Below are 113,257 nucleotides of genomic sequence, written 5' to 3'. Positions count from 1 at the left end.
GCGTCTGAGCCACCGACTCACTGATTCACCGGCCTGTTTGATCTCGGAATCCTATGGCATCAGCCGGACCATGGAACGGATCATGAAGACCGCGGGCCAAGACGTCCCCGGCAGCAAGCCGATCCTGGAGATCAATCCGCACCACGGCCTGATCGCACGCCTGAAGACGGAAACCGAGGATGCCCGATTCCAGGACCTGGCTTCCGTCCTGTTCGACCAGGCCGTGCTGGCCGAGGGCGGCCAGCTCGATAACCCTGCGGCATTCGTGCACAAGCTGAACGGTTTGCTGCAGAGCCTGCTCTGAAGCCTCCCAGGCCCTTCGGCGAGCGCCGCGGGGCCTTTCCTCACCGTTGGGCGATGGGGACGTAGGGACGCAGCCTTTCCCCCATGTAAATCTGGCGCGGGCGGGCGATCCGCATGCCCGGATCTTCCAGCATTTCCTTCCAGTGCGCGATCCAACCCGGCAGCCGGCCGAGCGCGAACATCACCGTGAACATGTTGGTGGGAATCTTCAGCGCCCGGTAGATGATCCCGGAATAGAAGTCGACGTTGGGATAGAGCTTGCGCTCGATGAAATAAGGATCGGTCAGAGCGACCTCTTCCAGCCCCTTGGCGATCTGGAGGATCGGATCGTCGATGCCGAGGTAATTGACCACCTCATCGCAGTACCTTTTCAGAATCTGGGCGCGCGGGTCGTAGCTCTTGTAAACCCGGTGGCCGAAGCCCATGAGCCGGTACGGGTCATTCTTGTCCTTGGCCCGTTCGATGAATTTCTTGTAGCAGCCGCCGGCCCGGTGAATCTCCTCCAGCATCTCGATGACGGCCTGGTTGGCGCCGCCGTGCAGCGGTCCCCACAGGGCGCAGATGCCGGCCGAAATCGCCGCGAACAGGTTCGCCTTGGACGAACCCACCATGCGGACGGTCGAGGTGGAGCAGTTCTGCTCGTGGTCGGCGTGGACGATGAACAGCACGTCCAGCACCTTGCGGATCAGCTCGTCCGGCACATAGCCGCGCATCGGCCGGGTGAACATCATGTGCAGGAAGTTGGAGATGTAGTCCAGCTCCGGCCGGGTATAGACGAAGGCCTCGCCCACCGAACGCTTGTAGGCGAAAGCGGCCAGCACCCGCACCTTGGACAGCAGCCTGGAAATGGTTTCGTCGCGCTCCTCGATGGTCTGGTCCGGCTTCAGCAGTTCGGGGTGATAGACCGAGAGCGAGCAGACCATGGAGGAGAGGATCGCCATCGGATGGGCATGGCCGGGATACGAGGTGAAAAAGCTCTTCATGTCCTCGTGGATGAGCGAGTGGTGGTGAATCTTCTCCTTGAATCTCGCGTACTGCTCCACCGTCGGCAGGTGGCCGTAGATCAGCAGATAACTCACTTCGACGAAGGTCGATTTCTCGCAAAGTTCGGCGATGTCGATCCCACGATAGCGCAGAATGCCCCGTTCGCCGTCGATGTACGTGATGGCAGAGAGGCAGGAGCCGGTATTGCCGTAGCCGGGATCGAGCGTGATGTAGCCGGTTTGGGCGCGCAGCTTGGTGATATCGATTGCTTTTTCGCCCTCGGTGCCTTCGATGACCGGGACTTCCACGGTGCCTTCGTTCAATTCAAGTTTGGCAAAATTCGACATAAGAAATCCATTTTTCGGATAGCAATTTCAGAATCGGTTGTCGGCGCCCGGCCTCGAAAATCGCTCGGCGTATCGCCCGCCATGCGATGACTGCATCTCGTCCGGGAACCGGACACACTTGGCGTGATCTTAACATTCCTTTTGCGCACACTGGACTTCATCGGTTAGGGTTACAGACTGCCGCGCCCATTCGAACGCTTACGGATGTCGTCCGGCGACGGACGCCGCGGCCTGTCTTGACCAGCGGAACGAGATACCAGGAGGAAAAGGGTGGAAAGCTTCCGGACCGACCTTTTGTTGATTGCACTCATCGCGATGCTCGCGCCCATGCTGGCGGAGTTGCCCAAGAACTTTCGGATGCCCATCGTCGTAGCGGAGATACTTCTGGGCATCATCGCTGGACCCCAGGTGCTGCACCTGGCGGAACCGTCCCTGGTAGTCGACGCCCTGGCCCATCTGGGCTTGACCTTTCTGATCTTCCAGGTCGGCATGGAGATCGATCTCGGGAAAATCGGAAAACGGCCACTGGCGATGGGGGCGCTCGGCTGGGCGCTGTCCTTCGGGGTTGCGATTCTCTGCGTGCTCCTGTTCCAGGCGATGGGGCTGATCCGCCTGCCACTGCTGCTGGCTGCCGCGGCATTGACCACCACTGCGCTGGGCATACTCGTGCCCATCCTGCGCGACTGTGGAGACATCGATACCGAATTCGGCAAGTACGTGGTGGCTTCGGGCGCGATCGGCGAGCTCGGTCCGATGTTTCTGCTGTCCTTCCTGGCGATTCCGAACGACAGCAATGTCCTCCACACCCTGTTCGTGCTTTCCTTCGTGGCGATCACCCTCGCCGCAGCCTACCTTGCCATCCGGGTCCGATCCTCGAAGGTGGTCGACCGCCTCGCCCGCTCCATGCAGCGCAGCGGCCAATTTCCCGTACGCATCTGCATTGCCCTGCAAGCGCTGCTGATCCTGCTCGCCGGCAAATTCGGGCTGGACATCGTCATGGGCGCGCTGGCCTCGGGCATGGTCGTGGGCCTCGCCAGCAAAGGACCCGGCGGCGAGGCGCTGCGATCCAAGCTCGACGCCATCGGATACGGCTTTCTCGTTCCCATCTTCTTCGTCACGGCCGGCATACGGTTCGATCTCGGCGCGCTCTGGGCAAGCCCCCTCGTGCCGGTCCAGATCATCATCCTGCTGGCATTGCTGATCCTGGTCCGGAGCGTTTCCTTGTTCGTCTATCGCCGCAGCCTGTCGCCCGCGGATGCCATCCCCTTCATCCTCTATTCCGCGACGGGATTGCCCCTGATCGTCGTGATCACCGAAATTGCCTTGTCAGCGGGCCTCATGTCCCCCGAACGTGCGGCCGTCCTGGTCAGTGCAGGCATGATCTCGGTACTGGCCTTCCCCATCCTGGCCAACAAGCTACGTACAAAACTCGGCTTGCCGGCATGACGATCCGGCGCCGTATGCCATGAGGAGCCAGCTTTTATGAAAACCAGCGCCCATCTTCCCTACCTCGTTGTTGCGGTCCTGTTCCTGCAGCCGGCCTCTCCCAGCCTTGGCGCTGACAACTCCGGCGAGCCCCCGTCGATCGAACGCATCGGACGCGAAATGAAGGAGACCGCCCAGTCCATCGGCGACTATTCCTCCCGGAAGGGGAGCGAAGCCGCCGATTCGATGAAATCAGGATTCAACGAGCTGAAATCCCGAACCAGCGAACAATGGGCGCAGGTCGACCGGGCCGCGCGGGACACATCGAAGGAAGCGCTGGATCAGGCATCCACCCAGGCGGACCGCCTCAAGAACGGCTCGAAGGACGCTTGGGGCCACATCAGGCAAGGCTTTTCCGACGCGTTTTCCTCATTCCGCCAAGCCTGGGACACGGACGGAGCACGGAAATGAACGCGTGCATGGCCGGCCGTCTTGTGTTCCCATAGGACCCTTGGTCAGAAGCCTCTCGCCGCATGCTTTCGATGCCCGCCCCCTCCGACACGGACCCCAAGCGAACCGCCGATGAACATGCACGCCCTCAGTCAGCTCGTCTGCGACTGGAGCTATCAGGACACCTGGGTCCAGGCAATGCGCGACCTGCTCGCCCGGGGGGTTTCCGGAAAACTGGCGCCGTTTTCCTTGCTGTCGTTCCCGGAGATGAGCGCCGGGGAGCAGCGGCAATGTTCCGAACTTTGGCTGCGGGACCGGATTGCCGCCAGCGAAGAGCAGCGGCAGGCCAGAAACTTCGAATTTACGCCTTCCGGCCGGATGAAGCTTCGCATCGGTTATCTCTCCTCGGACTTCCATGAACACGCGACCGCCTTCCTGCTGGTCGAAATGCTGGAGCTGCACGACCGGGCGCGGTTCGAAATCTTCGCCTACTCCTATGGACCCGACGACGGCAAGGGGATGCGGCAACGGCTGGAGCGCACCTTCGACCGCTTCACCGACATCGAGGCCTTGACGAACGAAGACGCGGCGAGTCTCATTCACCGCGACGGCATCGATATCCTGGTTGACCTGAAAGGTTACACCCGTGCCAGCCGCACCATGATCCTGACCTTCCGTCCCGCACCGATTCAGGTCAACTATCTCGGCTATCCCGGCACACTCGGCGGCGATTTCGCCGATTACATCGTGACCGACCCGGTGCTGACGCCACAGGAAAGCGCGGAGCACTACAGCGAAGCCTTCGCCTACCTGCCGGACAGCTACCAACCCCACGGCTGCCGGGGCGCGGTCGGCGAAAAACCCAGCCGCAAGGACGCCGGACTGCCGGAACGAGGTTTCGTGTTCTGCTGCTTCAACCAGGCCTACAAGATCACCCCCGTGGTTTTCGACATCTGGTGCCGGCTGCTGGCGGCCGTCCCCGGCAGCGTGCTGTGGCTGTTGAAAAATCCGTCGGCGGAAGCCAACCTCGAACGCGAGGCGCTGCGGCGCGGCATCGCTCCGGCACGCCTGGTGTTTGCCGACGAAAAGCCGCAGATCGAGCACCTGGGCCGATTGCAACTGGCCGATCTGATGGTCGACACCTGGCCCTACAACGCCCACACCTCGGCCAGCGACGCCTTGTGGGCCGGCGTCCCGATCGTCACCTGCATGGGCGAGACCTTTCCCTCGCGGGTTGCGGGCAGCCTGCTCTCCGCCATCGGCCTGCCCGAATTGATCACCACGGAGCTCGGGGACTACCATGACCTGGCCCTGGAACTGGCAACCCAGCCGGAGCGCCTGGCCCGCGTGAACGCCAGGCTGATGGCGAACCGGCTCACCACGCCGCTATTCGACACCCCTCGCTATACGCGCAACCTGGAAGCGCTTTACCAGGCGATGTGGCAGCGGTATGCCGATGGCCTAGCGCCGGGCATCATTCGCCTGGATTGACCCGCCGCCCTGCCGTTCACCCGGCGATGGCCGGCATGCTACAGCGATGGCGCGACATGCAGTACCATCATCGGCAAGCAAGACGCCGCGACGCATCGCCTGAGGCGGGAGACTTCCATGCGCACTACCTGCTCACCCCCCATCGCCCCTTCCGAAATCACCCCGCGGGACAGGTATTACGACCGCCGCCGGTTCATGCAGACGGCAGCCGGCGCGGCGACGGCCGCCCTCCTGCCCCGCTGGGTCGGCGCGGGCGAGAAACTGCCAGGGGTCCGAAAAAGCGGTTATGTCCTGCCGGATGCGCTGACCTCTCTCGAAGACGTCACCCATTACAACAACTTCTACGAGTTCGGCACCGACAAGGAATCGCCTTCCAGGACCGCGGGCAGCCTCAAGACCCGGCCCTGGACCGTCGCGGTGGAAGGCGACGTGCAAAAACCCAAGGTGTTCGACATCGACGAATTGCTCAAAGTCGCCCCGCTCGAGGAGCGCATCTACCGCCTGCGCTGCGTCGAAGGCTGGTCCATGGTGGTGCCCTGGGTGGGGTTTCCGCTGGCGGAACTCATCAAGCGCGTGGAGCCCACCGGGAACGCCAAGTTCGTCGAGTTCATCACCTTGCACGACCCGATCCAGATGCCCGGCCAGAGGTCATCGGTGCTGGACTGGCCCTACCGGGAGGCATTGCGCCTGGACGAGGCCATGCATCCGCTCACGCTCCTGGTCTTCGGGCTTTACGGCGAAGTGCTGCCGAATCAGAACGGCGCCCCGGTTCGGGTGGTCGTGCCCTGGAAATACGGCTTCAAGAGCGCCAAGTCCATCGTCCGCATCCGCTTCGTCGAGCAGCAGCCGGTTTCGACCTGGACCCAAGCCGTGCCCAGCGAATACGGCTTCTATGCCAACGTCAATCCGGAGGTGGACCATCCGCGCTGGAGCCAGGCGAAAGAGCGCCGGCTCGGCGAGTTCTTCAAGCGGCCCACGCTGATGTTCAACGGTTACGCCGAACAGGTCGCCCATCTCTATGCCGGCATGGACCTCAAGACGTTCTTCTAGCGGAACGAAACGCCCGCGGCCCGGAGCGAACGCGCTGAGGGCCGCGAAGGCCGCCGTGTTTCTCGCGGCCCTGATTCCTTTGGCCAAGCTGTCCACCGGCGCCGTGCTCGGCACGCTGGGAGCAAATCCCATCGAAAAGATCATCCGGACGACGGGCTACTGGACCTTGAGCTTTTTGCTCATCACCCTCGCTGTCACGCCGTTGCGCATCCTCCTGCGGCAGCCTTGGCTGGTACGTCTGCGGAGGATGCTGGGCCTGTTCGCGTTCTTCTACGGCACGCTGCATTTCACCGGCTACCTGGTGCTGGACCAGTTCTTCGACTGGCCGGCGATACTGAAGGACATCGCGAAACGGCCGTTCATCACCGTCGGATTTCCGTCCTTCGTACTGCTGATTCCGCTGGCGGTCACGTCGACCGATGCGATGATGCGCCGGCTCGGCGGCAAGCGCTGGCAGCGCCTGCACCGGCTGGTCTACGTCTCGGCCGCCGGCGGGGTGATCCACTACCTGTGGCTGGTGAAGAAGGACATCTCCGACCCCCTGAGGTTCGCAACCTTGCTCACCGTGCTGCTCGGATTCAGAGCGATCGTTCTGCTGCGCCGTCGCGTCCGCGCGGTCTCGGCGGCTTGAGCTTGTCCCTCAACGCACCAGGGCCCAGGGAAAAACCACCGTATAGGTCACGCCATACACCGCCCCATGGACCGTCAGCCGGCAAACGCGGCCGATCGCCGGTGCACATAAGCCGCGCGCTGCACGATGCGCACCGGGGCCAGCGGAACCTCGTAGCCGGCGACCGCCTCCGCCGCCTCGTCCGCCAGCGAGCCGCGCGACGGAATCGAGTTCAGCACCACCGCGCGGGCGTCCCGGCCAGCCGGGCGAGGTCGATCGTGGTGCCGATCGCATGCAGATCGAGCACCGCGGGCCGGCAGGGAATGAGGATCAGATCGGCGAAGCGCGCCGCGGCCAGCGCTGCGGTCTCCGAATGCGGCGCCGTGTCGATCACCGTGAACCCCCCGCCGTCGGCACGGGCTCGGTCCAGGCATTGCTGCAGGCGGTTCGCCTGGGCGGCCTCGACCCGCGGCATGGAAGACTCCCGGTTGTCGCCCCAGACGCTGGCGCTGGCCTGGGGGTCCAGATCGACCAGCGTGACGCCGCCGCTTCCCGCCAGCGCCGCCGCAACGGCCAGGTTGATGGCCAGCGTGGTCTTGCCGGCTCCGCCTTTCTGCGAAATCACTGCGATGATTTTCATGGCCCCAAGCTACTGGACAAGACCTGTCCGGGTCAACCCGCGCCACCCTGTCAGGCGGATGCAAAGCCGGCTAAACTCAGGACTGTCGGCAAACCGGCCCGGTTTCCAGCCACCACCAGCAACCTTGGAACGCCCCGATGCTCCGACTGACCCGCAAAGTCTTCGTCGACCTGTCGATCTGGATGATCGGCTTCGGCCTGTTGATCGGGCTGATTTTTCCGTTCTTCGCACTGAGTCTGGGGATTCCTTCCCCCTTCGTCCTGACGCCCTGGTTCTTCGCCGCCTGCATTGCCGCCGGATTCGCCGTGGGCGCGATGAACATCGCGCTGGCGCGTTCGGTCGTCGGCGAACGGCTGCGTCTGCTGGCGGAACGGATGAGTTTCGTCACAAGCCGGCTGAAAGGCATGGCGCACGGCGAGTCCGCCGAAAAATGCACCCCGGACCATTGTGCCATCCAGGTCGATTCCGACGACGAAATCGGCGACAGCACCCGGGCATTCAACCAGTTGATCGAGGCGCTGGCGCTTTCGATCGAAACCGAAACGGCCGTGCGTACCTTTACAGAGATGCTGGTCAGCGAGCTCGACGTGCATCAGCTGACCGAGCAGGCCTTGGCGCTCTTGCTGCAGCACACCGGCGCGGACGGCGGGGCGATCCTGATCGAGGCGGATGGCGAAATCCGGGTTGCCGCATCCCAGGGCATCGGCAGCGCTCACCTGCTGGCGAACAACGACCGCGTCCGCAGCGCCCTGCGCACTGAGCGCCGCCACATGGTGAAGCTGCCCGAGGACCTGGTGGTGGACGGGATGCTGGCGCAGTTCCGGCCGAGGGAAGTCGTCATCGACCCCGTGCTGCACAAGGAGGTCGTCCTCGGGGCGGTGGTGCTGGCCAGCGGCCAAGGCTTCAGTGCCGAAGACCGCAATCGCCTGGACGTCTTCGAGAGAGGTCTCGCGCTGGCATTGCACAATGCGCTCTTGTACCACCGATTGCAGACGCTGGCGGCGCTCGATCCCCTCACCGGTGCGTACAACCGGCGGTTCGGGATGGCCCGGCTGCGCGAGGAGTTCCAGCGGGCGGTTCGGCTGAACCTCCCGCTCGGCATCCTGATGTTCGACATCGACTATTTCAAACGGATCAACGACACCTACGGCCATCTGGCCGGCGACCGGGTCCTCGCCCGCGTCGCCAAGACCGCGCGCTCCGTGCTGCGGGAGGGCGACGTCCTGATCCGCTACGGCGGCGAGGAATTCATCGCAGTCCTGCCCGCCGCGTCACTGCACGACCTCGAATATGTCAGCGAGCGGTTGCGCCACATGGTGGAGGATCTGGTACTGATGGATGGCGACCAGGCGATACGCGCGACCGTCAGCATCGGAGCGACGGCGTATCCGGACACCGACGTGGAAGACGACACCGCCTTGGTCGACCGTGCCGACAAGGCGCTTTACACCGCGAAATCGGGCGGGCGCAACCGCGTGGTCGTCACCTGACAGCGCCCCGCCCTCCCAACAGGAAGGACACGACATGAACCTCTACGACTTCGAAGTCGACACCATAGACGGCGAAACCATTCGCTTGGACAGCTACCGGGGAAAAGTTCTGCTGATCGTCAACGTCGCCAGCCGCTGCGGCTTCACGCCGCAGTACGACGGCCTGGAAGCGCTGTACCGGCGCCACCGTGACGCCGGGCTGGTGATCCTCGGCTTTCCCTGCAACCAGTTCGGCGGCCAGGAGCCGGGCAGCGAAGCGGAGATCAGGCAGTTCTGCGCCAGCCGCTACGAGGTGAGCTTTCCGCTGTTCGCAAAGATCGAGGTGAACGGCGACCATGCGCACCCCCTCTACGCCTATCTCAAGTCCATGCAAAAGGGCCTGCTCGGCAGCGAAGCCATCAAATGGAACTTCACCAAGTTCCTGGTCGACCGCAACGGCGAAGTCGTCAGGCGCTACGCCCCGACGGCTTCGCCGGAGAGCATCGAACCCGACCTCTTGCCGCTGCTGGCCGCCGGGAAAGGCGGCTAAGGCCGGTAATGGTGGGCATCCAGAATGCGGCCGTAGGTGCCGTCGTTCTTCATCGCCTTGAGAGTCCGATTGAAATCGTCGACGATCCGGGCGTGATGGGGATTGGCCTTGCTGACGGCGATGTGGAGCTGCTCCAGCCCGACCGGCCGCGGCAGGAATTCGAGGCGGTTCTCGCTTTCGGGCAGGTACTTCTTCGCCGTGTACTCCAGCACGTACTTATCGTCGATCACCAGGTCGCACTGGCCCTCCACCAGTTCGGTCAGCGCCTCGACCAGGGTGTCGTTGGCGATCTTCAGCAAGCCGCCGGCACGGAGAAATCCGGAAGGATAGCCGTAGTTCTTCACCATGCCGATCCGCAGACCCCGGATGTCGCCGTAATCCTCGAACTCGATGTCGGTCCCTTTGCGCTTGACGAAGCGGACATCGTTGACCAGGTAAGGATCGCTGTAATCGAGATACTGGGCGCGTTCGTCGGTGTACCAGATGTTCGCGACCACGTCGTAGACGCCGATGCTGGCCCCCTCGAGGTCGCGCGACCAGTCGTCCACCGTGAGTTGCGTGGTGTAGCCGGCGCGCGAAAACACGGCGGACACCAGATCGATGGCCAGGCCGCCGCCCGCGGCGCTCGGGTCGACATACGGTGGCCACTCGTCCGCCACCACGCGCAATTGCTCGGCCCTGGCGGCCAAGGCAAAGAACAACAGCATGGCGGCCAGGCTCAGCTTCGGCAGTTTGGACATCTTGAGACCCCGTTCCTTGATGAAATGCGTCGATGGCAGCACGGTTGAAGGACATGCGCAACGGCTGCAGTGGGAGAAACATGGCACTCGCGCGGCCCAGCGCGCTCGGTTCGGAAGTGTAGAGGGAGTCGGCGACGAAATCGAGACGCAGGCCATTTCGAACACTTCCGGCGACGAGCTTTGCGCACGGAATGGCTATACTTAGGGCCAATGGATGCCGGCAGGCGATGCGCCGCATCCGGCGGAACCCGAAAAGATGGCTTCCCCTACCCGCCGATCGGCCATAGGATCATCGGCGCGCCGGGGCGGCGAATCCGCTCCGGAGCCCTTGATGATCAATCGAATTTCAGCGCCAGAACGGAGACGTCGTCTTCGAATTCCGCGCTGTTCTGAATGTCGCGCATCGCCGCCAATATCTCCATCGGACCGCCGCCGGACGAAGCGACCGACGCCAGTTGGTCCATGAACTCGCCGAACGTAAACTCCTCGCCGCCGGGACGCGTGACCTCGTAAATCCCATCGCTGAACAGATAAACCGTGGCAGCCGGCGGCAAGCGGAATGCCGCGGCCGGGAACGAAGCGTCGCCCATGACGCCTATGGGCATGGCCTGCTGCCGCAGCTCGACGGGCGCGCCGCCTGCCGGGATGACGACCGCCGGCGGATGGCCGGCGCTGGCATAGCGCACGGTACGGGTGGCCCGGTCGAACACCCCGTACCAGATGGTGAAATACAGCAGATTATGCTTTTCCATGGCGAAGGCTTCGTTGAGCGCGCCAAGCACCGATGCCGGATCCAGCAAATCGACCTCCGGCAGGGTACGCTGGCTGATCGCCGCCATGGCCGATACCGAAAGCAGGGCGGGCCCCACGCCGTGGCCGCAGACGTCCAGGAGGAAAAATGCGAAATGGCCGGGATCGACGTCGAAATAGCCGAAGGAATCCCCTCCCAGCGTGGTGGAAGGCACGAACTCCCAAGCGCTGCGGATGGGCCCCGCAAGTATCGGCGCCGGCAGTTGCGAGCGCACGTAGCTCGCCGCCTCGTGCAGTTCCGCCGCCAGCGCGCCGTAGGCCTCGTCGCGCTGCAACTGGGCGATGTAGGCATTGGAATGGTAGCGCAGGCGCGCGATCAACTCGATGCGGTCGGGCAGCTTGACCAGGTAGTCGTTCGCCCCCCGTGCGAAGGCTTCCGCCTTCACCGTCGGCTCCTCCTTGCTCGACAGCACGATCAGCGGGATGTCGCGGGAGGCCGGGTGCTCCCGGAACCGCACCACCAGATCGAGCCCGTCCACCTCCGGCATCACCAGGTCCTGGAGAATGATGGTGGGCCTGACGCGCTCGGCCTCGGCCAGCGCCTGGGTCGGATCACTCAGGAAATGGAACTCGATGTCGGTCTCGTCCTTCAGCAGCCGGCGGACGGCTTCGCCGATGATCTTCTGGTCGTCGATCAGCAGGACGACGACGGGGTGGGCGACCGCGAGCGCCGTCACCCGTCCCTTTTCTTCACTCATCAAATGCTCCCAGGGACATTCGTCCCGGTTCCGTTAACGAACGTATGTGCCGCACCACGGCGGGCGCGATCCGATCCAGAGGCAAGACGGCGGCGGCCGCCTCTTGCCTGACCGCAGCCCCCGGCATACCCCAGATGACGCTGGTGCTCTCGTCCTGGGCAATGGTCATCAGGCCCGCCCGGCGCATGGCGAGAAGCCCGGCCGCACCGTCCCTGCCCATCCCCGTCAGCAAAACCCCGCAGCCGGCCAGGCCGGGGAGCGCGGCAAGGCTTTCGAACAGCCGGTCCACCGATGGGCAGTGGTGGGCCTGGTCCCGCGCTTCGACGTAGCGGAGCCGCCTCCGTCCGTCCAGCACCATGTGCGCCTCGCGAGCCGGCAGAAAGACGGTGGCCGGCCTGATCCGCTCCGGCCGTTCCAGCAGCCTGACCTCCAGCGGCGTCTGGCGCGACAGCCCTTGCGCCAGGTTGCTGGCGAAACGCGCGTCCAAATGCTGCACCACCAGCACGGCGGCGGGAAAGTCCGCAGGAAGCCCCGACAGGACGACGCCGAGCGCCTGGGGACCTCCGGTGGAAGACCCGATCGCCACGACCGGCACCTCTCCGCCGTCCGACGGCCGCGGCTGTCGAGGCGCCCGCTTTCCCGGCGTTACCCCTTGTGCCGGTGGAGCCATCAGCGCCCCCACCGTTCCGATCTTGCGCAATAGCTCGTCTGCACCGGCGATTGCCTGACCGTCCTCCAGCCGTCGCGGCGTCTCGACCGCATCCAGCGCGCCGGCCGCGATGGCGTCGTAGACCCGGCTGAAGGAACCGGCGATCGTCGCCGTCACCACCAGGACCGGGCAGGGGGTGCTGCCCATGATGCGGCGCGTGGCCTCGACGCCGTCCATCTCCGGCAGGTGCATCGCCATGAGAATCAGGTCCGGTCTGTCGGCGGCGCAGCGGGCCACGGCTTCCTTCCCGTCGAGGGCGGTCCAGCAGACCTCCAGGCCGGTGACCGGTTCGACCACGCAACGCAAGGTTTCGATCGCCTGAAGGTCGCCGTTTACGATCGCGATTCTCAAACGGCGGCCTCGCCGATCAGCTCCCGCACCGCCTTAATCAGCGTGTCGTCGCGGAACCCGCTCTTGGCGAGGTAGTAATCCGCCCCCGCTTCCAATCCGGCCATCCGGTCTTCCTCCCTGTCCTTGTACGAAACGATCATGATGGGCAGCCGCCCGAAGCGGGCATCGGCCCGAATCCGCCGAACCAGTTCGATGCCGTTCATGCGCGGCATGTCGACATCGCTGACCACCAGGTCGTAACGGCCCAGGCCCAGCGCGTTCCAGCCCTCCATGCCGTCGACCGCAACGTCCACCTCGTAGCCGTGGTGCTCAAGCAGGCGCCGTTCGAGCTCGCGCACGGTGATGGAATCGTCCACCACCAGGATCCTGCGGACACGCTGGCGCGCCGGCACCGCCCGGTTCCGCCGCCCGACCGCCAGTCCGCCCGACAGCATCGAGGCGATAGACCGGAACAGGTCGTCCACGTCCAGAATCAGCACGGGCATGCCGTCCTCGCCGACCGAAACGGCGCTGACGTGCGGCACCTTGCCGAAACGGGCATCCAGCGGCCTGACCACCAGTTCGGACTCGCCTAGAAAGGCGTCCACCTCGATGGCATAGGATTCGCCCTGGTTCATGAGGATCACCGCGTGGATGCGATCCCCCATCGTTTCCGGGGCGCCCATTTCCAGCAGTTCACGGGCGGAGACCAGGGCGATGTTGACGCCGTCCGCCACGAAATAGGTCCGACCCTCGACGGTCCTGAGCTCGGAAGGCTCCAGCGCCGCCAGATAGCCGATGCGCGCCAGAGGAAAGGCGTAGGGCTCGCCGTCGAGACGGACCAGCAGGGCGCGGACCACCGACCGGGTGACCGGGAGCTGGAGCCGGAATACCGTCCCGCGGCCGGCCACCGACTCCACCGACACCGAGCCGCCCTCGGCATGTACCATGGATTGCACGACGTCGAGGCCCACGCCGCGGCCCGAGACCCGGCTGGTCACGTCGCAGGTCGACAGTCCCGGCAGAAACAGGAAATCGAACAGCTCGGCATCCGTCATCTGCATCGCCAGAGCCGCCGTGGTCAGGTTGCGTTCGACGATCTTGCGGCGGAGTTGCTCGCGGTCCACACCCCGGCCGTCGTCGCTCACCGAAATCAGCAGCAGACCGGCATGATGGCGCGCTTCCAGGCGGAGGCTGCCGGCAGCCGGCTTCCCCGCCGCCCGCCGCTGTTCCGGCTGCTCCAGGCCATGATCCAGAGCGTTCCGGAGCAGATGGCCGAGAGGCGCCTCCAGTTTCGCGAGGATGTCGCGGTCGACCAGGGTCGTGCCGCCGCTGAGCTCGAAATGCACCTGCTTGCCCAGCTCCCGCGCCAGATCGCGGACCTGGCGCGGAAACGAACGCGCGCCTTCCTCGAACGGGCGCATCCTGCCGGCCACCACCTCCCTGAACTGCGATTCGGCGGTCAGCGCCGCGCGGCGCGCGTGGGCCTCCAGCTCTTCCAGGGTTCGCGCCAGTCCGCTCCGTACCTCTTCCAGCAACCGCAGCGCGCCGTCGGCAACCTCTGCCGATCGAGCGCCGCCGGACTCCCCGCGCTGCAGCGCGGCCGCCAGGCGGGCCAGCCCCTGGCGGGTGATGTCCAGCCTGGCCAGCAGGTCCTCCATCCGGTGCGCCTCGACCAGCGACTCGGAGGCCAGACTGATGATGCGGTTGAGCACTTCGGCATTGATCTTGACCGAGCGGTCCGGCGCGGCAGCGGGCTCCGGCGACGTCGCAGCCGTCTCCCCCGCAGCTACGATTTCGGCGGCAGGCAGTGCGGTTCGAACGGCCGCCGCGGGCACCGGCGGGGCGGACGCGACGGCTGCCGGCTCGGCGGACCCGCCAGCCGTGCCGGATTCCACACCGGCCAGATTCCGCAACCGGCGCTCCAGAGCGTCCGCTGCGTCGGCCTGCGCCACCAGCCAGGCCGGCAGGTCCGATTCGTCCACCTGCGCCAGGGCGACGATCCAGTCGACGCCCTTGAGCAGCACATCGACCCGCGCGGGAATCAGCGCCAGCCTGCCTTCCTTGGCCGCCACCAGGCCGTCCTCCATCGCGTGGGCGATGCCGACCGCCGCGTCCAGCCCCAAGACCCGCGCCGCCCCCTTGAGCGAATGGGCCGCGCGCATGAGCGGTTCGATCTGCCCGGGTCCGGCCGGCCCGGCTTCCAGCGCGATCAGGCCGGCGGTCAAAACGCCGGCATGGACGTCGACTTCCTCCCGGAACAAATCCAGCAGGGCGAAATCGCTCATCGCAGCATCGCCTCCAGCGCCCCGAACAGGCGCTCGGCGTCCAGCACCGCCACGCTGCCCACGTGGAGCGGCACCAGCCACCGCGTATACGCATCGGTCGCCCTGCCGACCGTCGCCGGGGGCCTGCTTTCCTCGTCCAAGATCAGACGCCTCGCGCCGAGGATGGCCCCGACCGGAAACACCAGCCGGCGTCCCTCCCCGCCGCAAACCAAAACCAGTTCGCTCGCGGAATCGCCTTCGCTTTCGACGCCCAGAACGGCGGCGAGGGAAAAATACGGGATCAGATCGCCGCGCACGCTCATGATCCCCAACAAACTCTTCCCGCTGCGATGCGGGACGCGCCGCCAGGGACCCGCCGCGACACCTTCCCGAACCCGCTCCGACGGCAGGGCAAACCACTCCGACCCCAGCCGGAAGACCACCAGCGACGTCCGTTCCGCGGCGTCCTCGTCCGGCACGGCCGCCAGTTGCTCGGTCCAGCGCTCGATGGCGTCCTCGGCGGGCGGCCGGTCGAACAACGCACGGCCCGCAGCCTGATAAACACCGCAGCTGCGGCAGTGGATCACCTCGGCGAGGCGGGGGCACTCCCGGCTGCCGTAGATGCCGATCTGGTTCCAGCAGCTCCCCTCCGGGATTCCGGCTTCCTTCATTGCCCTCCCTCACCGGCGGCGGAGCGGTTGCGAAAGTGGCGGGCACGCTCTCCCTCCCCTCGCCGCTCGTGCAAGGCGGCCATGTGCAGCAGGCTTTCGCCGTGCGAGGGGGCCAGATAGAGCGCCTGCCGGAAATATTTGAGAGCTTCCTCCTCCCGGTTCGAGGCAGACATGATGATCCCAAGCAGTGCGTGGACCTCGGGATCATGAGGATGCGAAACCAGATAGTCGCGGCAAAGGCGTTCCGAGCCCGTGTAATCCCCCCGATCTGCCAGGGCACGTGCGGCACTCAGAGTCGTGCCATCGCCCAACGCGGCTACCTGCGCAGGTTCCTTTAGGGTGCCCACAGGGGCATCCGGCCTTGAGGACGTCCTACCCTCGGCTGCTCCGGTCGAGGCGCCGCATCTGGCTTGCTGGGACGGCGCCAGCCGGGAGGGTGCAGGGCGCGGCGTTTCCGCTTCGGTCGAATCCTGCCGCACCCAGGAAAACGCACCGGCCGCACCATGCCGCCGGAAACCATGATCGAGCCCCCCGATGCCGTCGGCATGCCCCAAAACCAGCAGACCGCCGGGAGTTAGCGCCTCACGGCACCGTGCAATGATGCGAGCCCTGAGATCAGCCTTGAGATAGATGAGCACGTTGCGGCAAAACACCGCGTGGTAGCGCTGGTCGCCGTCGCCCCAACCCGCTTCGCCCAGGTGGGCGACACGGAACTCGACGTCCCCGCGCAGCCCCTCCTTCACACGGTAGCGGCGATGCCCGGTCTCATCGAAGTAGCGGCTGCGCCAGAGCCCGTCCCCTGGATTCCGGAACGAGCGGCCGCCGTAGATTCCCGCACTGGCCGTATCGATGGCCCCGGCGCTGAGATCCAAGGCTTCGACCCGGAAATCCCCCCTTTTCATCCCGGCCTCCCGCAACGCGATGGCGATGGACCAAGGCTCCTCCCCCGTCGAACAGCCCAGGCTGAGCACCCGGAACGGCCCGGGCCGCCGTTCCGAGCGATGCCGGGCGGCGAACTCGGCCAGCGCCTCGAAGGCCGGCGGTTCCCGGAAAAACCAGGTTTCGGGCACCAATACCGCCTCCAGCAGACGCGCTCGCTCCTCCGCATCAGCCGCCAGCCTTGCCGGGTAGGCCGCGGCATCGTAGCCGGTAGCGTCGAGCCGCCGCTTCAAGGCGCATTCGATGGCGGCCTCCCCCAAGGCGCGAGACTCGAGCCCGGCCGCCGCCAGCCAATCCCGCACCCAGCCGCTGCCGGCGATCAAGCGCACCGCTCCACCTCGGCACATAAACGGGCCAGTTCCTCCGTCGCGAGAGGCTGCCAGCGGATGAGTTGCAGCACCACCCGGTCGAGGCCGGCCACCGCCCCCAGCCACTCGGCACCGGGAATGCTGACGCCGGTCTCGCGAAGCGCGTCCCGATCGACGGTCTCCGTGCCGGTCACCCGCTCGGCCAGCAGTCCCAGCGCGGGCACAGCCCCTTCGGCATTTCCGACCAGGAGCAGACGCGTGCTCAGCAGAGCACGGCAGGGCCGGCCGCTGATCAGCAGGCTCAGATCGACGGCGGGCAGAACGGCACCGCGATAGCGGAAAACGCCCGCCACCCAGGCCGGCGCCTGGGACAGCGGACGCAGCCGGGGAACCTGCGTTACTGTAAGGACATCGGCGGCAGGCAGTGCATAATGCTCACCGCCGATCTGGAAGGGTACGAGCAACATAGTCTGGAGATCATACCGGCCCATGCATTTTTCTGCATGCCGCGAGAGTCATGCAGGAGCGTCCCCGGTACGCCGAGCCTGCCGAACCAAAAGAATCTGCTCCCAATGAACGAAAGCCCGTTTTTCGCCCACCTGGGCCGCCTGCGCTGGATCAAGCGCTGGGGCCTCATGCGCAACGCCTACGAAGAAAACGTCATGGAGCACGGCTGGGAAGTGGCCGTCATCGCCCATGCCCTGGCGGTGATCCGCAGCGAAATCTTCCACCAGCCCATCGACGCCGACCGTGTCGCGGCCGCCGCCCTCTACCACGACGTGAGCGAGGCCATCACCGGCGACCTGCCCACCCCGATCAAATACCACTCCCCCGCCATCCGCGACGCCTACAAGGACCTGGAGCAAAAAGCCTCGCAGGAATTGCTCGCCCTGCTGCCGGAAGAACTGAAACCGGCATTCGCCCGGATGCTGCTGCCCGAAGCCATCCCCGAGGACGTCGGCGCGATCATCAAAGCCGCCGACCGCATCGCCGCCTACCTGAAATGCTGCGCCGAACGGCGGGCCGGCAATACCGAATTCGTCAACGCGGAAGAGGAAATCCGGGAAAAAATCCGGCAACTGGGGTTGCCGGAAGTCGACTATTTCATGAACGTGTTCGTGCCCGGCTATGAACTGACGCTGGACCGGCTGGTGCTCTGAGTAGTTGTCGTTACGCGCCGCAGAGATCCTTTTCCATGCCGTCGATACCGTCGCTTATGGCACTGCGCACCAGTTCCGCCACCGATGCGGCATCTTCCGGCTGCGACTCGAAATCAATCGTCCAAACCAAAACCCCTAAACCATCATAAGACCTAAATACTTCCACCGAGCCTTTGTAATAGGTGACAGGAAACGGAGACACTGGCCGGGTCCGGATCAAGGGGTCAGGTCTTTCCTTTTGCCTCGGATTGCTTTTTCAGGATGCGACTGACCCGGGAGTAGTGCAGCCCAAAATGGTCGCCGATTTCCTTCAAACGGTACCCACCGCTGGCGTAGGCGAGGAAGATTGCCACGTCGCGTTCATGGTTCTGGGCAATCCGAGCCAGTGGTTGGGGTAAGGGTCGGCGCTGGATGGCAGGGAGGTGATAGTGATTGTCCATCAAACAGTAGGCAGGCACCGCCCAGTGGAAGTTCTGCGCCACCTCGTCCAGCACGCCCAGAAACAAAGGACTGTCTTCCTCGGCCAGGAAAACCGCCTCGCGCCCGTCGCCGCGGGAGGTCACGTGGTACAGGCCACCGGCAAACTCGATTGGTGGAGGTCTGGACATGCAGCATGGCTAGCTGCAGCATGGCAAAAGGCAAGACCTGACCCGTAATTGACCCCGTAATCTTGCTGGGCAGGAATAGCTTACCCGCAGGGTTTGTTCAGAGGTTCCCTAATAGACTATTCAAATTGCAAAGTGCCTTTTTCATAGTCAATAGTGTATTTGCCTAGACGTTTTAATGCACTCTGGCCTAACAACATTGGCGCTTTTAACGAGTTGGCGATACTGCAGGGTATATTTTCAAAATGCTTATTTCCGATTGAGACTGATCTTAATCGGAAGCGAAAACTCTTTGCCTGTGAGCCATCAGCGAACTGATAAATTTTTCCTGGAAGCCAATCAGATTTTTGAATTGTCCCAGTTCTAATTAATGTAAGTGCAACATCTGGAGCAATGGATACATCTGTTGCTCCGCTATCAAGAATTACATTAATTTTCAATACATCATTGAGAGTAACAGGCACTTCATAAACTCCACCATTCTGCACAAGACTAAGCTCATTTGTCTGGTTTCTATCTTGCTCCAAATAATTAGAACTGGTTAATTCGTCTGTGTTTGAAAGTGACGGTTCCGTTGAGCGACATTCCGTCCCACCCCCTTTTTTACTTCGACAGTTTTTTCCTGCTGAACAATCTGAGTCTGTTTCGCATTCCATGCTAGCTTTATGATAGCTCGTTAAATTTTAGTTACTTGAGGACGTAGACGTATACGATGGTTTTTCGGTACTCCAACCCTTGCCCATCATACAATTTGTATAGATAGTTTTTTGTTGAATTGCGGCTCCAATAGCTGCGCCTTGGTTCCATCCCTGAGCAAAAGAATTGTTATAAGCTGGTATGATTTGGTTGTTAGCACCGAATCCAGCCTGAGCCCTGCACGAGGAATCATCCGCATAGAATTCTTGTGTAGACTTCGTTGGATGATACCAAACAGTAGTGCATGCCATTATTAAGCTCGCCATGCCCATAATTAGTGCGAATCTAAAGGATCGCATTCCGCCCTCAAAAACAATGATTGCTCCAGCTTGGAAAGTCAAACATGTTAACCCGGTCATGTAATTTCGAACGCAGGTGTTATTAATATCAATGCGTTACGTTGCTTCTGCGTACGGAAAAATATGGCCGGTTTAATAGCTTCCACGTTTTCATTTTTTCTTTGCCCAACGCCTAGCTCACCCGACTAAAACCGCATAGTGGTTTTCGGTCGAGTGAAGCGCCGTGTTATGTGTTTGACTTAAGTTCACGATACAAATTTCTCAGAAGTTGTTTTTCGTCTTCGCTCTCAGATAACGTGCCCCGCAAGGCAGTATAAGCCAATTCTTTAACAGCCAAAGTATTTTTCCCTTTTGCATCAATTATCTCTCTGAAGTCGTACCGCTGAATACCTCTTTTCTTCAATGCAAGCTGGAACGAATGGGACAATTCTTCCCCGTAAATTCGGATTTTATGGTGTTTGTAAGTGGATGAAATAAACCTTTTGCCTTTTTGTGTAATATCTCTTAACCACTCTGACGAGCGCACAAAATTACTGATGTTCTGGTACAGATGGATAACATTGCTGCTCAAGGGACGATCTTCTTTGGTCAGATGCTTGATGCAGGTACTCCCTACAACAAAATACCCCCACTTCGGATGATAAGTTAAATGAGCGTACCGTATTCCGGCGCCGCAGTTTTTCTTTCGCAAATGCCATCAAGACCGCCTAAATCATCTATCGATAATAGCGTCCAACCTCTGTCTGGCTCGATAAGACCATGCTCTTTAGCGTGACACCCTTTACATAAAGTTCGACAATCACTGAGAGCATATTCCCAAAGAGCTCTACCGGCTACGTAAATTCCATGATGAACCTGTAATGTTACTTCTCCCAGTCCTCTCCTGCATTGCAAGCACTTGTAGCCATCTCTTCGTTTGACTTTCTCCGAAAAAGCCAACCAATCCTCATTGATGTATATCGTTTTAGCTTGGCCCATTGCGATTTGAAGTGCTGTTCCGTCTTACACCTAACGCCCGGCTTCAGCAGGCCGGCGTAGCTGGCTCCGCTGCAAGCCTTTGTTAGGCAGGTGGCACACCACCAGAAAATAAATCTGTCACCTTTTCGGTCTGTCAGGCTACAAAACATATAAATTCCAGCAACCGAGTTCCATTGACCGGAATATTGATAAATACCAAACTCAAGATTGTGGAGCTAAGGGGCGCGCTTTAGCGCGTCCCGCTGGAGCGAGGGGTTAGGCAACAACTCGTTCCACTCCAGCGGCTCTAGCGTGCGATTGTCGGCGTTCCACATTCTGCCGTGGCGCGGATAGCGACCGCACGCCAGAGAACCGACCCGATGCGCCGGACGTCCCATAAGCAATCCGCGCACCTCGACCAGACGCTTGAGGTACAGCTCTTCTGGGACGGGAAGGCTGCTACCCCACGCCAGAACCAGCGTTGAGGCGCCAGCGGCGTGGAGAGCGAGAACCTCATCGTTTCTCGGACCCACAAGATCAACGTATGGAAGATGGCTGATCTCGTGAATGCTTGGGCTGCGGCGGGCGAATAAATTGAGGAACGTAACGGAGCTAAACCCGTTCTCTTCCGCCCAGTTCGATACCTTGCCCACGGTCGGATCGGAGCGTGTGCCCGATGCTCGACTCGGGTTGCACTGGACCACGACCAAGAACGCACTGCCGGCTGCATCGGTTCTCGCGCGCAGCGAGTAGCGGTAGTCCCGTTCTTCTTCGCACTCGGTTAGCGTGTAAGCCATGCTCCTTGCCTAATAACTAATTGAATGGTTTCCGTTTATCTTCCGTGAAGCTTCTACCACACCGTCTTCCGGTTGGCAACGCCTTTGATTTTGTTGGTCTATCCTTCTGTTTATCACCCCTTTTCCGAAGATAGACAGATATGGATACCACCCCATGCTGACGCTCCCCGCAGAGCTGACCCGTCGCTATGAGGCCCTGCTGGCACGATATGGCGTTCTTGTCACCGCGCTCGATCGACTGTGACGGTAAAGCCGCACTCCTGCGGTCTTCCGGGGGTTACCACCCTGCTTCCTTCTCCGAGCTGGCGGCGATCTTGGAAATAAATGGGTCGGGGGGCCGGCTAGATGGATTATCAGGTCTTTCCTTTTGCCTCGGATTGCTTTTTCAGGGTGCGAGGGAGGCAAGGATAGGGGCGTCCCGTTGCCGGAAAAGGTGGTCGAACCGCTGAGGGCACACTTGGCTCGGGTGCCTCACGCTCCACCCATCCGATTTGGCAGAAGGTTATGGCGAGGTCTATCTGCCCGGTGCCCTCACCCGGAAATTTCCCAACGCCGCGAAGGAGAAGATGTAAGGCTTTTTAACGCTAACTGTCTTAGCGACGCCTATACCTGCTCCAGCCGCTCCACCCGCTGGAATCCCCGCGGCAGCGGGTTGCCGCGCCGCCCTCTCGACCCCAGGTAATGAGCCAGGTCAGCTGGCTGCAGCGTGAGGGTACGCTTGCCGGCGGTGGCGCGCAGCGCTGCGCCTGCAGGCAGGCTGGCCACGGCGACGATGAAGTCCCGCCGCGCTTCGAGGTCGGCGGGGGCGATCTGGATCAGCTTGTTGCCCTTGCCTTTGTTGAGGCGCGGGATTTCGTCCGCCGGGTAGACCAGCAACCTCCCCTGCGCCGAAACGATGGCCAGGCGGTCGGTGTCGGGGTTTGAGACCCGCAGTGGGGGCATGACCTTGGCGTGATCGGGCACGGTCAGCAGCGTCTTGCCGGAGCGGTTTTTCGATCCCAGCTCGCCGAGCTGGACCAGGAAGCCATAGCCGCCGTCGGTGGCCAGCAAATACCAGTCCTCGTCCGATCCGGCCAGCACCGAGATGAAGGTGGCGCCGGGCGGCGGGTTGAGGCGGCCGGTCAGCGGCTCGCCCTGGCTGCGGGCCGAGGGCAGGTCGTGCACGGCCAAGCTGTAGCTGCGCCCGGTGGAGTCGAGGAAATAGGCGGGCTGGGTGGAACGGCCCAGCGCGGCGCACAGGAAGCCGTCGCCGGCCCGGTAGCTCAGGGTTGCGGAATCGACCTCGTGGCCCTTGGCCGAGCGTATCCAGCCCTTCTCCGAAAGCACGATGGTGACCGGCTCACTGGCGATCAGGGCGGTGGTGTCCAGGGCCTGGGAGGCTTGGCGGGCGACGATGGGTGAGCGGCGGGCGTCGCCGAATTGCTCCGCATCCTGCCGCAATTCCTGCTTGATCAGGGCATCGAGTTCGCTGCGCGAGCCCAAGGTTTTTTCGAGCTGGGCGCGCTCCTGTTCGAGCGCGTCCTGTTCGCCGCGAATCTTCATTTCCTCCAGCTTGGCCAAGTGGCGCAGCTTCAGTTCCAGGATCGCCTCGGCCTGCGGCTCGGTGAGGCCGAAGCGCGCCATCAGCACCGGCTTGGGCTGGTCTTCGCGGCGGATGATGGCGATGACTTCGTCGATGTTGAGGAAGGCGATCAGCAAACCTTCGAGGATGTGCAGCCGCGCCAGCACCTTGTCCAGGCGATGCTGCAAGCGTCGGCGCACGGTCTCGGTGCGGAAGCTCAGCCATTCCGTCAGGATTTCGCGCAGGTTCTTGACCTGGGGCCGGCCGTTGAGGCCGATGATGTTCATGTTGACCCGGTAGGAGCGTTCCAGGTCGGTGGTGGCGAACAGATGCGACATCAAGGGCTCGACCTCGACCCGGCGGGAGCGGGGCATGATGACCAGCCGGGTGGGGTTCTCGTGGTCGGATTCGTCGCGCAGGTCTTCCACCATCGGCAGCTTCTTGGCCTGCATCTGGGCGGCGATCTGCTCCATCAGCTTGGCGCCGGACACCTGGTAGGGCAGTGCGGTGACGACGATGTTGCCGTCCTCCAGCTCGTAGCGGGCGCGCAGGCGCACCGAGCCGTTGCCGGTCTGGTATAGCTTCAGCAGCTCCTCGCGCGGCGTGATGATCTCGGCCTCGTTAGGGAAATCGGGGCCGCGGATGCAGCCGAACAGTTCCTCGACCGCCGCCTCGGGCCGGTCGATGAGCAGGACGCAGGCCTCGACCACTTCGCGCAGATTGTGCGGCGGGATGTCGGTCGCCATGCCGACGGCGATGCCGGTGGCGCCGTTGAGCAGGAGGTTCGGCAGGCGCGCCGGCAGGAGCTGCGGCTCTTCCAGCGTGCCGTCGAAATTCGGCACCCAGTCGACGGTGCCCTGCTCCAGCTCGGACAGCAGGGACTGGGCGTAGGGCGTCAGCTTGGCTTCGGTGTAGCGCATGGCCGCGAACGACTTGGGATCGTCGGGCGAACCCCAGTTGCCCTGGCCGTCGATCAGCGGGTAGCGGTAGGAAAACGGCTGCGCCATCAGCACCATGGCCTCGTAGCAGGCCGAATCCCCGTGCGGGTGGTATTTGCCCAGCACGTCGCCCACGGTGCGGGCGGATTTCTTAGGTTTCGATTGCGCCGACAGCCCCAGTTCGGACATGGCGTAGACGATGCGCCGCTGCACCGGCTTCAGGCCGTCGGCGATGTGCGGCAGGGCGCGGTCGAGGATGACGTACATGGCGTAATCGAGGTACGCCTTCTCGGTGAAATCCCTTAAGGGTATGCGCTCGTAATTCGCAGCTTCGTTCATGGTGGATGCTTGCACGGGTCAGATGTCGGCCAGATTGCCCTTTTCTTCCAGCCAGACGCGGCGGTCCCCGGCCCGCTTCTTGGCCAGCAGCATGTCGAGGCGCTCGTCGGTCGCGGCCGGGTCGTCCAGCGACAGCTGCACCAGCCGCCGGGTGTCGGGATTCATCGTGGTTTCGCGCAGCTGCGAGGGGTTCATCTCGCCCAGGCCCTTGAAGCGCAGCACGTTGATCTTGCCCTTGATCTTTTCGGCCTCGATCCGGTCCAGCACGCCTTTCTTCTCGGCCTCGTCCAGCGCGTAGTACACCTGCTTGCCGACGTCGATGCGGTACAGCGGCGGCATGGCGATGAACACGTGGCCGGCCTCGACCAGGGCGCGGAAATGGCGCAGGAACAGGGCGCACAGCAGGGTGGCGATGTGGTTGCCGTCGGAATCGGCGTCGGCCAGCACGCAGATCTTGCCGTAGCGCAGGCCGCTCAGGTCGCTGGCGGCGGGGTCGACGCCGATGGCCAGGGCGATGTCGTGCACCTCCTGCGAGCCGAGGATGGCCCCGGACTCCACTTCCCAGGTGTTCAGAATCTTGCCGCGCAAGGGCATGATGGCCTGGAAATCCTTGTCGCGCGCCTGCTTGGCCGAACCGCCGGCGGAGTCGCCCTCGACCAGGAACAGTTCGGTGCGGTTGAAGTCCTGCGCCGCGCAATCGGCCAGCTTGCCGGGCAGCGCCGGGCCGCTGGTGACCCGCTTGCGGGTGACCTGACGGCTGGCGCGCAGCCGCTTCTGGGCGCTTTCGATCACCAGTTCGGCGATGCGCTCGCCGACCGTGGGATGCTGGTTCAGCCACAGGCTGAAGGCGTCCTTCACCACGCCGGAGACGAAGGAGGCGCATTCGCGCGAATTCAGCCGCTCCTTGGTCTGGCCGGCGAACTGCGGCTCCTGCATCTTCACCGACAGGACGTAGTTGCAGCGCTCCCAGACGTCGTCCGGCGCGATCTTGATGCCGCGCGGCAAGAGGTTGCGATACTCGCAGAATTCCCGCACCGCCTCGGTCAGGCCGGTGCGCAGGCCGTTGACGTGGGTGCCGCCCTGCACCGTCGGCACCAGGTTGACGTAGCTCTCGGTCACCGGGGCAGCGGCGTCCGGACACCACAGCAACGCCCAATCCACCGCCTCCTGTCGGCCCTCCATCGCTCCGGTGAACGGCTCGTCCGGGATGCAGGCGTTGCCCCGCAACTGGTCCAGCAGGTATTGGGGCAAGCCGTTCTGGTAACACCAGGTTTCGGTCTCGCCGCTGGCATCGTCGGACATCCGGATTTCCAGCCCCGGACACAGCACGGCTTTGGCGCGCAGCAAATGCTTGAGGCGCGACCGGGAAAACCGGACATTGTCGAAATAATGCGCTTCCGGCCAGAATCGCACCGTGGTACCGGTTTCGCGCCTGGGCGCCGTGCCGGTTTCGGCCAGTTCACTCACCTTTTCGCCCTTTTCGAAGGCGATGGCGTGGACTTTCCCGTTGCGCCGCACCTCGACCTCCAGGCGCTGCGACAAGGCATTGACCACGGACACCCCGACGCCGTGCAGGCCGCCGGAATAGCGGTAGGTCTTCTGGGAGAACTTGCCGCCGGCGTGCAGCTTGGTCAGGATCACCTCGACGCCGGAGACGCCCAGTTCCGGGTGCAGATCGACCGGCATGCCGCGGCCGTCGTCGCGCACCTCCAGCCCGCCGTCGGCCAGGAAGCGGACCTCGATTTGCCGGGCAAAACCGGCCAGCGCCTCGTCCACGGCGTTGTCGATGACCTCCTGGGCGAGATGGTCGGGCCGGCTGGTGTCGGTGTACATGCCCGGCCGGCGGCGAACCGGATCCAGTCCGCTCAGGACTTCGATGGCTGAGGCGTCGTAAACTTCGTTCATTGGGCGAGGGCAATACAGGATGGGGATGGGGACGCGGCGGCCGTCACGAACAGCGGCGCATTTTAATCAACTTGACAAGTTTGAGATAATGCCGCGTTCGGCTCCGACGCACACTCATCACCGCCGCACCTTACGACTACCGCACAGAATCCCCATGGCCCGCAAACCCCCGAGCTTTGAAGAAGCCCTAGCCGAGCTGGAGCAACTGGTGGAACGCATGGAGCAGGGCAACCTGCCCCTCGAAGAGTCCCTCAAGCTGTTCGAACGGGGAATCGAGCTCACGCGGACCTGTCAAAAGTCGCTGCAGGATGCCGAACAGAAGGTCCAGATCCTGCTAGAAGAAAACAGTTTACCCACTTTGAAGCCTTTTCGTGATGAACCCTGAACACTCTCTGCGCGATTTCATGCGGTCCTGCCAGGAGCGGGTCGAACGGGCGCTGGATGCGCGCCTGCCGGCCGCCGACCGCATGCCGGAACGGCTCCACCAGGCCATGCGCTACTCGGTGCTCGGCGGCGGCAAGCGCATGCGCCCCCTGCTCACCTATGCGACCGGCCAAGCCATCGGCGCCAACGCCGATCTGCTCGACGGTCCCGCCTGCGCGGTCGAATTCATCCACGTCTATTCGCTGATCCACGACGATCTGCCGGCAATGGACGACGACGACCTGCGCCGCGGCAAGCCGACCTGCCACAAGGCCTATGACGAGGCCACGGCGATACTTGCCGGCGACGGCCTGCAGGCCCTGGCTTTCCATGTGCTCGCCCAGGACCCCAGCATCGCCGTGCCGGCGGAAAACCGCCTCGCCATGGTCGAAACCCTGTCGCAAGCCAGCGGCCCGGCCGGCATGGTCGGCGGCCAGGCGATCGACCTGGATTCGGTGGGCAAGAAACTGGACCTTCCGGATCTGGAGAACATGCACATCCGCAAGACCGGCGCCCTGATCCGCGCCAGCGTTCGGCTGGCCTGCCTGACCCGTCCCGGCCTGCCGGCCGAGCAAGCCGGCCGCCTGGACCACTACGCCAAGTGCATCGGCCTCGCCTTCCAAATCCAGGACGACATCCTCGACGAGGAAAGCGACACCCAGACCTTGGGGAAAACCCAGGGCAAGGACCGCGGCCACAACAAGCCCAACTACCCGGCCCTGCTGGGACTCGGCGGCGCCAAGGAGAAAGCGCTGGAAATGCACGAAGCCGCACTGGAAAGCCTGGCCGGCTTCGGTCCCGAGGCCGATCTGTTGCGCGAACTTTCCCGATTCATCATCCAACGGCAGAGCTAGAGGCAAACCGTGGTTTCCTTGAAAGGCGGGGACCGCGGTTACATAATTCCCGAGTAACCTACTTTACTTATTTTCAAGTCTGGACAGCCGAAGCCTCCGCCCGGACCGAGCAACCTGGAACGCGATTACATGACCGAAACCACAAGATATGCCCTTCTCGAAGCGGCAGACAATCCCGCCGCACTGCGCAACCTGCCGGAAGACAGGCTGCCTGAGCTCGCCGAAGAACTGCGGGGCTATCTCCTGGAGAGCGTGAGCCAGTCGGGCGGCCACCTGGCCGCGGGGCTCGGGACGGTGGAATTGACCATCGCGCTGCATTACGTCTTCAACACCCCCGAAGACAAACTGGTCTGGGACGTCGGACATCAGGCCTATCCGCACAAGATATTGACCGGACGCCGCGCCCGGCTCCCGACCATCCGCAAGAAGGACGGCCTGTCGGCCTTCCCCAACCGGGCGGAGAGCCCTTACGACTGCTTCGGCGTCGGCCATTCCAGCACCTCGATCAGCGCCGCCCTCGGCATGGCCATCGCTGCCGGGCTGGACCGGCGGCCCAGCCATGCGGTGGCGATCATCGGCGATGGAGGACTCACCGGCGGCATGGCCTTCGAGGCGCTCAACCATGCCGGAACCCTGGACGCGAACCTCCTGATCATCCTCAACGACAACGAAATGTCGATCTCGCCAAACGTCGGCGCGCTCAACAACTATTTGGCGAAGATTCTGAGCGGAAAGTTCTATTCGTCGGTCCGCGAAGGCGGCAAGCACCTCCTGGGCCGCCACATGCCCGGCGTCTGGGAGCTGGCGCGCCGGGCGGAAGAACATGTCAAGGGCATGGTGGCGCCCGGTACTTTGTTCGAAGAACTGGGCTTCAATTATTTCGGGCCGATCGACGGCCATGATCTGGACACCTTGATCACCACCCTGCGCAATCTGCGCGACCAAAAAGGCCCCCGCTTCCTGCACGTCGTGACCCGCAAGGGCAAGGGCTACGCGCCGGCGGAAAAAGACCCCGTCGCCTACCACGGCGTCGGCGCGTTCGACCTGGACGCCGACGAACTGCCCAAGTCCAAACCGGGGACACCGACCTACACGGAAGTATTCGGCCAATGGCTATGCGACATGGCCGCGCGGGACAGGCGTCTGCTAGGGATCACTCCGGCGATGCGCGAGGGTTCGGGCCTGTTCGAGTTTTCCCAGCGCTTCCCGGAACGCTACTTCGACGTCGGCATCGCCGAGCAGCATGCCGTGACGCTCGCCGCGGGCCTGGCCTGCGAAGGCTACCGGCCGGTGGTGGCCATCTATTCCACCTTCCTGCAGCGCGCCTATGACCAGCTGGTGCACGACGTCGCCCTGCAGAACCTGCCTGTGTTGTTCGCGATCGACCGCGCCGGCCTGGTCGGCCCGGATGGCCCAACCCATGCCGGCAGCTTCGACCTGAGCTTCATGCGCTGCATTCCCAACATGCTGATCATGACACCGGCGGACGAAAACGAATGCCGGCAGATGCTCTATACCGGCTTCCTCCACGACGGGCCGGCGGCTGTCCGCTATCCACGAGGCAGGGGACCCGGCGTCAAGCCCGAGGAGGCCATGACCGCGATTCCCCTCGGCAAGGGCGAAGTGCGTCTCTGCGGCAAAGGCACCGCCATCCTGGCCTTCGGCGCGACCTTGGCGGCCGCGCTCGCGGTCGGCGAAAAACTCGGCGCCACCGTCGTCAACATGCGCTTCGTGAAACCGCTCGACGAGGCGCTGATCCTGGAGCTGGCCGGCACCCACGACCACATTGTCACCGTCGAGGAAAACGCCGTCGCGGGCGGCGCGGGCAGTGCGGTCAGTGAATTCCTCGCAGCCCAGCGCTGCCGGATTCCGATCTGCCAGATCGGGCTGAAGGACGAATTCCTCGACCAGGGCAGCCGGGAGGAACTCCTGGCCATCGCCGGGCTGGACCAGGCTGGCATCGCCCGATCGATCGATGCCTTCCTTCAGGCCACGGCTTCCACCGAAAAATCCCAGCGCGCCCGCCGCTCGGGCAAGAGCAAGCCCTGATGGACAAACTGCGCTCCCACATCCGCGACATCCCGGACTTCCCGAAACCAGGCATCCTGTTCCGCGATATCACGCCCCTGGTCAAAGACCCGGCGGCGATGAGATTCGCGATCCACCAGCTCATCCACCCCTTCATCGGCGATAACATCACCGCCGTGGCTGGCATGGAGGCGCGGGGCTTTATCTTCGGCGCGCTGGCGGCCTGGGAGCTGGGGGTCGGCTTCGTGCCCCTGCGCAAGCCGGGCAAACTCCCCTACAACGTCCAGGCCATCGACTATGACCTGGAGTACGGCTCGGCCCGCCTGGAGGTACACCTGGATGCGCTAGGGGTTGGCGACCGCGTGCTGATGGTCGACGATCTGCTGGCCACCGGCGGCACGGCCCGCGCCAGTTGCTCACTGGTGGAAAACCTGGGGGCCGAAGTCGCGGCCTGCGCTTTCGTGGTCGAACTCGATGCACTCGAAGGACGGCAGGCTTTGAATGGCCGCCGCGTGCATTCACTGCTGCATTACTGACGCTCTCCGTTGCCCTCGGGCGCAAAAAAGCCGGCCTCAAAGCCGGCTTTTTTGCTTGCGCCTCACCCTGGCTGGACTATTCGACTGCTTCGATGCGGGTCGCCGGACGCACCTTGACGGGAACTGAACCAGGCGCCTCGGTCTCGTATTCCGGCTTCGGCTCCGGCGCCATGTCTCCTGTCGTCTTCGGCCCGAACAGGGCGACCCAGGCCGCTTTCCAGGGACGGTGCATGGCGTCTTCCACCGCGCTGGCCTCGTAGCCGCAATGCGCCATGCAGTTGGCGCATTTCGGATTTTTCGAATTGCCGTACTTGTGCCAGGGCGTTTCGTCCATCAAGGCCCGGAAGGAAGGCGCATAGCCCTCGTCCACCAGCAGGTAGCACGGCTTCTGCCAGCCGAAGATGTTTCGGGTCGGATTACCCCAGGGCGTGCAGTTGTAACTCTGGTTGCCCGCCAGGAAATCGAGGTACAGCCCCGAATGGTTCAAACGCCAGCCGCGCCCGCGGCCCAGCTTGAATACTTTGCGGAACAGCTCCTTGCTGTCCCGCATCCGGATGAAGATGTTCTGCTGCGGCGCGTGCTCGTAGCTGAAACCCGGCGCGATGGTCACGCCTTCGACGCCCAAGCGCTTGGTATGGTCCAGGAACTCGGCCACCTCCTCCGGCGACTCGCCCTGAAACAGGGTGCAGTTGATGGTCACGCGAAAACCGCGGGCGATCGCCATCTCGACGGCTTCGACAGCCCGGTCGAACACGCCGGTCTGGCAGACCGACGCATCATGCCTGTCGCGGTTGCCGTCAAGGTGGATCGACAGCGTCAGAAACGGGGAAGGCTGGTAATCGTCGATCCGCTTCTTGAGCAGCAGCGCGTTGGTGCACAGATAAACGTATTTCTTGCGCTCGATGATGCCGCGCACGATCTCGGGCAATTCCTTGTGGAGCAGCGGCTCGCCCCCGGCGATGGACACGATGGGCGCACCGCACTCGTCCACGGCCTGGAGCGACTCTTCGACGCTCAAGCGTCGATTCAATATCTCGTCCGGATAATCGATCTTCCCGCACCCGGCGCAAGCCAGGTTGCAGCGGAACAACGGTTCGAGCATCAGCACCAGAGGATAGCGCTTGACCCCGAAAATTTTCTGTTTGAGCAGATACTTTGCGACGGTCAGTTGTTGACGCAGTGGAACGCCCATTCGTTTCTCCTCGATTCTATAGCTGGCGACGGGATGGCTTGAGACAACCGCCCCGACAGTCGGTTCATATCGGCCCAAAGGCACACCGGCCAAACCATTGCCTGATAGCCGCCCATGAGACGTTGCGGGACATTTTCCCAGTCTGGCACTAGGGATTGAGCCCGGATTGTAACAACGATCCTTATTTCTTGTTTAAAAAAAGGCTTGCGGCATTCCCTTTGAATGGGTACGCATGCTAGCATCCAGTTGCATATTACTCAACTCATCTTTGATAAAAAAACAACAGAACTTGACTCGATCGCCCGAATCAGTAGACTTTCAACCCTTTTACAAGGAGTTAGCCACGGTGGCCGACTCGAGCTCCAGCAACCGACGCCTATCCCGATGAGCGGAACATCCCCCTCGCAACCTGCGATGCACGAGAACATGTCGGACGACGAGTTCCAGGCCTATTTTCTGGACGGGGTGTCGCGCACTTTCGCCCTGACGATCCCGCGGCTGCCGGAAAATCTGGCCCGGCCGGTATCCAACGGCTACCTGTTGTGCCGGATCGTCGACACCATCGAGGACGAGGTGACACTCGGCTCGGCGCAGAAGAGACGGTATTGCGAGCGCTTCGCGCAGGTCGTTGCCGGTCATGCCCCGGCCGCACCCCTCGCCGACGAGCTTTTTCCGCTGCTCTCGGAACAGACCTTGGCCTCTGAAAGGGAACTGGTCGCCGCCATTCCGCGCGTCATCCGCATTACTCACGGCTTCGCTCCGCCCCAGCAGGAGGCATTGGCCGAGTGCGTGGCCACGATGTCGAGGGGAATGGCCGAGTTTCAGGACAAAGACCTAAGCCACGGTCTCAAAGACCTGCGGCAGATGGGTGATTATTGCTATTACGTCGCCGGCGTGGTTGGCGAAATGCTGACCCGATTGTTCTGCCATTATTCGCCGGAAATCGCCGCGCACCGGAGCCGGCTCATGGAACTCGCGGTATCGTTCGGACAGGGCCTGCAGATGACCAACATCCTCAAGGATCTGTGGGACGACCATTCGCGCGGCGTCTGCTGGCTTCCGCAGGACGTGTTTTCGGATTGCGGCTTCGCGCTGTCCGAATTGCGTCCCGGCCACAACAATCCAGATTTCGTCCGCGGCTTCGACCGGCTGATCGGGGTGGCACATGCGCATCTGCGCAACGCGCTGGATTATACGTTGCTGATCCCGAGCCATGAAACCGGCATCCGCGAATTCTGCCTGTGGGCCCTGGGCATGGCGGTGCTCACCCTGCGCAAGATCCACGGCAACCTTTATTTCAGCGACTCCAGCCAAGTCAAGATCACGCGGCGGGCGGTCAAGGCGACGATACTCGCCTCCCGCCTGACCCGCGGCAACGACACCTTGCTGAAGATGACCTTCCGGCTCGCCGGACTCGGCCTGCCCGCCGCGACTCCGGCCGCCGTACTGCAGCCCAGGCCCATTGACATCTGAAACACGCCCCGAACCTCCAGGAAACATCGCCCATGTTGAGAGAAGCGACCGTCATATCGAACCTCGAACCGCCGCTGACCGCCTCATACGTCGAGTCTCCTCTCGATGCGGCGATCCGGCGGGCCAAAGATCATTTGCTGAGCCTGCAACACCAGGAAGGCTATTGGGTATTCGAGCTGGAAGCCGACTGTACCATCCCTGCCGAATACATCCTGATGATGCACTTCATGGATGAAATCGACGAAAAGCTGCAAGCCCGAATCGCCAACTATCTGCGCGCCCACCAGAGCGCCGACGGCAGCTATCCGCTATTCCAGGGCGGCGCAGGCGACATCAGCTGCACCGTCAAGGTCTACTACGCCCTCAAGCTGGCCGGCGATCCGATCGACGCCCCCCACATGACGAAGGCTAGGGAGTGGATTCTCGCCCAGGGTGGCGCTGCGCGCTCCAATGTGTTCACGCGCATCATGCTCGCCATGTTCGAACAGATTCCCTGGCGCGGCATCCCCTTCATCCCGGTGGAAATCATGCTGCTGCCCAAATGGTTTCCGTTCCACCTGGACAAGGTGTCGTACTGGTCGCGCACGGTCATGGTGCCGCTGTTCATCCTGTGCAGCCACAAGGTGACCGCCCGCAACCCGACCAAGACCCAAATCCGCGAACTATTCACGGTAGACCCGCAACGGGAGCGCCATTATTTCGACCATGTCCGGACGCCGCTCGGCAAGGCCATCCTCGGCCTGGAACGTTTTGGCCGAATGCTTGAGCCGCTGATCCCGAGCGCCGTGCGCAAGAAGGCGACCCAGAAGGCTTTCGAGTGGTTTACGGTGCGGCTCAACGGCGTCGACGGACTGGGCGCGATTTTCCCGGCCATGGTCAACGCCTACGAGGCGCTGGATTTCCTCGGCGTGCCGCCCGACGACGAGCGCCGCCGGATCGCCCGCGAGTCCATCGAGCGGCTGCTCGTGTTCCAGGGCGAGAGCGCCTACTGCCAGCCCTGCGTCTCGCCGATCTGGGATACCGCCCTGACCGCCCTGACCTTGCAGGAAGTGGCGCGCCATACCGCCGATCTCCAGCTCGATGCGGCACTGCACAAGGGGCTGCAATGGCTGGCCTCGAAGCAGATCGACAAGGATGCGCCCGGCGACTGGCGGGTGAACCGGCCGAACCTGGAAGGCGGCGGCTGGGCATTCCAGTTCGGCAACGACTACTACCCGGACGTCGACGACAGCGCCGTCGTGGCCCATGCGCTGCAGGGTTCCGGTGATCCGCGCTTCGACGAAACCCTGCGCCTGGCGGCCAACTGGATCGCCGGCATGCAGTCCAGCAACGGCGGCTTCGGCGCCTTCGACGCCGACAACACTTACTACTATCTCAACTCCATTCCCTTCGCCGACCACGGCGCCCTGCTCGACCCGCCGACGGCCGACGTCAGCGCCCGCTGCGCCATGTTCCTCGCCAAACGGGTCGACCGGCAGCCGGAGCTGCGTCCCGCGCTGGACCGCACGATCGCCTACCTGCGCCGGGAACAGGAAGCCGACGGCTCCTGGTTCGGCCGCTGGGGCACCAACTACATCTACGGTACGTGGTCCGTGCTGTTGGCCTACGAGGCGGCCGGCATTCCGAACGACGATCCGAGCGTGCGCCGCGCGGTGGCTTGGCTCAAGAGCGTCCAGCGCGAGGATGGCGGCTGGGGCGAGGACAATTTCAGCTATCACGATACTTCGTATCGGGGGAGTTTCCACACCAGTACGGCATTCCAGACCGGCTTCGCACTGATCGCGCTGATCGCGGCGGGCGAGGCCCTATCGCCCGAAGTCCAGGCCGGCGTGGACTATCTGCTCCGGCAGCAGCGGGCCGACGGCTTCTGGAACGACGAATGCTTCACCGCACCGGGCTTCCCGCGGGTGTTCTATCTCAAATATCACGGCTACGACAAATTCTTCCCGCTGTGGGCGCTGGCTCGTTACCGTAACGAACGCTACGCCCGGGCGTGACTCGGATCGGTCTGGTCGTCGCCCTGCCGGCCGAATGTCGAACGCTGACGCGGCGCCGGCCGCGCCGCGGTGAACCGGTTGCCGTCAGTGACACCCTCCACCTCTGCCTGTCCGGCAGCGGGCCCGATAATGCGGAAAAGGCCGCGCACCGGCTGGCGGCGGAAGGCTGTAACGCCCTGATCAGCTGGGGTTGTGCCGGCGCTCTGCGGGGACATCTGGCTTCCGGCGATCTCGTCCTGCCCACCGAAATCGCGTGTGCCGACGGCACGGTGTTGCCTACGCATCCCGACTGGCACCGAGGAGCGCTGCGGTACGCGGAAACCCTCCCGTGCAAATTGTCCACCGGACGGCTGGCTGCAAGCGACGGCGTCATCCACGGCCGCGACGCCAAGCGGGCGCTGGCGGCCACCACCGGCGCCGACGCCGTCGACATGGAAAGCGGCGCCATCGCCCGCACCGCAACGGCGCTGAAGCTGCCGGTACTGGTGATCCGCGCCATCGCCGACGACGCCGCGACGGCGATTCCCCGCAGCGTGCTCGATGCGCTCGACCCGCACGGCAATACCCGGCTTCCGCGGCTCATGGCCCATCTGGCCCGGCGGCCTTCGGAAATTCCCGACTTGATTCGGCTGGCTCTGGCTTTCAGGGCGGCATCGGCAACCCTGCGCGCGATGAGGCCCCATCTGCACGCGCCCGGAAAATTCTGACTTGAGCAATGTCCAAAGGAAAACAGACCGTCACGCCGGAAGCCCGGGCAAGTTTTCTCATCCGCCTGATGCACGGCTGGGAAGCCAGGGTTCTGAGCCATCCCTGGCTGGTCGTGTTCGTCGCGCTCGCCGCCTGCGGCCTGACGCTGCAATACACGATGAAAAACCTGACCGTGAACACCAACACGGCGGACACGATCTCGACGGAACTGCCGTTCCAGAAAAACAGGATCCGGTTCGAAACCGAATTCCCCCAGGACGTCTCCACCATCGTGCTGTTGGTCGAGGGCCGGACGCCAGAACAGGCTTCCGATGCCGTCGACGCGCTGCAGCAGAAGCTGGCCGGGCAACCGGCGACGATCGAGTCGGTCTATGTGCCCGACGGCGGCGACTTCTTCGCCCGCAACGGCCTCTTGTACCTGAGCCTGGAAGACCTGGAAAAGGTCAGCCAGGATCTTTCCGCCGCCCAGCCGTTCTTCGGAAGGCTGGCCGAGGACAACAGCCTCGACGGCTTCTTCGGCATCTACGTCCAGGCGCTGGATGCCAAGGAATCGGACCTTCCCGTGGAATTGGGCGCATTCACCCGCCGTCTCAATGAAGCGTTTCAAGCCGCCGTGGACAACCGTCCCTACCGTCTGTCCTGGCAACAGCTGATCATGGGGGAGAAGGACGGTCTTGGCATCACCAAGCGTTTCATCGTCATCCGGCCGAAACTCTTCTTCGAGGAGCTGATGCCGGCGGCAAGGGCCATAGCCACCATCGACGATGCCATCAACGAGATTCGCACCGATGCGTTGTCCGATGTCCAGGTGCGGAAGACGGGCGAAGTCGTCCTGGAACACGAGGAAATGCTGACGGTACAGGAGAGCGTCACCCTCGCCGGCGAGGCATCGGCGGTGCTGGTCTGCCTCACGCTATGGCTGGCCTACCGTTCGTTCAAGCTGATGTTCGCCACTTTCCTGACGCTGGGCATGGGCCTGGTGTTTTCCATGGGTTTCGCCACCTTCGCGATCGGCCAGCTCAACCTGATCTCGATCTCCTTCACCGTGCTGTTCATCGGCATGGGGGACGCTTATTCGTCCCATTTCTGCCTGCGTTACCGGGAACTCATCCTGCGGGGCATGCCGCAACGGGCCGCCCTGCGCGAAACCTTCGCGTCGACAGGCTCGGCGCTGCTCCTGTGCACGCTGACCGCGGCCATCGGCCTCTACGCATTCATCCCGACGGCCTATTCCGGCGTTGCCGAACTGGGCATCATCGCCGGCACCAGCATGTTCATCGCCCTGGCCACTACCTTCACGGTGCTGCCGGCGATCATGAACATCCTGCCCTACCAGCCCTCCCGCCGGGCCGCCCAGCACCGACCGCGCGCCCTGACTCGGGCGCTGCTTTCCAACTGGCCGATGCGCTATGCCGGACCGATCCGGATACTGACCCTGATCCTGGGAATCGCGGCCGGCGCCCTGCTGAGCCGGATCGTCATCGATTTCAACCCGATCAACCTGCGCGACCCGACCACCGAGTCGGTCAAGACTTTCAAGTATCTGCTGAAATCCCGCGACACCTCGCCGATGACGTTGGCTTCGCTCGCGGCCAACGAGGAGGACGCGCACGACCGGATTCGTAGGTTCGAGAGGCTGGCCTCCGTCGACAGCGTGCGCAGCATCTTCGATTTCGTCCCCGACCGGCAGGAGGAAAAACTGGCCACCATCGGCGATCTGGCCCTGGTGCTCGGACCTCAGTTGCAGAATTTCCCCGCCGCCGCTGCGGCGAAGCCGACTCTGCATACGCTGGAAAAACTGCACGTCGCGCTCCGCAAGCGGCTCGAAAAAAGCCCGGATCCCGACATCGTTGAACTCGACGGCACCCTTGAAAAACTCCTCGAGGATTTGCAGGCGCTGCCCCCTGAGGCGGCCCAACCCCGCCTCGATGCGCTCGAAAAAAGCGTTCTGGGCGGCCTGAGGAAAACCATCGCCAATCTGAACACCGGTCTCGAAGCGAGACCGATCACCCTGGACTCCCTGCCGGCGGACATCCGTGAGCGCTGGATCAGCAAGAACGGGCTTTACCGGCTGCAGATATTCCCCAGAAACGACCTCAACGACCTGGACAATCTGCGGGAATTCATCCGGGAGGCGCAGACGGTGGACCCCGACGTCACCGACCTGCCGGTGACCTATCTGGAGTCGATGAACGCCGTGATCGTCGCATTCGGGCAGGCTTTCGGCACGGCGCTTGCCGCGATCACCCTATTGCTGCTCCTGGTCCTGAGAAACATCAAGGATACGCTGCTGGTCCTGCTGCCCTTGCTGCTCGCCTCGCTGTTCACCGCAGCCGCGACGGTGCTCATCCACGTGCCCTTCAATTTCGCCAACATCATCGCCCTGCCGCTCCTGTTCGGCCTCGGCGTCGACAACGGCATCCACATGGCGCACCGGCTGCATTACCTGAAGTCCCAGCATGACGCCCTGCTGGATTCCAGCGAAGCCAAAGGCGTGTTCTATGGCGCCCTGACCACCGTGTTCAGCTTCGCCAGCCTCGCCTTCACCCCGCATCCCGGCATGTCGTCCATGGGCATACTGCTGGCGATCGGCCTGATGCTGTCGCTGGTGTGCGCGCTGGTGGTACTGCCCGCTTTCGCCGCCCGCCGGGTCAAGGCCGGACGGGCTTAGTGTAGAATGCGAAATTTGACCATTTACGAAACCAGAGGTTGTTGATGTCGAGTCGTATTGCCGACCTGCTGAGGGATCGGAGAGGCGAAAATTTCGATCTGCACGAGAAACATCTCAACACCCAGATGGTCCGGGTATTGAAGACGATCGGGTACGACCGGGTGTACGTCCGGGCACAAGGCCCCTACTTGTACGATGACAAGGACCAGGCGTACCTGGACCTTCTCAGCGGCTTCGGCGTGTTCGCCCTGGGCCGCAACCATCCCAAGGTGGTCGAGGCGCTCAAGGACGTGCTGGATGCCCAGCTTCCCGATCTGGTCCAGATGGACGTATCGCTCCTGAGCGGCCTGCTGTCGGAAAAGATCCTACAGCGCTGCCCCGGCGATCTGTCGCGGATGTTCTACTGCAACTCCGGCGCCGAGGCGGTGGAAGCGGCCATCAAGTTCGCCCGCTACACCACCAAGCGGGAAAAAATCGTGTATTGCGAGCACGGCTTCCACGGCCTCACCCTCGGCGCGCTGTCGCTGAACGGCGAACAGGTGTTCCGCGACGGCTTCGGTCCATTGCTGCCGGCCTGCATCGCCGTGCCGTTCAACGACCTGGGTGCCCTCGAAGCAGCCCTGCGCCACGGCGACGTGGCCGCCTTCATCGTCGAGCCGATCCAGGGCAAGGGCGTCAACCTGCCCGACGACGACTACCTGGCCGAGGCCGCCCGCTTGTGCCGGAAGCACGGCACGCTATTCGTCGCGGACGAGATCCAGACCGGCATCGGCCGCACCGGGAAATTCTGGGCCATCGAACACTGGGGCGTCGAACCCGACATGATCCTGATGGCCAAGGCGCTCTCCGGCGGGTTCATCCCGGTCGGCGCCGTCGCCATGAAGAAGCCCATCATGGAAGCCGTGTTCAACCGGATGGATCGCGCCGTGGTGCACGGCTCCACGTTTTCCAAGAACAACATGGCGATGGCGGCCGGCATCGCCACTCTCGACGTCATCGACGAGGAAGGCCTGGTCGAAAATGCGGCGCGGATCGGCGACCGGATCACTTCCGGAATCAGGGCGATGGCCGACCGTTACGAGCTGCTGCATGCGGTGCGCGGCAAAGGCATGATGATCGCGGTCGAGTTCGGCGCCCCCCGCAGCTTTTCGCTCAAGGCCGCCTGGAGCCTGCTGGAAACCGCCAACAAGGGGCTGTTCAGCCAGATGATCACCATTCCGCTGTTCAAGACTCACCGCATTCTGAGCCAGGTGGCGGGGCATGGCATGAACGTGGTCAAGTTCCTGCCACCGCTGGTGATCGGCCAGAAGGACGCCGACTGGATACTCCAGGCCATGGATGCGGTCATCGCCGATTGCCACAAGGTCCCCGGCGCCATCTGGGACCTGGGCAAGAACCTGACCAGCCACGCCCTGAAAGCCAAGGCCGGCTGACCCTTCACCTACACACGCCAGGTAGCCATGTTCCCACGTACCATCAAACGATCCGGACGGCTCATGCCGGCGGTCGCCCTGTGCCTGCTCGCGCTCACTCCCAAGGCCTGGAGCCATGCCGTCGTCACCGAATCCTCGCTGACCAGCCACCCGGTGAAGGCCAACCATCCGACCAAGGTGGTGCTGTTTTTCAACTCCGGGGTCGAACTCGCCCTGTCGCGGGTCTTTCTGGTCAGCAAGGGCGACGTGTTCCACCCGGTCAACATCGCCAACGGCAAGAAGGCGGGCGAGATGCTGGTCGATATCCCCCCGCTGGAACCCGGCGATTATGCGCTGAAATACAAGGTGTTCGCGGCAGACGGCCACTTCACCGAAAACGTGATCCGGTTCCGCGTCGACAACCCCTAGTTCGAGGTCGTACAACACATGTTCCTACAAGGCCTGGCCAATTTCATCGATGATTTCCTCGGCGGCTTGATGCTCATCAGCTATGCGCTGATCGTCGGCAGCCTGATCTGGGCGGCCTGGATTCTGCGGATTTGGGACAGATCCTCGGCCGGCGTCAGCGCGCCGGAACCGGTGGTCGCCATCTGTGTCCGCATACTGAAAGGCGGCGCGATCACGCTGGCCGCCATGCAAGGCACCAAGCTATTGATCAAGGGCCTGCTGCTCGCCGCGACGCTCGGCGATTTCCCTCTCGGCGCCTACCTGGGCACGGTGCAGTTCATCGCCGGCCTGCTTCGCTTCGTTCTCTCGTGCGGGTTCGTCTACCTGGCGGTGCAGCTCAGCGCCGCGCCCCACAACCGCCCCGCCTGGAACACCGCGGCCGTCCTGACCGTGCCGCTGGTGATCAGCGGCGCCTGGCTGGTCCATGGCGTCGGGCGTTTCGAGCACCGCGAACAACTCATGGTCATGACGGTAATCCACCAGCTGGCCGCCGCGGTCTGGTTCGGCGGCGTCGCCCAGCTTCTGTTTCTGTGGCATACCCGGCGATCGGAGCAGGCGGCGCACCACTTCTGGCCGCTGGCGATCACGCGCTTCGGCTGGCTGGGCGCAGCCTCCGTGCTGCTGCTGCTTTCCACCGGCCTGCCTCTGGCCGTCGAATACATCGGCTCGCTGGACGGGCTGTTCGGCACCGGTTACGGCGCCCTAGTGGCGACCAAGGTTGCGCTGATGGGCGGCGCGCTCTATTTCGCCTACCGCAACCACAAGGCGGGGAAGGAATGGAAGCTGCGTGGTGCCTCGGCCGACCTGACCGGCAAAGTGCCCTATTTCATCGAGGCCGAGACCTTCGTCCTGGTGGGCGTGCTGTTCGTCGCCGCGACGCTGTCTTCCCAGCCGCCATCGGTGGACATCAAGGACACCACCGCGACCGTCTCCGAGGTGGCCTACATGTTCGCGCCGCGCCTGCCGAAAATCAGCTCACCGACGCACGAGCAGCTTCTGGCCGGGGAAGCGGGCCGAGTCGCCGTGGTGGACAAAGTCCCGTCGGTCGCCGCCACCGAGTGGTCGGACTACAACCACAACATCTCCGGCATTTTTCTCACCGGCATGTGCCTGGTGGCGATGCTGTCCTACACGGGGCGTTTCCGCTGGACACACTATTGGCCGGTGGGCTTCATCGGATTGAGCATCTTCCTGTTCTTCCGCAGCGATGCGGAAACCTGGCCGCTCGGTCCCATCGGCTTTTGGGAGAGCACTTTCGGCAACGGCGAGGTGTTCCAGCACCGCATCGCGACACTGCTGGCGTTTCTGCTCGGGGTCCTCGAACTGCGCGCCCGGACCCGGCCCGATGCGGATCGGCTACGCTACATGTTCCCGGTGCTGAGCGCGTTCGGCGGCATCCTGCTGCTGACCCACTCGCACGCGGAGTTCGAGCTCAAGAGCGAATATCTGATCCAGTCGACGCACACCGCGATGGGTTTGCTGGCGGTCGTCGTCGCCAGTGGACGCTGGCTGGAACTGAGGCTGGCAGCGGCGCCCGCGTCCTCTTCGAGGACCGCAGGCGGGTTCGACGAAGGGCACGTCGCCGGCTTCCTGTCGATCCTGGCCATGTTCATCATCGGCAACTTCCTGATGTTCTATCGGGAACCGCTGTACTGAAAGCCCGTTTCGACAGACGCAAAAAAAAAGGCATCCCGCGGGATGCCTTTTTTGTTGCCCATTTTCCGTAATGGCCTCAGCTCTTGGAGTTATTGTCGTTGTTGGCGTAGTCCGTAATTTTCTGGGTCAGCTTGGTCATCAGTACATCGAAGCCTTCACGGTCGATGACGCTGGTGTACTGGGCCTTTTTCAGCGCCAAATCGCTGATGCCATCGACGACGATGTTGATGATCTCCCACTTCCCGTCGAACTGATTGACCATGTAATCGAACTTCACGGGAGTCTCCTTGGGAATCACCATTTTGTAGCGGACGACCACACGGTCGGGTTTGACCACCTGATCCGAATCGTACTGGAACTGTTCGCCGCCATAGCTGTTGAACTGGGCGGCGTAGGTGGCGATGCTCAGTTCCGTGAGCTTTTTCACGAATTCCCGCTTCTGCTCGTCGCTCAGCGTCTTCCAGTGCGAACCCAAGGCGATCTGGGCCACGGCTTCGAACTGGAAAACCTCTCGCACCACGGGGTCAAGTTTCTTGTAACGTCCTTGATAACCCAGTTGTTTTGCATTTTTCATCACATCGATGAGCGCGCCGTTCAATTTGTCCACCACCATGCGCGCAGCTTCCGTGCCGGTGTCGGCCGTGGCGACCCTTCCCGCCGATAGCATCAAGGCCAGCGCCAGCCCGCCAAGAATTCGTAACAACATGTGATTCCTCACCATAGGCATATTTGCAACAAAATATACCATAACACCCACAGTCTCCGAATCAGTTTCGAATCCCATGACGGCGTCCGATGGCCTCCGAAGAGGCATTCCCTATTCAGAACGGCCGGAAAAAATCGGAAAGGGCTAAGGCCCAGGACGATGGGCGATCCACGGATGAATCGCGCCATGAGGACAACTGGACGCGGCTTATTGCCGCTGTAAGCGCAGGGAATTCAACACCACGGACACCGAGCTGAACGCCATGGCGCCCGCCGCGATCATCGGGCTCAACCGCCCCATGACTGCGAGCGGGATGGCGATCGTATTGTAGCCGAACGCCCAGGCAAGATTCTGATGGACGACCCGCAGTGTGAACTGGCTGAGCGCCATGCCGTCCGCGACCCGGCTGATATCGCCCTGGCTGATGATCATGTCGGCGGTCTGGATCGCCACGTCGGTGCCGCTACCTATGGCGAAACTCACGTCGGCCGCGGCCAGCGCGGGCGCATCGTTGACGCCGTCGCCGATCATGCCCACCCGTTCTCCCTGCTCCTGCAGGGCGCGAATGATCTCCAGCTTCTGCTCGGGCCGGGCACGGGCCGTCACCTCGGCAATGCCCACCTGCTGCGCGATGTGTTGCGCGGCCGCCTCCACGTCGCCGGTCACCATCAGCGTGCGGACGTTCAGGTCCTGCAGCCTTTCGATGGCAGTCCGCGCGAGTTCACGGGGGCGGTCGGCAATGCCGAAAACCGCCGCGAGCTTGCCGTCCAGCGCCATGAAAACCGGCGTCTTGCCTTGCTCGGCCAGGCTCGAAGCCGCCTGCAGGGCAGCGGCAAGGTCGATGCCGGCCTCCGCCAGCCATTCGGCATTGCCTATCAGTACCTCACGGCGATCAATCCGGGCCCGGATCCCCCGTCCCGGCACACTGTCGAATTCTTGGGAAACCAGGGAATCGGCGCCGGCCTCCTGTGCCTTGCGCACGATGGCTCGCGCCAGGAAATGTTCGGAGTCGATTTCCGCCGCCGCCGCCAGGCCGAGCAAGCGGGGTTCTCCGAGCCGCGAAAACCGGACGATGTCGGTGACTTCGGGCTTGCCCTCGGTGATGGTGCCGGTCTTGTCGAACACGACGGCGGTCAGCTTCGACGCCATCTCCAGGCTTTCGCCATTGCGGATGAAAATGCCCTTGCGGGCAGCCTGTCCCGTTCCCACCATGATGGCTGCCGGCGTCGCCAGCCCGAGCGCGCAGGGACAGGCGATCAGCAGTACCGCGATGGCGTTGGCGAATGCTCTGGCAACCGGGGCGCCAAGCCAGGTCCAGCCGATGAACGTGCCGGCCGAAATCACCAGCACCGTCGGCACGAACACCGCCGACACCCGATCCACGGTCTTCTGGATCGGAAGTTTCGACGACTGCGCCTGTCCCACCATGTGGATGATGCCGGCCAGCACCGTATCCTCCCCGACCGCCGTGACCCTCACCTGGAGCGCCCCGGTGCCATTGACGCAGCCGCCGATCACCCGGTCGCCGGGCCGCTTGATCACGGGAACGCTTTCACCGGTCACCATGGATTCGTCGACGCCGGACGTGCCGGCAAGCACTTCGCCGTCCGTCGGCAAACGGTCGCCCGGACGCACGCGCACCACCTCGCCCACCTTCAGGGATTCGACGGGCACTTCGAATTCCTCGCCGTCCCTGAGGAGGGTGGCGGTGGCGGGTTGCAGGTCGAGCAGGCGCCGGATCGCTTCATGGGCACGGCCGCGGGTGGTTTCCTCCAGATAGCGGCCGTACAGCACGAAACTCACGATGGCGGCGGCGGCCTCGAAATAAAGTTCACCGCGCCGAGTCAGCAAGGCCGCGACGCTGGAACCATAGGCGGCACCGACCCCCAATGCCACCAGCGAATCCATGTTGGCGGTCCCCTGGGCCGCCAGTCTCCATGCCTTGGAGAAAAAAGAGCGGCCGCTGCCGAGTACCACCGGCGTCGTCAGGATGGCGCTCAGCCAAGCCCAGACGCGGCCGTGCGGCATGACCATGCCGAGCACCACGACGGGGGCGCTGAGCAGCGCCGATACCAGAGCCTGGCGGCGCGCCTGCCGCAGACGCTCGGCTTCCCGTGCCACCATGAGTTTGCGCTGGACGATGCTGTCGGCCGCCTGCGCCCGATAACCGATCCGCGCGATGGCGGCCATGACGGCGTCGCGGCTGAGGACGGCCCGGACAGTGGCGGTTTCCGTGGCGAAATTGACGGAGACGTCGCGGATGCCCGGCTGCCGTTTCAACATCATCTCGATGAGCAGCGCGCAGGACACGCAGGTCATCCCTTCGATCGCGAACTGCCACTCGCGCACCGGCCCCCCCTCACTGCCGGCGCCGCCGAGCGCCTCCGGCGCCTGCTTGCGGCGCCCCAGGCTCGCGATCAGGTGATCCGCCACCTGCAGCAGGTTCGCGCGCGGCAGTTGATCCGGGTTGAAGCGGATCGCCACCGAACCGAGGTCCGCCGCGACGCGTACCGACCGCACCCCGGAGTGCTTGAGCAGCAGGATCTGCAACAGGTAGCAGCGTTCCGGATCCTTGCGCAGCGCCGGCGCCTGGATCCGGACGCGCCGCCGCAAGGCATGCACGACTTCGAGATGGGGCCAGGCATGGGCAAATGGCGCCGGCGTGGCGCGAGGGGTGGAAATCCCCGAACCCGCAACGTCAGACATTACGGGGACGCCGCGACCGGACCAGAAGGAAAATCATGTAGAACACCGCCATCCATTCATAGCGATAGCGAAGAGGCTGTCGGAGCCAGTGCTGGGTGATCAGGTGCCAATGCAGCTTGATGAGATAGAGCACCAGCACGTCGTTGAAAAATTCTATGAATCCTCTTTCCCGCGCCGGCGTCAGCAGCTTGGGCGAATTTTTCATGGTCCGCCGGGCGACGATTTTCATGGCCGCCAGGGTCTCGCCGGCCTCCTGCGCTTTTTGGCGCAGCCAACCGAGAGGCCGGCCCACCGAGACGCTCACGGCACCCTGAACCCGACCGGCCTGCCCGACGCCGGCATCGACCAGCTGGGCCAGCCGCCGCCCGATGGTCTTGAGGTCGCACACGGCGATGTCGAATCGTACCGAGAGCTTGCGGCTGCCCGGCGACAAGCTCACCCGGTAAACGCCGTCGAGTGCACGCAAAGCGGACTCGATTTGAGCGCGCGCCGAGGCCTCGCAGAGCTCCGCCGGCAGATCGAAACGCACATGGCCGGCACCGCTATAGCGCAAAATAATCTGTTTTTTCAGTGACATGGTCTCAAGACCTGACGATAGCGATCAGCCGGTACGTTTTTGCCCACCGTGTCAGGTATCACCGCGCTCGGAGCCTTCCTGGCGTTCCGCCAGCAGATCCTCGAGATTTTCCCTCTGCTGAAGGACGAAATCCTTGCCGCCCTCGGCGATGCTCATGGCCGAGCCGATGATCTCCTTGCGATATTTGTGAATGTAATAGCCTGCGGCCATGCCGAGGCCGAACAGCACCAGGGGATGGGTGAACACCCGCTTGAACAGCGAGCGGCCGGCATGCGTCCCCGCCGTCGCGGCGGCGCCTACCGCCGCCCCCTTGGCGACCGCGGCAACGTTGTGCGATGACTGGACCAGGTGGCGAGCGCCCTGCATTGCGCCGTGATTCATCATGCCCTCCATGCCGGCCATCATGGGCCCCATCCCATGCTCCATCGCCCTCGCCGCCCCCGCGCCCATTGCCGCTTCCGCCATCGTCTTCCCGCCGTGTACATGAGCCATGATCTAGTTCCTCGCTGACTGTGCCAAACATTCCGACGCCCCACCCATCGGAGCGATCGAGAGCCGACCCTGATTATCGGTCATTTGTTCGAATGAGGTAAATCCGGCCCTTCCGCGTGGCTGGCGGCAGCCTCGACGAGGATGTCGGCCTCGTGAAGCATCCTGTAAATGCCCTGGCAGCCTTCGCAGCAGAAGACCTTGAGCCCGCTGGTCGTATTCAGCGGAAAGCCCGGCGGAATCACGGGCAGACTGCACAAGTCACAAACACGCGGTTCGGTGTCCATCCATCGTCTCCTTGATGTCTCTTACGAAAAATCAATCAATCTAGGCAGATAATAAAAAGCTCCGCAGCGGTTTGCACGGCCTGCGGAGTCTACGCCGGCATGGCCGGCCGGAGGACGGAAATTCAGTGACAGCTGAAGCTGATGGTCGCAGCTTCGGCACCGTCGCCCGAGCCGCGAATGGCGCGGCTGGAAGCTTTCATGAGGGCGATTCGGAGAGCACCGGTCAGACTGGTTCCCAGGCCGACCTGAGTGGCAATCGCAGGCACCAGGATCAATGAAGCGAACGCGAGGCCGGTGCCGATCAACAGCGGTCCGATCGGCGCATCCTGCTTCCGCGCGCGGACCGTTTTCGGCTTTTCGATGGGTTTCACATGGGCTAGCTGGGAGTTTTTCATGTTCGCCTCGCTCTTGATGAGAATGAATGCTGCGACGAAACAATCTTTTTCAACATTCGTGCCCAGTGCTTAGCTGCTTGATTCACAAGCATCGGCGGTGCAGCCGCGGCGCGGGAACACGCGCAGGCATGGCGTATCACACAGGCTATCTGTGTGATATCACGCACTTTTGCGGCACGGTCCTTTCCCCCTTCTCACCAAGGCCCGAGGATCCGGCCGGATTTGACGCCGAACAAACTGGCAGAAAATCTGCACGCCTTATAATTTCCGAGGCCTCTTGGCTGTCCTCACACCTCGTCCGTACCACAACCCGATCGGAAACATGAACTCGACCAACGCAGCGAACCGACAGTCCATCGCGAGTCCTTCCGCCTGGCTCAGACGCCCGGGCGCGATTGTCCTGGGTATCTTAGGAGTCATCCTGATCCTCTTCCTGGACGAACGCATGGGCGCTCTGGCCCAGATGCCGACGCTCGGGCGCGACATGAACTACTGGCTGCTGTTTGTGACCGGTCTTCTGACCGGTTTCCATTGCGTCGGAATGTGCGGGGCGCTGGTGCTGGCCTATGCCACCCAACCCGGCAGCGGCGGCAAACCATCCCCCCTATCCCACCTGCTTTACGGCACGGGCAAGACCCTGTCCTACACGACCATCGGAGCGGTTTTCGGCCTGATCGGATCGATTTTTTCCTTTTCGCCGGTGCTTCGGGGAGCCATCGGCATCGCCGCCGGCCTGTTCCTGATCCTGTTCAGCTTGGGGATGCTGCGCTGGGTGCCGGCCTTGAGCCATTTCCAGATCAAGACCCCAGGCTTCCTGCTGCGTTTCATCGGCACACAGTCGAGGCAGTCCCACAGCCCTTTCGTCATCGGCCTGCTCAACGGCCTCATGATCATCTGCGGCCCGCTGCAAGCCATGTACATCATGGCCGCGGGCACCGGCAGCCCGGTCGAGGGCGCCCTCCTGATGTTCTTTTTCGGCCTGGGCACGCTGCCGGTGATGCTCAGCTTCGGCTGGTTCGCCGCGCTCATCTCGGCCGGCCTGAAACCCAAGCTGGTCCGGTTCTCCGGCGTCATCGTGCTGATCCTGGGGATACTGATGGTCAATCGCGGCCTCAAGGCCAGCGAAAGCGGATTCGATTTCCACTCCCTGCTGGTCGGGCTCTCCGGCTTCACCGAATCACGTTGGGGCTTCGTGCTCGCCACGCCCGACGCCCCCATGCCTCAGGACCTGTCCGGGATGCACCACAACCACTGAAGCGTCCTTCCGCAAGAGCAGGGAGTCGACCGGGCGAGAAGCAGCCTTCTCCCTGCGATTTTGAATCGGCCCGCCGGTGCCGCTAGAATCGGCAGATTCCACCTCGACTTCCTCCGGCGAACTTCCATCTTGCACGACACCGAATTCCAAACCCGCGCCGCCGAACTGATCGATGCGGGCCGCTTCATGGACAGCCGCGGCTGGGTTCCCGCCACCAGCGGCAACCTTTCCGCGCGCCTGAGCGACGGCCGAATCGCCATCACGGTTTCCGGCCGGCCTAAGGGCCGCCTGCTTCCCGAGGACATCATGCTGGTGGATGCCGAAGGCCGTTCGCTCGACGGCAGGAGGCCCTCGGCGGAGACCCTGCTGCACACCGGCATCTACCGGCGCTATCCGGATGCCGGTGCCGTGCTGCATCCGCACTCGCCGGCCGCCACCCTGCTGTCGCGGCTGGTCGCCGGTGAAGTGATCCTGGAGGACTACGAGCTGCTGAAGGCGCTGGCCGGCATCGACACTCACGAGACAAGGATCGCCGTGCCGATTTTCCCCAACGATCAGAACATCCCCCGCCTCGCCCTGAAAGTCGAGGAATACATCGAGATGCACGGCGACATCCTGGCCTACCTCATCGCCGGACACGGCTTCTACACTTGGGGAAAATCGGTCGCCGATGCGTTGCGGCATCTGGAAGCGCTGGAATTCCTCTTCGACCTGGAAACCCGCATGCACGGAGTCAACCGATGAGCCTTCTGACCATTCACCCCGAGTCCGGCACCTCCGCGCCGGAGATCATCCGCGACGGCGACACCATTGCGGAGCGGCTGGCTGAAATCGGCGTCCTGTTCGAGCGCTGGCGGGCGGGCCGGGCATTCGAACCGGATGCCGAGCAGGAAACGATCCTCGCGGCCTACGCCGATTCGGTCGAACGCTTGAAGGCGAAATACGGTTTCGAATCGGCCGACGTCATCAGCGTCGGCCCCGATCATCCGCAGAAGAAGGAATTGAGATCGCGCTTCCTGAGCGAGCACACCCACAGTGACTTCGAGGTGCGCTTCTTCGTCGAAGGCCGCGGCCTGTTCTATCTGCATCCCGGCGACCGGGTCTATGGCATCCTGTGCGAGCGGGGCGACCTGCTGAGCGTTCCGGCCAACGCCCGCCATTGGTTCGACATGGGCGCCGAACCCTGCCTGAAGTGCATCCGGCTGTTCACCACACCGGAAGGCTGGGTGGCGGATTTCACCGGCAGCGACATCGGCGAGCGGTTTCCCAAGCTCGAAGACTATCTGAAGGCTTTCGCATGATCCGGGCGATTCTCACCGACATCGAGGGCACGACCTCCTCCCTGTCCTTCGTGAAAGAAACGCTGTTTCCCTATGCCCGCGCCCGAATGGCGGATTTCGTCCGCAGCCGCGCCGGCGACGACACCGTCCGGGGCCTCCTCGCCGACGCCAGAGCGGCGGCAGGAGACGCTTCGTTGGACGATGAAGGCGTCATCGCCCAGCTCGTCCGCTGGATCGACGAAGACCGCAAGGTCACGCCGCTCAAGGCTATTCAGGGTCTGATCTGGGAGGAGGGCTACCGCAACGGCGATTTTTTCGGGCACGTGTACGAAGACGCCGTGCGACGGCTCAAAGCCTGGCATGAACAGGGCATCGGCCTGTATGTGTTCTCCTCCGGCTCGGTCCATGCCCAGCAACTGCTGTTCGGCCATACCCGCTTCGGCGATCTCAAGCCGCTGTTTTCCGGTTACTTCGACACCCGTATCGGCGCGAAGCAGGCGCCCGATGCCTACCGTGACATTGCCCGGCAAATGGGCCTGCCGCCGGAGGAAATCCTGTTCCTCTCGGATGTCGAAGGCGAGCTGAATGCCGCCAGGGAAGCGGGCTTCAAAACCTTCCTGCTGGTTCGGGAAGGCGGAGCGACGACGAGCGATCATCCCAATGGCCCGGACTTTGACGCCATCCAGCCGGAACTCTTCTAAACCTTCCGGAACCGCATGTTTTCCCCTCCGGACAGCCGGTTGAAACGGTCTCACAACATGTCAAGGGTTGATTTCGGGCATTCTTAGCGCTTACAGTTTGGCCTTTGCCCGATGTGTGTGCGGTCGATTGCGCCGGTTGGGCCACCAGGATGTCGCAAAAGCCACTGCCGACGGCTCCGCCGAAAACGAGCGGCAGCGGCTTTTTCCGCACCCTGTCATTACCGATGTTCCACTACCGATAGGGGTCATAATGGGATTCAATCCGTCCTTGCGCACGCCCATGCGCGCCTCCGAACCCAATCTCAGCCGCCGCAGTTTTCTCGCCCGGGTGGGCATCGCCGCAACCGGAGCCCTTCTCCTCCCCAGCTTCGACGCCCACGCGTACTCCCTGAGCCAAGAGCGCACTCTGTATCTCTATAACAAGCATACCGGCGAAGACATGACCCTGGTGTGCTGTCCGGAACAAAACTACGACCGCAGGACCCTGCGGCAGTTCAGCCACTTCCTCCGGGACCATCACGTCGACGAAAGCTATCCCATGGATCCGGGACTTATCGACATACTCTACGCGATCTCCGCGCTGACCCGCTCCAACGGCACCTTCGAAATCATTTCCGGCTATCGCGCCCCGGAAACCAACCGGATGCTGCGCAAGCACAGCCACGGTGTGGCGGAACACAGCCTGCACATGGAAGGTAAAGCGATCGATCTGCGGATGAGCGACGTCAGCACCCGGACGCTTCGCAAGACCGCCCTGGCGTTGCAGTATGGCGGCGTCGGCTATTACCGGCTTGCCGATTTCGTCCATCTGGACACTGGACGCATCCGCTCTTGGTAAGGTCTTCGGCTGGACAGGCCGGACTCGCTTGCGCACACTATGCGTGACCCAACGTACGGCCGCCGGCGCCCTGCTCAGCCAGCCGCGGGACGAGAGGGTTTGCTCACCTTTGGAATGGACACTCGTCAACGCATGAAAACCCTGCGCCTCCTCCTGCTGTGCCTGGCCCTCGTGACCGCCCAGAATTCCGCCGCCATGGGACCCAACACGCTGAAAGGGCCCATGAGCTTCATCGAAGTACTCAACGAAGTCCTGGTCATGCGGCCGGTCGGACTGGTGGCCACGATCGTCGGCACGGCGCTGTTCCTGGCCACCAGCCCCTTGACCGGCATTGCCTCGGCAGCCGAGCCCCACGATGCCTTCCGCAAGGCCGGTGATGCCCTGGTGGTAGGACCGGCGGCGTTTACTTTCTCCCGCCCGTTCGGCGTCTACGGCTACAACCCGAAAGGGGTCTATCCGGACCGCCGGCCGGACTGAGTGCGGAAATTCGCGGGCCATGGACCCTGACTTTTGGCACGAGCGCTGGCAGCAGAAGCAGACGGGCTTTCACCAGACACGAGTCAATCCGCTGCTCGAAACCTTCTGGCCTCGCTGCATGGGCGCGGCACGGCCGCGGGTTTTCGTTCCGCTGTGCGGAAAGTCCCTGGACATGATCTGGCTGCAAAACCTCGGACATCCGGTACTCGGGACCGAACTCAGCCCCCTTGCGGTCGACGAGTTCTTTCGGGAAAACGGCTTGTCGGCGGTCAAGACACCGCTCGGAAGCGGCTTCGTCCGTGCGGAGAGCGGCGATATAAGCTTGCTGTGCGGGAACCATTTCGACTTGACGCCGGACCTCGTCGGCAAGATCGGAGCGATCTACGACCGGGCAGCGTTGGTGGCGATGCCCCCGGAAATGCAGGGCCGTTACGCCGAGCAGGTCTTCCGGCTGCTGCCGGAAACCCCGCCCATGCTGCTCATTACGCTGGAATACGGCGCAGAGGAAATGAGCGGCCCGCCGTTCCCCGTCCCTGAGGAAACGGTGGTTCGCCTGTTCGGACAGGCCTACCGGATCGAGCTGCTGTCGGCGCGCGACGCGCTGGAAGGAAATCCGCAGCTGCGCGCCAAAGGACTGAGCCGCCTGACGGAAAAGGCCTTTTGGCTGCGGCCGAAGCTCCGGCCTGAACCCTAAACGCGGACTCAACGGCGCCCGCGGCCGCCCGAGCGAGGACCCTTGTCCAAAGCGACGTAGATCGTCTTGCCTTCGTAATCGGAACCGTCCAGCGCCTCGATGGCCTTCCGGGCCTCGTGTCCTTCCATGCTGACCGAAGCCGTACCGCGCGCCTTGCCGGTGAACAAGTCGCGGCTGAGCTGAAGCTCGAAAACCTTTCCGTAGCCGGTGAACAGTTCCTTGAGGCCCGCTTCGGTGGTTTGAGGGGGCAAATTTCTGACAAAAAGTTTCAACATGTGCTGGGCACCTTCATAAAGGGGTCGAGCGGAGCGCTGCGACAAAGCACAACGTTTCGCTGAGTGAAGAGGAAAAAACAGGCCGCTTGAAGCGGCCTGTTTTCGTCAGTAGCGGTGCGCGACGGGCTGATCGCCCGCACGCCATCCCGGCATAACGAGATGGTTGTTACAGAACCACGACGTTCTCGGCCTGCGGCCCTTTCTGTCCGGCGACCTCGGTGAAGCTCACCCGTTGGCCTTCTTTCAGGGTCTTGAAACCTTGGCCCTGGATCGAACGGAAATGAACAAAAAGATCACTGCCGTTTTCACGCTGGATGAAACCAAATCCCTTGCTTTCATTGAACCATTTAACGGTTCCCTGTTGCTGTTGTGACATATCGAATCTCTCGAAAAAATGACTGGAAACGTAAAGCGTAGTATTACGGCGAGTGGGCAGGTGGAGCGGGTATGGTTCCGGGTGGAACGAACGCTACTGAAACTTGCGTGGCACGGACCCCAATACGACGGGTCTAAGGTAAAGTAATTCGATACCGTTTTCAAGCGAAATCGGAAGACCCAACCAACTCAGTGGAACGGGTGGAACCCCGGCAGCCATCACCAGCCTCTGGTCAGATTGGCCAAGGCAAGTGGCAGACCCGCCATTCGCGTGGACGCGAGGGAGCGGGAAGCCTATAGTAAGGCCGCTCTTTCGACCAGGGTTTGAGGTCGAATGGGCGAATTCTTCAATGTGGTTCAGGAGGTCAATCATGTACGAGTCCTTGCTACGGTTTCCAACCGATCTCTTCTCGGAATTCGATCGGATGCAGCGGGAGATGGAACAAATGTTCGGTGCGTTGGGCATGCCCACCAGCATCCGGGCGGTGACGCGGGGTTTTCCCGCCGTCAATATCGGCGCTACCCCCAAGTCCGTCGAGGTCTATGCCTTTGCCCCCGGCGTCGATCCATCCAAGCTGGAAGTCAGCGTGGACCGCGGGCTCTTGACCATCGCGGGGGAACGGCCGAGCGAATTGCCCGAGGAGAATGACAAGGTCAGCGTCTACGCCGACGAGCGGTTTTCGGGCAGCTTCAAACGGGTCGTGAGCCTGCCGGAAGACGTGGACCCCTCGGGCATACAGGCCCGCTATCGGGACGGCGTGCTGCGTGTCTCGGTACCGCGCAGTGAGGCGGCGCAACCCAAACGTATCGAAGTCAGATGAGCAGCGAAAGGAGAATCATCATGAGCGACGGTAAACAAGACATCGCCAAGCGCGAAGACGTTCGACCGGCCCCGGCCCTGCTGCCCGCGGTGGATATCGTCGAGGACGAAACCGGCATCAGCCTGAGCGCCGATCTTCCGGGCGTGCCCAAAGAGAAACTGACGGTGCGCGTGGACGGCCAAAGCCTTTCGATCGAAGGCGAAATCGCCCTGGAGACGCCGGAGGGGATGGAAGCTAGTTATGTCGAAGTCCGCTCCCCTGCCTACCGCAGGAGCTTCAACCTGAGTCGGGACCTCGACCCTTCCAAGATCGACGCCCACTTCAAGGACGGGGTGTTGCGGCTGCGGATTCCCAAGGCGGAACATGCCCAGCCCCGCAAGATCACGGTCAGCGTGGACTGAGCATTTTTGAATGACCGGCGCGGCCCGAGGGGCCGCGTGCGGCCTTTTGCAACCATCGTTACGGGGAGGGATTATGAACGCATTGAACGAGCTCAAGCACGGCGTGGAAGAGGCTTGGGAGTCACTGGCGGAAGGCTGGCACCGCCTCCGCGAACGGGCGGCGGGCGCGCTGACCCGGTTCAAGCCCGGCGGGTCGGTGCCTGCCGTGCCCAAACGCCAAGAGGATTTCTACTTGGCCTCCCCCTCGTGGGCCTTGCTGGCCGGCGACGTGTACGAAGATGACCGCAAACTGGTCATCCGGCTCGAAGTGCCCGGGATGGAGAAGGAGGATTTCAACCTCGAGTTGCGCGGCGATATGCTGATCGTGCAGGGCGAAAAGCGCCTCGAGCGGGAAACCAGCGAGGGCCGCTACCGGATCTTGCAGTGCGCGTACGGACACTTCCACCGGGTCATACCGCTGCCGGCGGAGGTAGTCGCCGAGCGGGTGCAGGCCTCCTACCGTAACGGCGTGCTCAAGATCGAACTGCCCAAGGCAGCGGCCGCGCTGCCCAAGAGCGTCGACATTCCCATCCGGTGAGCCCTCGGCACCCGCTGCGTCGCCATTTCGGCGGCCCTGCTCTAAAATCGGCCAAGCATGGCGCCGGCCAGTTCAAATACCGGCGCCACACCCATCTCATCATCTCAGGGCTGTTGTCGGACGCGGCCGGCGCTCGGAAGACTGTTCGAGGTTCCCGATCGGTCACTCGGACCTCTGCTGCACGGTGCTATCCGATCCTTCCTTGACCTCCCCGTAGGCCTTGCGCAGGCGCTGCAACTCGGCGCGGTAGCGTTCGGCGTCGCCGTAATCGAAGAACCGGTTGTAGCTCTCGTGAGGCGTCGGCACGCGCCGGGCGTGCTTGATGGGACACCAGAACTGCTCGGTACGTCCGGCCACTTCCTTGGCCCAGGAAAGCAAGCCATTGCCGTATTCACAATAAAGGCAATTCAACCGTTCGATGGCGTTGAGATACGGCAGCCTGGCCCGATCGAAAACAAAATAATCCCCGCGCTTCAGCCTCGGGATGCCATACACCGGAAAGCAGATCCCTTGATAGAGGCTGACGGCGATATCCAACAGGAGCAGGGGAACGAACAGGCCGTAGATCACCGGCGCGGTCAGAATGTGACGCAGGGGCGCATCAATCAGGGTGCGCAGGCTGCTCTTGCGCAAGCGGCGCTGCAAAGCCGCCGCTTCGCGCTCGAAGTGGATCTTGTGGCCATCGATGTGATAATGGAAGCGCGCCCGCGTTTCGGCGAGGTCGGCTTCCAGTTCCCGTTCCAGTTCATGGATTCGGGCCAGTAGTTCTTCTATCTTGGGGTTCATGGGCGTTTCCCGGTAAGCGGGTCTTGGTGGGCTGGCCATCGCCGGCGCGTCCAGCATGCGGCAGGCCGAGAGGTCGGTGGAGGGACGCGTTTCGTCTTCTGATCATAGCATTACCGAGCGCGACTCAAGGCAGCCCAACGCCGGCAGAGGGTGATATCCCGGCAGCTTACGGCAGCTTACGGCAGGCACTGCTTCCCATGTTCAGTGTCCAACCGGCGCTATAAGCCCACGCATTAAACAGGAGGGCGGCCTCCTGCCAAACGGACGTACCGGCGCGTGTGTGAAGTGCGCGGCCCCTGCTGAGTGAGCGGACGGCGTGGAAAGACACGCGAATCCACCCTAACCCTCGGCAGCTCCTTTCATCGCTAGGTGCTGCCGAGGGTCTTCAAGCCTGGTGCGCATACGCCAGTCGTCGGACTCGAACGAGTTGCCCGAGACGCGCTCAGCTAGACCAAAGCCCCATCGCCAGTGGACATTCATCCGAACGCCTGACAGACCCGATATAAACTGTCTCTTTGAACCTGCGTGGTGGTCCATAATGGTTGCACTTATTGCAACCTTTGAGGTGACCCTATGACCACGACCATGGGCATCAAGCTTGACGAAGAGACCCGTGCCCGCCTGAGGGCTCTCGGCGCCGCCCGGCAGCGCTCCGCCCATTGGCTGATGCGTGAAGCGATCCGCGAATATCTGGACAGGGAAGAAGCGATTGAAAGGCGCAATGCCGAAGCGGATGGAGCATGGGACGAATACAAGCGCACCGGCCAGTTTGTCAGCGACGAGGCCATGACGGCATGGCTGGATACGTGGGGAACGGACAAGGAAGGCCCATGCCCAGACCTCGAACCCCGGCGCTGAAATGGTCCCCCGCCGCGCAACGGGATGTCGTCCGGCTGCGGGAATTCATCGAATCCCATAATCCCGACGCGGCCAGACGCGCCGCTGGAGGATAGATGATGGAAAAACGGGCCAGCTGCAGCAGGCAATGCAGCTTACCGGCAATTCGGCGTACTGGCGGCGGAACTCGGGATCGAGAAGAGGGAGCTTTTAGAGGCGCTCAATGATCTGTTCGTGAAGCATGGCAAGCCACCGATTGCTTGATTGCTTTGCAGGAGCAGCGGAGAAAGTTGCTGGCGGATATTGGATTGGTAGCCTATGATTACATTTGAATCACTGAGAACCACCCACAGGCCAAGCCCATGACGACCGAAGCCTTTACCGTGCGCACAGACAGCGAAACCGCCCACCGCTTAGACGCTCTGGCGTCGCGCCTGGACCGGTCACGCAATTACCTCGTCAACCAGGCCATCAAGGAATACCTCGATCTCCACGCCTGGCAGATCGAGAAAATCCAGGAAGGCATCGAGGCGGCCGATCGAGGCCAATTGTTCCCGCATGAAGACGTGATGGCGGAAATGGACGCCCTGATTCAAGAACACATCGATCGGCATGAAGGCAGGCAGTGAGAATCGAGTGGACCGAACCCGCCCGCCGGGATTTGCGGGAAATCTACCTGTACATTGCCCAAGATAACCCTTACGCCGCCCGCAATCTTCAGGCCGAAATCCGCGAGCGCGTCACCCTCCTGCAAGACAACCCACACCTAGGCCGGCTTGGTCGAATCGACGGCACGCGCGAGCTGGTGATGGGAGATAACCCCTACATCCTGCCGTACCGCTTGCGCCAGGATCGCATCGAGATTCTGGCCGTGTATCACGGGGCGAGGAAGTGGCCGGAGCGTTTCTGACTTTTCCCGAAGTACGGCAAGCCGCTGATAGCAGAAAATTCACATGACAACCATCCACGACATTCTGAGCCCGAAGTGGATCAGCCCATGAACTACGTCAAATCCAAACAACGCGTCGCCGACCACGGGGAGGTCTTTACCCCGCCGTGGCTGGTCGAGGCGATGCTCGACTTGGTGAAGGACGAGACGGAGCGGATCGACTCCCGTTTCCTGGAGCCTGCCTGCGGCAGCGGGAACTTCCTCGTGCGCATCCTGAGCCGCAAGCTCGCCGCCGTCGAATGCAAGTATGGCAAGTCCGACTTTGAAAAGCGGCACTACGCCCTCCTCGCGCTGATGTGCACCTACGGGATCGAACTATTGGAGGACAACATCGCCGAGTGCCGAGCGAACCTGCTGGGGATTCTCGCCAACTACCTGAAGCTCGAGGAATCGGACGATCTCTATCGGGCTGCTTCCTACGTACTGTCGCAGAACCTCATCCACGGCGACGCGCTGAAGATGCGCACCAGTGATGATCAGCCCATCACCTTTGCTGAATGGGGCTATCTCGGCAAGGGCAAATTCCAGCGGCGCGACTTCCGCCTCCACGATCTTGCCATGTCGTCAACGTTCAGCGCGAAGGATCCCATCTTCTCCCAACGCGGCAAGCACGAAATCTTCACGCCGACCCGGACCTACCCGCCGATGACGGTGCGCGAGCTGGCCGCTGCGGATAGCGGGGCTGTAGCAGTGGAGGAGCAATGACCACCGTGGCCGCGTCCGTGCCCGTGCTGCGCTGGGCGGCGCGGCGCGCGCGGCTGAATGACGATGCGCTGGCCGCACGATTTCGCAAGTGGCCTTTGTGGCTGACCGGCGATTCCCAGCCTACGCTCAAGCAGCTGGAAGACTTCGCGCGCCTCACGCACACGGCCTTTGGCTACTTTTTTCTGCCGGAACCGCCCGTGCTGGCATTGCCGGTGCCGGATTTCCGCACCCTACGCGACGAGACGCCCGCCGAACCGAGCAGCGACCTGCTGGACACCCTATACCTCTGCCAGCAGCGGCAGGACTGGTACCGCGAGCATGCCCGCATGCACGGCTTGCCCCCTTTGACCTTCGTGGGTAGCGCCCATTGTCGAAGAGGCGCCAGAAACCGTCGCTGCCCGAATACGAGAGACCCTGGGCCTCTCCGCCGAATCGCGCCGCCGCTCGCCCACCTGGACCGATGCGCTGCGCGATTTGATCGCCAAGGCTGAAGATGCCGGCGTGATGGTGATGGCGAGCTCCATCGTGGGCGGCAACAGCCACCGCAAGCTGGACGTGGGTGAGTTTCGCGGCTTCGCGCTGGCGGATGATGTGGCGCCGCTGATTTTTTTGAACGGTGCCGACAGCAAGGCCGCACAGATGTTCACGCTGGCGCACGAGCTGGCCCACATCTGGCTGGGCGCAAGCGGCGTTTCGGACACGCAGGCGGGCGAAGTGCCCGGGCAGCAAACCGAACGCTGGTGCAACCAGGTGGCGGCGGAATTGCTGGTACCCATGGAGGAACTGCGCGCAGCCCACCAGCGCAATACGCCGATCCAGGACGAAATTCAGCGGCTGGCGCGCGAGTTCAAGGTCAGCACCCTGGTCGCCTTGCGCCGCCTGTTCGACGCGGGCTTCATCACGCAGACTGCGCTGTGGCAGCACTACCGGGCGGAACTGGAGCGCCTGCGCACCTTGAAGGACCGCGGCAGCACCGGTGGCGACTTCTACCGCACCTTGGGCGCGCGCACCAGCAAACGCTTTGCCCGCGCCCTCATTGCCAGCACCCTGGAAGGACTGACCGCGTTTCCGGACGCCTTCCGCATGCTGGGCGTGCGCAAGACGGCCACCTTCTACGAGGTAGCGCGTGAGCTGGGATATTTTGGAGCGCACCCATGACCACCCAAGCCCCCTTCACTTTACAAGGGAGGAAAATAACATGATCTTCGATTCAAAGCGCGCGCTGGAACTGCTCCGGATTGGCTCCGGACGCGCAAATGCCACTTTCCGCGACGGCCAAGAAGATGCCATTCGTCACATCGTCGAAGGCAAAGGCCGCTTGCTGGTCGTGCAGAAGACCGGGTGGGGTAAGAGCTTTGTCTACTTCATTGCGACCAAGTTGCTAAGGGAATCTGGATCAGGCCCTGCCTTGCTGATCTCGCCACTGTTGGCACTGATGCGAAACCAGATCGCTGCGGCGGAGCGCATGGGCGTTCGCGCCGCCACGATCAACTCCGACAACGTCGACGACTGGACCCAAGTCGAGGGCAAGCTGGCCAAAGGGGAGATCGACATTCTCTTGATCTCGCCGGAGCGCCTGGCGAACGAGCGCTTCCGGACGCAGGTTCTGGCCGGCATCGCTGCACAGATTTCGATGCTGGTCATCGACGAGGCACATTGCATTTCCGACTGGGGCCACGACTTTCGCCCTCACTATCGCCTGTTGGAGCGGATCGTCAAAACGCTGCCGCCAAACCTGCGCTTGCTCGCCACCACGGCAACAGCGAACAACCGCGTGATGGAGGACCTTGCCGCTGTGCTCGGCCCGAAGCTTGAAGTCTCGCGCGGCGATTTGAATCGGACCTCGCTAACCCTGCAAACGATTCGCTTGCCCAGCCAGGCCGAACGTCTGGCCTGGTTGGCGCAGCAGTTGTCCACCCTGCAGGGCCACGGCATCATCTACACGCTCACCGTGCGCGACGCCAATCAGGTCGCCGACTGGCTCAAGACCAGGGGCTTCAACGTCGAGGCCTACACAGGTGAAACGGGCGACCGTCGGGAGGCGCTGGAGCAGGCGCTGCTCAACAACCAAGTCAAAGCGTTGGTTGCTACAACAGCTCTAGGCATGGGCTACGACAAGCCGGATCTGGCGTTTGTCATCCACTACCAAATGCCGGGATCGGTCGTCGCCTATTACCAGCAAGTAGGGCGCGCAGGAAGATCGCTGGAATCTGCATATGGGGTGCTCCTCAGCGGTCAGGAAGAGTCTGACATCAACGATTGGTTTATCCGAAGTGCTTTTCCGACCCGACAAGAAGTTGCCGATGTCTTGAGAGCGCTTGAAGAGGAGCCCAACGGGCTGTCTGTCCCCGAGCTGCTGAGCCGAGTCAATCTGAGCAAAGGACGTATCGAAAAGACGATTGCACTGCTTGCCCTCGAAGCGCCGGCACCTATCGCCAAGCAAGGCAGCAAGTGGCAGCTCACGGCGGCAACGCTGAGTGAAGCGTTCTGGGATCGAGCGGAACGTCTCACCGCGCTGCGGCGAGACGAGCACCGGCAGATGCAGGACTACGTCAGACTGCCGTTTGGTAAGCACATGGGCTTTTTGATTGGTGCGCTCGACGGCGATCCAAGTGTTGTCACAGAACCTGCATTACCGCCATTGCCAGCAACCGTAGATACCGAGCTGGTCAAAGCCGCCGTCGAATTTCTTCGTCGAACCAGCTTGCCCATCGAGCCCCGCAAAAAATGGCCCGTTGGTGGGATGCCCCGGTACGGCGTTAAGGGATTCATCGCCCCCGCCCACCAGGCCGAATCCGGCAAGGCGCTATGCGTCTGGGGTGATGCCGGATGGGGTGGCTTGGTTCAACAGGGCAAATACCACGACGGTCACTTTGCCGATGACCTCGTTGCTGCGTGTGTGAAGATGATTCAAGAGTGGAATCCGCAGCCGAGCCCGACCTGGGTGACTTGCGTTCCCTCGCTTCGGCATCCCGAACTGGTACCGAATTTTGCACAACGCTTGGCTGCGGCGCTGGGTCTGCCTTTTCATATGGTCATCGCAAAAACAGACGCAAGGCCCGAACAGAAGACGATGGCAAACAGCACACAGCAGGCGCGCAACATTGATGGTTCGCTCGCACTCAACGGCCAGCCCATCCCTCCCGGACCAGTCCTCTTGGTGGATGACATGGTCGACTCGCGCTGGACGCTGACGGTGTCTGCATGGCTGCTGCGCAAAAGCGGTAGTGGCGCGGTTTGGCCTATGGCTCTTTCACAGACGGGGCACGACGAATGACACCAGTCCTTTCACCCAACACCCAGGCGATCCTGCTGCTGACGGCGCCGCTCATTGCCGGACGAGGCACTGCGTCATCGGATCTGCTCTCGCCAGGTGAATACAAACGTCTCGCGCGTCATTTGCGCGAGATTCAGCGTCAGCCTGCGGATCTGCTCTCGCCGGACGCCGCTGAGATCCTGCGTGCGTGCCAACCAGTGATTGACGAGGGCCGCCTGCAGAAATTGCTGGGGCGCGGATTCTTGCTGAGCCAAGCGATCGAGCGCTGGCAAGCACGCGCCATTTGGGTCGTCAGCCGCGCCGATGCGGAGTACCCCCGCCGTTTGAAGGCCCGCCTGCGCGAAGACGCGCCGGCGGTGCTCTACGGCTGTGGCGACATGGCTTTGCTCGAAACCGGCGGGCTTGCCGTCGTTGGATCGCGCCATGTGGACGATGCCCTCATTGACTACACCATGGCAGTTGGCCGGCTCGCTGCTCGCGCAGGGAGAACGCTTGTCTCCGGTGGCGCCAAGGGCATCGACCAGGCCGCCATGCGTGGCGCACTTGAGGGGGGTGGAAAAGTTTGTGGCGTGCTGGCGGACAGTCTGGAAAAGACCACCATGAACCGCGAGCACCGCAACCTGCTGCTCGATGGGCAGCTGGTCCTGATTTCGCCCTACGACCCGAGTGCCAGCTTCAATGTGGGCAACGCCATGCAGCGCAACAAGCTAATTTATGCATTGGCGGACATCTCGCTTGTGGTCAGCTCCGACTTCAACAAAGGCGGCACTTGGGCGGGCGCTGTCGAGCAGCTCGACAAACTCAAGTTCGTCCCCGTCTTCATTCGATCGACGGGCGAGTTTTCGGCCGGCTTGGATGGATTGCGAAAAAAGGGTGCACGTCCTTGGCCGAACCCACAAGACGTGGATTCGTTTGAGGATGTGTTTAGCGTGGTAATGCCGATGTCAACGACCTCCACGCAGCTTGGTTTCGCACATTTTTCGAACGAAGAGCCAACGTCGGCTGATGCCAAGCCAACGGCACCCGTATCACCCGACACTGTTCCGGGGCGCCAGACCCATAACGAGCCATCTGCACCACTTGACATTCTTTCCGATGCGCCGCCACCGGCGGCGGAAGAACTGCCGCCAGTTGCGCCAGAGATCGCAGCTCCCATAGCGGAGGTCGCAGAAATTCCACAGCCGAAATCGCCCCCAGCCGAAGTACTTTTTTCAACTGTTCGCGCTGAGATTCAGCAACTCTTGAGTGTGCCGATGAAAGACATTGAAGTGGCTGCCGCGCTGGACGTATCAAACGCGCAGGCTAGGGCATGGTTACAGCGCCTGATTGATGAAGGCATATTGGAAAAACAGAAGAAGCCTGCGGCTTACATCGTCAAGCAAAAAAGGCTGTTCGAGTAGGATAATCAAGAACCCCAACGGCGATGATCCGAACGAGGAGGACATTCTCAAACCTGTGTGCTTCGTGTTCGACTTTGCCCCCACGTGGGCGTTACGGCAGCTCTCCGAATACGCCATTGGTCTTGCGCCCCACGAGACCAACCCGGAAAAGGCCGTCGCCGACCTCGTATCCTTCCTGCCGGTGCTGGCCTACGATGGCGCCAACATGACGCAGATCGACGCGGGCGGCATTCTCGACATCGCCATGGCGGGTACTTCGGCCACACTCTTGGCGCGCAAGTGGGAAAGTGCCTTGCTGGTGAACGTGGACAACGACACCCTGCGGCGGGTGTTGGACAACCCCGAGGCCATGGCGGCTGTCGAGCGCATCGAGGGGTGGCGAAGTCTGGGCGACAACGTCATCGAGGCGATCATCAACCAGAGCGAGAAAATCAAGTCGCTCAAGAAAAAGGCCAAGGAAGAAGGACTGACGCCTGCGGAAAAGCGCGAACTCAGCGCCGAGGAAAAGGAGTTCAAATCCAAACGCAAGCTGGTGCAGGAAAAGCTCATCAAGTTCGCCACCCGCATTCCGGCCTTCATGTACCTCACCGACTTCCGCGAGAACACCTTGCAGGATGTCATCACCCGGCTGGAGCCGGATTTGTTCCTGGCGGTCACCGGCCTGACGGTGCAGGACTTTCACCTCCTGGTGCGGCTCAAGGTGTTCAACACCGAACAGATGAACGCGGCGGTGTTCGCCTTCCGCCGCTATGAGGATGCGTCGCTTCATTACACCGGAATAGAGAGCCACCCGGGGCTGACGCACTACGGGCTGTACGACACCGTGGTCGCCAGGGAGGAATCGCCGCCGCACGAACCTGCGGGCTAATCGGGTAAGGACGGGTGTTTAGCCCGCCCTCCCCACACCACCTGGCATGCGGATCCGCTACGCCGACATGGATGATGTTTGGAGAAAACATCGTCCTAGAATGAAGCCATAGCTTCACGTTGGCGCACTCTCACGGTTGCCGCCAGAGCACCGGATGGTAAGGTTATCCAGACCCATGATGTCATGACAACACGTGATTATGATCTTATGTCTTAAGGGCGGCAGCCGACCCGCTCCCACCGGTCTTTAAGCCTTGGCCTTACCGGAAAAGCTCCTGTCGCTCAACTGCCGGCCTGCAATTGCACGGCCACCTCCAGCTCCTTTTCGCCGCGTCGCACCGACAGGCGCACCGTCTGGCCGATGCGATAGTCGTCCAGCAGGGCCAGAAGCTTGCCCACACTATCCACCGGCCTGCCCTCCACGGCGGTGATGATGTCGCCCGGAATCAGACGCCCGTCGGGCAGGAGGCTAGAACCCTTGAGTCCGGCCGCCTCGGCGGCGGACCCTGGATTGACCTTCAACACCACCACCCCCGTGACGCCCAGCCGCTGAACGGCCATCTGGTTGATTCCTTCGTCCACGGCGATGCCCAGCGCCGGCCGCGTATACTGGCCGCGGGCGATCAGTTGCGGCACCACGCGGTTGACGGTGTCCACCGGCACCGCAAAGCCCACGCCGGAAGATGCACCCGAAGGGCTGTAGATGGCGGTGTTGATGCCGATCAGCCGGCCGGCCGAATCCAGCAGTGGACCGCCGGAATTGCCGGGATTGATGGCGGCGTCGGTCTGGATCAGATGTTCGATGGTGACTCCGGTTTCCTCGGTGAGGGAGCGATCCAGCGCCGAGACGATGCCGATGGTGAGCGACCAGTCCAGACCGAACGGGTTGCCTATGGCGTACACCTTCTGCCCCACCTTGAGATCGTGGCTGACGCCGATGGGCACCGGCGATGGCGCATTGGGACCGACGTCGATTTTCAGCACGGCCAGATCATGGGCTTTGCTCACCCCGATCAGGGCCGCCTTGTAGTCGCGCCCGTCGGCGAGCTTGACGGTGGCTCCGCTGGCCCCTTCCACCACGTGAAAATTGGTCACCACATGGCCGGCTTCGTCCCAGATGAAGCCGGAACCGGTGCCGCGGGGAATGCTGAACATGTTGCGCGTCCAGGGGTCCACCACCCGTTGCAGGGTGGAGATGTACACCACCGAGTTTTTGGTGCGCTCGAACAGCTCGATGTTAGCCTTTTCTTCCAGCGAAAGCTCGCCCCGTGGGGTGACCGGTCTGGCACTTCCCTTGCCGGACGAGACCGGCCATTCCGCGTGTGCCGGGATCGACAGCAACAGGAAAGCCAGTAAACCGATGCCCGCGATCGAAGTCCGGTGGCGGGCGCAGTGGTGGGTATGACTCATGAGCGTTACTCCTGAAAACGAAGTCTGTGGGTTGTGTGGGCGCCCTCTGCTCAGGACTGCAAGTCCTGCGTCAGTTCGCGAATGGCGGTTTCGTCGAGCGTCTCGCGGGTCAGGAGGGTTTGGGCGCAGCGTTCCAATACGGCTCGATTGCGCTGAAGCAATCCATAGGCGCGCTCGAACGACCGGGAGATGGTGGCGCGAATGGCTTCGTCGATCTGCTGGGCCGTGGATTCGCTGATCCGGAAACCGCCTTGTTGCGCCAGACCCGGCACGTCGAGGAAGCGCTGCTGCTGCGGCTCATAGGCCACATAGCCCAGATTTTCGTCCATGCCATAGCGGGTGATCATGTCGCGGGCGATGTCGGTCGCCTTGGCCAGATCGTCCGCCGCACCGGTGGAAAGCCTTTGAAACACCAGCTTCTCCGCAGCACGCCCGCCCAGGAGCACGGCGATCTTGTTTTCCAGTTCCTCACGCGTCATCAGGTAGCGGTCTTCGGTGGGACGCTGGATGGTATAACCCAAGGCGCCGATGCCACGGGGGATGATGGATACCTTGTGGACCGGGTCGGTGCCCGGCAGGGACAGCGCGACGAGGGCGTGGCCCATTTCGTGATAGGCCACCACCTTGCGTTCCTCTTGATTGAGGATGCGATTTTTCTTTTCCAGGCCCGCGACGATGCGTTCGATGGCACGGGTGAAGTCATCCAGGTTGATGGCTGCAGCCTTGCGCCGGGTGGCCAGGACGGCAGCCTCGTTGACCAGGTTGGCCAGATCGGCGCCGGAAAAACCGGTGGTGAGTGAGGCGATCTGTTCCAGATCGGCGTCCTGAGCCAGCTTCACCTTCTTCACGTGCACCTTGAGGATGGCCAGCCGTCCGGTCTTGTCGGGACGATCCACCAGCACCTGCCGGTCGAACCGCCCGGCCCTCAGGAGTGCCGGGTCGAGGATTTCCGGCCGGTTGGTGGCTGCCAGCAACACCAGGCCGGTGGAGGGATCGAAGCCGTCCAGTTCCGCCAAAAGCTGGTTGAGCGTTTGTTCCCGCTCGTCATGCCCGCCCACGCCCGGAAAAGCGCCGCGCGCGCGGCCCAGGGCGTCGATTTCGTCGATGAAGATGATGGCGGGCGCTTTTGCGCGCGCCTGCTCGAACAGGTCGCGCACCCGCGCCGCGCCCACGCCCACGAACATTTCCACGAATTCGGCGCCGGAAATCGAGAAGAAGGGCACCCCGGCCTGACCCGCGAGCGCCTTGGCCAGGAGCGTCTTGCCGGTACCCGGCGGACCCACCAGCAGGATGCCTCTCGGCACGCGCGCGCCCAGTCGTCCGTACTCCTTGGGGTTTTTCAGGAAATCGACGATTTCCTTCAGCTCTTCCTTGGCCTCGTCCACGCCCGCCACATCATCGAAGGTGACGCCGGTTTCGGCTTCGACATAGACCCGGGCGCGGCTCTTGCCGATGGTCATGAAACCGCCCATCCCCTGTTTTTCCGCGAACTTGCGGAACAGGAAGAACCAGACGCCGAAGAAGATCACCGTGGGCAAGACCCAGGACAGCAGGTCTCGCAGCCAAGTGCTCTCGACCACCCGGGCGTACGGTACATTGAAGCGCGACAGACGCTCGGCCAGATCCGGCTCGACCCGGGCAGCGGCGATGGTACTCTTGCCGCTGGCGTCTTTCTGCTTCAGCCTGCCGGTGATGACCTTGTCACCGATCAGCACGTCCGCGATGCGCCCCTGTTCCAAGGCCTGCTCGAACTCGCTGTAAGGCACCACCTCCACCTGCGTCGCGGCCCACCAGTCTTGAATCATCAACAAAAGAATGAAGGCGACGATCCAGTAGCCGATATTCAAGTCTCTCTTGCTCCAATCGTATTTTTTCCATTTTTCCTTCCAGTTTTCCGGATCGATCTTCTTGTTCATGCGATGTCCTCCGATGGTGTGAGTTCAGGTCGTTCAGGTGAAGAAACGCTTGATGCCGGCCATGGTCATGTCCACCGCCACCAGGTTGAGCATCAGCCCCATGAGCCGTTCCAGGGCGATCAAGCCGCGCGGTCCGAGCCATTGCCCGAGGAACCGACCGAGCAGAAAGATGCTCAGGCTTGCCAGGAAAACCAGTGCCAACGCGCCGAGCAGCGTCGGGAGCGGGATTCCATGCTGTTTGCTCAGCAGCATCATGGTGGTCAAGGCGGCAGGCCCGGCGATGGCGGGTATGGCGATGGGCACGAGGAGCGGATCGTCCGCATAGCGGTCCTCGAAGACCTCCTGAGTCTGGCCGAAGATCATCTTCAGGGAAATGATGCCCAGGATCACCCCGCCCGCGATGCTCAAAGACGGCTCGGTCACGTTGAGGTAGTCGAGCAAACGATCGCCCTTCCAGGCGAACACCGCCAGCACTCCGAAGGCCATCGCCGTTTCGCGCAGTACCGCCCGGCGAAAAGCCACCGCATCCAGCCGTCGCAGCACGGTCAACAGTAAAGGCAGATTGCCGAAAGGGTCGGTGACCAGAAACAGCAATACGGCGACCTGGGCCAGCGTCATGGCGCTAGTCCGCGATTGTGCAGGCCGCAGCGGGCGGCGATTCCGCCCGGCGGACGACCGATGCAGCGCTTATCGAGGATTTTCATGGAAACTCTTTGTCGTCATGGCGGCGCTAGGGTTCCCGTTTTTCGCAGGCAGTGAGCACCCAATACACCGCCCCCAGGGCCAGTAATGCGGCCGACAAGGCACCGATGGTTCCCGCGTCGGCATTCGGATCGAGGATGACGAACTTGCGCGCCAGCGCGATCAAGGCGATCAATACGACGGTCTTGACCTGAATGATGCTGCCGCGGCGCAAGGCCACCCGCAGGATGGAATGCTTGAATTCCATCGCGATCAGCAAGGTCATGATCATACCGAACAGTTCCTGGAACACCCCATGAGCGAGCGAATCGAGGACCCGACTGCTGATCAGCACGACGACGGTGCGAATGAGCTGGTAGAGCGAGATGACGATGACCACCGCGATCACGTTCGCCAGGATGATCGCGACCACCTGCTCGAAACGTTCATAGAAGGTCATCAGGCGCCATTCTTCGGCAAAGCTCGGACGTCTTCCCTTTTGGGAGATTTCTGAGTCATCCACGATCGGCTCCTCCCCTGCTTCAAAAAGACTCACTGCGGCTTCGCTAGATGAACCTCGCTACCAGAACCGCCCCCAGATTCAGACACGGGCGCACCCAAGCGATGATGTTTCGAGTAGCCATTGCCCCGGCCTGTCGGACCCCTTCCCGACCCCATTCAATACCAAAGCCCGCTCCAGTGGTAGCGGGGCCGGCGAGTGACCTGTCGCATCCATGCCGGTCGACCCGGCTCCCGGAGCGGGTCCCAGACGGGCCGGGCCGGGTGCTGCCTGAGTTCCATCAGGCGGCGGATGCGCTCTTCGGTGGGCGGATGGGTGCGCAGCCACGAGGGCTCGGGCAGATTCACGCCGGGAAACAGGATAGCCATCAACCGTCGCGACCCGTATTCGATCTTCGCCAAGGCGCTGGCCAGCCCCTCCGGATCGCCGGTGAGCCAGGCCGCATTGAGGTCGGCGTGAAACTCGCGGGTGCGCGACAAACCCAGCTGCGCCAACAGGATGATGTGCGGGGCGAAGATCAGCAGCGCCAGCGCCCACCAGTTCACCTGAACCTGCTCGGCCCACAGCAGCGGCAGGTTGAACAGCAACAGCAGTTGGCCGAACAGCGACAGGAAACGCGCCAGCCGGCTCATCAGGTCGGCCAGTCCCATGACCCGAAGATCGCCGCTCCTGATATGGCTGATTTCGTGGGCCAGAACGCCGGCGATTTCCCGCCATTGCAGGTTGCGCAACAGACCGTCGGTCACACCGATGACGGCGTCCCTCGCGCCGCCCACGGTGAAGGCATTCACCAGGTCGCTTTGGACATGGCAGAGGGTGGGGACGGCCGGCAGTTCGGCGCGGCGCGCGAGTTCGGCCAGCATGTCGTAAAGCGCCGGGACCTCCGCCGGATGCAGCGGCCTGGCCCGATACAGGCGCAGCACCAGCCAGGGCGAAACGATCGGATGGAGTAAGCTCAGCGCGAGCGCCAACATCAGCAGCGTGAGCAGCCCTTCCTCGCCCCAGACCATGTGTCCGAGCAGGGCCAGGAGGGCCATCATGAACGCCATCAACAGCGCCGATTGCAGGCGATTGAGCCAGGCATGGCGATGCCACTGCGCCAGATTCAACCCGTCGCCTCCTCAATCCGCCGCCAGCCCGGCCCGCCGCAGGCATGCGCGCAGCCTCTCGGCTTCTTCCAGCAGGTCCAGGATGACCGCCGCCACCTCCAGACTGGTTTCGAAATCGCGCATCAGGCGCAGCAGCCGGCGGGCGCGCTGGATGTCGGCGGCGGCGAAACGCCAGGCGGCCGTTTCGGCGCCCTTGGGCGTCAACACCCCCAGGCCCACCAGCTCGATGATGCAATCGATCTCCGCTCCGCAAGCCAAGGCCAGTTCTTCCAGAGACAATATCCCCTCGTCTCCGATCCAGACACCGAGGCTCGACGTGATGATGCTTTTGCTCATGGCTTAAACCCCTAAGGCACGGCGCGGGTCGAAGGCCATCTGCCGAGCCATGTTCCGATAGAACTCCTTCGCCTGTTCGGTGTCCGCCGGAGGCAGCACGACGTCCAGCACGAGATAAAGGTCTCCGGGCGGATCACCGGGAATGCCTTGCCCCTTGAGGCGCAGCTTGCGTCCGTTCTGCGACTGGGCGGGAATGCGCACTTCCACGGTACCGGTCGGCGCCGGTGCCTCCACGGTCGCCCCCAGGGCCGCTTCCCACGGGGCCACCGGCAAGGTGAGATAGAGATCGCGGCCATCGACCCGGTAGAGCCGATGCGGCTTGAAATGCACCTCCAGGTAAAGATCGCCCGATGGACCACCCCCCAAGCCGGGGGCGCCCTGGCCGACCAGACGGATGAGTTGACCCTCGCGGATACCCTTGGGGATCTGCACCTGCAGCGTGCGTTCGCGCATCACCAGACGGCCCTGCTCGTCGAGCTGCGGCACGCGCAGGTTGAGGGTACGGCTGGCGCCGCGAAAGCTGTCGTCGAGATCGACGACAATCTTGGCATGATGATCCTCGCCGCGCGCGCGGAAGCCCCGGGTGCGCCGGCCGAAACCGCCGAAAAGGCTGTTGAAAAAGTCACTGAAGTCCGTTTCGCGAGCAAAACCTCCGTGGGTGAATTCGAAGCCGGCATCCCAATCCGGCGGCGGCCGGAATTCCTGACCGCCGCGATAACTGGCCCCCAGTCGATCGTAAGCCGCCCGCTTTTCCGGATCGCGCAACACCTCGTAGGCTTCGTTGATCTCCTTCATCTTGGCTTCCGAGTCCTTCTCCTTGCTGACATCGGGATGGTATTTGCGGGCCAGCTTGCGGTAAGCCTTCTTGATCTCGTCCTCGGTGGCCGAGCGCTCGACCCCGAGTATCTTGTAGTAATCCTTGAATTCCACGGTGTCAGCCGTCCTGATGATCGAATCGGAGTAAGCGGTGGCGGTTCATCCGAGGCTCACGCTCAGCGCCATCATCAGCGTGAAGCCCAGCATGATGCCCATGGTGGCGGCGACAGGATGGCCGCTGCCCTGGGTTTCCGGGATCACTTCCCGCACCACGACATACAGCATGGCGCTGGCAGCAAATCCCATGGCATAGGGTAACACGGCCTTGGCCATCAGGGCTGCGGCGGCGCCGACGACGGCCGCCAGGGGCTCCACCGCGGCGGAAAGCTGCGCATAGAGAAAACTGCGCAAAGGCGATAAGCCCTCGCGCCGCAGCGGCAGGGCCACCGCCATGCCCTCCGGCAGATTGTGGAAGGCGATGCCCGCCATCAGGCCGACCGCGGCGACCAGGCCAACCGGGCTGGCGCCGTCACCGATGGCGCCGAACACCACGCCCAGGGCGAGCCCTTCCGGGATGTTGTGGAGGGTGATGGCCAGAATCAGCAGCGTGGTCCGCCGCCAGTGGCTGGGCAGCCCCTTGGCGTCCTTGGCCGGCGCGGCAAGCTGCAGTCTCGGCAACAGCTGGTCGGTAATGTGGAGAAAGACGATGCCCACCAGGATGCCCACGCTGGCGGGCAGCCAGCGCCATGGGCCGTAGTCGGCCGACAGCTCGATGGCCGGATGCAAGAGCGACCAGAAGCTGGCCGCCAGCATGACACCGCCTGCGAAACCCAGCACCACATCCAAAAATCCTTGATGGACCCGGGCGGTGAAGAAGACCAAGGAAGCGCCCAGCGCCGTGCCGCTCCAGGACACCAGACCGGCGCCGAAGGATTGCCCGATCGGGCCCCAGTCGGCGAACGGCGGAAAACCGGCAATCCCGCCCGACGTCATGCGCCTTGACCCCGCCAAGCCTTGTATCTTTCCACATGCTCGCGGGTCAGGCGCAGCACGAGAAGAAGCAGGACGATATCGTCCAGGTAGCCGATCACGGGGACGAATTCGGGAATCAGTTCGACGGGATTGATGAAATAAAGCAGTGCGAAGCTCAAAGCGCCGATCACCCAGCGGGGAATGTCCCGATAACGACCCGACCAATAATCCCGCACCAGGTCCATGAGCAGCTCGACCTGCTCCCAAATGCCCTGCAACGACGGGATGCCGGCGATTTTCTCCCTGATCGCCGAACGCTGCGCCTCCACGCGCTCGAAGTTCGCGTCGGTCATCCGGTCTTGGGCATTCCGTAAAGCGATCTCTTCTTTCATCGAATCATCTGGCGCATCAACAAAAAAAAAACACTGGCTCGTCCGACGAATTTCTGGTGAAAAAGGTGGCGAGGGAGCGGAGTTTCAAGGGACATCCCGCCTAAGTCTAGTCCGATGGACGTACGAACTCATCATCGGGCGAGACCGGGAGGGCGGGATGCGGCTCAAGACTATCATCAATCGGGTACAGCGGTTCAAGTCGTCTGTTTATGGGGCGGAGCGGGTTATGACCGGCTGCCGGCGCCTCGTTTCGAGTTAGCGCCGCCGTGGGCATGAAGGTGTTCTTGGGCATTGGTGCATATATCGGCTGAACATGGCGTTCTATGCGGCCCATCCAGCCTGAAGAGAGTCCAGCGCGTGTCGAAGCCAGGATTGCCGGAGCGCGGCGCGCCGACCCATGAATTCGAAGTGCTGGGAAGCGATGGCAAATCCCTGGGAGTTGGAATGAGACGCCAAGACCGGGTGGCCGCCCGGACGCTCGCGCCATGGCCATTGCCGAGAGCGACCCCGACACATGGATGCTTCGGGGGTGGGGAGGGCCGTCCAGATGCCAACCCATCCCTCAGTTATCGAGCCTCTCGCCCCGCTCTCTCGTCTTGACTCAACCCGCAAGCGCTGGCCAGCGCTTGCCCGGGGCTGGTGAAATATCCGGGCTAGCGATAAAGGTATCCGCAAGAAGCGGGCATGGACCGCCCGCCTCGACGTAAAAACTTATCCCCCGCTCTCGAGGCTTTTCTTGAGATTGTCCAGTCCGCGCCGGAAAAACGTCTGCATCGCCGCCACGGCGGCTTCGTCGTTGAGTTCATCGGGGGGGAAGTTGCCGGTGTCACCGCGGTAGAGCCGGCTCTTCCACTCGACCTGGCTTCCCTTCTCGGTGGCCGTGACCTTCAGCACGGCAGAATAGGAGCTGGCCGGCAGCGCCTTGACGTTGTCCTTGCCCAGCCGGTAGGTGTATTCGTGGGCGGCCGGATCATAGGCATCGAGTTCCTCGGTAAGCTGCTCGCCGGTGGGGAAATAGAGGGTGCGCTTCTCGCCGGTGGTGTTGCCGCCGGTGCTTTCGCTCTTGGTCAAGGCGGGATTCCACTGCGCGATCGCTCCGAAGTCCTTCAAGGCATTCCAGACCTTGTCGACGGGAGCCGCGATCTCCACGGTCTCGACGACCTTCTGCGGGGTGGGGCCATGCGCCACCGTTGCGGTGGTGAACAGCAGCGCGGCCAGGGCCAGTATCGGTTTCATGAGGTTTCTCCTTGTTCTTTAGTTTGCGGTTGGAAATCGAAGCCGTAGGAGCAGGGTCCGCAGATACACCCCGGCCAGCATGGCGAGTGCCAGGGCGGCGGGAATCCAGCGAACGTCGGCGGCGACCCGCTGACGACGGGCCCATGCCGGTGCCGTGAGGGCGCGGGCCAGCCCTTCCGGCGACTCCAGGCGGTGGTAGCCCAGGCCGGCGGCTTCGGCGAGCTGGCGCAAATACGCCTCCTCGAGCTGGGACAGGTGTTCGCTCCCGCCGGCCTTTTCGCTGCCGAAGGGGGCGTTGCGGGCGTGGTAGCCCTCGATCTGCTCGGGCGGCAGTTCCGACAGGCCGAAGCTGGAGCGCTGGGGAACTTCGTCCTCGGCATAAATCCCTATGCGCCGGCCCGACTCGTCGTACTTGGGGATGGGCGAGAGTCCCGAGCCCCCGACCCCCACGATCAGCCCCCGGACCTTGCCTCTTAACTCGGCGAAATCGGGCCGGTAGCGTGGATTGAGCGGCGGCGCCTCGTGGCCGTCGGTGACGAAGACCACGTCCGCATCGCCGCGCCCCAGCAAATCCAGGGTGTTGTGCAGACCCGCGGCGATCAGGCTGTCGGCGGCCCAGGCCATGCGCCAGTCGAGCTGTTCGATGGCCGCGCTGATGGCGGAAAAGCCGGTACAAGTCTCGATCGGCTCGAACAGCAGCGCCGGCTCGCGTTCGGTGAAGACACCCAGCCCCAGGGTGGACCCGCAGGGCAGGTCCGCCGCGGCGCGGATCAGGCTTTGGCGGACGAATGCCAGCCGCGACACGGCGCGCCCGCCCTGCCGGTAGTCCTCGACGTTCATGCTGCGGGTGATGTCGACGACGACGATGTGGCTGAACACCGGCCGCTCCAGCGTCAGCCGGAGCGGGAAACAGGCGGCCACGGCCAGGACGAGGGCCGCGATCAGGCCGGCGAAAACCGGATCGGCAACTCGCTGCCGCCAGATGCTCATGGCAAGCCTCGCGGGAATCCGGGCAGGCCGGTCCACAGCCGCTTGGATTCGGCCCTGGGCGGCTCGTCATCGGCCTGGCTGACCCGGTCCATTTCGGGCATGAGGCGCATGGCCACTTCCAGGTTGTATTTGGCGTCCCAGTGGCCGGGCGCCAGCAGCAGGGCCCGCCGGTAGGCTTCCTTGCCCAGTTCGGCGAAGACCCGGGCCTGGTCGATTTCCGATCTTTCGAGGCGGTCCAGGGCCTGGGTGAGCTGCAGATTGCCCTGGTTGTAATACACGTCGGCGCGGAAGGCCGCATCGCCCTGGGATTCCAGCAGGTTCAGCAGCTCCAGCGCATCGCCGTAACGCTCGTGCCGCACGAAATACACGGCGCGCGCCAACAAGACCGAAGAAGAGGCCGTCGCCAACCGTTCCGGGGCGATGTCGTGCCCGGCCAGCAGCGCCGCGATATCGGCATTGGCCGCCTCGGCCTTGCGCCATTGCCTGAGCTCCAGCAGCGCCGACAAGGCCAGCATCAGGCTCAGCCCGGCCGCGATCCGAACGCGCCAATCCCCCCTCACCGCGCCACCTCCATGCCCTTCGCCGCCACCAGCCAGGCCAGCGCCAGCGCCGCCGCGAGGTAACAATAGGCTTGCAGGTCCCGCCGCGGCACCCGCTCGGCATAGCGCAAGGGACGCTGCTCCTCGCGGTCGATGTCGGCGATGGCGCGCTTCAGCGCGTCGGCGTCTTCCGCCTCATAGGCGCGGTAGGGGATGCCCAGACTAGTGAAGAAAAGATGCAGATAGCGCTCCGGCCGCGCCTGGGCATTGTCGTCCTCCGGGTTGTCCGGCGCTTCGAAGATCCCGTGGCTGCCGGCGGTGCGCAGGAAGATCCAGTACAGCCGCACGCCCTTCTCCTTGAACCAGCGGCGCAGCTTCAGCTCGCTGTCCGGGTCCACCTCGGCGGCGCCGTCGGACACCAGCAGGATGATGCGCGAGCCCGCGGGGGGTTCATCGCCGAAATACGAAAGCGCCATCGCCAGCCCCTTGCTCACATGCGTCTGCGCCAGACCCGGCAGCTTCATGGCGTGGACCGCCGCCAGCACCGCTTGCCGGTTGTCGGTCAGCGGCAGCACGAACAGCGGCGAGGTGCTGAAGGCGGCGACGCCGACCCGATCGTTGCGCCCGCCGGAGACGAAACCGCTCAGGAGGCGCTCGGCCGCGGCGGACTTGGATTCCTCGCCCCCTCCGGAGGTCCGCCCGGCGAAGCTGTCGTCCATGCTGCGGCTGCGGTCCAGCAACAGCACCATGTGGGCGCCGTAGCCGGTGCGTTCGACCGTGTACTCGCGCCGATGCAGGCCGGCGCTACCCAGCAGCAGCGCGAGGATGGCTCCGGCCCCGGCCAGGCGCAGGCTCAGGTCGACGGCGCGCGATGCGGCATCGACGGGCAGCAGCGCCAGCCAGGGCCAGGGCTCGGGCCGCAACGGCAACCGCCAGAGCGGCAGCAGCGTCAGCGGCAGGCCCCACAACCATTGCGGCGCGTCCAGCGCCCAATCGGTCATGGCCGCCTCCTTTCGGCAAGCTGGCAGGAACGAGCCAACGCCTCCACGCGCATCAGACCGAACCGAGGCACCGGTGCGCCTTCCCCGAAAAAGACTTCGTACGAGGTCTGGAAGAAATCCCGGATTTCGTTGCGCAAGGGATCGTAGGCCGGATGGGCACGGAAAAACTCGTCCAGCCCTTCGATGAACAGCGGCTCGCCCAAGGTCCGGTTGAATGCTTGGTGCAGACAGGAAAATCCTATCCGCAAGGCTTCCTGGCCGTCTCCCTGTCCGCGCAGACCCCGCAGTTCCCGGCAGGCCTCGGCGAAATAGCGGCCGCGCATGCCGAACGGCAGCCAGGCGCTCAGATAGGCCCACCAGACCAGCGCGCCCAGAGCCGCGAGCCCGAAGCCGGCGCTTGCGGCGGCAGGACCTGAAACCGGCAACGGCGCCGGCACGGCATCCGGCCGCACCGGCGGCAGGCCCTCGGCGCGCAGCACCGACGGCTCCCGGATCGGCGCGGTGGTGAAAGTCCAGTCGGGGACCGCCAGCCGTTGACCCGAGCCGGCCAATCGCAGCTCGAAGCCGGGAATCGTGAGGTTCTTCACTTCCAGCGGCGCATAGAAGGTCTGGTATTCCAGGGTCAGAATCCGGCGCTTGCCCTCGCCGCGGACCTCGACCCGCCGCAGCATCAGCCAGCGGTTGATCCAGCCTTCCTTGGGCAGGGACGCAGCCTCTATCCCCTGGCCCGCATCGGTTTCGACCCGCACTTCGTGGCGGATGAGATCGCCGATGACATAGCCGAAGGCGCGGGGCGTGTCGAACGAGAATGCCTTCACACCGGCCGGCAACTCGGCCGCGGCCGCCAGGCAACACCCCAGCCCCAGGAGGAGAGATATCGAATGACGGAATACCGACAACATCAGCCTGCATGGAAATGGCGGGTGACCGCGTCGGGATCGAAGCCGCCGGACAGAAACAGCGGTTCCCTGCCGAAGCCTCTCAGCATCGCCACCAGGCGATCGCGGCGTTCCTGGAAGGTCTGCGACAAACGGGCGCGCAAGGCCGGGCGCAGCCACATCAGCCGCTCCATGCCGTTCTCCATGTCCTGCAGCCGGGCCAGGCCGGACGCTTCCGGCGCGAACTCCTCCGGGTCCCAAAGCACCACCGGCACGACGTCGTGATGCGCCAGCGACGCCATGAGCTGCTTGAGGAAGCCCAAGGGGAAGTGGAAGTCCGACAGCAGGAACACCAATCCGCGCCGCGACGGCAGATAGCGGACCGCGTGCACCATTCCGCGCGCGCTGCCCCCCCTGGGCCTGAAACCGCGCAGACGCTCGGCCAGCTTCAACGCAGCCCCCACTTGCCGTGTCGGCGGCAGCAGGAAATCCGGAGCACTGCGGTCGGACAGTCCGACGAAACCCATGACATCCCCCGTCCGGTTCGACGACAGCGCCAGCCCCTCGGTGAAATCCGCCAGCACGGCCGTTTTCGATACGCGCCCCCGGTAGCCCATGGAGGCGGACAGGTCCGCCAAGGCGTAAACCGCGATGCGCCCGCGCTGCTCGTGCAGGCGTACCCAGAAATGACCGGCGGGGTCGCCGAGGCTGGCCCGCAGATGCAGCCGGCGGGGATCGGGATGGGCCTGAAACGGCACCAGCCGCTGAAAGGCATGCACGCCGCCGCCTTGCCGGCTGGGATGGGCCCCCGGCTGGACGCTGTCGGTGCGCCAGGCCAGCCGGTAATGGAATTCCTTGCGCTTCATGGCGCCGCGATCTGCCGGATCAGCTTGCCGACCAGCTCCGGAATCAGCTCGGCGCGGCGGTATTCGTAGACCGGCCTGAGGAAGATGCGGTGGCCGACCGCCGGGGCGAACACGTATTGCACGTCCTCCGGCTCGACCCGGTCCCGGCCGCTGAGCCAGGCCTGCACCCGCGCCAGGCGGACCAGATAGCTCATGCCGCGGGGGCTGGCCCCGGCCTCGATCATGTCGCCGGAATCCGCCTCGTGCAGAGCGATACCGAAGTCCTCCGGCCGCCAGGTCGCGCGCCACAGATCCTGCACGTAGCCCCTGAGACGGGCGCTGACGTGGATGCCGCCTTGCAGGGCTTCGGCGATGCCGTTGAGTTCGCGGAACGAGAGCGTCTCCGCGGGCGCGGACTCGACCAGCCGGTCGGGATCGTAGAAGCGCGGGTCGAACAGGATTGGGTCCATATGCGCCGCATCGGTCGGCGGCTCGATGGCGATTTCGAGCATGAAGCGGTCGCGCGCGGCCGCAGGCAGCTCGAAGGTCTCCTCCTTTTCCACCCGGTTGCGGTCGGCGAATACCTGCAGGTACGGAAACCGGAACTCGCGGTTGAACGCCGAGACGCTGCGCTCGGCCATCACTCGCAGCAACAGGGAATGCACCTGGGGCCGGGCGCGGTTGATCTCATTGAAGAAAAAGATGGAGAGCTGCTCGCCGTGCTTGAGCAAAGGCCCCGGCGCGACGCCCGGCCGGCCGTGCTCGTCCAGATAGGTGTAATAAACCAGATCGTTCGGCATCAGATCGATCGTGCCTTCGATCCGTTCGACATCGCCGCCGATACCGCGCGCCACCGCGCGGAGCAGGGTCGTCTTGCCGACGCCGACGCCGCCTTCGAGCAGCGCATGGCCACGGGCGAACACCGCCAGGGTCAGCAGCCGGATCGGGCGCTCCTGCCCGAGCACGACTTGCCCCAGGCCTGCTTCGAAGCGTTTGGCGCGTTCCAGGCTGTCGGCAAGTGGGTTGTCTTGATTCATGGGAGATGGCGAGTGGCGGACTTCAAGCTTGAGACGGGGTTGGACAATCCGCCGCCAAGCTCAGGAAATCGTCATACCGGCAGGGGATGCCGGGCAGAACAGCCCGGCATTGGCCCAGGTCACGGGGAAGTACGGGTTCGTCCTCCATGGCCTCTGGGTTCCGGCGGTCCCTGCCGGAACGACGCGCGTTTCTTGACGACGGTGTCGAGCATTCAGCGGCGACGCATACCGCTAGCGTCACTTGATGTCCTCGACCTTGTAGACGAACTTGCCGGTCTTGGCGTAGTTCTCCACGCGCTTCCGGTTGCGCGCCTCCATCGCCTTGATCGACTCCGACTGCTTGTTGAGCTCGTTCGGATCGTGCTTGGGATCGTACTTGCTGCCGGCGACCTTGTCCGGATAACCGGGCTTGGGTTCCCAGCACACGCCGGGCGCCTTGCAATTCGTGCCGTCGTAGGCTTGGGCGCCCATGGCGAACAGGGCCGCTGCAGCAGCCACCGCGAGACTCGTTTTCTGCATCATGAGGAATTCCTCCTGTTGGGGGGTTGAGATGACCGGGAACATCATTTCAGCCATTCGGCCTTGGCCGGGTCGCCTTTGTAGATACTACGGGTCCAGGCCATGATCTTGAGCATGTCGTCGTTGTTCAGATTGACGTACTGCGGCCCCATCATGCCCTGGGCGCCGCCGAACAGGATTTCGAACAAACCCGCATCGGTGGCCGCACGGGGATAGGTCCAATAGTCGTCCGCGAGACCCGGCCCGAGCTTGCCTTCGGCCTCGTGGCCGTGGCAGCCGGAGCAAGCCGAGAGGTAGAGGCTATGGCCCTGCTCGACCGCATCCTTGTTGCCGTTGTAAGGGTTCTTGCCGGTCTGCAGGAACTGCTTGACGGCCTCGGTATCGCCGCCCGCCTTGGCATAGGACAGATCCAGCGTCTCACCGGTGATGGCGTGGCGCAGGGTGATGTCCGCCTGCGCGGGCAGTGCCAGCAAGCCGGCGGCGCACAGACCGGCCGTGCCGAGTTTCACTCTTCTAAGATTCATTTCTTCAACCTTTCCTTTGATCGTTGGAAGCCGTCTTGGCCGGCTTTTCATCCAGGGGCAGCAGCGGAATGCCTTCCGCCTCGAGCACCGCGTTCACTTCCTTGCCGTGTTTGGCCAGGATCTGGTCGATCTGCTTGAGCAGAGCCTCCTCGCCCTTGCGCACGCCGATCGAGGTCGAGTAGTGATGCGGTACTTTTTCGCCGTCGGAACGCAGGTTGTCGTCGGGGATGACCGTCATGGCCAGACCCGCCTCCCTGACATAGCGGGCCGCCGCCGGCCCCCACAGCACCGCGACCTCGGCGTTGCCGTTGGCGACTTCCGTCACCAGCTTGGCCGGGTCGTAACGGACGTACTGATTGCGCCGCGACTTGAAGCCAACCAGGGAGTGCATGTAGTTGAACATGTCGTTGTAGCGCCCGATCTTGCGGATCATCGTTTCCGCCGGGGTGTCCGGCATGAACGCGATCTGCTTCACGGTCTTCAGCGCCTCGCTGTTCCAGTCCTGGATGTTCAGGCCCTTGTCCTTGCGGTAGACGAAGACATAGCCCGAACGGTAGTAAGGCGCGCTGGTCAGCATCCGCGGATCGCCGGCATCGACGCCGATGACCATGTCGCACAGCCCCTTGTCCAGAAAATCCCGGACGAAATAGCGGGCGTCCGTCCACCACACGTTCTCGACCCGACGCCCCAGTTCCTTCCCGATGAGGTCGGCCAGCTTGTTCTCGAAGCCCTGGCCGGCCTTGTCCGAATACGGCATCTCGTTTTCCGCGGAGCAGACCTTGAGCGGTTCCGCATACTTCGCTGCCTGCACGCCGCCCGAAACCGCGAGGGAAGCGATCAAGCCAGCGGCGGCAATACGGTTCATTCGCATGACTTATCCTTTATCTATGTATGGCCAAGGGTGGAAATGCCCGCGGAGCCATGGCGTCCGGCCGATCCGTCATGCCGGCAGGGAAGTCGGCATCCAGGACACAAGGATGTGATCCCGGTCGACGCCATCCTTGGCTTCCGGACTCATGCCAGAATGAGCTTCCGAGAGACGCCCCACCCGTTCGGCTCAGAGCGAGAACACGAACACCGAGCCGCCCATCTGGGTGTAATGCGCCAGTTCCTTGAACGCGCCCACCGCCCCCAGGCCCGCGGTCGGATCCTTCAGGTCGAACACCAGGCCCACGCCCGGCCAGCCGCCGACGCCGGAGTAGATGGCGACGTACTGCTTGCCGTTGTGCTGGTAAGTGATGGGATGGCCGATCACGCCGGACGGCAACTGGAACTGCCACTTCAGCTCGCCGGTGCGGGTGTCGCGGGCCTTGATGAAGCCGTCCAGGGTGCCGTAGAACACCAGGTCCCCGGCGGTCGCCAGGGTGCCGCCCCAGACCGCGAACTTCTCGGGCACTTCCCATTCGATCTTGCCGGTGACCGAGTTCATGGCCTTGACCTGGCCCAGCATGCCCTTGGGTCCCGGGTACATGTTCAAGGTCGCGCCCACGAAGAACTGGCCGGCGCGGTAAGGCAGCATGAACGGTTCCCAGTCCATGCAGATGTGGTTCACGCCCATGAAGAACAGCTTCTTGTCCGGGTCGTAGGACTCGATGCCCTGGTTGTGATAGCCCATGGCCGAAGGACAGATGCCCTTGGCATTGTGGTCCATGCGGGTGCTGTATTCCGGATCGCGGATCGGCAGGCCCGTCTTCAGGTCGACCTTCTTCACCCAGTTGACGGTGTCGTCGATCTTGAAGGCGTTGACCAACGCGCCGGTTTCCCGGTTCAGGGTGTAGACCAAGCCGTTGCGGTCCGGATGGGTCAGCAACGGCGTCATCTTGCCGTCCACTTCCTGTTCGGACAGCCCCATGTAGTTCACGCCCGCATAGTCCCATTCGTCATGCGGCGTCTTCTGGTAACCGAACTTGGCGCGGCCGGTGTCGACGTCGCGGCCCCAGATGGTCATGGTCCATTTGTTGTCGCCGGGACGCATGGTCTCGTTCCAGGGCGCCGGATTGCCGGAGCCGTAATAGATCATGTCCAGCTTGGGATCGTAGGCGTACCAGCCCCAATTGGTGCCGCCGCCGATCTTCCAGGCGTCGCCCTCCCAGGTCTGCAGACCTAGACCGAACTGGCCGTAATGGGGGTTGTGCTCGTTGAATTTGGGGTCGAGCAGCAGGTCTTCGTCGGGACCGGTGGCGTAGGCCCGCCATTCCTGCTTGCCATCCTTGATGTTGTAGGCCGTGACATAGCCGCGCACGCCCAGCTCGGCGCCGGCGGAGCCGATCAGCACCTTGTCCTTCACCACGAAGGGCGCGCCGGTCAGCGTCGAGCCCATGGCGATGTCGGAGTTTTCCATCTTCCAGATTTCTTCGCCGGTCTTGGCGTTGAGCGCGACGACGTTGCCGTCCAGCTGAGCCAGGAAGATTTTCGCCGGGCCGTGATCGCCGGCCGGCGCGTAGGCCAGACCCCGGTTGACCACATCGCAGCAGGCCACGGCGCGGGCCGCCGGATTCTGCTTGGGCTTGTACTGCCACAGGATCTTGCGGGTGTCGTTCAGATCGACCGCGTAGACGTTGTTCGGGAACGGGGTATGGATATACATGATGCCGTCCACCACCAGCGGCGCGCCTTCGTGGCCGTGCAGAGTGCCGGTGGACATCGTCCAGGCCACTTTCAGATTCTTGACGTTGTGGCTGTTGATTTCCGTCAGCCGGCTGAAATGGGTGGCGCTGTAGTCCTTGGTCTGCATGACCCAGTTCCGGTCATCCTTGGACAACCGGTCCAGCTCCGGGTTAGCGTGCGAAGATTGCGCGGCCAGCATGGCGCCCATCGCCAGCACCGACCCGCCGAAGCCGCTTGCCAGTTTGCGAATTTGCATGTGTCTCCTCCGAAAATGATTGACGCCGACCCTGCATCGGCGTTCTACGAACAGCGGCGGAGATTCTGGGACAGATCATGTCAGCGGCGTTACGGAATTACCCCTCGAAGCAGCCTTGAAAAACTCTCGAATGGCGGGTGGAAAAACTCCCGCTCCGGGAGAGCCCGCTGGAATGACGTAAAACGGGACGGATGCTTCAGGGCCGGTTCAGGTTTCCCGTCTGTCCTCCGGCGAGGCCGGTTTGCATACGTCGGTCGAGCACGCCATTGGAGGAATGAAGACCTTTCACTGCTTGATGCATCGCATGAGAAACCGACTCAGTTTATTCCTCCCGGCACGCCCCTCCGACAATCAGGAACATCTCCCTGTCAAAACAACCGCCAGTCGAGGCAAACTAAGCCGATTTTTCCCGGAGTCATCGCCTTTGAGCCTGCGGTTTCGCCTGAATCTCATGATCGGCCTGGTCATGCTGGCCATCATCGGCATGGGCACCTTATTCGTGGTCCACAATGCACGCCGTTCGGTGGCGGAGGAAGTCCGCTCCTCGGTCAACCTGGCTTTGCAGCTGATCGACGCCGGCCTGGAGCAGGCGGTCGCGGCCGGCCGATCGCCGGTGGATTGGATCGCCCAGCTCGCCCGGCTCGACCGGACCCGCCATTTGAGCCTCAGCATCCATCAAGGCGAGAGAACCATCATCGACCTCCCTTCCTCGGCGGCACCGGCGGCGGGTGAGGAAGCGCCCGGCTGGTTCGCCTGGGCGGTGGCGCCGGAACCCCTGGTGGCGGAAAAGCATTTGCACCAGATCGGCAATCCGATGATCCAGATCATCATCGACGCCAACCCGGCCGACGAGATCGCCGAAGCCTGGACCGAGGCGCGGGGATTTCTGCTGTTGATGCTGGCGCTCGCCGTGACGGTGTATGTGGTCGTCCACACCACCCTGGGACGGGCGTTCAACTCGGTGGGCGTGATCCTCGAAGGGCTGGAGAATCTGGAAAACGGCGATTACAGCCGGCGTCTGCCGGAGTTCTACCTGCCCGAGTTCGCCCGCATCTCGCGCGCCTTCAACCATACCGTCTGCGCGCTGGAAAAAACCCGCGAGGAAAACCGCGCGTTGACCCAGCGCTCCCTGGCGATCCAGGAAGAGGAGCGGCGCTACCTCGCGCAGGAGTTGCACGACGAGCTCGGCCAGTCGCTGAGCGCGATCAAGGCGATCGCCGCATCACTGCGCAAGCCGGAGCGGGACGACAAATCGACCGCCGATGCCGTCGGCACCATCCAATCGATCTGCGACCATCTGTTCGCCGTGCTGCGCACCCTGATGCAGCGGCTGCGCCCCTTGATGCTGGACGAGCTGGGACTGAAAGCCTCGCTCGAAGACATGATCGAGAACTGGCGTAGCCGCTATTCGGACATCGCCCTGGATTTCCGCTGCGACGACGGCATCGACGAGTGCGTCGGCGACTCCCGGATACATATCTTCCGGATCGTACAGGAAAGCCTGACCAACGTGGTGAGGCATTCCGGCGCGCGCCACCTGAAGATTCATTTGAGCCTGATCGAAACCGCCGACGACCGCCCCGAAGCCCTCCTGCTCAAGGTCAGCGACGACGGCGCCGGCTTCGATCCTTCTCGAGCCCCGGCCGGCTTGGGTCTACTCGGCATCCGCGAACGGGTGGAGAGCCTGGGAGGACGGTTCGGTCTGAATACCCGCCCCGGCGCAGGCGTGACCCTGCGCATCAACATTCCCTGCGGAGATAAGCTTCCATGAAATCCAAGATTACCGTGATGCTGGTGGATGACCACGCGGTGGTCCGCGCCGGCTACCGCCTGCTGCTCTCCGGCACCCAGAACATCGAGGTCGTCGGCGAGGCCGAGCGGGGCGAGGAGGCCTGCCAGCTCTATGCCGACGCCCGCCCGGACGTGATCGTCATGGACCTTTCGCTGCCCGGCATCGGCGGGCTGGCCTCGATCCGCCGTATCCGCAGCCGCGACGCCTCCGCCCGGATACTGGTGTTCAGCATCCACGACGAGCTGATTTACGTGGTGCGCGCGCTGGAAGCCGGCGCCAGGGGTTACATCACCAAGAGCTGCGCGCCGGAAATCCTGGTCGAGGCCGTGGCCCGGATCGCCTCCGGCGAATCGTTCCTGGAACCGGAGATCGCCCAGCGCCTGGCCATGCAGACCCTGGGAGGCGCCGAAGCGGCTACCGCTTTGAATACGCTGTCGGCCCGCGAGTTCGACGTCTTCCTGCTGCTGGCCAAGGGCCACACCACCCGCGAGGTCGCGGAAGAACTGCGGCTCGGCTATAAAACCGTCGCCAATTACAGTACCCTCATCAAGAGCAAGCTGGGCGTGAACACCACCGCCGAAATGGCGCGCCTCGCCTACCAGAACGGGATATTCAAGACCTGAAAGCCGAGTCCCTCGATGAGCGCAAATCTTTACGACACCGACCACGTCGCCTGGCTGCATCAGCAGGCCGAGTTGCTGAAATCAGGGCGTTTGACCGCAGTGGACACCGCACACCTGATCGAGGAATTGGAGGCGGAAGTGGGACATGATGAGAGAGAGCTGAACAAACGCCTGCTCGTCCTCTTGATACACCTGCTGAAATTGAGACTCCGGCAATGAAGAGCTGACGGCCATGCCCCAAACAACTCACTATTCAAAACCCTTCGCCGAACTCCTTGCCAACGAGCGGCTGAACAGCCTGGTACCGGGCGTCCCCAACCTCGGCATGCGACCGCGGCTGGAGGCGTTGCGGATCGAAACGGCTTTCGGGCCCGAGACGGTCCGCGACCATGACATGGCGCAGTGCTGCCTGGCGGCCATCTGGCTGTATCACGACTTTTTCGACGAAAGCCACCGCATCAGCCAGGGCATCGCCACGGCCAGCGGCAGCTACTGGCATGGCATCCTCCACCGCCGCGAGCCGGACGCCTGGAACAGCAAATATTGGTTCAAGCGGGTCGGCAGCCACCCGGTCTTTCCCGAAGTGGCCGCCGCCGCGCGGGAGCTGGCCCAGGCCGAACCGCCCTCGCGCGAGACCGAATTCCTGCTTCGGCAGAGCCGCTGGGACCCGTTCGCCTTCATCGACCTGTGTGAAACCGCCCGCCTCGGCCATACGCCCGCAGAGCCCTTGTGCCGGCGCATCCAGCTCGCGGAATGGCGAATACTGTTCGATCATTGCTACAGACAGGCCGTGAGGGCCTGAAAACGCCGGCTCAAGCCAACCGCAAAACCTTCGCCCCGCGAATCCGGCGCTGCTTGAGGTCGAGCAATGCGCGATTGGCATCCTCGAACGCGTATTCCTCCGTCTCGGGACGGATGCCCATTTCCGCCGCCAGCGCCAGAAAGCCGGCCACGTCGCTGCGCGCCACGTTGGCGACCGACTTGATTTCCCGCTCCATCCACAAATGCCGGGCATAGTCGAGACCGGCCAGGCAGTCACGGTCTCCGGGCTCCTTGCGGATCGCGTTGATGACCAGCCGGCCGCCGGGAGCGAGGTTGGCGAGCGCCGCGACCACCGGCTTCCAGACCGGCGTAGTGTCGATGATGGCCGCCAGCGGTGCGGGACAAATATCCGCAGTATCGCCGGCCCAGACCGCGCCCAGTTGCAGCGCGAAGGCACGCTCCTCGGGATGGCGGGCGAAGACGTAGACTTCCGAGTCGGGGAACCGGTGCCGCGCCATCATCAGCACCAGATGGGCGGACGCCCCGAACCCGGTCAGCCCCAGCCGCTGGCCGTTTCCGACCCCGCTGAGATTGAGCGAACGGTAGCCGATGGCGCCGGCGCACAGGAGCGGCGCGGCTTCGGCATCGGTGAATACCTCTGGAATGCGGAAGCCAAAGGCCGCGGGGACGGTCATGTACTCGGCATAGCCGCCGTCGACATCACGGCCGGTGGCGCGGAATCCGGCACAGAGGTTCTCCCGTCCCGACCGGCAGTAGTCGCATTCTCCGCAGGCGGAATAGATCCAGGCCGCGCCGACGCGGTCGCCCACGGCGAATCCGGTCACACCCGCCCCGAGAGCCGCGATACGGCCGACGGCCTGATGCCCAGGCACGACCGGCAGGCGCGGCGGCGCGGTGCGGCCTTCGATCTCGTCGATTTCGGTGTGGCACACGCCACAAACCGCCACCCGCAGCAGGATGTCGCCCGGGCCGGGCGCCGGCTCGGCAAGGTCGGCGAGCCGCAGCGGGGTTCGCGACGGAACCAGCGGCCCCGTTTGGTCGATCAACCAGGCTTTCATGACAGTCCCCTATGTTGCCAAGCCGTACGGCAGCCTTGACGGCAACAATCATCGTAACCACGATAATTCGCCATGTCGATCGAGTTCGATCCCGAAATTCGCAGATGCCGCTGAAATATCTGCCGGACGACGCGCCGGAACTGACGGACGAGTTGTTCGAACGAACCGACGCATTTGTCGGCGGAAAACCGCCTACGCCAGACTCTTCACCGCCACCTCGTACACATCCTTCGACACGCCTTCCAAACCGGCGATGCGCTGCAACTGCCGGCACATGGCATCCTGCCGCCCCTTGTCGTAGCGGCGCCACTGGGTCAGCGAGCCGAGCATGCGGGCGGCGACCTGGGGATTGATGGCGTTGAGGGCGACGATCTGGTTCCCCAAGAATTCGTAGCCGCTGCCGTCGGCCGCATGGAAATTGACCGGGTTGGCCTGCGAAAACGCGCCGATCAGCGAACGCACGCGGTTGGGGGTGCGCAGGTCGAAATCGGGATGCGCCGTCAGGGCCTTGACGCTCTCCAGGGTGCCCGGTAGAGGGCAGCTCGCTTGCAGACTGAACCACTTGTCGATGACCAGAGCCTCCTCCCGCCATTGGGCGTAGAACGACTCGAGACAGACGGTTTTCTCCGGATTGGCGCTGTTGACGATCGCCGCCAGGGCCGCGATCTGGTCGGTCATGGTGCGGGCTTCGCGGAACTGGCGGACACAGAGTTCGTAAGACTCGGACGTCTCCAACTCCGCGATGAATCCCAGACAGGTATTCTTGATCCTGCGCCGGTTTCTCGCGGCCGGGTCGAGGCCGCCCGTTTCACCCGCCTGGTGCTCACGGTAGAGCCTCAGGAAATCGCCGGCCAGGACGGTGGCCAGCACACGCCGGATGATCTGGCGCGCCCGGTGGATGGCTTCCGGATCGGCCACGCTCATCAGCGCGGCGACGTAGTCTTCCGAAGGCAGGCTCAGCAGCAGCGCCTGATAGGACGGGTCCGCCGCCGGTTGCGCCAGCAGCCTGCGGAAGGCGTCGACCAGATTCGAGTCGACGGTTTCCGGATTTTCGCCCGCCCGGATACGCTCGATGAGGCCGAGCATCACCTGGGTCGCCAAGGTCTGGCCGGCGTCCCAGCGGCTGAAGGCATCGGTGTCGTGGGCAAACAGGAACGCCAGTTCCTCGGCGCTGCGTTCCATTTTCAATCTGACCGGCGCGGAAAAGCCGCGCAGGGCGGAAACCACGGGCCGCTCGGGGACATCCACGAATTCGAACACCTGTTCGGCCTCCCGGACGTGCAGCACGCGGGTTCCCGGCTTGGCCTCGGCTTCGCCCGCCAGCCGCAGCGGCAATTCGCTCCCGTCCGGCGCCAGAAGGCCGAGGGCCAGCGGGACATGCAGGGGCTGCTTGACCGGCTGGCCCGGCGTCGGCGGGCAGGACTGGCGCACGAAGAGGCGCAGAGTCCGGGCCCCGGCGTCGTATTCGGGGTCGAGCCGCAGCTCGGGCGTGCCGGCCTGGGCATACCACAAGCGGAACTGGCTCAAGTCGATGCCGTTGGCGTCCTCCATGCAGCGCACGAAATCGTCGCAGGTCACGGCTTGACCGTCGTGGCGCTCGAAATAGAGGTCCATGCCCTTGCGAAAGCCCTCGGGGCCGACCATGGTCTGCATCATCCGCACCACTTCCCCGCCCTTCTCGTAGACGGTGAGGGTATAGAAATTGTTGATCTCGATGTAGGAATCCGGCCGCACCGGATGCGCCAGCGGACCTGCGTCCTCGGCGAACTGGCGGGTCCGCAGCAGGTTCACGTCCTCGATGCGCTTGACCGCCCGCGAGCTGCGGGAGGCCGAGAACTCCTGGTCGCGGAACACGGTCAGTCCTTCCTTGAGGCTGAGCTGGAACCAGTCGCGGCAGGTGATGCGGTTGCCGGTCCAGTTGTGGAAATATTCGTGGCCGATGACGCCCTCGATGTGCTCGTAATCGGCGTCGGTCGCGGTATCCGGCCGCGCCAGCACGAACTTGGTGTTGAAGATGTTGAGCCCCTTGTTCTCCATCGCCCCCATGTTGAAGTGGCTGACCGCCACGATCATGTACAGGTCGAGGTCGTACTCGCGGCCGAAGCGCTCCTCGTCCCAGCGCATCGCGTGCTTGAGCGACTGCATGGCGTGATCGCACTTGTCCCGATCGTGCGGCTCCACGTAGATCTGCAGCGCGATCTCGCGGCCCGAGGCGGTGACGAAACGGTCTTCCAGGCAGGCGAGCCGCCCGGCCACCAGGGCGAAGAGGTAGCAGGGCTTCTTGAACGGGTCCTCCCAGCGGACCCAATGCCGGCCGTTCTTGAGTTCGCCGCTGGCGATCCGATTGCCGTTCGACAGCAGCACCGGATAGCGGCTCTGGTCCGCCACGATGGTCGTGGTGAACAGCGACATGACGTCGGGCCGGTCGATGTAATAGGTGATGCGGCGGAAGCCGTGCGGTTCGCACTGGGTACAGAACATCCCATCGGACAGGTACAGTCCTTCCAGTGCAGTGTTGGCTTCCGGGTTGATCCGGTTGGTGATCTCGAGTTCGAACGGACGCTCCGGCACCGCATGGATCACCAGCCCCGATTCGCTGACGCCGTACTCGCTCTCGGCCAGCACCCGTCCGTTGAGCTTGGCGGACTCGAACGCCAGTTGCTCGCCGTCGAGCACGAGCGTGGGGTTCCATTCCGCCACCGCGGGATTGTGGCGCAGCTTCAGCCGTGACGTGACGCGGGTGGCTTCGGCGTCCAATTCGAAAAACAGGTCGATGGCATCGACCAGAAACTCGGGCGGCTGATAGTCCTTGAGATAGACGGTCTTGGGGGTGGCTTCAAGCATGCGTTGCGAATCTTTGAGTTCCGGCCAAAACGAAGACGGGGATGATACGGCGTAATTCGACCCGGTCCAAACCCGAAGCTCGCTTCAATCCTGATACATTCCGGAAATTCTGCCGACACCCGCCGGGGGGACCCTGCCGTCGCCAGGTCAAGACAGGCCCGGCAGTATTCTATCCATGACCTTCGCGTCAATGAGGAGACTCCCCATGAAGCGTTTTCGTTCCCCCTTGCGGAAATTTATCGCCGTATTGGCGTTCGTAAGCCTCGCCTCGCTGATATCGACGGCGGGCGCGTTCCCCCCGCCGCCCAGACCCGATCCCGAGGACTGGCTGGCCGGGATGCTGTGGCGCATCCATGGCGAACTGAACCTGAACAGCGAGCAGGACAGCCTGTGGAAACTCGCCGAAGACGACACTCGGCAGATGCTGAAATCGCACCGCGAGCGCTTCGAAACCGCCCGAAGCGACATCGAGTCGACGCTGAGCGACGCCAATGGCAATTTGCACACCCTGTTCGACAAGCTGGACGCCGACAAAAGCAACAGCGAAGCCAGAATGAAGCAAAACCGCAAACTGTGGCTGAGCTTCTACGACAGCCTGGACGCCGCCCAGAAAAAGACCGTCAATGCCCAACTGCTGGCCGAACTCGATAAAATGGGCCCGGTCGATGGCAAGTGCCGCTACACTCCCGGAAAAGCCGAAGGCGCCCCCCTCCCCTTGAAGTAAAGACCCTTATGCAGGCACCGACCACACGTATTCTGATCGTGGACGACGACGTCGAGATAAGAAATCTGCTCGGCGGATACCTTTCCCGCTTCGGCATGGAAGCCGTCGGTGCCCACGATGGCGCGGAGATGAAAAAGGCGCTGGCGGAAACCTCGTTCGACCTGGTGGTGCTGGACCTGATGCTGCCGGGCGAGGACGGCCTGAGCCTGTGCCGGTCGCTCCGCACGGAGAGCGACATCCCCGTCATCATGCTCACGGCCCGCGGCGATCCCATGGACCGGGTGGTCGGCCTGGAACTGGGCGCCGACGATTACGTGGCCAAGCCGTTCGAGCCGCGGGAGCTGGTGGCGCGCATCCAGACCATCCTCCGACGCGCCCGCCACGAGCGCGAAACCGAAAGCCCCGAAGCGTCCGACATCGCCGTCGAATTCGAGGGATGGCGGCTGCACCGGGTGCTGCGGCAACTGACCTCACCGGACGGCATGGTCGTCCCCCTTTCCAACGCCGAATTCCGGCTGTTGAGCGTGTTCATCGAACGCCCCAACCGCATCCTGACCCGCGACCAGTTGCTCGATTATGCCCGCGGCCGGGCCATGGAAGTCTTCGACCGCAGCATCGACCTGCTGGTATCCCGGCTGCGCCAGAAACTGCAGGACGACCCCAGGAATCCCAAGCTCATCAAGACCATCCGCGGCGAAGGTTATTTCTTCAGCGCCCAGGTGAGCAAATGCGGCGCCTGATCCCGGACACGCTGTTCACCCGCCTGTTCCTGCTGCTGTTGGTGACCTTGACCGCCAGCCATTTCCTCGGCATGGCGGTGGTGTTCAACCTGGAGCTCTCCGAGCCTCCCCCGCCGGCACCGGCGCAGCCGGCTCCCCAGCCTCACCTCCCGCCGCTGCCGGAGTGGCTGTCGCGGCCGCCTCCGCCGGTCGACTTCCCGCCGCCGAAGGACAACTTCGGCTGGCGCGTCCCCGGCTTGGACCCGACACCTGCTCCCCCGCCGCGGCCCACGATGGAGCCGGCCCCAGGCGATGTCATGGGCACCGGCCTGTCCCTCCCTTACCGCCCTCACGGCGGCTGGATCAGCGCGGCGATGCGGCTGATCGCCCTGGGGCTGACGGCATGGATCGGCGCCCGTTGGCTGTCTCGCCCGATCATCCGCATCGCCCAGGCCGCCGAACATTTCGGCGACAGCCTCAGCACTCAGCCCCTGGAAGAAAGCGGCCCCGCCGAAGCCCGGAAGGCGGCCCGCGCGCTGAACCGCATGCAGGCGCAATTGCTCGAACAGATCCGGCAGCGCAGCCAGTTCCTGGCGGCGGTATCCCACGATCTGCGCACGCCGATCACCCGTCTCAATCTCCGCGTCGAAGGCGTGGAACCTCCCGAGCTGCGCGAGAAGCTGCATGAGGATCTGCGGGACATGTCGCTCATGCTGGCCTCGACCCTGGATTATCTGCGCGGCCACGTCGAACCCGAGCCGCTGCAGCCGCTGGACGTCGAAGCCCTGGTGAATTCGCTCGCGGAGGATGCCCAGGATCAAGGCCACGCGGTGAGCGTCAGCGGCGAAGCCAAACCGATCATGGCGCGCCCCATCGCGCTGCGGCGCTGCCTGGACAACCTGATCAGCAATGCCTTGCGCTATGGCCAGGGTGCCGAGATGACCCTGAAAGACGCACCGGGCAATCTGGTGATCGAGGTGAGAGACCACGGCCCGGGCATTCCGGACGACCAGCTCGAAGCCGTCTTCGCGCCCTTCGTCCGGCTCGAATCCTCCCGCAATCGGTCCTCCGGCGGCACCGGCCTGGGTCTTTCCATTGCCCGGGATGTGGCCATCAGCCACGGCGGCCGCCTGACGCTGCGCAACGGCTCCGAAGGCGGACTCATCGCCCGCCTCAACCTGCCGCGGAAATGATCACGCGGCGCACTCCTTGACACTTTCCCACTAAACTTGAATCGAAGAGGATAATTTCTTACTGTTCGGCAGGCCCGACCCGATGGAGAACGCCATGAGCGGCCCCAAGTTCAGCGACATCACGCATCCCGCCGATCTGGGCGGCCACGGCAAAGGCACCGGCCCGGTCCGCCGGCAGCGGCCGATCTACGTCGACCTGCTCCCTCCCTGCAACCATGCCTGCCCGGCCGGCGAGAACATCCAGGCCTGGCTGGCGGAAGCCCAAGCCGGGCGCTACCGGCATGCCTGGCAGATCCTGATGCGGGACAACCCGATGCCGGCGGTGCATGGCCGGGTCTGCTACCACCCCTGCGAATCCCATTGCAACCGCAACGAAGTGGACGAATCCGTGAGCATCCACGCGGTCGAACGTTTCCTGGGCGACCTCGCCCTGCGGGATGGCTGGGAAGCGGAGATCGAGGCGCCGCCCAGCGGCCGGCGGGTGCTGGTGATCGGCGCCGGCCCCAGCGGGCTGTCCGCCGCCTATCATCTCGCCCGCCTGGGCCATGAGGTCGAGATCCACGAGGCAGGCCCCAAGGCGGGCGGCATGATGCATTTCGGCATCCCCGCCTACCGCCTGCCGCGCCACGAGCTGGAACAGGAAATCCAGCGCATCGAACGCATGGGGGTCAAGATCGGGCTCAACCGCCGGGTCGACGACGTGCTCGAAGAAAAGACGGCGGGCCGCTTCGACGCCGTCTTCCTCGCCATCGGCGCGCACCTGAGCAAGCGGGTCGAGATCCCTTCCCGCGACGCCGGCAAGATTCTCGATGCCGTCAGTTTCCTGCGCCAGGCCGCCAGCGGCGATCCACCGAAGCTGGGGCGCCGGGTCGCGATCTATGGCGGCGGCAACACGGCCATGGACGCCGCCCGCACCGCCAAGCGCCTGGGCGCGGAAGAGGCCCTGATCATCTACCGCCGCGACCGCGAGCACATGCCGGCCCATCCGTTCGAAGCCGACGAGGCGCTGGAGGAAGGCGTCAAGATCAACTGGCTGCGAAGCATCAAGCAGATCGACGAGACCCACATCCAGGTCGAAGTCATGCGTATCGACGAGCAAGGCTATCCGCAGCCGACCGGGAAATTCGAGACCCTGGAAGCCGACGCCCTGATCCTCGCCCTGGGGCAGGACACCGACACCGCCTTCCTGCACAAGATTCCCGGCATGCGCTTCAAGGACGACGGCACGGTGCTGGTGGACGCCAACATGATGACCGGCAAGCCGGGCATCTTCGCCGGCGGCGACATGGTGCCCAGCGAGCGCACCGTCGCCGTGGCGGTCGGCCACGGCAAGAAAGCGGCTCGCCACATCGACGCCTATCTGCGAGGATCGGCGTATGTTCCGCCGCCCAAACATCCCATCGTCGGCTTCGACAAGCTGCACGTCTGGTATCTGACCGAGGCCGACCAGCGCAAGCAACCCCAGCTCGATCCGGCCCTTCGGGCCTACGGCTTCGACGAGGTCGTGCAGGGGCTGAGCGAATCCGAGGCGCTGTTCGAAGCCCGGCGCTGCTTCTCCTGCGGCAACTGTTTCGAATGCGACGGCTGCTACGGCGCCTGCCCCGAACAGGCCATCGTCAAGCTGGGGCCGGGCAAGCGCTACCGCTACGACTACGACCGCTGCACCGGCTGCGCCGTCTGCTACGAGCAATGCCCCTGCCACGCCATAGAAATGATCAGCGAACCGGGAGCCTGAGACCATGCATCCGACCACGGAAACCACGCTCGAGGGCAACGAGGCGGTGGCTTACATCGCCTACCGGATCAATGAGGTCTGCGCGATCTATCCGATCACGCCCTCCTCCACCATGGCCGAACTGGCCGACCAGTGGGCGGCCGAGGGCAAAACCAACATCTGGGGCAACGTGCCGATGGTGGTGGAGATGCAAAGCGAAGGCGGGGCGGCCGGCGCGGTGCACGGCGCGCTGCAGACAGGCGCCTTGACCACCACCTTCACCGCCTCGCAGGGGCTCTTGCTGATGATCCCGAACATGTACAAGATCGCCGGCGAGCTCACCCCTACGGTGTTCCATGTCGCGGCCCGCTCGCTCGCCGCCCAGGGCTTGTCCATCTTCGGTGACCATTCCGACGTCGCCGCCGTGCGCCCCACCGGCTTCGCCCAGCTCGCCTCCAGTTCGGTGCAGGAGGCGCACGACATGGCCCTGCTGGCCCAGGCCGCTAGCCTGGAATCGCGGATTCCGTTCGTGCATTTCTTCGACGGCTTCCGGACCTCGCACGAGGTCAACAAGCTGAACCTGATCGCCGACGAAGACATCCGCGCCATGATCGATCCCGCCAGGGTCCGCGAGCATCGGGGGCGGGCGATGAATCCCGACAACCCCTTCATCCGCGGCACCGCCCAGAACCCGGACGTCTATTTCCAGGGCCGGGAGACCGTCAACCCGTTCTATGCCCGCTTGCCCGAAATCGTGCAGGCGCAGTTCGACAAATTCGCCGGACTCACCGGCCGGCAGTACCGCTTGTTCGATTACTTCGGCGACCCGCAGGCCGAGCGGGTGGCGGTGGTGATGGGCTCCGGTGCGCTCACCCTGCGCGAAACCGTAGCCTTCCTGTGGCGGCGGGGCGAGAAGGTCGGCGTGGTGCAGGTACGCCTTGCTCTGCCCTTCTCCGCGCCCCATTTTTTGGCCGCGCTGCCGGGGAGCGTCCGGGCCATCGCGGTGCTGGACCGGCTCAAGCTGCCGGGTTCCACCGGCGAGCCGCTCTACACCGATGTCGTCACCGCGCTGGCGGAAGGCGGCTCTCCCGTCCGTGTCATCGGCGGCCGCTATGGTCTCTCGTCCAAGGAGTTCACCCCGGCCATGGCCAAGGCGGTGTTGGACGAACTCGACAAAGACGCACCCAAGAACCACTTCACCATCGGGATCCGCGACGACGTCTCCCACACCAGCCTGGACTACGACGAGCGGTTCGAGATCGAGCCGGACGACGTGGTGCGCGCCCTGTTCTTCGGCCTGGGCGCCGACGGCACCGTGGGCGCCAACAAGAACAGCATCAAGATCATCGGCGAATCCACCCCGCTGCACGCCCAAGGCTACTTCGTCTACGACTCGAAGAAATCCGGCTCGCGCACCGTCTCCCACGTGCGCTTCGGACCCCGGCCGATCGAGTCGCCCTATCTGATCCGCTCGGCCGGCTTCATCGGCTGCCACCAGTTCAACTTCGTGGCGAAGATCGACGTGCTGGAGCATGCCCGCAAGGGCGCGGTGTTCCTGCTCAACAGCCCGTATGGGCCGAACGAGGTGTGGGACCGTCTGCCCCGTACCGTCCAAGAAAGCATCATCGAGAAGGGCATCGCCTTCTACGTCATAGACGCCTCGAAAGTCGCCGCGGAATCCGGCATGGGCGGCCGCACCAACACCGTCATGCAGACCTGCTTCTTCGCCATCTCCGGCGTGCTGCCGCGCGAGGAGGCGATCGAGCGAATCAAGGCCTCGATCCGCAAGACCTACGGCAAGAAAGGCGAGGACGTGGTCAAAAAGAACTTCGCCGCCGTGGACCATACCCTGGCGCATCTGTACCGGGTGGAGGTGCCGGCGCGAGCCAACAGCCACCTGGCGATGCCGCCGCCCGTGCCGCCCGAGGCGCCGGACTTCGTCCAGCGGGTGACGGCGGCCATGATGGCCGGGGCCGGCGATGCCCTGCCGGTGTCCGCCCTGCCGGTCGACGGCACCTACCCCTCCGGCACGACCCGCTGGGAGAAGCGCAACATCTCCGATTCGGTCCCCGCGTGGGAACCGGACATCTGCATCCAGTGCGGCAACTGCAGCTTCGTCTGCCCGCACAGCGTCATCCGCTCCAAGTTCTACCCGGAATCGCAACTGGAAAATGCGCCCTGCGGCTTCAAGTCCGCCCCCATCAACGCGCGCGGCTTCCCGGAAACCCGCTACACCTTGCAGTTCTACGTGGAAGATTGCACCGGCTGCGGCCTCTGTGTGGAGGTCTGCCCGGCGCGCAGCCCGCGCGAGCCGGGCGTCAAGGCCATCAACATGCGGCCGAAAGCCCCGCGCCTGGAGCAGGAGCGTGCCAGCATCCGTTTCTTCGAGCAACTGCCCGTCAACGACCGCTCGCGGGTAGACTTCTCGTCGGTGCGCGGCGCCCAGTTTCTGGAGCCGCTGTTCGAGTTTTCCGGCGCCTGCGCCGGCTGCGGGGAAACGCCTTACGTGCGCCTCTTGTCCCAGTTGTTCGGCGACCGACTGCTGGTGGCCAACGCCACCGGCTGCTCCTCGATCTACGGCGGCAACCTGCCGACCACGCCCTGGACCAAGAACGCGGAAGGCCGCGGCCCGGCCTGGTCGAACTCGCTGTTCGAGGACAATGCCGAATTCGGCTTAGGCTTCCGGCTCAGCGCCGACAAGCATCTGGCCCTCGCCCGCCAGCGCCTGGGGGAACTCGGGCAACAGCTTCCGGCCGGGCTGGTCGCCGAGATACTGAATGCGCCGCAACTCACCGAATCCGAGATCCGCCGCCAGCGCCTGCGCGTCGCCGAACTCAAAGCCCTGCTGCAACGCATCGACTGCGATGCCGCCAAGGACCTGCTGTCGGTAGCCGACCATCTGGTCCGGCGCAGCATCTGGATCGTCGGCGGCGATGGCTGGGCCTACGACATCGGCTCGGCGGGGCTCGACCACGTCCTCGCCAGCGGCCGGGACGTCAACGTGCTGGTGCTGGACACCGAGGTGTATTCCAACACCGGCGGCCAGATGTCGAAATCCACCCCGCTCGGCGCCGTCGCCAAATTCGCCGCCGCCGGCAAGCCGGTCGCCAAGAAGGACGTGGCGCTGCAGGCCATCGCCTACGGCAACGTGTATGTGGCCCGGATCGCCATGGGAGCCAATCCCCAGCAGGCATTGCTGGCGCTGCGCGAGGCCGAGGCCTATCCCGGCCCCTCGCTGGTCCTGGCCTACAGCCACTGCATCGCCCACGGCATCGACATGCGGCAAGGCCTGAAGCAGCAGGACCTGGCTGCCGCCAGCGGGCATTGGCCGCTGATCCGCTACAACCCGATGCTGCGGCAATCCGACCGCAACCCCTTCGTACTGGACTCGCCCCGCCCCCGCATCCGGCTCAAGGACTATGCTATGAACGAGCTACGCTACCAGATGCTGGCCCGCGCCCACCCGGCGGAAAGCGAACATTTGATGGCGCTGGCCCAGCAGGTGGTCGACCAGAAATGGGAAACCTACGAGGAAATGGCGAGCCGGACCGGCGCCCACTTCCATCCCGATGCCAGCCTCAAGACCCAATGATCGAGGAGATGCAACATGGACCTCAACACAACCTATATGGGACTGGCCTTGAAACATCCCGTCGTCGCCTCGGCCTCCCCGCTTTCGGAAAGCCTCCACGGCATCAGGCGGCTGGAAGACGGGGGCGTCGCAGCCGTCGTTCTGTTTTCCTTGTTTGAGGAGCAGATCCGGCATGAAAACGAGGTATTCTCCCAACGGATGGCCTCGGGCAGCGAAAGCTTCGCCGAATCATTGAGCTATTTTCCGGCGCCCGCCGATTATCACGCCGGACCGGAGCGCTACCTCGACCTGATCCGGCGGGCGGTGGAAGCCGTCGACATTCCGGTCATCGCCAGCTTGAACTGCGTGAGCGACGAAGGCTGGATCGACTACGCGCGACAAATCGAACAGGCCGGCGCACGGGGGCTGGAGCTGAACATCTACGGCATCCAGACCGATCCCGCCGTGTCCGGCAGCGACATCGAACAGCGCCATGTGGACATCCTCACCGCCGTGAAGTCGGCGGTGCGCATCCCGGTCGCCTTGAAGCTCAGCCCGTTTTTCAGCGCCATGGCCCACATGGCCAAGCGCCTGGAACAGGCCGGCGCCGACGCGCTGGTGCTGTTCAACCGCTTCTACCAGCCCGACGTCGACGTCGAGCAGCTGGAGGTCGTCCCGTCGCTGGAACTGAGCAATCCCGGAGAAATACGTCTGCCCCTGCTCTGGATCGCCGTGCTGCACGGCAGAATCGCTCCTTCGCTGGGCGCCACGACCGGGGTTGCCAGCGCCGGCGAGGTCATCAAATATCTGCTTGCCGGCGCGGACGCCGTCATGACGACCTCGGCGCTGCTGCGGCACGGACCCAGCTATGCCACGGTACTCGTGAAAGGGCTCGAACACTGGATGGAGGCGCACGGTTTCGCCTCCCTCGCCCTGCTCAAGGGCAGCATGAGCCACGGCCGGCTCGCGGATTCCAGCGCCTACGAACGCGCCAACTACATCAAGGTGCTGGAGTCCTTTCAAATCCCTCCCGCCCTGAACGGAACATGGCAAGGCGCGGCCTGAACCGCGCCTTTTCCCCAACGAAAAACCGATGTCAGTTCAATGGGGCGGCTTTACCGCTGCGGGCGCCGTGGTCCCGGCCGGAGCAGGCGTGGCTGCAGCAGCGGAAGCCGGTGACGCGGCCCCATCGCTTTTGACGGTAATCTTGTCGCGATTCTTGGACAGAATGCCTTCCTTGATTCCCTTGACGCGCTTCAGATCGTCCACCGACTTGAAATTGCCGTGAGCCTCCCGCTCCTTCACGATGGCCTCTGCCTTGGCTTTTCCCACGCCGGTCATCGTCGCGGCAATTTCCTCGGCGGTCGCGGTGTTGATGTCCAGGGGCTCGGCCCAGGCTGCAATGCTGAAAAACATGAGCACAAACAAAGCGAACAGCTTTTCCATCTCTGACTCCAACTTGTAGTTTGCGGGAGATTTTTACTATAGAAGAGGCTCTCCGAAAATCAATGTAGTCTTGGAGCCTCCAGGCAGGACTTGCCCTGCCCGGCCCTGGCTGGGTAAAGTGCCTCTCCTGTTGAACCTGCGCCCAGACGCCATAAACCCATCCCGAGGGCATTCCATGGATCAAGATAAAGCTTTCCACCGGACCCTGGCCGGACTCGCCGCGACCGCCGTCCTGCTGGCCGGCTGCGGCAGCGAAACCCCGGAGCCGGCCAAGACTTCGGCTCCCGCCGCCACAACGAGCTCCGCTCCTTCCGCGCCTCCGCACATTCCGGTGACTCAATCCGAGCACCAGATTTTCGAAAAACTTTACGTCGAAAAATGCATCAAGGGGCAGCAGAACGATCCCGACAACCTCGTCAAGAACGACCAGGAGCTGGGGCGGGTATGCGAGTGCATGGCGAAGGAGATATCGCAGCGGATCAGCAAGGCCGAGGCCGTGCATTTCAATCAGAAAGGGGAATTTCCGTTCGACCTGGTCATCATGAGCAACCAGGCCGCGAACCACTGCCTGGGTTCGCCGTAAGAGCCGGCGCCGTATCCAGCCGCCGGCCAGGCGAATCCCGATCGGCCGCCCGCGCCTGGCGGCCGATCGGGATTTCCATGCGGGCTATCCGGCAGATGCCTCAGGGACCGTCGGGCAGATTGCCGCTGATCGTCGACTGCTTCCCTTGGAAGGTGATGGTGCCCGACACCCCGCCATTGCTGGCCGCGATGTTTCCGGTGATCACGGAACCGGTGACCGTGGTTATCGAGCCCTGGGCACTCTTGAGTCCGCCGCCGTCTCCGCCGGCCTGGTTGCCGTTCAGCACGGAATTCTTGAGATAGGCGGAACCGAAGCTGTAAATCCCACCGCCACCACCGCCGGCCTTATTGCCGGTCACCTCGGACCCGTACAGGGAGAGGGTTCCCCAACCCGAGGCGGAACTGTTGTTGTAGATACCGGCGCCATCCAGGCCGGCGCTGTTTCCGGTGACCTGCGACTGCTTCAGGGTGGTCGTGCCGTAATTGTAAATGCCGCCGCCGTGATTCACGGCGTTGTTCCCCACGACCATCGAACCGACCAGCGTGAGGTGGCCGTAATTGAGAATCCCGGCGCCATCGCCAACGCCGCCGCCACCAGTGATGGTGAGATTCTTGAGCTTGACCTTGTTGGCCGCTCCCAGGATGGTCAGCACCGTGCCGCTGCCGGCTCCGAACAGGGTCGGAGCCGTGTCTTTGCCTTGAAGTTCGACGTTTTTCCAGACCACGAAATGGCCGACGCAGGTTCCGGATATCTCCAAGGTACCACCCGGCTTGATGGCATCCAGCTCGGATTGGAGATTGGTCGGACAATACACCCGCTTGGCCAGGGCGGGTTCGGCCAGCGACGCCAGGAGGACGAGGATCGCCCCGGACCGGGGCCCTATCCTTGATATTCCACCGACCTGTCTCACCTGGCGCTTTCCATCATTCATAACCACCTCGCAATGTTCTTGGGAAGGACGTGCGAACCGGCTCCCGGCACGCAAGGGCAAGAGCCTGCCGACATGCGCAGGGTGTGTCAATACGGCGGTCCCTGCGTCAGCGGACCCTTACAAGTGTTTCATATGGATATTCAGGATCTTGACCCGGTAGGCGATCTGTCTCGGGGTCATGTCGAGGAGGCGCGCGGCCTTCGCCTGCACCCAGCCGCTTTGCTCGAGCGCGGCGATGATCCGCTCCCGCTCGTCCAGGTTCTCGTCATCCAGATCGGCCTTGTAGGAAGCGACGTCGGCCACCGTCGACAGTTTTTCCTTTAGACCCGTCAGTGCGATCACCTCGCTGTCGATGATTCCTTCGCGGCTCATGATCGCTGCGCGTTCGAGCAGGTTTTCCAGCTCACGCACATTGCCGGGCCAGTCGTGCCGCATCAGAGAACGGATGGCGCTTTCCTTGATTTGCAGGGGCCGATCGCCCTGATTGCGGGATATCCGCCCCAACAGAAAACGGGAAAGCTCGGGGATGTCTTCCTTGCGCTCGCGCAAAGGCGGCATCTGGATGGGCATCACATTGAGGCGGTAATAAAGGTCCTCGCGGAACGCCCCTTCTTCCACCGCCGACTCGAGATCGCGGTTGGTCGCCGCGATGATCCTCACGTCGACCTTGAGCGTGTGAATCCCGCCGACCCGTTCGAATTCGCCCTCCTGCAGCACCCGCAGCAGCTTGGCCTGGAACGCCGGGGAAATCTCGCCGATCTCGTCCAGGAACAGGGTTCCATGGTTGGCCAGCTCGAACCGCCCTTTGCGCTGGTTGACCGCACCGCTGAAAGCGCCTTTCTCGTGGCCGAACAATTCCGATTCCAGCAGATTCTCGGGCAGCGCCGCACAGTTCAGCTTCACGAAGGGGCCGCTCGCCCGCGGCGAATTGAAGTGGATCGCGCTGGCGATCATCTCCTTGCCGGTGCCCGATTCGCCCCGGATCAGCACCGTGGTGTTCCATTTCGCGACCTGACGCACGGTCTCGAACACGCGCATCATCGGCGGGGTCCTCCCGATGATGTTTTCGAAGCCGTAATTCGAGCGCAGCGTCTGCTGCAACTGCTCGCACTGCGTCGTGAGATCGCGCTGCTTCTGTTCCATGCCGCGCAGCAAAGCCACGCTTTGCGCAACCAGATTGCTCACCATCTCCAGAAACCGGGCGCGCTCGCCGAGCAGTTCGCGCTCGCTGGGCTGGGCGGCCAGCACCCCCAGCAGCTCGTCCCTGCCCACCTGGATCGGCGAACCGATGAAGGGCAGCTCCGGATCGTACAGGCCGAGGCGGCCGAGAAAACGCGGCTCGTCGGCAATGCGCTCTACCACAATGGTGCAGTTCGCTTCCAAAATGGTGCCGATCAAGCCTTCGCCCGGCTCATAGCGCACGGGTTCAGCGGAAATCCGTCCGGCTTCGCCCCGCCGCAGTACCGCCAATACCAATGCATCGGTTTCCGGCTCCCGCAGCGCGATCATTCCGGAGCGCAGATCGGCTTGCTCGTGCAGGACGTTGAGCACGCCTTCGAGCTTGCCCTTGAGTCCGGCCGTACTGTTCAGGACCTGGCCGACCTGATAAAGGGCTTCGAGCTCCCGCTCGATCAATGCGTAGCGATCAACCATGGGAAACCTTCGCAGACCTCTCCGGCTGCGTTTGTCTGATTTCAAACTGCATATGGATACGGCAGCCCTCGTGGTAGTCCGGATCGATACGGATCATGCCGTTGTGCTGGTTGACGATCTCGTGAGCGACGGCCAGCCCCATGCCGACATGCTGGCGGCCCGAGCTCGCCTTGGTGGTGAAAAACGGCTCGAACACCTGGGTCCGCAGCCCCGGGGGTATCCCCGGCCCGGTATCCTCGATGGTGATGTGGATCAGCTGGTCACGCGTCCAGGTATGGATGCGCAGTTCGCGCTGTCTGGAATGCGCCATGGCATCGATGGCGTTCTCGATCACCTGCTTGAACAGCGAGCGCAGCCGGTTCTCCGAGCCGCGCAGGCTGGGCAAGACCGGGGTCGGCACCCACTCCACCACGATGCCGCTGGCGAGCAGGCGTTCGGTCAGCAGCGTGATGGCGTCGTGCAGCACTTGGTTCAGATTGACCGGTTTGAAGGCATGGTTGTCGGTATGGGGGATGCATTTCTCGAGGGTGCCGATCGATGCCTCCCCGGCCGCGATGACCTGTTGCAGCAGATCGCGCAGTGCCACGTTGCCGGCATCGTCGCCGCGGCGGTCCAGGATGTTCTTGGCGGCGCCGATCAGGTTCAGCGGCCCCTGGATCTGGTGGATTGCGGCGAACAGCGTTTCCTTGAGGCTCTCGAGCTTTTCCTCCTCGGCCATCAGGGCTTGGAGACCGCGCAGGCGGTATTGCTCCTGCTGTTTCTTCTGCTGGGTGACGTCATCCACCGTCAGCAGCAGATAGCCTTTCTCCGAGCCGGAGAAAAAGCCATCGACCGTACCCTCCTCATGGCGGAACCATTGGCCGGCGCAGGAGAACCAGCGCGAAGGCCTGCCGCCCCCCGGATCGAAACGCAACTCCAGATTCCTGAACGCCTTTTCGCGGTGCCAGAAATCGCTCCATTCCTCGCCCGACTCCTGCCGCAGCAATTTCAGGAACAGCAGCGCGGGTTCCTCGACCTTCAGATCGCTGGCCAGCGCCTTGTACATCAGGTTGTCCAGAACGATTTGGCCGTTCTCGTCGATCAGCACCGCTGACACCGGGATCGATGCCACCACGGTTTCCAGGAACAGCGTCTGCTGGCGAACCTGCCGCTGCAGCAGATACTCTTCCGTGATGTCGCGATGCATGCCGATGAAATGCGTGGTCTCTCCCGCCTCGTTCAGCATGGGAGCCACCGTGAGATCCGCCAGGTAGCGCCGGCCGTCCCTGTGCCGGTTCAGCAAACGGCCGCGCCAGGCCTGCTGTCGGGTGATGCATCCCCATAGTTCCCGGTACACCTCCGGCGGCGTGCGCTGGTCCGACAGCATCGATTCGTTGCGTCCGATGCACTCTTGTGGTGCATAGCCGGTAATTTCGCTGAAAGCTGCATTGACGTACAGGATGTTGGCTTTCAAGTCCGTGATCGAGATCGCCACCGGTGCCTGATCCACCGTTGCGCGCACCAGGGAGAACGGGAGATCGTGATTCGATGCGTCCTCAAAGTTCGACAAGTCTATTGGCACGGTAACACCTCCTTTCGATACCCAATGACGCAATATGTGTGCCCGTGACGTTCCAGCCTGGAGTTCTCGCGCTGCCCGCCTCGGCTACTACCGGTAGCCATACGCCCCGAGTAAACTAGGCGCGTTCCCCACACGGAGTACCCCGACATGAAAGGCGACAATCAAGTCATCGAATACCTCAACAAGGTTCTCACCAACGAGCTGACCGCGATCAACCAGTATTTCCTGCATGCCCGGATGTTCAAGAACTGGGGATTCGGAAAGCTCAACGAACACGAATACAAGGAATCCATCGACGAGATGAAGCATGCCGACCGCCTCATCGAGCGGATCCTGTTCCTGGAAAGCCTGCCGAACCTGCAGGACTTGGGCAAGCTCAAGATCGGCGAAAATCCCGAGGAAATGCTGCGTTGCGACCTCCAACTCGAGCACCAGGCCCTGCCTGTGCTCAAGGAGGCCATCGCCTGCTGCGAAAAATGCGGCGACTATGTCAGCCGCGAGCTGTTCGAGGATATCCTCGAAAGCGAGGAGGAGCACATCGACTGGCTGGAAACCCAGTTGGAGCTGCTCGGCAAGGTGGGGCTACAGAACTATCTGCAATCCCAAATGTGAACAACCCGCCGGACAGACGTCCTGCGCGAAGGCCGTTCTCCGGGAGCGGCCTTCTTTTTGCGCGTTTACGTCTGGGAATCCCTTATCTTTCCATACGCGGCCGTGCGCCAAAGCAGATGCGCAGAAGGAAGTATGCGGTCAGGGCGACCAGCATGACCACCGTGATTTCCACCCAGTTCATCTCATATCTCATCGTTCCGAACTCCGGTCCCTAAGAATAAAGTCGCATCGGACGGCGTCGCGCCCTCAGGCTGGCCGGACGGAAATCTCGCCGCCCAACACCTGTGCCTGACAGGCCAGACGGTTGTTCTTCCCGGCCAGGTTTTCCCGCAGTATCTTGTCTTCCAGAACGGACGGTTCGCTCAGATTGTCCCCGCCGGCGGTGACTACCATGAGACATGTGCCGCAGTCTCCTTCCCTGCAACCGTAAATGATTCCGGCCCCGACCTTCTCCGATATTTCGATCATCCGGGTTCCGGCCGGGACGGTGACGGTGACACCGATGTCTTCAAAGGTAACATTGGCTTTGGCCATCGCTGGGAACTCCCCGATCCGTTGCTTGCCCGCAACCAAGCAGCGGTCGTGCCACGAATGAATCCGCTGTCATTTCAAAAGCTTAGAACCTTACCGCCTGTCAGATTCACGACATGGGATCACCGCCGCTTGTCGCAAAACCGACAGATCGTGCTGCAGCGAAGGGCGTGTTGATCGCGCCGACACCGGGGGTGTCGGCGGATGGAAGATGAGGAGGGAAGCGGCTCGGCTGAGCGCGATGGATTCGAATGCCGCGGGAACTCAGTTCGATTCCTTGAAATCGTAAACCACGGCTTTGTCCACCAGCGGCTTGAGGGACTCGTCGATCACTCTTCGATGTTCGGGATGCGCCAGATAGTCCCGTAGCGCCTCATCGTTTTCAAACGTGGCCACCACCCCCACGTCGTAGGAGCTGTCGACGACGGCCCTGTCTCCGGTCAGCACCGTACCGACGTGGTAATGGAGAACCATGGGAAGTTTCCCCAGGCGCCGGCTGTTTTCGATGTACTGCTGCCGTGCGGCCGGGCTGCCATGATCCTTGAGCCAAACGATGACGACATGCTGCACCCGCCCCCCGCCCGCCGGAATCACCTCGGACGAACCAAGCGGGGAAAACGCGCAACCGAACAGAACCAACCCGAATACCAAAAATCGCTTGAACATCGTCGTATCCCTCGTTGTGATGGAAAAAACCCGACACCGGCTCAATGCGCCAGCTTGAGGGTGATCACGCCGGCGACGATCAGCGCCGCGCCCAAGTAACGCCCCAGGCTGGCCGGATCACCGAAAAACCATACGCCGACGAAAAAGGTACCGGCAGCCCCGATGCCGGTCCACACGGCGTAGGCCGTACCCATGGGTATCTCCCGCTGCGCCAGCCACAGGAAAAGGCCGCTCAGCGCCATGCATAGGACCGCCATGATGAGCCCCGGCAGCCGCGCGCCTTCATTTTGCGACAGCTTGAAGCCAAGCGGCCAGCCGATTTCCAGACAGCCGGCCAGGATCAGATAGGTCCAGCTCATACCCTCAGCGGCTCAGCTTCCAGGCCAAAACACCGAGGGCGATTCCGGCCCCAAGCAGCCGCAGCACATCGCCCGCAACGCTCTCCTCGGCGGCCTGCTCCGCCGGCTCACGGCCCCGCCCCCACAAGGAACGGACCGCATCGGCGGGCGAAAGTCCCATCAGCGCGAACAACCCCTCCACATCGCCCGCCTGGATGTCGACCGCGATGAGACCCAAAGCCGCCGCCAACTCGGCGAAGAACGTGAGCGACTCCAGCGCCCTCGAATGATAGTGGAGAGTGATGCTGCCGGTGGTCGGATTGACCGCGGCGTGACGGATTCCCGCCACCTTGGAGAGACGCGCAGCAAGCTGCTCCGCATCCTGCGGGCGTCCCTTGAGGCGTTCGGACTTCAACCGGATGCGGCCCGGTACGGCGTGCGTCACGTGCAGTCCGTGCCGGTGGGACTCGTGATGGCTCTCGGCCCGGCCATGCGTCATGGAAACCTCGCGTCCCGATGAATCATGAAAGGAACTCGGTGGAACATACCCGATCGCCCGGTTGCGCCGACTCCAACCGGCGCAGCTGTGCGGCCGCGTCCGCGCTGCCCTCGTCCGGCGCCCAGGCTGCAAAATCCTCGTCGGCGATCGGCGAATAGGGTCCCGGCTTCACCTCGACCATGACCGTTCCGGACACCCGGCTGACGACCGTGTGCCAAGCCCCCGCGGGAATCTCGACGGCACAGTCGCCCCCGTCCGCCTTCAAGTCTATCCGTTCGGCGACACGACCGTGATCGTCGAAAACCAACACCGAAAACGCGCCCCGCACCACGACCATCAGCTCCCAACCGTCGGAACGGGAATGGCGGTGCGGCCGCGCATAGGTGCCGGGCTCCAGAGCGTTGAACAGGCGTTGGACGGGATCCTCCAGTACCGGATGGACGTTGAGATTCTTGCGCAAACGGGCCGAGCGCGCGGCGTCTTCGCTCAGCCCGGACAGCGTTCCGGTGGTGTAAAGCTTCAAATCGGCAGGCGAGGGCATGGACCGTTCGGGAGAAATCGTCGTACGCAATTCAAGCGCTCAGCGTATCCCGCCCGTATGAATCGCGCAATCTCGCCGTTCCGGAACTGATAGAATCGGCGACAACTGCCGCGTACCGATTCCATTCCCTCCGGCCTCCATGAACGCACCGCAAGCTGCACCCACCGTCGTCGACCCGCTGTCCGCGCTCTCGCGGCTCGCTGGCGAAGCCGACTGGATCGGTCTGCGCTTCGTCGAAGAAACCAGCCAGCACCGCGCCGTCCGCAATGGCCGTCCTGAGCGGAATCAGGTGCATCGCAGCCATGGCGCGATGATCGAAGCCGTGGCGGACGGCCAGTTGGCCTACGCGGCGACTTCGGACCTGTCGGAGACCGGCCTGCGCGACGCGGCGTGCCGAGCCGTTCGGCTGGCCCGGGCGAGCGCTCGCCATGCCGCGGCCGGGTTTTCCGAAGGACTGCGTCCCGCGGTACGCGGCGAGTTCGCCGGTCCCTGCGAACAGGGCTTCGATGCCCTGAGCTTGGCCGAACTCACGGCCAAACTGGTTGCCGCCTGCGCCCGGCTGCGGGTCTCCGACAGGATCGTCGAAACTTCCGCGGCAATCGTGCTGACCGAACACTTAAGCCATTACCTCACCTCGAGCGGCGCCGACATCGAGCAACGCTTCCACCTGATCAGCCAGAACTTCATGGCGACGGCTCGGAACGGACCGGAAATTCAGCGGCGCTCCCTCAACGGCCCGGTCGCCCGATGCCTGCAGGGCGGGCTCGAAGTGCTCGACTTCGAGCGCATCTTCGAGGAATGCGAGCGGGCCGGGCGGGAGGCGCTGGAACTGCTCGACGCCGACGACTGTCCGGACGACACCCGCGACCTGCTGCTGGCGCCGGACCAGATGCTGCTGCAGATTCACGAATCGGTCGGCCATCCCTTGGAACTGGACCGCATCCTCGGCGACGAGCGCAACTACGCGGGCTGGAGTTTCGTCAAACCGGAGGATTTCGGCCGGCTGCAATACGGCTCGCCCCTCATGAACATCAGCTTCGATCCCACCCTGCCAAGCGAATTCGCCTCCTATGGCTTCGACGACTGCGGCAATCGCGCCGACCGTCAATACCTGATCCGTAACGGCCTGCTGCTGCGCGGGCTCGGCAGCCTGGAAAGCCAAGCTCGGCTCGGCCTCCCGGGCGTTGCGAACTTCCGCTCGGCAGGCTGGAACCGGGCGCCGATCGACCGCATGGCCAACCTCAACCTCGACCCCGGCGACAGCACCCTGGACGAAATGATCGCCTCGGTCGAGCGCGGCATCTACATGAGCGCCAACCGCTCCTGGTCGATCGACGATTACCGGCGAAAATTCCAGTTCGGCTGCGAATACGCGCGCCTGATCGAGGACGGGCGGCTGACCCGTGTGGTCCGAAATCCCAATTACCGGGGCGTGAGCATCCCCTTCTGGCATTCGCTGAAAATGGTCGGCAACCGGGAGAGCTTCGGCATTTTCGGCACTCCGTTCTGCGGCAAGGGCGAACCCAACCAGATGATCCGGGTCGGCCACGCCTCCCCCCATTGCCTGTTCTCCGGCGTGGAAATTTTCGGGGGTGGCCGGTGAGCTTCGCGCGGGATGCCCATCGCCTGCTGGAACGGCTGAGCGACGGCGCCTTCGCTGCGCTCCGCCCGTGGGAGGCGGCGAGTCTGAGCCTTGCCGGCGAAGACCAGACCTATCTCCGTTTCAACGCCGGCAAGATCAGACAGGCCACCGGCGTGCGCCAGTTGCGGCTGGCGCTGGACTTCCGGAGCCAAGACCGCCAGGTGAGATTCACGACGGATCTCTCCGGCCAGGAAACCCAAGACCTTTGCAGCCTGCACGCGATGCTGGCGCAGGCCCGCTCGGAAGCCGCCGCCCTGCCTCCCGACCCTTTCGCGACACCCCTGGAAAATCACGGCCAGAGCGAGGAATGGCAGGAAGGCGAATCGCCGGCGACGGAAGGGGTCGTCGAGCAGATCGCCACCGCCACCGCGGATATCGATTTCGCCGGGCTGTTCGCCACGGGACTCCAGGTTCGCGGCGTGCGCAATTCGGAAGGCCAGAGCCATTGGTATTCGGCTTCCGGCTTTTTCCTCGACTATTCCTTGTTCACCGTGAATTCGGAAGGCGAAAACAAGGCCGTCAAAGGCTTGTTGAGCGGCGCGGACTGGAACGGGGCAAGGCTTTCAGCCGCGCTGGACGCCGACCGCCGGCTGCTCGCGCAGCTGCAATACCCATCCAGGGCACTACCGCCGGGCGAATACCGCGTCTATCTCGCGCCGGCCGCCGTCGCCCATCTCGTCGACCTGCTGTCCTGGGGCGCGGTCAGCTACGGCGCCTGGAAAAAAGGCGGATCGGCCTTGCGGCGCTGGATCGAAGGCGAAGTACCGCTGTCCGAGAAGTTCAGCCTGCGGGAGAACTTCGCGCTCGGACTCGGCCCGAGATTCAACAGCTGCGGGGAAATCGCCCCCATGACGGTGCCCATCGCCGACCGCGGCAAGCCGAAGAATCTGCTGATCGGGGCGCGCTCCGCACGGGAATACGGCGTGGTCTCCAATGGCGCGGAATCCGGTCCGTGGTCGGAAGAGCAGCTACGCTCCCCCGAGATACTGCCCGGCAACCTGCCCGAGCGGGACGCGTTGAAGCGGCTGGATTCCGGCCTTTACATCGGCAATCTGCACTACCTCAACTGGAGCGACCTGCAAAGCGCCCGCCTGACCGGAATGACACGCTATGCCTGCTTCCTGGTCGAGCACGGCGAGATCGTTGCGCCGATCCGCGACCTGCGCTTCGACGACAGCCTTTACCGGATCTTCGGGACGGAACTTGAGGCGCTGAGCGACGAGGCCCGGCTGTTCCCCGCCACCGATACCTACGAGCAGCGCTCGCTCGGCGGCGCCAAGGTGCCGGGGATGCTGCTCTCCGGCTTCAGACTGACCCTGTAACCCAATACCCCCATCTCACGGCAAAAACCCCGCATGTTGAAAAAGCACCCTACCTTCCCCGGCGTCAAAGGCCCCGTCGTGACCATCATCATGGACGGTATCGGCTACAGCCCAAAAACTTTCGGCAACGCGATTGCCCAGGCCTACACGCCCACGCTGGACAGGCTGCTGGCGACTTGCCAGCACACCTTCCTCAAGGCCCACGGCAAGGCGGTGGGCATGCCCAGCGACGAGGACATGGGCAATTCCGAGGTTGGCCACAACGCGCTGGGTTCCGGGCAGGTCTACAACCAAGGCGCCTCCTTGGTGGCCGAGGCGATCGCTTCCGGTACGCTGTTCCAGGGCGCGGCGTGGCGGGAAATCATCGCCAACGCCCGGGAACACGGCTCCACCCTGCATTTCATCGGCCTGTTCTCCGACGGCAACGTGCATTCGCACATCGATCACCTCAAGGCAATGATCGTGCGGGCAAAGGCCGATGGTCTGCAGCGGGTGCGCGTCCACATCCTGCTGGACGGCCGGGACGTGCCGGAGACTTCGGCACTGGACTATGTCGGCCCATTCGAAACCTTCCTGGCCGAACTCCGGAAGGATGGGTTCGATGCCCGCATCGCCAGCGGCGGCGGGCGCATGAGCATCACCATGGACCGCTACGAAGCCGACTGGGACATGGTCGAGCGCGGCTGGCGCACCCATGTGCTGGGCGAGGCGCGGCATTTCGAGTCGGCGACCCAGGCCATCGAGACCCTGCGCGCGGAACATCCGGGCATCATCGACCAGAACCTGCCGCCCTTCGTCATCGTTCAGGATGGCGAATCCATCGGCAGGATCTTCGACAAGGACAGCGTGATCTTCTTCAACTTCCGGGGCGACCGGGCGATCGAAATGAGCCGCGCTTTCGAAGAGGAGGAATTCGCGCCCTTCGACCGAGTGCGCCATCCCGGCGTAACCTATGCCGGCATGCTCCAGTACGACGGCGATCTCGGCATCCCTCGGCGCTATCTGGTCTCGCCCCCCGCCATCCGCGACACCTTGGGCGAATACCTGGCGGCGGAAGGCATCACCCAGCTCGCCATCTCCGAAACCCAGAAATACGGCCACGTCACCTATTTCTGGAATGGCAACCGCAGCGGCAAGTTCAACGAGACGCTGGAAACCTATGTCGAAATTCCTTCCGATAAGGTGCCGTTCGAGCAGCGCCCCTGGATGAAGTCGGCCGAAATCACCGACGAACTGATTCGCCAGCTCAAGACCGGAAAACACCGCACCGCCCGCGTCAACTACGCCAACGGCGACATGGTCGGCCATACCGGCAACTACCAGGCGACGATCATCGCCGTCGAAACGGTGGATCTGGCGCTGGCGCGGCTGCTGCCGGTCATCGACGCCCTCGAAGGCGTGGCCTTGATCACCGCCGACCACGGCAACGCCGACGAGATGTACGAACTGGACAAAAAAACCGGTGAGCCCCAGCAGAGCGTACACGGTATCCCCAAGGCCAAGACTTCGCACACGCTCAATCCGGTGCCGTTCATCTATTACGACAGCCGCCGCCGGGCGGTCGTCACTAATCCAGGCGATGCAGGCTTGAGCGCCGTGGCCGCCACCACCGTGAATCTGCTGGGGTATCAGGCGCCGGGAATGTGGGACCGGGGGCTGCTGGAGTTCCGATGACCTATACCGCATCGGCGAGGGGCAAAAGCTAAATCTGTGAAGTGCCGGACGCTTGCCGGCACCGAGACCACAAACCGGAGCATCGGCGTGGACCTTTCCCCATGGCGCGAAGGTCGGCAGATGGCACCGGAACCGGAGCGCGGCACCGTCGGCGACAACTGCATGAAACTCGAGACCGGCCAGCGCTTGGCCCCACCCCCTTGCTGGGCGGCATCGGCAATTTCACCGGGAACGCCGCATGAGCTTCCGCTGGAGCGATCTGCGCACCCAGGCCCGCAGAGCCCGTTGGCCATGCCAGACATGCCTTTGCCCACCGAGGCACTGCTGGATTTTCAGCTCGCCCATGCCTCGGCCCGCGATGCGATGCACAAGCCTTGAGACATCGATACTGTCGTCGACGGCGGTGGACCGGCGCGGACGTCCCTTGCTCCAAGCCATTGCTCGATCCTATAGTGACATCGGCCGCCGCCTGGAACCGATTCGTCTCATCGCCAATGGCCGCGTGGCCTTGTCCGACCCGATCGGCGCCGGTTTGGAAGCACGGCTGTCCATCATCGTCGTAGATGCGGCCCCATAACCCCTACTGCGTTAACATTTTGACCATTCGATCATGAACAACAGCTGGTGGAAAATGGGCAACCAAGGAAGCTTTGTCGCCGTTGGTCTGTTCGTCATGATTCTTATCCTTACGGTGCTCACAATCCGCACTGGATTCCTCGACCGGACCGACTTCAGCCGCCGGGATCAATTGTTACCGGCAAATCTGCCCAGCCCTTCCGATCATCATGCGATAGCCCTGAATTTAGGCGTTTATGTCGAAAACATCTATAACTTCTCGCCCAATCAAAAAACCTTCGATGCCGAAGGGTGGGTCTGGTTGACCTGGCCTCCCTCCGCCCAGGAGCTATTTGACGCCAATGGCATTCCCGCAACGCAGATGCTGGACTTCGTCAACTCAGTCAATGGCTGGGATTTCAGCCTGACCCCGGCGCACCGTGAACCGATACGGCTCCCGAATGGAGATTACTATCAGAACTTCCGCTATTCGGGGCATTTCTATGCAAATGAGTTGAATTTTAGGCAATTCCCATTTCAGACATTGCGATTGGCGCAAACCTTCGAGCTGAACTCCGAAGACGAAGCACTCAACGCCAAACACATCAAACTGATTCCGGACATAGCGGAATCCGGCACCGGGGAATACATCGATATCATGGGCTATATCACTCGCGGGAGCGAGATCAAGGCATTCATTCACAATTACGGGACGAACTTCGGTCTGGTCGATAGCGACGATGATACGACCAAGAAAATCAGCCAAGTCCGATTCGAGGTGATATACAAGAAATCCATTACCTCGTCGATCCTGGAGCTTTTTCTCCCCTTGGTGACCGTCATGGCTCTGGTCATGTTTGCCCCCATGCTGTCCTCATCGCTCTGGGACGTCCGCGTCGGGCTTCCACCGATGGTATTGCTGACTCTAATCTTTCTTCAGCAAGGCTATAAAGCCGAGTTGCCAGACCTACCCTATGTGACGTTCCTCGATACGATTTACAATTTGTGCTATCTCACGACCCTGATCTTATTCTGCTTGTTCATGTGGGGCTCGAATAAGCTGGACGAGGCATCTGAGCTCGAACGGCCCGCGGTGATAGCCCGCATCAACACCATGGATCTGCGGTTTCAGATAGGGTTGAGCATTGCCTTGATCGGTTTGGGAACGATCAATTGGTTCGTGGTCAGTGCTCATGCGCCGTAAACATCAAAAAGGCTTCCGGCGCGAAAGGAGAATGCACAAAAACCCCGATATCCTGATGAGGATATCGGGGTTGAAGGTTGTTGCTAAGATTAAGAGCCTGGCAGTTCCCTACTTTCGCACAGGTATCTGCACTATCATCGGCGCTAAGCGGTTTCACTTCCGAGGTCGGGATGGGATCGGGTGGTTCCCGCTCGCTCTGGCCGCCAGGCAAAACTGGTTGTCGAGCTCGAGCTCTCGAGGCATTTGGTCAACGTACACTGTGTTCGCGGTTTGTGTCGCACACACCCAAACGTCTTGGGTGTTATATGGTCAAGCCTCACGGGCCATTAGTATCGGTTAGCTTCATGCATTACTGCACTTCCACACCCGACCTATCAACCTGGTGGTCTTCCAGGGCCCTTCAGGGGACTCGAGGTCCCAGGGAGATCTCATCTTGGGAGGGGCTTCCCGCTTAGATGCTTTCAGCGGTTATCCTGTCCGAACATAGCTACCCGGCAATGCCATTGGCATGACAACCGGAACACCAGCGGTTCGTTCACTCCGGTCCTCTCGTACTAGGAGCAACTTCCCTCAAATCTCCAACGCCCACGGCAGATAGGGACCGAACTGTCTCACGACGTTCTAAACCCAGCTCGCGTACCACTTTAAATGGCGAACAGCCATACCCTTGGGACCGGCTACAGCCCCAGGATGTGATGAGCCGACATCGAGGTGCCAAACACCGCCGTCGATATGAACTCTTGGGCGGTATCA

The 113,257-nt window shown here is 63.1% G+C and carries 114 protein-coding genes, 2 rRNA genes and 1 pseudogene (2 of these 117 only partly in view); 57 read left to right on the top strand and 60 right to left on the bottom strand.

The features are described 5' to 3' along the window. A protein-coding gene (htpG, locus tag GNH96_RS04815) for a molecular chaperone HtpG (protein ID WP_169602641.1) crosses the window boundary here: on the top strand, positions 1-304 show its final stretch. It extends 1,601 nt beyond the left edge of the window; the window shows 304 of its 1,905 coding nt (coding positions 1,602-1,905); its start codon lies beyond the left edge, outside the window; the stop codon is at positions 302-304. Positions 305-344: 40 nt separating this feature from the next. Here the strand turns inward: htpG and GNH96_RS04810 are convergent, their stop codons facing one another. Continuing rightward, positions 345-1,634: a citrate synthase gene (locus tag GNH96_RS04810; protein WP_169602640.1), complete on the bottom strand. Its 1,290-nt coding sequence runs from the start codon at positions 1,632-1,634 to the stop codon at positions 345-347. A 270-nt stretch (positions 1,635-1,904) separates the two neighbouring features. On the opposite strand from GNH96_RS04810, the gene GNH96_RS04805 reads away from it, so the two are divergent. The 5 genes from GNH96_RS04805 (at position 1,905) to GNH96_RS04785 (ending at position 6,681) form a co-directional block, all read left to right on the top strand. Beyond that, entirely contained in the window at positions 1,905-3,080 is a 1,176-nt protein-coding gene (locus GNH96_RS04805) for a cation:proton antiporter (protein WP_169602639.1), read from the top strand. Positions 3,081-3,116: 36 nt separating this feature from the next. Further along, complete coding sequence (locus GNH96_RS04800; RefSeq protein WP_169602638.1) at positions 3,117-3,530, top strand: hypothetical protein; 414 nt, start codon at positions 3,117-3,119, stop codon at positions 3,528-3,530. 111 nt (positions 3,531-3,641) lie between these two features. Then, positions 3,642-5,000 carry an O-linked N-acetylglucosamine transferase, SPINDLY family protein gene (locus tag GNH96_RS04795; RefSeq protein ID WP_169602637.1) on the top strand — a complete coding sequence of 453 codons (1,359 nt, stop codon included), beginning with the start codon at positions 3,642-3,644 and terminating at the stop codon, positions 4,998-5,000. Positions 5,001-5,117: 117 nt separating this feature from the next. Further along, the gene (gene msrP, locus GNH96_RS04790; RefSeq protein ID WP_169602636.1) at positions 5,118-6,050 is read left to right on the top strand and encodes a protein-methionine-sulfoxide reductase catalytic subunit MsrP; all 933 of its coding nucleotides are present in this window, start codon (positions 5,118-5,120) and stop codon (positions 6,048-6,050) included. Positions 6,051-6,105: 55 nt separating this feature from the next. After that, positions 6,106-6,681 carry a protein-methionine-sulfoxide reductase heme-binding subunit MsrQ gene (locus tag GNH96_RS04785; RefSeq protein WP_228720017.1) on the top strand — a complete coding sequence of 192 codons (576 nt, stop codon included), beginning with the start codon at positions 6,106-6,108 and terminating at the stop codon, positions 6,679-6,681. 74 nt (positions 6,682-6,755) lie between these two features. Here GNH96_RS04785 and GNH96_RS04780 read toward each other — a convergent pair whose 3' ends face one another. Continuing rightward, positions 6,756-6,902: a hypothetical protein gene (locus GNH96_RS04780; RefSeq protein WP_169602634.1), complete on the bottom strand. Its 147-nt coding sequence runs from the start codon at positions 6,900-6,902 to the stop codon at positions 6,756-6,758. Next, a complete protein-coding gene (locus GNH96_RS04775) occupies positions 6,893-7,300 on the bottom strand; it encodes a ParA family protein (protein WP_169602633.1) in 408 nt (135 codons plus the stop codon). Before GNH96_RS04775 ends, GNH96_RS04780 begins: the two co-directional genes overlap by 10 nt. Before the next feature lie 137 nt (positions 7,301-7,437). Between GNH96_RS04775 and GNH96_RS04770 the strand changes: the two genes are divergently transcribed. Then, positions 7,438-8,790 (top strand): GGDEF domain-containing protein, encoded by a 1,353-nt coding sequence (locus GNH96_RS04770; protein WP_228720016.1) that lies wholly within the window; start codon positions 7,438-7,440, stop codon positions 8,788-8,790. 34 nt (positions 8,791-8,824) lie between these two features. Next, positions 8,825-9,319, top strand: a complete 495-nt coding sequence (locus tag GNH96_RS04765) for a glutathione peroxidase (protein ID WP_169602632.1) — start codon at positions 8,825-8,827, stop codon at positions 9,317-9,319. On the opposite strand, the gene GNH96_RS04760 is transcribed toward GNH96_RS04765, so the two are convergent. The 7 genes from GNH96_RS04760 to GNH96_RS04730 all read right to left on the bottom strand — a co-directional run bounded on the left by GNH96_RS04760 (position 9,316) and on the right by GNH96_RS04730 (position 17,258). Next, positions 9,316-10,059 (bottom strand): substrate-binding periplasmic protein, encoded by a 744-nt coding sequence (locus tag GNH96_RS04760; RefSeq protein WP_169602631.1) that lies wholly within the window; start codon positions 10,057-10,059, stop codon positions 9,316-9,318. The two genes, GNH96_RS04765 and GNH96_RS04760, sit on opposite strands and share 4 nt — an antisense overlap. Positions 10,060-10,394: 335 nt before the next feature. Further along, on the bottom strand, positions 10,395-11,567 hold the full coding sequence (locus GNH96_RS04755) for a fused response regulator/phosphatase (RefSeq protein WP_169602630.1): 1,173 nt from the start codon (positions 11,565-11,567) through the stop codon (positions 10,395-10,397). Further along, positions 11,560-12,627 carry a chemotaxis-specific protein-glutamate methyltransferase CheB gene (cheB, locus tag GNH96_RS04750; RefSeq protein ID WP_169602629.1) on the bottom strand — a complete coding sequence of 356 codons (1,068 nt, stop codon included), beginning with the start codon at positions 12,625-12,627 and terminating at the stop codon, positions 11,560-11,562. Before cheB ends, GNH96_RS04755 begins: the two co-directional genes overlap by 8 nt. Further along, positions 12,624-14,894 carry a hybrid sensor histidine kinase/response regulator gene (locus GNH96_RS04745; RefSeq protein ID WP_169602628.1) on the bottom strand — a complete coding sequence of 757 codons (2,271 nt, stop codon included), beginning with the start codon at positions 14,892-14,894 and terminating at the stop codon, positions 12,624-12,626. Before GNH96_RS04745 ends, cheB begins: the two co-directional genes overlap by 4 nt. Next, a complete protein-coding gene (locus GNH96_RS04740; RefSeq protein WP_169602627.1) occupies positions 14,891-15,544 on the bottom strand; it encodes a chemotaxis protein CheW in 654 nt (217 codons plus the stop codon). The genes GNH96_RS04745 and GNH96_RS04740 overlap by 4 nt, the downstream gene beginning before the upstream one ends. Continuing rightward, positions 15,541-16,812: a CheR family methyltransferase gene (locus tag GNH96_RS04735; RefSeq protein ID WP_169602626.1), complete on the bottom strand. Its 1,272-nt coding sequence runs from the start codon at positions 16,810-16,812 to the stop codon at positions 15,541-15,543. Before GNH96_RS04735 ends, GNH96_RS04740 begins: the two co-directional genes overlap by 4 nt. Next, on the bottom strand, positions 16,803-17,258 hold the full coding sequence (locus GNH96_RS04730; protein ID WP_169602625.1) for a chemotaxis protein CheW: 456 nt from the start codon (positions 17,256-17,258) through the stop codon (positions 16,803-16,805). Before GNH96_RS04730 ends, GNH96_RS04735 begins: the two co-directional genes overlap by 10 nt. 105 nt (positions 17,259-17,363) lie before the next feature. Here GNH96_RS04730 and yfbR point away from each other — a divergent pair, with 105 nt between their 5' ends. After that, complete coding sequence (gene yfbR, locus GNH96_RS04725; RefSeq protein ID WP_169602624.1) at positions 17,364-17,951, top strand: 5'-deoxynucleotidase; 588 nt, start codon at positions 17,364-17,366, stop codon at positions 17,949-17,951. A gap of 10 nt (positions 17,952-17,961) precedes the next feature. Here yfbR and GNH96_RS04720 read toward each other — a convergent pair whose 3' ends face one another. The 7 genes from GNH96_RS04720 to parE form a co-directional block, all read right to left on the bottom strand. After that, positions 17,962-18,153, bottom strand: a complete 192-nt coding sequence (locus tag GNH96_RS04720; RefSeq protein WP_228720015.1) for an SRPBCC family protein — start codon at positions 18,151-18,153, stop codon at positions 17,962-17,964. A gap of 22 nt (positions 18,154-18,175) precedes the next feature. Further along, positions 18,176-18,559: a hypothetical protein gene (locus GNH96_RS04715; RefSeq protein WP_169602623.1), complete on the bottom strand. Its 384-nt coding sequence runs from the start codon at positions 18,557-18,559 to the stop codon at positions 18,176-18,178. 116 nt (positions 18,560-18,675) lie between these two features. Then, entirely contained in the window at positions 18,676-19,212 is a 537-nt protein-coding gene (locus GNH96_RS04710) for a retropepsin-like aspartic protease family protein (RefSeq protein WP_169602622.1), read from the bottom strand. Positions 19,213-19,777: 565 nt separating this feature from the next. Next, a complete protein-coding gene (locus GNH96_RS04705; protein WP_169602621.1) occupies positions 19,778-20,122 on the bottom strand; it encodes a hypothetical protein in 345 nt (114 codons plus the stop codon). Between the two features lie 622 nt (positions 20,123-20,744). Next, on the bottom strand, positions 20,745-21,305 hold the full coding sequence (locus GNH96_RS04700) for a DUF1643 domain-containing protein (RefSeq protein ID WP_169602620.1): 561 nt from the start codon (positions 21,303-21,305) through the stop codon (positions 20,745-20,747). Positions 21,306-21,908: 603 nt separating this feature from the next. Next, positions 21,909-24,143: a DNA topoisomerase IV subunit A gene (parC, locus tag GNH96_RS04695; protein WP_169602619.1), complete on the bottom strand. Its 2,235-nt coding sequence runs from the start codon at positions 24,141-24,143 to the stop codon at positions 21,909-21,911. A gap of 18 nt (positions 24,144-24,161) precedes the next feature. Next, the gene (parE, locus tag GNH96_RS04690) at positions 24,162-26,048 is read right to left on the bottom strand and encodes a DNA topoisomerase IV subunit B (RefSeq protein ID WP_169602618.1); all 1,887 of its coding nucleotides are present in this window, start codon (positions 26,046-26,048) and stop codon (positions 24,162-24,164) included. Between the two features lie 154 nt (positions 26,049-26,202). On the opposite strand from parE, the gene GNH96_RS04685 reads away from it, so the two are divergent. The 4 genes from GNH96_RS04685 (at position 26,203) to GNH96_RS04670 (ending at position 29,889) form a co-directional block, all read left to right on the top strand. Then, the gene (locus tag GNH96_RS04685; RefSeq protein WP_169602617.1) at positions 26,203-26,433 is read left to right on the top strand and encodes an exodeoxyribonuclease VII small subunit; all 231 of its coding nucleotides are present in this window, start codon (positions 26,203-26,205) and stop codon (positions 26,431-26,433) included. Beyond that, complete coding sequence (gene ispA, locus GNH96_RS04680; RefSeq protein ID WP_169602616.1) at positions 26,423-27,325, top strand: (2E,6E)-farnesyl diphosphate synthase; 903 nt, start codon at positions 26,423-26,425, stop codon at positions 27,323-27,325. Before GNH96_RS04685 ends, ispA begins: the two co-directional genes overlap by 11 nt. Positions 27,326-27,454: 129 nt before the next feature. Then, positions 27,455-29,374, top strand: coding sequence for a 1-deoxy-D-xylulose-5-phosphate synthase (gene dxs, locus GNH96_RS04675; protein WP_169602615.1), 1,920 nt, complete (start codon positions 27,455-27,457; stop codon positions 29,372-29,374). Then, positions 29,374-29,889 (top strand): adenine phosphoribosyltransferase, encoded by a 516-nt coding sequence (locus GNH96_RS04670; RefSeq protein ID WP_169602614.1) that lies wholly within the window; start codon positions 29,374-29,376, stop codon positions 29,887-29,889. Before dxs ends, GNH96_RS04670 begins: the two co-directional genes overlap by 1 nt. Positions 29,890-29,965: 76 nt before the next feature. Here the strand turns inward: GNH96_RS04670 and hpnH are convergent, their stop codons facing one another. Then, positions 29,966-31,081: an adenosyl-hopene transferase HpnH gene (hpnH, locus tag GNH96_RS04665; RefSeq protein WP_169602613.1), complete on the bottom strand. Its 1,116-nt coding sequence runs from the start codon at positions 31,079-31,081 to the stop codon at positions 29,966-29,968. Positions 31,082-31,465: 384 nt separating this feature from the next. Between hpnH and GNH96_RS04660 the strand changes: the two genes are divergently transcribed. The 7 genes from GNH96_RS04660 (at position 31,466) to GNH96_RS04630 (ending at position 41,466) form a co-directional block, all read left to right on the top strand. Beyond that, a complete protein-coding gene (locus GNH96_RS04660; protein WP_169602612.1) occupies positions 31,466-32,554 on the top strand; it encodes a phytoene/squalene synthase family protein in 1,089 nt (362 codons plus the stop codon). A 32-nt stretch (positions 32,555-32,586) separates the two neighbouring features. Continuing rightward, positions 32,587-34,551 carry a squalene--hopene cyclase gene (gene shc / locus GNH96_RS04655; protein WP_169602611.1) on the top strand — a complete coding sequence of 655 codons (1,965 nt, stop codon included), beginning with the start codon at positions 32,587-32,589 and terminating at the stop codon, positions 34,549-34,551. Then, positions 34,548-35,258: a phosphorylase family protein gene (locus GNH96_RS04650; RefSeq protein WP_169602610.1), complete on the top strand. Its 711-nt coding sequence runs from the start codon at positions 34,548-34,550 to the stop codon at positions 35,256-35,258. The genes shc and GNH96_RS04650 overlap by 4 nt, the downstream gene beginning before the upstream one ends. Before the next feature lie 8 nt (positions 35,259-35,266). Continuing rightward, a complete protein-coding gene (locus GNH96_RS04645) occupies positions 35,267-37,930 on the top strand; it encodes an MMPL family transporter (RefSeq protein ID WP_169602609.1) in 2,664 nt (887 codons plus the stop codon). Between the two features lie 44 nt (positions 37,931-37,974). Then, entirely contained in the window at positions 37,975-39,363 is a 1,389-nt protein-coding gene (locus GNH96_RS04640; RefSeq protein WP_169602608.1) for an aspartate aminotransferase family protein, read from the top strand. A gap of 63 nt (positions 39,364-39,426) precedes the next feature. Then, positions 39,427-39,771 (top strand): copper resistance CopC family protein, encoded by a 345-nt coding sequence (locus GNH96_RS04635; RefSeq protein ID WP_228720014.1) that lies wholly within the window; start codon positions 39,427-39,429, stop codon positions 39,769-39,771. An 18-nt stretch (positions 39,772-39,789) separates the two neighbouring features. After that, positions 39,790-41,466, top strand: a complete 1,677-nt coding sequence (locus tag GNH96_RS04630) for a copper resistance D family protein (protein WP_169602606.1) — start codon at positions 39,790-39,792, stop codon at positions 41,464-41,466. Between the two features lie 76 nt (positions 41,467-41,542). On the opposite strand, the gene GNH96_RS04625 is transcribed toward GNH96_RS04630, so the two are convergent. The 6 genes from GNH96_RS04625 to GNH96_RS04600 form a co-directional block, all read right to left on the bottom strand. Continuing rightward, positions 41,543-42,172, bottom strand: coding sequence for an HpnM family protein (locus tag GNH96_RS04625; protein WP_228720013.1), 630 nt, complete (start codon positions 42,170-42,172; stop codon positions 41,543-41,545). Positions 42,173-42,379: 207 nt separating this feature from the next. Further along, positions 42,380-44,878: a heavy metal translocating P-type ATPase gene (locus tag GNH96_RS04620; protein WP_169602605.1), complete on the bottom strand. Its 2,499-nt coding sequence runs from the start codon at positions 44,876-44,878 to the stop codon at positions 42,380-42,382. Continuing rightward, the gene (locus tag GNH96_RS04615; protein ID WP_169602604.1) at positions 44,871-45,455 is read right to left on the bottom strand and encodes a cation transporter; all 585 of its coding nucleotides are present in this window, start codon (positions 45,453-45,455) and stop codon (positions 44,871-44,873) included. Before GNH96_RS04615 ends, GNH96_RS04620 begins: the two co-directional genes overlap by 8 nt. Positions 45,456-45,506: 51 nt before the next feature. Further along, complete coding sequence (locus GNH96_RS04610; RefSeq protein WP_169601116.1) at positions 45,507-45,947, bottom strand: hypothetical protein; 441 nt, start codon at positions 45,945-45,947, stop codon at positions 45,507-45,509. 80 nt (positions 45,948-46,027) lie between these two features. Continuing rightward, positions 46,028-46,231 carry a heavy metal translocating P-type ATPase metal-binding domain-containing protein gene (locus tag GNH96_RS04605; protein WP_169602603.1) on the bottom strand — a complete coding sequence of 68 codons (204 nt, stop codon included), beginning with the start codon at positions 46,229-46,231 and terminating at the stop codon, positions 46,028-46,030. Between the two features lie 122 nt (positions 46,232-46,353). Further along, on the bottom strand, positions 46,354-46,626 hold the full coding sequence (locus GNH96_RS04600; RefSeq protein ID WP_169602602.1) for a hypothetical protein: 273 nt from the start codon (positions 46,624-46,626) through the stop codon (positions 46,354-46,356). 322 nt (positions 46,627-46,948) lie between these two features. Here GNH96_RS04600 and GNH96_RS04595 point away from each other — a divergent pair, with 322 nt between their 5' ends. From GNH96_RS04595 to GNH96_RS04565, 7 genes are all read left to right on the top strand, one after another. Next, positions 46,949-47,881 (top strand): sulfite exporter TauE/SafE family protein, encoded by a 933-nt coding sequence (locus GNH96_RS04595; protein WP_169602601.1) that lies wholly within the window; start codon positions 46,949-46,951, stop codon positions 47,879-47,881. Between the two features lie 60 nt (positions 47,882-47,941). Continuing rightward, positions 47,942-48,625: a methylthioribulose 1-phosphate dehydratase gene (locus GNH96_RS04590; RefSeq protein WP_169602600.1), complete on the top strand. Its 684-nt coding sequence runs from the start codon at positions 47,942-47,944 to the stop codon at positions 48,623-48,625. Continuing rightward, on the top strand, positions 48,622-49,182 hold the full coding sequence (locus tag GNH96_RS04585) for a 1,2-dihydroxy-3-keto-5-methylthiopentene dioxygenase (protein WP_169602599.1): 561 nt from the start codon (positions 48,622-48,624) through the stop codon (positions 49,180-49,182). Before GNH96_RS04590 ends, GNH96_RS04585 begins: the two co-directional genes overlap by 4 nt. Then, complete coding sequence (gene mtnC / locus GNH96_RS04580; protein WP_169602598.1) at positions 49,179-49,862, top strand: acireductone synthase; 684 nt, start codon at positions 49,179-49,181, stop codon at positions 49,860-49,862. Before GNH96_RS04585 ends, mtnC begins: the two co-directional genes overlap by 4 nt. A 250-nt stretch (positions 49,863-50,112) precedes the next feature. Next, a complete protein-coding gene (locus tag GNH96_RS04575; protein WP_169602597.1) occupies positions 50,113-50,700 on the top strand; it encodes a YcbK family protein in 588 nt (195 codons plus the stop codon). A gap of 132 nt (positions 50,701-50,832) precedes the next feature. Continuing rightward, positions 50,833-51,177, top strand: a complete 345-nt coding sequence (locus tag GNH96_RS04570) for a hypothetical protein (RefSeq protein WP_228720011.1) — start codon at positions 50,833-50,835, stop codon at positions 51,175-51,177. A gap of 19 nt (positions 51,178-51,196) precedes the next feature. Then, positions 51,197-51,871, top strand: a complete 675-nt coding sequence (locus GNH96_RS04565; protein WP_169602596.1) for a thiopurine S-methyltransferase — start codon at positions 51,197-51,199, stop codon at positions 51,869-51,871. An 8-nt stretch (positions 51,872-51,879) separates the two neighbouring features. Here the strand turns inward: GNH96_RS04565 and GNH96_RS04560 are convergent, their stop codons facing one another. Beyond that, positions 51,880-52,146 (bottom strand): RNA recognition motif domain-containing protein, encoded by a 267-nt coding sequence (locus GNH96_RS04560; RefSeq protein ID WP_169602595.1) that lies wholly within the window; start codon positions 52,144-52,146, stop codon positions 51,880-51,882. A gap of 166 nt (positions 52,147-52,312) precedes the next feature. Continuing rightward, entirely contained in the window at positions 52,313-52,522 is a 210-nt protein-coding gene (locus GNH96_RS04555) for a cold-shock protein (RefSeq protein WP_010960118.1), read from the bottom strand. A 370-nt stretch (positions 52,523-52,892) separates the two neighbouring features. Between GNH96_RS04555 and GNH96_RS04550 the strand changes: the two genes are divergently transcribed. From GNH96_RS04550 to GNH96_RS04540, 3 genes are all read left to right on the top strand, one after another. After that, complete coding sequence (locus GNH96_RS04550) at positions 52,893-53,342, top strand: Hsp20/alpha crystallin family protein (protein WP_169602594.1); 450 nt, start codon at positions 52,893-52,895, stop codon at positions 53,340-53,342. Between the two features lie 20 nt (positions 53,343-53,362). Then, positions 53,363-53,743, top strand: a complete 381-nt coding sequence (locus tag GNH96_RS04545; protein ID WP_169602593.1) for an Hsp20/alpha crystallin family protein — start codon at positions 53,363-53,365, stop codon at positions 53,741-53,743. A gap of 73 nt (positions 53,744-53,816) precedes the next feature. Continuing rightward, the gene (locus GNH96_RS04540; RefSeq protein ID WP_169602592.1) at positions 53,817-54,320 is read left to right on the top strand and encodes an Hsp20/alpha crystallin family protein; all 504 of its coding nucleotides are present in this window, start codon (positions 53,817-53,819) and stop codon (positions 54,318-54,320) included. A 162-nt stretch (positions 54,321-54,482) separates the two neighbouring features. Here GNH96_RS04540 and GNH96_RS04535 read toward each other — a convergent pair whose 3' ends face one another. After that, on the bottom strand, positions 54,483-55,106 hold the full coding sequence (locus GNH96_RS04535; RefSeq protein ID WP_169602591.1) for a hypothetical protein: 624 nt from the start codon (positions 55,104-55,106) through the stop codon (positions 54,483-54,485). Between the two features lie 573 nt (positions 55,107-55,679). Here GNH96_RS04535 and GNH96_RS04530 point away from each other — a divergent pair. From GNH96_RS04530 to GNH96_RS04495, 9 genes are all read left to right on the top strand, one after another. Next, entirely contained in the window at positions 55,680-55,964 is a 285-nt protein-coding gene (locus GNH96_RS04530; RefSeq protein ID WP_169602590.1) for a CopG family ribbon-helix-helix protein, read from the top strand. Positions 55,965-56,305: 341 nt separating this feature from the next. After that, positions 56,306-56,572, top strand: coding sequence for a CopG family ribbon-helix-helix protein (locus GNH96_RS04525; protein ID WP_169602589.1), 267 nt, complete (start codon positions 56,306-56,308; stop codon positions 56,570-56,572). Further along, positions 56,569-56,853, top strand: coding sequence for a type II toxin-antitoxin system RelE/ParE family toxin (locus GNH96_RS04520; RefSeq protein WP_169602588.1), 285 nt, complete (start codon positions 56,569-56,571; stop codon positions 56,851-56,853). The genes GNH96_RS04525 and GNH96_RS04520 overlap by 4 nt, the downstream gene beginning before the upstream one ends. An 87-nt stretch (positions 56,854-56,940) precedes the next feature. Continuing rightward, positions 56,941-57,597: an N-6 DNA methylase gene (locus tag GNH96_RS04515; protein ID WP_169602587.1), complete on the top strand. Its 657-nt coding sequence runs from the start codon at positions 56,941-56,943 to the stop codon at positions 57,595-57,597. Continuing rightward, on the top strand, positions 57,594-58,088 hold the full coding sequence (locus GNH96_RS15865; protein ID WP_223163466.1) for a hypothetical protein: 495 nt from the start codon (positions 57,594-57,596) through the stop codon (positions 58,086-58,088). The genes GNH96_RS04515 and GNH96_RS15865 overlap by 4 nt, the downstream gene beginning before the upstream one ends. Positions 58,089-58,107: 19 nt before the next feature. Continuing rightward, the gene (locus tag GNH96_RS15860) at positions 58,108-58,755 is read left to right on the top strand and encodes an ImmA/IrrE family metallo-endopeptidase (RefSeq protein ID WP_223163465.1); all 648 of its coding nucleotides are present in this window, start codon (positions 58,108-58,110) and stop codon (positions 58,753-58,755) included. A gap of 40 nt (positions 58,756-58,795) precedes the next feature. Continuing rightward, positions 58,796-60,874, top strand: a complete 2,079-nt coding sequence (locus GNH96_RS04505; RefSeq protein ID WP_169602586.1) for a RecQ family ATP-dependent DNA helicase — start codon at positions 58,796-58,798, stop codon at positions 60,872-60,874. Beyond that, entirely contained in the window at positions 60,871-62,274 is a 1,404-nt protein-coding gene (locus tag GNH96_RS04500) for a DNA-processing protein DprA (protein ID WP_169602585.1), read from the top strand. Before GNH96_RS04505 ends, GNH96_RS04500 begins: the two co-directional genes overlap by 4 nt. A 64-nt stretch (positions 62,275-62,338) precedes the next feature. Beyond that, on the top strand, positions 62,339-63,142 hold the full coding sequence (locus GNH96_RS04495) for a hypothetical protein (RefSeq protein ID WP_223163464.1): 804 nt from the start codon (positions 62,339-62,341) through the stop codon (positions 63,140-63,142). A gap of 281 nt (positions 63,143-63,423) precedes the next feature. Here the strand turns inward: GNH96_RS04495 and GNH96_RS04490 are convergent, their stop codons facing one another. The 20 genes and pseudogenes from GNH96_RS04490 to GNH96_RS04395 all read right to left on the bottom strand — a co-directional run bounded on the left by GNH96_RS04490 (position 63,424) and on the right by GNH96_RS04395 (position 81,725). Then, positions 63,424-64,551 (bottom strand): S1C family serine protease, encoded by a 1,128-nt coding sequence (locus GNH96_RS04490; protein ID WP_169602584.1) that lies wholly within the window; start codon positions 64,549-64,551, stop codon positions 63,424-63,426. 50 nt (positions 64,552-64,601) lie between these two features. Then, positions 64,602-66,467: an ATP-dependent zinc metalloprotease FtsH gene (gene ftsH, locus GNH96_RS04485; protein ID WP_169602583.1), complete on the bottom strand. Its 1,866-nt coding sequence runs from the start codon at positions 66,465-66,467 to the stop codon at positions 64,602-64,604. 33 nt (positions 66,468-66,500) lie between these two features. Beyond that, positions 66,501-67,085, bottom strand: coding sequence for a MarC family protein (locus GNH96_RS04480; protein ID WP_169602582.1), 585 nt, complete (start codon positions 67,083-67,085; stop codon positions 66,501-66,503). Positions 67,086-67,197: 112 nt separating this feature from the next. Then, on the bottom strand, positions 67,198-67,608 hold the full coding sequence (locus tag GNH96_RS04475; RefSeq protein WP_169602581.1) for a phosphate-starvation-inducible PsiE family protein: 411 nt from the start codon (positions 67,606-67,608) through the stop codon (positions 67,198-67,200). A gap of 218 nt (positions 67,609-67,826) precedes the next feature. Next, complete coding sequence (locus GNH96_RS04470) at positions 67,827-68,777, bottom strand: zinc metalloprotease HtpX (RefSeq protein ID WP_228720010.1); 951 nt, start codon at positions 68,775-68,777, stop codon at positions 67,827-67,829. Positions 68,778-68,789: 12 nt separating this feature from the next. Then, on the bottom strand, positions 68,790-69,113 hold the full coding sequence (locus GNH96_RS04465; RefSeq protein ID WP_169602580.1) for a chaperone modulator CbpM: 324 nt from the start codon (positions 69,111-69,113) through the stop codon (positions 68,790-68,792). A 3-nt stretch (positions 69,114-69,116) separates the two neighbouring features. Continuing rightward, entirely contained in the window at positions 69,117-70,043 is a 927-nt protein-coding gene (locus GNH96_RS04460; protein WP_169602579.1) for a DnaJ C-terminal domain-containing protein, read from the bottom strand. A 45-nt stretch (positions 70,044-70,088) separates the two neighbouring features. Then, entirely contained in the window at positions 70,089-70,922 is an 834-nt protein-coding gene (locus GNH96_RS04455; RefSeq protein ID WP_169602578.1) for a ZIP family metal transporter, read from the bottom strand. 32 nt (positions 70,923-70,954) lie between these two features. After that, positions 70,955-71,050, bottom strand: a pseudogene (locus tag GNH96_RS15970) (DUF1232 domain-containing protein); the annotation flags it as partial. 954 nt (positions 71,051-72,004) lie between these two features. Further along, entirely contained in the window at positions 72,005-72,529 is a 525-nt protein-coding gene (locus tag GNH96_RS04445) for an SRPBCC family protein (protein ID WP_169602576.1), read from the bottom strand. 18 nt (positions 72,530-72,547) lie between these two features. Continuing rightward, a complete protein-coding gene (locus GNH96_RS04440; RefSeq protein ID WP_169602575.1) occupies positions 72,548-73,519 on the bottom strand; it encodes a vWA domain-containing protein in 972 nt (323 codons plus the stop codon). Next, positions 73,516-74,079, bottom strand: coding sequence for an MxaK protein (locus tag GNH96_RS04435; protein ID WP_228720009.1), 564 nt, complete (start codon positions 74,077-74,079; stop codon positions 73,516-73,518). The genes GNH96_RS04440 and GNH96_RS04435 overlap by 4 nt, the downstream gene beginning before the upstream one ends. Beyond that, positions 74,076-75,059, bottom strand: coding sequence for a vWA domain-containing protein (locus GNH96_RS04430; protein ID WP_169602574.1), 984 nt, complete (start codon positions 75,057-75,059; stop codon positions 74,076-74,078). Before GNH96_RS04430 ends, GNH96_RS04435 begins: the two co-directional genes overlap by 4 nt. Beyond that, positions 75,056-75,961, bottom strand: coding sequence for a nonribosomal peptide synthetase MxaA (locus GNH96_RS04425; RefSeq protein WP_228720008.1), 906 nt, complete (start codon positions 75,959-75,961; stop codon positions 75,056-75,058). Before GNH96_RS04425 ends, GNH96_RS04430 begins: the two co-directional genes overlap by 4 nt. Next, on the bottom strand, positions 75,961-76,803 hold the full coding sequence (locus GNH96_RS04420; protein ID WP_169602573.1) for a DUF58 domain-containing protein: 843 nt from the start codon (positions 76,801-76,803) through the stop codon (positions 75,961-75,963). Before GNH96_RS04420 ends, GNH96_RS04425 begins: the two co-directional genes overlap by 1 nt. After that, positions 76,800-77,819: an AAA family ATPase gene (locus GNH96_RS04415; RefSeq protein ID WP_169602572.1), complete on the bottom strand. Its 1,020-nt coding sequence runs from the start codon at positions 77,817-77,819 to the stop codon at positions 76,800-76,802. The genes GNH96_RS04420 and GNH96_RS04415 overlap by 4 nt, the downstream gene beginning before the upstream one ends. A gap of 237 nt (positions 77,820-78,056) precedes the next feature. Beyond that, positions 78,057-78,341 carry a methanol dehydrogenase [cytochrome c] subunit gene (locus GNH96_RS04410; protein ID WP_169602571.1) on the bottom strand — a complete coding sequence of 95 codons (285 nt, stop codon included), beginning with the start codon at positions 78,339-78,341 and terminating at the stop codon, positions 78,057-78,059. Positions 78,342-78,382: 41 nt separating this feature from the next. After that, entirely contained in the window at positions 78,383-78,862 is a 480-nt protein-coding gene (gene moxG / locus GNH96_RS04405; protein WP_169602570.1) for a cytochrome c(L), periplasmic, read from the bottom strand. Positions 78,863-78,866: 4 nt separating this feature from the next. After that, positions 78,867-79,733: a methanol oxidation system protein MoxJ gene (moxJ, locus tag GNH96_RS04400; RefSeq protein ID WP_407658838.1), complete on the bottom strand. Its 867-nt coding sequence runs from the start codon at positions 79,731-79,733 to the stop codon at positions 78,867-78,869. A 186-nt stretch (positions 79,734-79,919) separates the two neighbouring features. Then, a complete protein-coding gene (locus tag GNH96_RS04395) occupies positions 79,920-81,725 on the bottom strand; it encodes a methanol/ethanol family PQQ-dependent dehydrogenase (protein WP_169602569.1) in 1,806 nt (601 codons plus the stop codon). A gap of 424 nt (positions 81,726-82,149) precedes the next feature. Here GNH96_RS04395 and GNH96_RS04390 point away from each other — a divergent pair, with 424 nt between their 5' ends. From GNH96_RS04390 to GNH96_RS04375, 4 genes are read left to right on the top strand one after another with little or no spacing between them, the layout of a single operon-like run. Then, positions 82,150-83,496, top strand: a complete 1,347-nt coding sequence (locus tag GNH96_RS04390; protein ID WP_228720007.1) for a sensor histidine kinase — start codon at positions 82,150-82,152, stop codon at positions 83,494-83,496. After that, a complete protein-coding gene (locus GNH96_RS04385; RefSeq protein ID WP_169602568.1) occupies positions 83,493-84,140 on the top strand; it encodes a response regulator in 648 nt (215 codons plus the stop codon). Before GNH96_RS04390 ends, GNH96_RS04385 begins: the two co-directional genes overlap by 4 nt. Positions 84,141-84,155: 15 nt before the next feature. Further along, positions 84,156-84,359, top strand: coding sequence for a DUF29 family protein (locus GNH96_RS04380; RefSeq protein ID WP_169602567.1), 204 nt, complete (start codon positions 84,156-84,158; stop codon positions 84,357-84,359). Positions 84,360-84,372: 13 nt separating this feature from the next. Next, complete coding sequence (locus tag GNH96_RS04375; protein WP_169602566.1) at positions 84,373-84,942, top strand: hypothetical protein; 570 nt, start codon at positions 84,373-84,375, stop codon at positions 84,940-84,942. Positions 84,943-84,952: 10 nt separating this feature from the next. Here GNH96_RS04375 and GNH96_RS04370 read toward each other — a convergent pair whose 3' ends face one another. Then, the gene (locus GNH96_RS04370; RefSeq protein WP_169602565.1) at positions 84,953-85,981 is read right to left on the bottom strand and encodes a zinc-dependent alcohol dehydrogenase family protein; all 1,029 of its coding nucleotides are present in this window, start codon (positions 85,979-85,981) and stop codon (positions 84,953-84,955) included. Between the two features lie 192 nt (positions 85,982-86,173). After that, positions 86,174-88,825, bottom strand: coding sequence for an aminopeptidase N (gene pepN / locus GNH96_RS04365; protein WP_169602564.1), 2,652 nt, complete (start codon positions 88,823-88,825; stop codon positions 86,174-86,176). 205 nt (positions 88,826-89,030) lie between these two features. On the opposite strand from pepN, the gene GNH96_RS04360 reads away from it, so the two are divergent. From GNH96_RS04360 to GNH96_RS04335, 6 genes are all read left to right on the top strand, one after another. Continuing rightward, complete coding sequence (locus GNH96_RS04360; protein ID WP_169602563.1) at positions 89,031-89,549, top strand: hypothetical protein; 519 nt, start codon at positions 89,031-89,033, stop codon at positions 89,547-89,549. Positions 89,550-89,557: 8 nt separating this feature from the next. Further along, positions 89,558-90,289 (top strand): response regulator, encoded by a 732-nt coding sequence (locus GNH96_RS04355; RefSeq protein ID WP_169602562.1) that lies wholly within the window; start codon positions 89,558-89,560, stop codon positions 90,287-90,289. Next, complete coding sequence (locus GNH96_RS04350) at positions 90,277-91,461, top strand: ATP-binding protein (protein WP_169602561.1); 1,185 nt, start codon at positions 90,277-90,279, stop codon at positions 91,459-91,461. Before GNH96_RS04355 ends, GNH96_RS04350 begins: the two co-directional genes overlap by 13 nt. Before the next feature lie 94 nt (positions 91,462-91,555). Then, positions 91,556-93,196, top strand: coding sequence for an NAD(P)-binding protein (locus GNH96_RS04345; protein WP_169602560.1), 1,641 nt, complete (start codon positions 91,556-91,558; stop codon positions 93,194-93,196). Between the two features lie 4 nt (positions 93,197-93,200). Continuing rightward, the gene (gene nifJ / locus GNH96_RS04340; protein WP_169602559.1) at positions 93,201-96,767 is read left to right on the top strand and encodes a pyruvate:ferredoxin (flavodoxin) oxidoreductase; all 3,567 of its coding nucleotides are present in this window, start codon (positions 93,201-93,203) and stop codon (positions 96,765-96,767) included. A 15-nt stretch (positions 96,768-96,782) separates the two neighbouring features. Continuing rightward, positions 96,783-97,811, top strand: a complete 1,029-nt coding sequence (locus GNH96_RS04335) for a dihydroorotate dehydrogenase-like protein (RefSeq protein ID WP_169602558.1) — start codon at positions 96,783-96,785, stop codon at positions 97,809-97,811. A 36-nt stretch (positions 97,812-97,847) separates the two neighbouring features. Here the strand turns inward: GNH96_RS04335 and GNH96_RS04330 are convergent, their stop codons facing one another. Next, on the bottom strand, positions 97,848-98,192 hold the full coding sequence (locus GNH96_RS04330) for a ComEA family DNA-binding protein (protein ID WP_169602557.1): 345 nt from the start codon (positions 98,190-98,192) through the stop codon (positions 97,848-97,850). A gap of 175 nt (positions 98,193-98,367) precedes the next feature. Between GNH96_RS04330 and GNH96_RS04325 the strand changes: the two genes are divergently transcribed. Further along, complete coding sequence (locus GNH96_RS04325) at positions 98,368-98,775, top strand: hypothetical protein (protein ID WP_169602556.1); 408 nt, start codon at positions 98,368-98,370, stop codon at positions 98,773-98,775. 100 nt (positions 98,776-98,875) lie between these two features. Here the strand turns inward: GNH96_RS04325 and GNH96_RS04320 are convergent, their stop codons facing one another. The 3 genes from GNH96_RS04320 to nifL all read right to left on the bottom strand — a co-directional run bounded on the left by GNH96_RS04320 (position 98,876) and on the right by nifL (position 102,920). Beyond that, positions 98,876-99,706: a right-handed parallel beta-helix repeat-containing protein gene (locus GNH96_RS04320; RefSeq protein WP_228720006.1), complete on the bottom strand. Its 831-nt coding sequence runs from the start codon at positions 99,704-99,706 to the stop codon at positions 98,876-98,878. 117 nt (positions 99,707-99,823) lie between these two features. Continuing rightward, positions 99,824-101,359, bottom strand: a complete 1,536-nt coding sequence (nifA, locus tag GNH96_RS04315) for a nif-specific transcriptional activator NifA (RefSeq protein ID WP_169602555.1) — start codon at positions 101,357-101,359, stop codon at positions 99,824-99,826. Next, positions 101,352-102,920, bottom strand: a complete 1,569-nt coding sequence (nifL, locus tag GNH96_RS04310) for a nitrogen fixation negative regulator NifL (protein ID WP_169602554.1) — start codon at positions 102,918-102,920, stop codon at positions 101,352-101,354. Before nifL ends, nifA begins: the two co-directional genes overlap by 8 nt. Positions 102,921-103,067: 147 nt before the next feature. Between nifL and bfr the strand changes: the two genes are divergently transcribed. Continuing rightward, positions 103,068-103,532 carry a bacterioferritin gene (bfr, locus tag GNH96_RS04305; protein ID WP_169602553.1) on the top strand — a complete coding sequence of 155 codons (465 nt, stop codon included), beginning with the start codon at positions 103,068-103,070 and terminating at the stop codon, positions 103,530-103,532. A 246-nt stretch (positions 103,533-103,778) separates the two neighbouring features. Here the strand turns inward: bfr and GNH96_RS04300 are convergent, their stop codons facing one another. The 5 genes from GNH96_RS04300 to GNH96_RS04280 all read right to left on the bottom strand — a co-directional run bounded on the left by GNH96_RS04300 (position 103,779) and on the right by GNH96_RS04280 (position 106,107). Continuing rightward, positions 103,779-104,066, bottom strand: coding sequence for a 2Fe-2S iron-sulfur cluster-binding protein (locus GNH96_RS04300; RefSeq protein ID WP_169602552.1), 288 nt, complete (start codon positions 104,064-104,066; stop codon positions 103,779-103,781). A 261-nt stretch (positions 104,067-104,327) separates the two neighbouring features. Further along, positions 104,328-104,729 carry a Dabb family protein gene (locus GNH96_RS04295; RefSeq protein WP_169602551.1) on the bottom strand — a complete coding sequence of 134 codons (402 nt, stop codon included), beginning with the start codon at positions 104,727-104,729 and terminating at the stop codon, positions 104,328-104,330. Positions 104,730-104,770: 41 nt separating this feature from the next. Continuing rightward, complete coding sequence (locus GNH96_RS04290; RefSeq protein WP_169602550.1) at positions 104,771-105,088, bottom strand: DMT family transporter; 318 nt, start codon at positions 105,086-105,088, stop codon at positions 104,771-104,773. 4 nt (positions 105,089-105,092) lie between these two features. Continuing rightward, positions 105,093-105,566 (bottom strand): HMA2 domain-containing protein, encoded by a 474-nt coding sequence (locus GNH96_RS04285; RefSeq protein WP_169602549.1) that lies wholly within the window; start codon positions 105,564-105,566, stop codon positions 105,093-105,095. 22 nt (positions 105,567-105,588) lie between these two features. Further along, positions 105,589-106,107: a WbuC family cupin fold metalloprotein gene (locus GNH96_RS04280; protein WP_169602548.1), complete on the bottom strand. Its 519-nt coding sequence runs from the start codon at positions 106,105-106,107 to the stop codon at positions 105,589-105,591. Between the two features lie 139 nt (positions 106,108-106,246). On the opposite strand from GNH96_RS04280, the gene GNH96_RS04275 reads away from it, so the two are divergent. The 6 genes from GNH96_RS04275 to GNH96_RS04250 are packed head-to-tail and all read left to right on the top strand — an operon-like array spanning position 106,247 to position 112,504. Beyond that, positions 106,247-107,710 carry a TldD/PmbA family protein gene (locus tag GNH96_RS04275; protein WP_169602547.1) on the top strand — a complete coding sequence of 488 codons (1,464 nt, stop codon included), beginning with the start codon at positions 106,247-106,249 and terminating at the stop codon, positions 107,708-107,710. Next, on the top strand, positions 107,707-109,071 hold the full coding sequence (locus tag GNH96_RS04270) for a TldD/PmbA family protein (protein ID WP_169602546.1): 1,365 nt from the start codon (positions 107,707-107,709) through the stop codon (positions 109,069-109,071). Before GNH96_RS04275 ends, GNH96_RS04270 begins: the two co-directional genes overlap by 4 nt. Positions 109,072-109,104: 33 nt before the next feature. Beyond that, positions 109,105-110,745: a 2,3-bisphosphoglycerate-independent phosphoglycerate mutase gene (gene gpmI / locus GNH96_RS04265; protein ID WP_169602545.1), complete on the top strand. Its 1,641-nt coding sequence runs from the start codon at positions 109,105-109,107 to the stop codon at positions 110,743-110,745. 36 nt (positions 110,746-110,781) lie between these two features. After that, positions 110,782-111,123 carry an ethanolamine ammonia-lyase subunit EutB gene (gene eutB / locus GNH96_RS04260; RefSeq protein WP_223163463.1) on the top strand — a complete coding sequence of 114 codons (342 nt, stop codon included), beginning with the start codon at positions 110,782-110,784 and terminating at the stop codon, positions 111,121-111,123. Beyond that, complete coding sequence (locus GNH96_RS16285) at positions 111,089-111,322, top strand: ethanolamine ammonia-lyase light chain EutC (RefSeq protein WP_407658837.1); 234 nt, start codon at positions 111,089-111,091, stop codon at positions 111,320-111,322. Before eutB ends, GNH96_RS16285 begins: the two co-directional genes overlap by 35 nt. 33 nt (positions 111,323-111,355) lie before the next feature. Further along, positions 111,356-112,504: a ligand-gated ion channel gene (locus tag GNH96_RS04250; RefSeq protein ID WP_228720005.1), complete on the top strand. Its 1,149-nt coding sequence runs from the start codon at positions 111,356-111,358 to the stop codon at positions 112,502-112,504. Between the two features lie 95 nt (positions 112,505-112,599). Here GNH96_RS04250 and rrf read toward each other — a convergent pair. Then, positions 112,600-112,712, bottom strand: a 5S ribosomal RNA gene (gene rrf / locus GNH96_RS04245). Between the two features lie 97 nt (positions 112,713-112,809). Next, positions 112,810-113,257 (bottom strand): 23S ribosomal RNA (locus tag GNH96_RS04240); it runs 2,447 nt beyond the window's last position.

The sequence above is a fragment of the Methylococcus geothermalis genome (genome assembly GCF_012769535.1).
Classification (GTDB): domain Bacteria; phylum Pseudomonadota; class Gammaproteobacteria; order Methylococcales; family Methylococcaceae; genus Methylococcus; species Methylococcus geothermalis.
Note: the sequence above shows the minus strand (reverse complement) of the source record. Positions and strands in the feature narration are given on the sequence as shown.

Coding starts and splice junctions, on each gene's coding strand:
- GNH96_RS04595 (WP_169602601.1), top strand. CDS start 46,949: ATGAACTCGACCAACGCAGCGAACCGACAGTCCATCGCGAGTCCTTCC.
- bfr (WP_169602553.1), top strand. CDS start 103,068: ATGAAAGGCGACAATCAAGTCATCGAATACCTCAACAAGGTTCTCACC.
- GNH96_RS04325 (WP_169602556.1), top strand. CDS start 98,368: ATGGATCAAGATAAAGCTTTCCACCGGACCCTGGCCGGACTCGCCGCG.
- GNH96_RS04800 (WP_169602638.1), top strand. CDS start 3,117: ATGAAAACCAGCGCCCATCTTCCCTACCTCGTTGTTGCGGTCCTGTTC.
- GNH96_RS04290 (WP_169602550.1), bottom strand. CDS start 105,088: ATGAGCTGGACCTATCTGATCCTGGCCGGCTGTCTGGAAATCGGCTGG.
- GNH96_RS04295 (WP_169602551.1), bottom strand. CDS start 104,729: ATGTTCAAGCGATTTTTGGTATTCGGGTTGGTTCTGTTCGGTTGCGCG.
- GNH96_RS04285 (WP_169602549.1), bottom strand. CDS start 105,566: ATGACGCATGGCCGGGCCGAGAGCCATCACGAGTCCCACCGGCACGGA.
- GNH96_RS04455 (WP_169602578.1), bottom strand. CDS start 70,922: ATGACGTCGGGCGGGATTGCCGGTTTTCCGCCGTTCGCCGACTGGGGC.
- GNH96_RS04755 (WP_169602630.1), bottom strand. CDS start 11,567: ATGAGTGAAGAAAAGGGACGGGTGACGGCGCTCGCGGTCGCCCACCCC.
- GNH96_RS04380 (WP_169602567.1), top strand. CDS start 84,156: ATGAGCGCAAATCTTTACGACACCGACCACGTCGCCTGGCTGCATCAG.
- GNH96_RS04440 (WP_169602575.1), bottom strand. CDS start 73,519: ATGAGCATCTGGCGGCAGCGAGTTGCCGATCCGGTTTTCGCCGGCCTG.
- GNH96_RS04345 (WP_169602560.1), top strand. CDS start 91,556: ATGAGCGGCCCCAAGTTCAGCGACATCACGCATCCCGCCGATCTGGGC.
- GNH96_RS04275 (WP_169602547.1), top strand. CDS start 106,247: ATGAACGCACCGCAAGCTGCACCCACCGTCGTCGACCCGCTGTCCGCG.
- GNH96_RS04565 (WP_169602596.1), top strand. CDS start 51,197: ATGGACCCTGACTTTTGGCACGAGCGCTGGCAGCAGAAGCAGACGGGC.
- ispA (WP_169602616.1), top strand. CDS start 26,423: ATGAACCCTGAACACTCTCTGCGCGATTTCATGCGGTCCTGCCAGGAG.
- GNH96_RS04660 (WP_169602612.1), top strand. CDS start 31,466: ATGAGCGGAACATCCCCCTCGCAACCTGCGATGCACGAGAACATGTCG.
- GNH96_RS04555 (WP_010960118.1), bottom strand. CDS start 52,522: ATGTCACAACAGCAACAGGGAACCGTTAAATGGTTCAATGAAAGCAAG.
- GNH96_RS04250 (WP_228720005.1), top strand. CDS start 111,356: ATGAACAACAGCTGGTGGAAAATGGGCAACCAAGGAAGCTTTGTCGCC.
- GNH96_RS04475 (WP_169602581.1), bottom strand. CDS start 67,608: ATGACCTTCTATGAACGTTTCGAGCAGGTGGTCGCGATCATCCTGGCG.
- GNH96_RS04320 (WP_228720006.1), bottom strand. CDS start 99,706: ATGAATGATGGAAAGCGCCAGGTGAGACAGGTCGGTGGAATATCAAGG.
- GNH96_RS04710 (WP_169602622.1), bottom strand. CDS start 19,212: ATGGAATGCGAAACAGACTCAGATTGTTCAGCAGGAAAAAACTGTCGA.
- GNH96_RS04730 (WP_169602625.1), bottom strand. CDS start 17,258: ATGTTGCTCGTACCCTTCCAGATCGGCGGTGAGCATTATGCACTGCCT.
- shc (WP_169602611.1), top strand. CDS start 32,587: ATGTTGAGAGAAGCGACCGTCATATCGAACCTCGAACCGCCGCTGACC.
- GNH96_RS04760 (WP_169602631.1), bottom strand. CDS start 10,059: ATGTCCAAACTGCCGAAGCTGAGCCTGGCCGCCATGCTGTTGTTCTTT.
- dxs (WP_169602615.1), top strand. CDS start 27,455: ATGACCGAAACCACAAGATATGCCCTTCTCGAAGCGGCAGACAATCCC.
- GNH96_RS04350 (WP_169602561.1), top strand. CDS start 90,277: ATGCGGCGCCTGATCCCGGACACGCTGTTCACCCGCCTGTTCCTGCTG.
- GNH96_RS04445 (WP_169602576.1), bottom strand. CDS start 72,529: ATGAAACCGATACTGGCCCTGGCCGCGCTGCTGTTCACCACCGCAACG.
- GNH96_RS04610 (WP_169601116.1), bottom strand. CDS start 45,947: ATGGCTCATGTACACGGCGGGAAGACGATGGCGGAAGCGGCAATGGGC.
- GNH96_RS04300 (WP_169602552.1), bottom strand. CDS start 104,066: ATGGCCAAAGCCAATGTTACCTTTGAAGACATCGGTGTCACCGTCACC.
- GNH96_RS04625 (WP_228720013.1), bottom strand. CDS start 42,172: ATGTTGTTACGAATTCTTGGCGGGCTGGCGCTGGCCTTGATGCTATCG.
- ftsH (WP_169602583.1), bottom strand. CDS start 66,467: ATGAACAAGAAGATCGATCCGGAAAACTGGAAGGAAAAATGGAAAAAA.
- GNH96_RS04360 (WP_169602563.1), top strand. CDS start 89,031: ATGAAGCGTTTTCGTTCCCCCTTGCGGAAATTTATCGCCGTATTGGCG.
- GNH96_RS04615 (WP_169602604.1), bottom strand. CDS start 45,455: ATGTCACTGAAAAAACAGATTATTTTGCGCTATAGCGGTGCCGGCCAT.
- GNH96_RS04335 (WP_169602558.1), top strand. CDS start 96,783: ATGGACCTCAACACAACCTATATGGGACTGGCCTTGAAACATCCCGTC.
- GNH96_RS04430 (WP_169602574.1), bottom strand. CDS start 75,059: ATGACCGATTGGGCGCTGGACGCGCCGCAATGGTTGTGGGGCCTGCCG.
- hpnH (WP_169602613.1), bottom strand. CDS start 31,081: ATGGGCGTTCCACTGCGTCAACAACTGACCGTCGCAAAGTATCTGCTC.
- parE (WP_169602618.1), bottom strand. CDS start 26,048: ATGAACGAAGTTTACGACGCCTCAGCCATCGAAGTCCTGAGCGGACTG.
- moxG (WP_169602570.1), bottom strand. CDS start 78,862: ATGAATCTTAGAAGAGTGAAACTCGGCACGGCCGGTCTGTGCGCCGCC.
- GNH96_RS04670 (WP_169602614.1), top strand. CDS start 29,374: ATGGACAAACTGCGCTCCCACATCCGCGACATCCCGGACTTCCCGAAA.
- GNH96_RS04605 (WP_169602603.1), bottom strand. CDS start 46,231: ATGGACACCGAACCGCGTGTTTGTGACTTGTGCAGTCTGCCCGTGATT.
- msrP (WP_169602636.1), top strand. CDS start 5,118: ATGCGCACTACCTGCTCACCCCCCATCGCCCCTTCCGAAATCACCCCG.
- GNH96_RS04415 (WP_169602572.1), bottom strand. CDS start 77,819: ATGAATCAAGACAACCCACTTGCCGACAGCCTGGAACGCGCCAAACGC.
- GNH96_RS04550 (WP_169602594.1), top strand. CDS start 52,893: ATGTACGAGTCCTTGCTACGGTTTCCAACCGATCTCTTCTCGGAATTC.
- GNH96_RS04515 (WP_169602587.1), top strand. CDS start 56,941: ATGAACTACGTCAAATCCAAACAACGCGTCGCCGACCACGGGGAGGTC.
- GNH96_RS04330 (WP_169602557.1), bottom strand. CDS start 98,192: ATGGAAAAGCTGTTCGCTTTGTTTGTGCTCATGTTTTTCAGCATTGCA.
- GNH96_RS04765 (WP_169602632.1), top strand. CDS start 8,825: ATGAACCTCTACGACTTCGAAGTCGACACCATAGACGGCGAAACCATT.
- GNH96_RS04635 (WP_228720014.1), top strand. CDS start 39,427: ATGCCGGCGGTCGCCCTGTGCCTGCTCGCGCTCACTCCCAAGGCCTGG.
- GNH96_RS04490 (WP_169602584.1), bottom strand. CDS start 64,551: ATGAGTCATACCCACCACTGCGCCCGCCACCGGACTTCGATCGCGGGC.
- GNH96_RS04540 (WP_169602592.1), top strand. CDS start 53,817: ATGAACGCATTGAACGAGCTCAAGCACGGCGTGGAAGAGGCTTGGGAG.
- GNH96_RS04600 (WP_169602602.1), bottom strand. CDS start 46,626: ATGAAAAACTCCCAGCTAGCCCATGTGAAACCCATCGAAAAGCCGAAA.
- GNH96_RS04715 (WP_169602623.1), bottom strand. CDS start 18,559: ATGTCCAGACCTCCACCAATCGAGTTTGCCGGTGGCCTGTACCACGTG.
- GNH96_RS04410 (WP_169602571.1), bottom strand. CDS start 78,341: ATGATGCAGAAAACGAGTCTCGCGGTGGCTGCTGCAGCGGCCCTGTTC.
- moxJ (WP_407658838.1), bottom strand. CDS start 79,733: ATGCGAATGAACCGTATTGCCGCCGCTGGCTTGATCGCTTCCCTCGCG.
- GNH96_RS04480 (WP_169602582.1), bottom strand. CDS start 67,085: ATGACGCTGGCCCAGGTCGCCGTATTGCTGTTTCTGGTCACCGACCCT.
- GNH96_RS04465 (WP_169602580.1), bottom strand. CDS start 69,113: ATGAGCAAAAGCATCATCACGTCGAGCCTCGGTGTCTGGATCGGAGAC.
- GNH96_RS04700 (WP_169602620.1), bottom strand. CDS start 21,305: ATGGCTTACACGCTAACCGAGTGCGAAGAAGAACGGGACTACCGCTAC.
- GNH96_RS15865 (WP_223163466.1), top strand. CDS start 57,594: ATGACCACCGTGGCCGCGTCCGTGCCCGTGCTGCGCTGGGCGGCGCGG.
- mtnC (WP_169602598.1), top strand. CDS start 49,179: ATGATCCGGGCGATTCTCACCGACATCGAGGGCACGACCTCCTCCCTG.
- GNH96_RS15860 (WP_223163465.1), top strand. CDS start 58,108: ATGGCGAGCTCCATCGTGGGCGGCAACAGCCACCGCAAGCTGGACGTG.
- GNH96_RS04645 (WP_169602609.1), top strand. CDS start 35,267: ATGTCCAAAGGAAAACAGACCGTCACGCCGGAAGCCCGGGCAAGTTTT.
- GNH96_RS04745 (WP_169602628.1), bottom strand. CDS start 14,894: ATGAGCGATTTCGCCCTGCTGGATTTGTTCCGGGAGGAAGTCGACGTC.
- GNH96_RS04425 (WP_228720008.1), bottom strand. CDS start 75,961: ATGTTGTCGGTATTCCGTCATTCGATATCTCTCCTCCTGGGGCTGGGG.
- yfbR (WP_169602624.1), top strand. CDS start 17,364: ATGAACGAAAGCCCGTTTTTCGCCCACCTGGGCCGCCTGCGCTGGATC.
- GNH96_RS04575 (WP_169602597.1), top strand. CDS start 50,113: ATGGGATTCAATCCGTCCTTGCGCACGCCCATGCGCGCCTCCGAACCC.
- GNH96_RS16285 (WP_407658837.1), top strand. CDS start 111,089: ATGCCTCGGCCCGCGATGCGATGCACAAGCCTTGAGACATCGATACTG.
- GNH96_RS04640 (WP_169602608.1), top strand. CDS start 37,975: ATGTCGAGTCGTATTGCCGACCTGCTGAGGGATCGGAGAGGCGAAAAT.
- nifA (WP_169602555.1), bottom strand. CDS start 101,359: ATGGTTGATCGCTACGCATTGATCGAGCGGGAGCTCGAAGCCCTTTAT.
- GNH96_RS04395 (WP_169602569.1), bottom strand. CDS start 81,725: ATGCAAATTCGCAAACTGGCAAGCGGCTTCGGCGGGTCGGTGCTGGCG.
- GNH96_RS04530 (WP_169602590.1), top strand. CDS start 55,680: ATGACCACGACCATGGGCATCAAGCTTGACGAAGAGACCCGTGCCCGC.
- GNH96_RS04535 (WP_169602591.1), bottom strand. CDS start 55,106: ATGAACCCCAAGATAGAAGAACTACTGGCCCGAATCCATGAACTGGAA.
- GNH96_RS04630 (WP_169602606.1), top strand. CDS start 39,790: ATGTTCCTACAAGGCCTGGCCAATTTCATCGATGATTTCCTCGGCGGC.
- GNH96_RS04505 (WP_169602586.1), top strand. CDS start 58,796: ATGATCTTCGATTCAAAGCGCGCGCTGGAACTGCTCCGGATTGGCTCC.
- GNH96_RS04370 (WP_169602565.1), bottom strand. CDS start 85,981: ATGAAAGCCTGGTTGATCGACCAAACGGGGCCGCTGGTTCCGTCGCGA.
- GNH96_RS04525 (WP_169602589.1), top strand. CDS start 56,306: ATGACGACCGAAGCCTTTACCGTGCGCACAGACAGCGAAACCGCCCAC.
- GNH96_RS04420 (WP_169602573.1), bottom strand. CDS start 76,803: ATGAAGCGCAAGGAATTCCATTACCGGCTGGCCTGGCGCACCGACAGC.
- GNH96_RS04280 (WP_169602548.1), bottom strand. CDS start 106,107: ATGCCCTCGCCTGCCGATTTGAAGCTTTACACCACCGGAACGCTGTCC.
- parC (WP_169602619.1), bottom strand. CDS start 24,143: ATGAACGAAGCTGCGAATTACGAGCGCATACCCTTAAGGGATTTCACC.
- GNH96_RS04620 (WP_169602605.1), bottom strand. CDS start 44,878: ATGTCTGACGTTGCGGGTTCGGGGATTTCCACCCCTCGCGCCACGCCG.
- GNH96_RS04795 (WP_169602637.1), top strand. CDS start 3,642: ATGAACATGCACGCCCTCAGTCAGCTCGTCTGCGACTGGAGCTATCAG.
- nifJ (WP_169602559.1), top strand. CDS start 93,201: ATGCATCCGACCACGGAAACCACGCTCGAGGGCAACGAGGCGGTGGCT.
- GNH96_RS04570 (WP_228720011.1), top strand. CDS start 50,833: ATGAAAACCCTGCGCCTCCTCCTGCTGTGCCTGGCCCTCGTGACCGCC.
- GNH96_RS04560 (WP_169602595.1), bottom strand. CDS start 52,146: ATGTTGAAACTTTTTGTCAGAAATTTGCCCCCTCAAACCACCGAAGCG.
- GNH96_RS04775 (WP_169602633.1), bottom strand. CDS start 7,300: ATGAAAATCATCGCAGTGATTTCGCAGAAAGGCGGAGCCGGCAAGACC.
- GNH96_RS04740 (WP_169602627.1), bottom strand. CDS start 15,544: ATGAAGGAAGCCGGAATCCCGGAGGGGAGCTGCTGGAACCAGATCGGC.
- GNH96_RS04385 (WP_169602568.1), top strand. CDS start 83,493: ATGAAATCCAAGATTACCGTGATGCTGGTGGATGACCACGCGGTGGTC.
- gpmI (WP_169602545.1), top strand. CDS start 109,105: ATGTTGAAAAAGCACCCTACCTTCCCCGGCGTCAAAGGCCCCGTCGTG.
- GNH96_RS04685 (WP_169602617.1), top strand. CDS start 26,203: ATGGCCCGCAAACCCCCGAGCTTTGAAGAAGCCCTAGCCGAGCTGGAG.
- GNH96_RS04770 (WP_228720016.1), top strand. CDS start 7,438: ATGCTCCGACTGACCCGCAAAGTCTTCGTCGACCTGTCGATCTGGATG.
- GNH96_RS04585 (WP_169602599.1), top strand. CDS start 48,622: ATGAGCCTTCTGACCATTCACCCCGAGTCCGGCACCTCCGCGCCGGAG.
- GNH96_RS04375 (WP_169602566.1), top strand. CDS start 84,373: ATGCCCCAAACAACTCACTATTCAAAACCCTTCGCCGAACTCCTTGCC.
- pepN (WP_169602564.1), bottom strand. CDS start 88,825: ATGCTTGAAGCCACCCCCAAGACCGTCTATCTCAAGGACTATCAGCCG.
- GNH96_RS04545 (WP_169602593.1), top strand. CDS start 53,363: ATGAGCGACGGTAAACAAGACATCGCCAAGCGCGAAGACGTTCGACCG.
- GNH96_RS04355 (WP_169602562.1), top strand. CDS start 89,558: ATGCAGGCACCGACCACACGTATTCTGATCGTGGACGACGACGTCGAG.
- GNH96_RS04810 (WP_169602640.1), bottom strand. CDS start 1,634: ATGTCGAATTTTGCCAAACTTGAATTGAACGAAGGCACCGTGGAAGTC.
- GNH96_RS04500 (WP_169602585.1), top strand. CDS start 60,871: ATGACACCAGTCCTTTCACCCAACACCCAGGCGATCCTGCTGCTGACG.